97 protein-coding genes and 1 other annotated feature (2 of these 98 cut by a window edge) are annotated in these 115,343 nt (G+C 51.4%); of the genes, 73 read left to right on the top strand and 24 right to left on the bottom strand.

Translation table 11 applies throughout. The annotated features are described in order from the left end of the window. From AC0YOA_RS29365 to AC0YOA_RS29400, 8 genes are all read left to right on the top strand, one after another. Positions 1-1,863 carry the 3' portion of a glucuronyl esterase domain-containing protein gene (locus tag AC0YOA_RS29365; protein WP_475789647.1) on the top strand. 1,515 nt of this gene lie to the left of the window's left edge, so the window shows 1,863 of its 3,378 coding nt (coding positions 1,516-3,378); its start codon lies beyond the left edge, outside the window; it ends in the stop codon at positions 1,861-1,863. Positions 1,864-1,951: 88 nt separating this feature from the next. Then, entirely contained in the window at positions 1,952-3,145 is a 1,194-nt protein-coding gene (locus AC0YOA_RS29370; protein WP_475789648.1) for an S-layer homology domain-containing protein, read from the top strand. A gap of 237 nt (positions 3,146-3,382) precedes the next feature. Continuing rightward, complete coding sequence (locus AC0YOA_RS29375) at positions 3,383-4,336, top strand: ABC transporter permease (protein WP_210044559.1); 954 nt, start codon at positions 3,383-3,385, stop codon at positions 4,334-4,336. Positions 4,337-4,351: 15 nt separating this feature from the next. Continuing rightward, positions 4,352-5,224: a carbohydrate ABC transporter permease gene (locus AC0YOA_RS29380; RefSeq protein WP_210044568.1), complete on the top strand. Its 873-nt coding sequence runs from the start codon at positions 4,352-4,354 to the stop codon at positions 5,222-5,224. 96 nt (positions 5,225-5,320) lie between these two features. Beyond that, positions 5,321-6,967, top strand: coding sequence for an extracellular solute-binding protein (locus AC0YOA_RS29385; RefSeq protein ID WP_475789649.1), 1,647 nt, complete (start codon positions 5,321-5,323; stop codon positions 6,965-6,967). Between the two features lie 506 nt (positions 6,968-7,473). Beyond that, the gene (locus AC0YOA_RS29390; protein WP_475789650.1) at positions 7,474-10,938 is read left to right on the top strand and encodes a glucuronyl esterase domain-containing protein; all 3,465 of its coding nucleotides are present in this window, start codon (positions 7,474-7,476) and stop codon (positions 10,936-10,938) included. Positions 10,939-11,404: 466 nt separating this feature from the next. Then, positions 11,405-12,163 carry a 4'-phosphopantetheinyl transferase family protein gene (locus tag AC0YOA_RS29395; RefSeq protein WP_475789651.1) on the top strand — a complete coding sequence of 253 codons (759 nt, stop codon included), beginning with the start codon at positions 11,405-11,407 and terminating at the stop codon, positions 12,161-12,163. Beyond that, entirely contained in the window at positions 12,160-12,372 is a 213-nt protein-coding gene (locus tag AC0YOA_RS29400; RefSeq protein ID WP_475789652.1) for an MbtH family protein, read from the top strand. The genes AC0YOA_RS29395 and AC0YOA_RS29400 overlap by 4 nt, the downstream gene beginning before the upstream one ends. 227 nt (positions 12,373-12,599) lie before the next feature. On the opposite strand, the gene AC0YOA_RS29405 is transcribed toward AC0YOA_RS29400, so the two are convergent. From AC0YOA_RS29405 to AC0YOA_RS29415, 3 genes are read right to left on the bottom strand one after another with little or no spacing between them, the layout of a single operon-like run. Further along, positions 12,600-12,731, bottom strand: coding sequence for a hypothetical protein (locus tag AC0YOA_RS29405; RefSeq protein ID WP_475789653.1), 132 nt, complete (start codon positions 12,729-12,731; stop codon positions 12,600-12,602). A 25-nt stretch (positions 12,732-12,756) separates the two neighbouring features. Continuing rightward, complete coding sequence (locus AC0YOA_RS29410) at positions 12,757-13,038, bottom strand: DUF6171 family protein (protein WP_475789654.1); 282 nt, start codon at positions 13,036-13,038, stop codon at positions 12,757-12,759. A gap of 12 nt (positions 13,039-13,050) precedes the next feature. Next, positions 13,051-14,553: an alpha-N-arabinofuranosidase gene (locus tag AC0YOA_RS29415; protein WP_475789725.1), complete on the bottom strand. Its 1,503-nt coding sequence runs from the start codon at positions 14,551-14,553 to the stop codon at positions 13,051-13,053. Between the two features lie 295 nt (positions 14,554-14,848). Here AC0YOA_RS29415 and AC0YOA_RS29420 point away from each other — a divergent pair, with 295 nt between their 5' ends. From AC0YOA_RS29420 to AC0YOA_RS29435, 4 genes are all read left to right on the top strand, one after another. Further along, positions 14,849-15,382, top strand: a complete 534-nt coding sequence (locus AC0YOA_RS29420; protein WP_475789655.1) for an RNA polymerase sigma factor — start codon at positions 14,849-14,851, stop codon at positions 15,380-15,382. Positions 15,383-15,493: 111 nt separating this feature from the next. Then, positions 15,494-15,619: a hypothetical protein gene (locus tag AC0YOA_RS29425; protein ID WP_475789656.1), complete on the top strand. Its 126-nt coding sequence runs from the start codon at positions 15,494-15,496 to the stop codon at positions 15,617-15,619. Between the two features lie 405 nt (positions 15,620-16,024). Continuing rightward, entirely contained in the window at positions 16,025-16,876 is an 852-nt protein-coding gene (locus AC0YOA_RS29430; protein WP_475789657.1) for an NAD-dependent epimerase/dehydratase family protein, read from the top strand. A gap of 517 nt (positions 16,877-17,393) precedes the next feature. Further along, on the top strand, positions 17,394-18,212 hold the full coding sequence (locus tag AC0YOA_RS29435) for a transglutaminase domain-containing protein (RefSeq protein ID WP_475789658.1): 819 nt from the start codon (positions 17,394-17,396) through the stop codon (positions 18,210-18,212). Between the two features lie 71 nt (positions 18,213-18,283). On the opposite strand, the gene AC0YOA_RS29440 is transcribed toward AC0YOA_RS29435, so the two are convergent. The 3 genes from AC0YOA_RS29440 to AC0YOA_RS29450 all read right to left on the bottom strand — a co-directional run bounded on the left by AC0YOA_RS29440 (position 18,284) and on the right by AC0YOA_RS29450 (position 22,168). Then, positions 18,284-19,435, bottom strand: coding sequence for a metallophosphoesterase (locus tag AC0YOA_RS29440; RefSeq protein ID WP_475789659.1), 1,152 nt, complete (start codon positions 19,433-19,435; stop codon positions 18,284-18,286). Between the two features lie 263 nt (positions 19,436-19,698). Beyond that, on the bottom strand, positions 19,699-20,679 hold the full coding sequence (locus AC0YOA_RS29445) for an SPL family radical SAM protein (RefSeq protein WP_475789660.1): 981 nt from the start codon (positions 20,677-20,679) through the stop codon (positions 19,699-19,701). Between the two features lie 343 nt (positions 20,680-21,022). Continuing rightward, positions 21,023-22,168, bottom strand: a complete 1,146-nt coding sequence (locus tag AC0YOA_RS29450; RefSeq protein ID WP_475789661.1) for a conserved virulence factor C family protein — start codon at positions 22,166-22,168, stop codon at positions 21,023-21,025. 223 nt (positions 22,169-22,391) lie between these two features. Between AC0YOA_RS29450 and AC0YOA_RS29455 the strand changes: the two genes are divergently transcribed. From AC0YOA_RS29455 to AC0YOA_RS29480, 6 genes are all read left to right on the top strand, one after another. Next, positions 22,392-25,109: a CHASE3 domain-containing protein gene (locus tag AC0YOA_RS29455; protein ID WP_475789662.1), complete on the top strand. Its 2,718-nt coding sequence runs from the start codon at positions 22,392-22,394 to the stop codon at positions 25,107-25,109. Between the two features lie 154 nt (positions 25,110-25,263). Beyond that, entirely contained in the window at positions 25,264-26,886 is a 1,623-nt protein-coding gene (locus AC0YOA_RS29460) for an ABC-F family ATP-binding cassette domain-containing protein (protein WP_475769028.1), read from the top strand. A 320-nt stretch (positions 26,887-27,206) separates the two neighbouring features. Beyond that, a complete protein-coding gene (locus AC0YOA_RS29465) occupies positions 27,207-27,713 on the top strand; it encodes a zinc ribbon domain-containing protein (RefSeq protein ID WP_210045475.1) in 507 nt (168 codons plus the stop codon). Between the two features lie 419 nt (positions 27,714-28,132). Continuing rightward, a complete protein-coding gene (locus tag AC0YOA_RS29470) occupies positions 28,133-29,041 on the top strand; it encodes a cation diffusion facilitator family transporter (protein ID WP_475789663.1) in 909 nt (302 codons plus the stop codon). Between the two features lie 278 nt (positions 29,042-29,319). Next, positions 29,320-29,568 (top strand): hypothetical protein, encoded by a 249-nt coding sequence (locus tag AC0YOA_RS29475; RefSeq protein WP_475789664.1) that lies wholly within the window; start codon positions 29,320-29,322, stop codon positions 29,566-29,568. Between the two features lie 482 nt (positions 29,569-30,050). After that, the gene (locus AC0YOA_RS29480; protein ID WP_475789665.1) at positions 30,051-31,040 is read left to right on the top strand and encodes a C40 family peptidase; all 990 of its coding nucleotides are present in this window, start codon (positions 30,051-30,053) and stop codon (positions 31,038-31,040) included. Between the two features lie 190 nt (positions 31,041-31,230). Here the strand turns inward: AC0YOA_RS29480 and AC0YOA_RS29485 are convergent, their stop codons facing one another. From AC0YOA_RS29485 to mnmL, 4 genes are read right to left on the bottom strand one after another with little or no spacing between them, the layout of a single operon-like run. After that, the gene (locus AC0YOA_RS29485; RefSeq protein ID WP_475789666.1) at positions 31,231-32,199 is read right to left on the bottom strand and encodes a type I phosphomannose isomerase catalytic subunit; all 969 of its coding nucleotides are present in this window, start codon (positions 32,197-32,199) and stop codon (positions 31,231-31,233) included. A gap of 40 nt (positions 32,200-32,239) precedes the next feature. Next, the gene (locus AC0YOA_RS29490; RefSeq protein ID WP_475789667.1) at positions 32,240-32,635 is read right to left on the bottom strand and encodes a VOC family protein; all 396 of its coding nucleotides are present in this window, start codon (positions 32,633-32,635) and stop codon (positions 32,240-32,242) included. A gap of 21 nt (positions 32,636-32,656) precedes the next feature. Beyond that, the gene (gene mnmM / locus AC0YOA_RS29495) at positions 32,657-33,277 is read right to left on the bottom strand and encodes a tRNA 5-(aminomethyl)-2-thiouridylate-methyltransferase MnmM (RefSeq protein ID WP_475789668.1); all 621 of its coding nucleotides are present in this window, start codon (positions 33,275-33,277) and stop codon (positions 32,657-32,659) included. A gap of 7 nt (positions 33,278-33,284) precedes the next feature. Further along, positions 33,285-34,250, bottom strand: coding sequence for a tRNA modification radical SAM protein MnmL/YtqA (gene mnmL, locus AC0YOA_RS29500; RefSeq protein WP_475789669.1), 966 nt, complete (start codon positions 34,248-34,250; stop codon positions 33,285-33,287). 311 nt (positions 34,251-34,561) lie between these two features. Here mnmL and AC0YOA_RS29505 point away from each other — a divergent pair, with 311 nt between their 5' ends. Together AC0YOA_RS29505 and trmB are read left to right on the top strand one after the other, a co-directional pair. Continuing rightward, on the top strand, positions 34,562-34,765 hold the full coding sequence (locus AC0YOA_RS29505) for a hypothetical protein (RefSeq protein WP_210045483.1): 204 nt from the start codon (positions 34,562-34,564) through the stop codon (positions 34,763-34,765). Between the two features lie 161 nt (positions 34,766-34,926). Further along, on the top strand, positions 34,927-35,709 hold the full coding sequence (gene trmB, locus AC0YOA_RS29510) for a tRNA (guanosine(46)-N7)-methyltransferase TrmB (RefSeq protein WP_475789670.1): 783 nt from the start codon (positions 34,927-34,929) through the stop codon (positions 35,707-35,709). Here the strand turns inward: trmB and AC0YOA_RS29515 are convergent. Beyond that, positions 35,628-36,185 carry a phosphatase PAP2 family protein gene (locus AC0YOA_RS29515; RefSeq protein ID WP_475789671.1) on the bottom strand — a complete coding sequence of 186 codons (558 nt, stop codon included), beginning with the start codon at positions 36,183-36,185 and terminating at the stop codon, positions 35,628-35,630. The two genes, trmB and AC0YOA_RS29515, sit on opposite strands and share 82 nt — an antisense overlap. Before the next feature lie 706 nt (positions 36,186-36,891). Between AC0YOA_RS29515 and AC0YOA_RS29520 the strand changes: the two genes are divergently transcribed. The 5 genes from AC0YOA_RS29520 (at position 36,892) to AC0YOA_RS29540 (ending at position 40,233) form a co-directional block, all read left to right on the top strand. Next, the gene (locus AC0YOA_RS29520; protein ID WP_475789672.1) at positions 36,892-38,130 is read left to right on the top strand and encodes a glycosyltransferase family 2 protein; all 1,239 of its coding nucleotides are present in this window, start codon (positions 36,892-36,894) and stop codon (positions 38,128-38,130) included. Positions 38,131-38,214: 84 nt separating this feature from the next. Further along, positions 38,215-38,379 (top strand) — a sequence feature (ribosomal protein L20 leader region). A gap of 5 nt (positions 38,380-38,384) precedes the next feature. Further along, on the top strand, positions 38,385-38,927 hold the full coding sequence (infC, locus tag AC0YOA_RS29525) for a translation initiation factor IF-3 (protein WP_379219634.1): 543 nt from the start codon (positions 38,385-38,387) through the stop codon (positions 38,925-38,927). A 27-nt stretch (positions 38,928-38,954) separates the two neighbouring features. Next, a complete protein-coding gene (gene rpmI / locus AC0YOA_RS29530; protein ID WP_475789673.1) occupies positions 38,955-39,155 on the top strand; it encodes a 50S ribosomal protein L35 in 201 nt (66 codons plus the stop codon). Between the two features lie 52 nt (positions 39,156-39,207). After that, positions 39,208-39,567, top strand: a complete 360-nt coding sequence (rplT, locus tag AC0YOA_RS29535; protein ID WP_210045488.1) for a 50S ribosomal protein L20 — start codon at positions 39,208-39,210, stop codon at positions 39,565-39,567. Positions 39,568-39,876: 309 nt separating this feature from the next. Further along, positions 39,877-40,233: an eL33 family ribosomal protein gene (locus AC0YOA_RS29540; protein WP_475789674.1), complete on the top strand. Its 357-nt coding sequence runs from the start codon at positions 39,877-39,879 to the stop codon at positions 40,231-40,233. Between the two features lie 27 nt (positions 40,234-40,260). Here AC0YOA_RS29540 and AC0YOA_RS29545 read toward each other — a convergent pair whose 3' ends face one another. Next, positions 40,261-40,716 (bottom strand): GNAT family N-acetyltransferase, encoded by a 456-nt coding sequence (locus AC0YOA_RS29545; protein WP_475789675.1) that lies wholly within the window; start codon positions 40,714-40,716, stop codon positions 40,261-40,263. A 711-nt stretch (positions 40,717-41,427) separates the two neighbouring features. Between AC0YOA_RS29545 and ilvB the strand changes: the two genes are divergently transcribed. From ilvB to AC0YOA_RS29660, 23 genes are all read left to right on the top strand, one after another. Continuing rightward, positions 41,428-43,173: a biosynthetic-type acetolactate synthase large subunit gene (ilvB, locus tag AC0YOA_RS29550; protein ID WP_475769039.1), complete on the top strand. Its 1,746-nt coding sequence runs from the start codon at positions 41,428-41,430 to the stop codon at positions 43,171-43,173. Further along, positions 43,170-43,655, top strand: coding sequence for an acetolactate synthase small subunit (gene ilvN / locus AC0YOA_RS29555; RefSeq protein WP_210045492.1), 486 nt, complete (start codon positions 43,170-43,172; stop codon positions 43,653-43,655). Before ilvB ends, ilvN begins: the two co-directional genes overlap by 4 nt. A gap of 134 nt (positions 43,656-43,789) precedes the next feature. Next, positions 43,790-44,782 carry a ketol-acid reductoisomerase gene (gene ilvC / locus AC0YOA_RS29560; RefSeq protein ID WP_210045493.1) on the top strand — a complete coding sequence of 331 codons (993 nt, stop codon included), beginning with the start codon at positions 43,790-43,792 and terminating at the stop codon, positions 44,780-44,782. A gap of 191 nt (positions 44,783-44,973) precedes the next feature. Beyond that, positions 44,974-46,518, top strand: a complete 1,545-nt coding sequence (locus AC0YOA_RS29565) for a 2-isopropylmalate synthase (RefSeq protein ID WP_475769040.1) — start codon at positions 44,974-44,976, stop codon at positions 46,516-46,518. 204 nt (positions 46,519-46,722) lie between these two features. Beyond that, a complete protein-coding gene (locus AC0YOA_RS29570; protein WP_475789676.1) occupies positions 46,723-48,084 on the top strand; it encodes a sensor histidine kinase in 1,362 nt (453 codons plus the stop codon). Then, entirely contained in the window at positions 48,081-48,743 is a 663-nt protein-coding gene (locus AC0YOA_RS29575) for a response regulator (RefSeq protein ID WP_475789677.1), read from the top strand. The genes AC0YOA_RS29570 and AC0YOA_RS29575 overlap by 4 nt, the downstream gene beginning before the upstream one ends. Before the next feature lie 261 nt (positions 48,744-49,004). Next, positions 49,005-50,084: a 3-isopropylmalate dehydrogenase gene (gene leuB, locus AC0YOA_RS29580; RefSeq protein WP_475769043.1), complete on the top strand. Its 1,080-nt coding sequence runs from the start codon at positions 49,005-49,007 to the stop codon at positions 50,082-50,084. Positions 50,085-50,330: 246 nt separating this feature from the next. Continuing rightward, positions 50,331-50,879, top strand: a complete 549-nt coding sequence (locus AC0YOA_RS29585) for a peroxiredoxin (protein ID WP_210045498.1) — start codon at positions 50,331-50,333, stop codon at positions 50,877-50,879. Between the two features lie 216 nt (positions 50,880-51,095). Next, the gene (locus AC0YOA_RS29590; protein ID WP_210045499.1) at positions 51,096-51,521 is read left to right on the top strand and encodes an FH2 domain-containing protein; all 426 of its coding nucleotides are present in this window, start codon (positions 51,096-51,098) and stop codon (positions 51,519-51,521) included. Between the two features lie 100 nt (positions 51,522-51,621). Beyond that, positions 51,622-52,452 carry an RNA polymerase sigma factor SigI gene (gene sigI, locus AC0YOA_RS29595; RefSeq protein ID WP_475789678.1) on the top strand — a complete coding sequence of 277 codons (831 nt, stop codon included), beginning with the start codon at positions 51,622-51,624 and terminating at the stop codon, positions 52,450-52,452. Then, positions 52,449-53,876 carry an anti-sigma factor domain-containing protein gene (locus AC0YOA_RS29600; protein ID WP_475789679.1) on the top strand — a complete coding sequence of 476 codons (1,428 nt, stop codon included), beginning with the start codon at positions 52,449-52,451 and terminating at the stop codon, positions 53,874-53,876. Before sigI ends, AC0YOA_RS29600 begins: the two co-directional genes overlap by 4 nt. 236 nt (positions 53,877-54,112) lie before the next feature. Then, on the top strand, positions 54,113-54,484 hold the full coding sequence (locus AC0YOA_RS29605; protein ID WP_210045501.1) for an ATP-binding protein: 372 nt from the start codon (positions 54,113-54,115) through the stop codon (positions 54,482-54,484). Positions 54,485-54,514: 30 nt separating this feature from the next. Then, positions 54,515-55,888 carry an ATP-binding protein gene (locus AC0YOA_RS29610; RefSeq protein ID WP_475789680.1) on the top strand — a complete coding sequence of 458 codons (1,374 nt, stop codon included), beginning with the start codon at positions 54,515-54,517 and terminating at the stop codon, positions 55,886-55,888. Positions 55,889-55,980: 92 nt separating this feature from the next. Further along, entirely contained in the window at positions 55,981-57,504 is a 1,524-nt protein-coding gene (locus tag AC0YOA_RS29615) for a leucyl aminopeptidase (RefSeq protein ID WP_475789681.1), read from the top strand. Positions 57,505-57,569: 65 nt separating this feature from the next. Then, a complete protein-coding gene (locus AC0YOA_RS29620; RefSeq protein WP_475789682.1) occupies positions 57,570-58,844 on the top strand; it encodes an MFS transporter in 1,275 nt (424 codons plus the stop codon). Between the two features lie 24 nt (positions 58,845-58,868). Further along, entirely contained in the window at positions 58,869-59,477 is a 609-nt protein-coding gene (locus AC0YOA_RS29625; protein ID WP_475789683.1) for a sulfite oxidase-like oxidoreductase, read from the top strand. A gap of 351 nt (positions 59,478-59,828) precedes the next feature. Continuing rightward, the gene (locus tag AC0YOA_RS29630; protein WP_475789684.1) at positions 59,829-60,203 is read left to right on the top strand and encodes an IDEAL domain-containing protein; all 375 of its coding nucleotides are present in this window, start codon (positions 59,829-59,831) and stop codon (positions 60,201-60,203) included. Positions 60,204-60,407: 204 nt separating this feature from the next. After that, entirely contained in the window at positions 60,408-62,189 is a 1,782-nt protein-coding gene (locus AC0YOA_RS29635) for a sensor histidine kinase (RefSeq protein WP_475789685.1), read from the top strand. Then, on the top strand, positions 62,190-63,251 hold the full coding sequence (locus AC0YOA_RS29640) for a response regulator transcription factor (RefSeq protein WP_475789686.1): 1,062 nt from the start codon (positions 62,190-62,192) through the stop codon (positions 63,249-63,251). Positions 63,252-63,352: 101 nt separating this feature from the next. Then, the gene (locus tag AC0YOA_RS29645) at positions 63,353-64,657 is read left to right on the top strand and encodes an ABC transporter substrate-binding protein (RefSeq protein WP_475789687.1); all 1,305 of its coding nucleotides are present in this window, start codon (positions 63,353-63,355) and stop codon (positions 64,655-64,657) included. Positions 64,658-64,754: 97 nt separating this feature from the next. Beyond that, the gene (locus AC0YOA_RS29650; protein WP_210045508.1) at positions 64,755-65,639 is read left to right on the top strand and encodes a carbohydrate ABC transporter permease; all 885 of its coding nucleotides are present in this window, start codon (positions 64,755-64,757) and stop codon (positions 65,637-65,639) included. Further along, positions 65,636-66,463, top strand: coding sequence for a carbohydrate ABC transporter permease (locus AC0YOA_RS29655; protein WP_475789688.1), 828 nt, complete (start codon positions 65,636-65,638; stop codon positions 66,461-66,463). The genes AC0YOA_RS29650 and AC0YOA_RS29655 overlap by 4 nt, the downstream gene beginning before the upstream one ends. Before the next feature lie 28 nt (positions 66,464-66,491). Beyond that, positions 66,492-68,495: a beta-galactosidase gene (locus tag AC0YOA_RS29660; protein WP_475789689.1), complete on the top strand. Its 2,004-nt coding sequence runs from the start codon at positions 66,492-66,494 to the stop codon at positions 68,493-68,495. An 80-nt stretch (positions 68,496-68,575) separates the two neighbouring features. On the opposite strand, the gene AC0YOA_RS29665 is transcribed toward AC0YOA_RS29660, so the two are convergent. Then, positions 68,576-69,562, bottom strand: a complete 987-nt coding sequence (locus AC0YOA_RS29665; protein ID WP_475789690.1) for a LacI family DNA-binding transcriptional regulator — start codon at positions 69,560-69,562, stop codon at positions 68,576-68,578. A 355-nt stretch (positions 69,563-69,917) separates the two neighbouring features. Here AC0YOA_RS29665 and AC0YOA_RS29670 point away from each other — a divergent pair, with 355 nt between their 5' ends. The 4 genes from AC0YOA_RS29670 to AC0YOA_RS29685 are packed head-to-tail and all read left to right on the top strand — an operon-like array spanning position 69,918 to position 75,760. Continuing rightward, on the top strand, positions 69,918-71,249 hold the full coding sequence (locus AC0YOA_RS29670) for an ABC transporter substrate-binding protein (protein ID WP_475789691.1): 1,332 nt from the start codon (positions 69,918-69,920) through the stop codon (positions 71,247-71,249). Between the two features lie 59 nt (positions 71,250-71,308). Beyond that, entirely contained in the window at positions 71,309-72,202 is an 894-nt protein-coding gene (locus AC0YOA_RS29675) for a carbohydrate ABC transporter permease (protein ID WP_475789692.1), read from the top strand. 18 nt (positions 72,203-72,220) lie between these two features. Next, complete coding sequence (locus AC0YOA_RS29680; RefSeq protein ID WP_475789693.1) at positions 72,221-73,099, top strand: carbohydrate ABC transporter permease; 879 nt, start codon at positions 72,221-72,223, stop codon at positions 73,097-73,099. An 18-nt stretch (positions 73,100-73,117) separates the two neighbouring features. Then, entirely contained in the window at positions 73,118-75,760 is a 2,643-nt protein-coding gene (locus AC0YOA_RS29685) for a GH116 family glycosyl-hydrolase (protein ID WP_475789694.1), read from the top strand. A 130-nt stretch (positions 75,761-75,890) separates the two neighbouring features. Here the strand turns inward: AC0YOA_RS29685 and AC0YOA_RS29690 are convergent, their stop codons facing one another. After that, a complete protein-coding gene (locus AC0YOA_RS29690; RefSeq protein ID WP_475789695.1) occupies positions 75,891-76,760 on the bottom strand; it encodes an AraC family transcriptional regulator in 870 nt (289 codons plus the stop codon). A gap of 320 nt (positions 76,761-77,080) precedes the next feature. Between AC0YOA_RS29690 and AC0YOA_RS29695 the strand changes: the two genes are divergently transcribed. The 16 genes from AC0YOA_RS29695 (at position 77,081) to AC0YOA_RS29770 (ending at position 99,559) form a co-directional block, all read left to right on the top strand. Beyond that, positions 77,081-78,763, top strand: coding sequence for a DUF4091 domain-containing protein (locus tag AC0YOA_RS29695; RefSeq protein WP_475789696.1), 1,683 nt, complete (start codon positions 77,081-77,083; stop codon positions 78,761-78,763). A gap of 460 nt (positions 78,764-79,223) precedes the next feature. After that, positions 79,224-81,431 carry a helix-turn-helix domain-containing protein gene (locus AC0YOA_RS29700; protein WP_475789697.1) on the top strand — a complete coding sequence of 736 codons (2,208 nt, stop codon included), beginning with the start codon at positions 79,224-79,226 and terminating at the stop codon, positions 81,429-81,431. A 447-nt stretch (positions 81,432-81,878) separates the two neighbouring features. Beyond that, the gene (locus tag AC0YOA_RS29705) at positions 81,879-82,847 is read left to right on the top strand and encodes an ABC transporter permease (RefSeq protein WP_475789698.1); all 969 of its coding nucleotides are present in this window, start codon (positions 81,879-81,881) and stop codon (positions 82,845-82,847) included. 12 nt (positions 82,848-82,859) lie between these two features. Further along, entirely contained in the window at positions 82,860-83,747 is an 888-nt protein-coding gene (locus tag AC0YOA_RS29710) for a carbohydrate ABC transporter permease (protein ID WP_210045520.1), read from the top strand. A 53-nt stretch (positions 83,748-83,800) separates the two neighbouring features. Continuing rightward, complete coding sequence (locus AC0YOA_RS29715) at positions 83,801-85,594, top strand: extracellular solute-binding protein (RefSeq protein ID WP_475789699.1); 1,794 nt, start codon at positions 83,801-83,803, stop codon at positions 85,592-85,594. A gap of 90 nt (positions 85,595-85,684) precedes the next feature. Further along, on the top strand, positions 85,685-86,758 hold the full coding sequence (locus AC0YOA_RS29720) for an amidohydrolase family protein (RefSeq protein WP_475789700.1): 1,074 nt from the start codon (positions 85,685-85,687) through the stop codon (positions 86,756-86,758). 24 nt (positions 86,759-86,782) lie between these two features. Then, entirely contained in the window at positions 86,783-87,184 is a 402-nt protein-coding gene (locus AC0YOA_RS29725; protein WP_475769062.1) for a Rieske (2Fe-2S) protein, read from the top strand. A 53-nt stretch (positions 87,185-87,237) separates the two neighbouring features. Beyond that, positions 87,238-88,335, top strand: coding sequence for a mandelate racemase/muconate lactonizing enzyme family protein (locus tag AC0YOA_RS29730; RefSeq protein WP_210045524.1), 1,098 nt, complete (start codon positions 87,238-87,240; stop codon positions 88,333-88,335). A 103-nt stretch (positions 88,336-88,438) separates the two neighbouring features. Beyond that, positions 88,439-89,869 carry an aldehyde dehydrogenase family protein gene (locus AC0YOA_RS29735; protein ID WP_475789701.1) on the top strand — a complete coding sequence of 477 codons (1,431 nt, stop codon included), beginning with the start codon at positions 88,439-88,441 and terminating at the stop codon, positions 89,867-89,869. A 17-nt stretch (positions 89,870-89,886) separates the two neighbouring features. Continuing rightward, positions 89,887-91,089 (top strand): hydroxyacid-oxoacid transhydrogenase, encoded by a 1,203-nt coding sequence (locus AC0YOA_RS29740; RefSeq protein WP_475789702.1) that lies wholly within the window; start codon positions 89,887-89,889, stop codon positions 91,087-91,089. Continuing rightward, complete coding sequence (locus tag AC0YOA_RS29745) at positions 91,090-92,067, top strand: 2-hydroxyacid dehydrogenase (protein ID WP_475789703.1); 978 nt, start codon at positions 91,090-91,092, stop codon at positions 92,065-92,067. A 358-nt stretch (positions 92,068-92,425) separates the two neighbouring features. Next, positions 92,426-94,189 (top strand): sensor histidine kinase, encoded by a 1,764-nt coding sequence (locus AC0YOA_RS29750; RefSeq protein WP_475789704.1) that lies wholly within the window; start codon positions 92,426-92,428, stop codon positions 94,187-94,189. After that, positions 94,186-95,811: a response regulator transcription factor gene (locus AC0YOA_RS29755; RefSeq protein WP_475789705.1), complete on the top strand. Its 1,626-nt coding sequence runs from the start codon at positions 94,186-94,188 to the stop codon at positions 95,809-95,811. The genes AC0YOA_RS29750 and AC0YOA_RS29755 overlap by 4 nt, the downstream gene beginning before the upstream one ends. Positions 95,812-95,916: 105 nt before the next feature. Then, positions 95,917-97,653 (top strand): extracellular solute-binding protein, encoded by a 1,737-nt coding sequence (locus tag AC0YOA_RS29760; protein WP_475789706.1) that lies wholly within the window; start codon positions 95,917-95,919, stop codon positions 97,651-97,653. 100 nt (positions 97,654-97,753) lie between these two features. Further along, complete coding sequence (locus tag AC0YOA_RS29765) at positions 97,754-98,653, top strand: ABC transporter permease (RefSeq protein WP_210045531.1); 900 nt, start codon at positions 97,754-97,756, stop codon at positions 98,651-98,653. A 21-nt stretch (positions 98,654-98,674) separates the two neighbouring features. Then, complete coding sequence (locus tag AC0YOA_RS29770) at positions 98,675-99,559, top strand: carbohydrate ABC transporter permease (protein WP_475789707.1); 885 nt, start codon at positions 98,675-98,677, stop codon at positions 99,557-99,559. Positions 99,560-99,722: 163 nt separating this feature from the next. Here the strand turns inward: AC0YOA_RS29770 and AC0YOA_RS29775 are convergent, their stop codons facing one another. From AC0YOA_RS29775 to hxlA, 8 genes are all read right to left on the bottom strand, one after another. Next, positions 99,723-99,983: an HPr family phosphocarrier protein gene (locus AC0YOA_RS29775; protein ID WP_475789708.1), complete on the bottom strand. Its 261-nt coding sequence runs from the start codon at positions 99,981-99,983 to the stop codon at positions 99,723-99,725. Between the two features lies 1 nt (position 99,984). Continuing rightward, positions 99,985-101,715, bottom strand: coding sequence for a phosphoenolpyruvate--protein phosphotransferase (gene ptsP, locus AC0YOA_RS29780; RefSeq protein WP_475789709.1), 1,731 nt, complete (start codon positions 101,713-101,715; stop codon positions 99,985-99,987). A gap of 211 nt (positions 101,716-101,926) precedes the next feature. Further along, positions 101,927-103,072, bottom strand: coding sequence for a mannitol-1-phosphate 5-dehydrogenase (locus AC0YOA_RS29785; RefSeq protein ID WP_475789710.1), 1,146 nt, complete (start codon positions 103,070-103,072; stop codon positions 101,927-101,929). After that, the gene (locus tag AC0YOA_RS29790) at positions 103,069-103,506 is read right to left on the bottom strand and encodes a PTS mannitol transporter subunit IIA (RefSeq protein ID WP_475769073.1); all 438 of its coding nucleotides are present in this window, start codon (positions 103,504-103,506) and stop codon (positions 103,069-103,071) included. The genes AC0YOA_RS29785 and AC0YOA_RS29790 overlap by 4 nt, the downstream gene beginning before the upstream one ends. A 3-nt stretch (positions 103,507-103,509) precedes the next feature. Further along, positions 103,510-105,573, bottom strand: a complete 2,064-nt coding sequence (locus AC0YOA_RS29795) for a BglG family transcription antiterminator (protein ID WP_475789711.1) — start codon at positions 105,571-105,573, stop codon at positions 103,510-103,512. 20 nt (positions 105,574-105,593) lie between these two features. After that, positions 105,594-107,051, bottom strand: a complete 1,458-nt coding sequence (locus AC0YOA_RS29800) for a PTS mannitol transporter subunit IIBC (RefSeq protein ID WP_210045538.1) — start codon at positions 107,049-107,051, stop codon at positions 105,594-105,596. Positions 107,052-107,272: 221 nt separating this feature from the next. Beyond that, entirely contained in the window at positions 107,273-107,830 is a 558-nt protein-coding gene (gene hxlB, locus AC0YOA_RS29805) for a 6-phospho-3-hexuloisomerase (RefSeq protein WP_475789712.1), read from the bottom strand. Between the two features lie 4 nt (positions 107,831-107,834). After that, positions 107,835-108,467, bottom strand: coding sequence for a 3-hexulose-6-phosphate synthase (hxlA, locus tag AC0YOA_RS29810; protein ID WP_475789713.1), 633 nt, complete (start codon positions 108,465-108,467; stop codon positions 107,835-107,837). 186 nt (positions 108,468-108,653) lie between these two features. Between hxlA and AC0YOA_RS29815 the strand changes: the two genes are divergently transcribed. Beyond that, complete coding sequence (locus tag AC0YOA_RS29815; RefSeq protein ID WP_475789714.1) at positions 108,654-109,007, top strand: winged helix-turn-helix transcriptional regulator; 354 nt, start codon at positions 108,654-108,656, stop codon at positions 109,005-109,007. Between the two features lie 225 nt (positions 109,008-109,232). Continuing rightward, complete coding sequence (locus AC0YOA_RS29820) at positions 109,233-110,717, top strand: PAS domain S-box protein (protein ID WP_210045542.1); 1,485 nt, start codon at positions 109,233-109,235, stop codon at positions 110,715-110,717. A gap of 136 nt (positions 110,718-110,853) precedes the next feature. Here AC0YOA_RS29820 and AC0YOA_RS29825 read toward each other — a convergent pair whose 3' ends face one another. Then, on the bottom strand, positions 110,854-111,576 hold the full coding sequence (locus tag AC0YOA_RS29825) for a peptidylprolyl isomerase (RefSeq protein WP_475789726.1): 723 nt from the start codon (positions 111,574-111,576) through the stop codon (positions 110,854-110,856). A gap of 330 nt (positions 111,577-111,906) precedes the next feature. Further along, on the bottom strand, positions 111,907-112,902 hold the full coding sequence (locus AC0YOA_RS29830; RefSeq protein WP_475789715.1) for a YihY/virulence factor BrkB family protein: 996 nt from the start codon (positions 112,900-112,902) through the stop codon (positions 111,907-111,909). Positions 112,903-113,281: 379 nt separating this feature from the next. On the opposite strand from AC0YOA_RS29830, the gene AC0YOA_RS29835 reads away from it, so the two are divergent. The 3 genes from AC0YOA_RS29835 to AC0YOA_RS29845 all read left to right on the top strand — a co-directional run. Further along, positions 113,282-114,223 carry a hypothetical protein gene (locus tag AC0YOA_RS29835; RefSeq protein ID WP_475789716.1) on the top strand — a complete coding sequence of 314 codons (942 nt, stop codon included), beginning with the start codon at positions 113,282-113,284 and terminating at the stop codon, positions 114,221-114,223. A gap of 95 nt (positions 114,224-114,318) precedes the next feature. Next, entirely contained in the window at positions 114,319-115,071 is a 753-nt protein-coding gene (locus tag AC0YOA_RS29840; RefSeq protein ID WP_475789717.1) for an ABC transporter ATP-binding protein, read from the top strand. Beyond that, positions 115,064-115,343, top strand: the beginning of a protein-coding gene (locus AC0YOA_RS29845) for an ABC transporter permease (protein WP_475789718.1). 470 nt of this gene lie beyond the right edge of the window; only the first 280 of its 750 coding nucleotides appear in the window; it begins with the start codon at positions 115,064-115,066; its stop codon lies off the right edge, out of view. The genes AC0YOA_RS29840 and AC0YOA_RS29845 overlap by 8 nt, the downstream gene beginning before the upstream one ends.

Here is a 115,343-nt window from a genome sequence, read left to right on the forward strand (position 1 = left end):
AACGAGATGGTAACAGCGGGTTATCCGGCAACAATCAAGGCGTATTCCGACGCTTCGCAGGTGATGTTGAACACGGGTGCTGGCGTCTATACCGCTGATGTTGTTGGCGGAGTCGCCACCTTCACACTCAGCGCCGACAAGGTTGCGGCGGGCCGCTACACGCTCTCCACCATCGGCAAGGCCAAGGACAGCCAGACGGTCTATCTCCAGAGCTATGACCTGACGGGTATCCTCCGCACCAGCCTCACGGCTGACGACACCGGCGACAATCAACGCTGGATCTTCGGCTTCACGAGCAAGGTCGACAAGAATGCCATCAAGATCTTCGCCAACGATGTGCCGGTTCCGGCCAGCGTGAACGAAGCACAGGAGCCCGGCTGGATTCTTCCTTACGGCGCTTCTATCCTGACAGGCTATTCCAGCGCCGATGCGGACAACACCAACAAGCACTCCTTCTTCCAGGAAGATGTTCCCGGCTTCCCGGCCGTTTATACAGCAGGAGTGAACAGGGTTGTCCGTCTTGAGGATGTCAAACTTGAATCATTGCCCGATTATAATTTCCAGTTCTCTTATGATTTGAACATGGCCAAGGCTGTCCTGCCGCCGTCCTGGCCGTCCACCAATATCAAGATCGGGCCAAGTCCCAACTGGCCGCAGTTCCCGAACAAGAACACCGATACGGGCGAAAGGCCGGAATCGCTTCCGTGGCCGACCACCAAGCTGGGAGACGTTATCTTCAATCCCAAGAATACGATGATCACGGAGGCCGACACCAGCGTATCCATTGGCTTTGCGAATCCGATGGACCCGCAGAACTTCGGCTTCGGCACAAACTTCGCCGAGGATTACACCCTCCAGTGGAGTGAGAACAACACCATCGTCACCATCGGCTTTGACAAGCCTCTCTCTGCAGGCAGCGAACTCACGCTTGTCCGGCTGAAGGATGCGGCGGGCAACGTCAATGTCAAGCCTTACGTCTTTGATCTCGCGCCGAAGGCCGTTACCGGCATCACCGTCACGCCGCCGAACAAGGTGGAGTACAAGGTTGGCGAGCGCATCGATCTGACGGGGCTTGTTGTTACCGCAGCCTTTGAGGACGGCACATCCAAGGCAGTCAGCAGCTATGAAACCGACGTGAAGGACGGCACGCTGGTGCAAAAAGCCGGCACCACAGAGGCGACAGTCAGCTTCTCCGGCTTCACCGCCAAGTTCAATATTACGGCCACATTGCCCGAGAGCATCATCTACACGGTCAATGTGCCGGAAAGCGTAATCGTCAACAGCAAAGATAAGGAGACACCTGTCAAATTCACGCTAGACGCAGGAAATTACACCGGCCTGCAGGGCTTCAACGCCAGGGTGAAATACGACGCGGATCTCACATACGTAAGCGCAGTCGGCAAATCCGGCGTTTCGGTTGTAGACGCCAAGAACGACGCAGGCAAGAAGGAGCTTCAGCTTGCCGTTGCCAAGCTGGGCGCTCCTATCTCCTCCGGAGAGAATCTTTTGAACCTGCTTGATCTGAACTTTACCGTTCCCGCGGGTTATGTCGGCGACGTGAGCGTGGAGATCATCATTGAGTTTGCAAGCAATGGCAAAAACGAATTAGCTGTCACTCCGCTGAATAATACAGCGACGGTGACGGTGGGCTCCTATATGGTGCTTACCTACGATATTAACAACGACAAAGTCGTTGACTGGAACGACTTCTATGCCGTTGCCGGCTACTATGGGGCCTCCAGCCTCGACAGCAACTGGCGGGAGAACGCCTATCGCGCCGATTATACGGGCGATGGCAAGGTGGGCATAGACGACCTGCTGGTCTTCATCCAGGTTCTTAATGACAACAGCATAGGATTTTAACAGCAGCCAAATCGTTCATTCAGGAAAGATAGTGACCGGCGCCGGGAGTACGTTATCCCGGTGCCGACACGCTTAGGAGGAAAATATTATGAGAGTTTTGAGAAAATCGCGTCACGCCGTATGTATTGCGCTCTCATTTGTTCTATTGGTTTGTATGGCCGGCCTGCCGGTGAATGCCGCTCCATCGAATGCCGAAGCCGCACCAATCAATGTGGAAACTGCACTGACCGAATTCACGGTGACGATTTCCCTCACGGAAAAAGAAAAATATGCCGGCGTGGAGATGTCGGTAGAACTGTCGGATGGCATAAAGTATGTAAGCCATGAGATGGAGCCGAGTTTTACAAGCCTTTATCAGTATAACGGCACCCGGCACCTCATCGGCGGGATGACGACAGAAGGAAAGAATGTTTTCTCTGGCAAGCTTGAGGTAGGTGTGCTGAAATTAAATTATCAGGGTAACGCAATCGAAACCATCTCTATTTCTCCCGCGGTAAGCCGGTATGACGGCGGCGGCAAACCGGTCTCCACGCCAAAGAAAGAGCAGACCATTCAGATTTCCCGTCCTGGCAGCGAGGCCAATTCCGGCGGAGACAATTCCGGTACAGGCGGCAGCAGTGGCGGCGGCAAAACCATTATCCTTAATGAGCAAAACGCAAATATTGAGATCGTGCTTGACGATGCTGTCCCTCTCGCCGGTTTGCCCAGCTTCACCGATATAAGCGGACACTGGGCGGAAAGCTATATTCTTTCTCTCGCCGCACAGCAGTATGTGTCCGGCGTTGGAAACGGAAAGTTCAGTCCGAACGGCAAGCTCACCCGCGCCGAATTTGTGCAGATGTTCTACAACGCGTTTGGCAGCGGAGCGCAGCCCGGAGTCCCGCTGACCTTCGGGGACACTGTACCCGGCGGATGGTATACGAACGCCATAGCCTGGGCCACGGACAACGGGATTGTGACCGGCTACACCGAAAAAGCGTTTGGCCCGAACGATCCGATCAGGCGTCAGGACATCACAGTCATTATGTCTCGCCTTGCTTCCACGTTCGACATGGATCTGAAGGCAGAACTGAAGCAAGCTGCGTTTGCGGATGATCAATCGATAGGCGGCTACGCAAAGGCTGCCGTGTATCAAATGCAGTCGGCCTCCATCATCGCAGGCAAGGGGAACAACATTTTTGATCCTCTTGGCAACACAACACGCGCCGAAGCCGCCAAAATTCTCTACATTATTCTTGAAAAAGCCGGCAGGATCGATCCGGCTTACGCGATTCCCTCCTGATGGAGCGCTAACGCCGCTGAGAATATCTTCATACTAAGCGGCGTTTTGCCTGTGGATCCAGGGAAATTCTCCGTTTTCAAGAAAGGTTAAGTTCATTAAAAAGTGTTAACTGCCCCGGTACCTAGCAGATTTTGGTCAGGTTAACCTCCCGATTATTGTTAATTTCCAAGCGTGGCTGACGGGTGTTAGACTGGTGCTCAAGAACGGTTTGTCACATTTAGGAAGAGGAGGCTTACCATGGCTACTGCAACGACCAGCCGGCAAGAAAAGACGGCAGTCCGCGTACGGCGTATCCGTTTCAAGACGCTGAAGCGGGATTGGCAATTATATGCGCTGTTGATATTGCCCTTGGTTTATTTTGTCTTGTTCAAGTATGTTCCCATGTTTGGCATCATTATTGCGTTCAAGGACTACAACATGTTTAAAGGAGTTCTGGCAAGCCCCTGGATCGGTTTTGAGACATTCCGGGAAGTGTTCGCCATGGATGCTTTCTACAATGCGTTGCGCAACACCTTTGTACTGAATTTTCTGGATTTGGTGATCAGCTTCCCCATCCCGATTATTCTGGCGATTCTGCTTAACGAGCTGCGTGTGAAGTGGTTCAAGAAGGGAGCCCAGACGATCCTGTATTTGCCCCATTTCATTTCCTGGGTCATTATTGGCGGGATGGCCCTCCAATTGCTCGCAACGAACACCGGTATCGTGAACATTATTTTAAAATCATTCGGATTGGAAGCGATTCCATTCCTGACCGAGCCGCTGTATTGGGTTCTCTCTTACCTGGGCATCGGCATATGGCAAAGCGCAGGGTGGGGAACCATCATCTATCTGGCCGCTCTGACCGGCATCAACAGAGACCTGTATGAAGCAGCAGATGTGGACGGAGCGAACCGGATGCGGAAAATCTGGCATATTACCATGCCTGGCATCAAGCCGACGATTATCATTCTATTAATCATTAATATCGGACATATGGCCAGCATTGGCTTTGACCGTCCTTTCGTCCTGAGCAATCCCCTTGTAACGGATGTATCTGAAGTGATCAGCACCTATGTGTACAAGATCGGGATCCAGTCGGCGCGTTATACGATCGCTACCGCTATCGGCCTGTTCCAGGCTGTTGTCGGGCTCATCTTTCTGCTGTCTGCCGATTTTATTTCCCGCAAAGTCAACGATCAAGGCATTTGGTAAGGGGGGAGGAGAATTATGACCAGAAAAGGAAACGAAAGAGTCGTCGATGCGATCATTATATGCTTTATCACCGTAGCGGGAGTATTATGCCTCGTGCCTATGCTCCATATCTTCGCCCTGTCGCTCAGCTCCAACAGCCCGATCATGGCCGGCAAGGTCACCATTATTCCCATGGACATCGATTTGACGGCTTACAAGACCGTATTCGGCAATCCGGAAATGATTCGCTCCCTGGTGTTTACCATCGGGCTTGTCACGCTGTTTACCGTTTTCTCAATGATTATGACGGTTATGGCTGCTTACCCGCTAACCAAAGAGAGGCTGAAGGGGAGAACCCTGTTCCTGCTCATCATCGTGCTGACCATGTTCTTCAGCGGCGGCATCATTCCGGAATATTTGCTGATCAAAAACCTGCATCTGCTCGATACGGTCTGGGCGCTCATTCTGCCGGGAGCGATTAATGCCTTCTATCTGCTCATTATCAAGACGTTCTTCTCTTCTATTCCGCTGGAGCTGGAAGAATCCGCGCGTATGGACGGAGCAGGCCATTTCAAGATTCTGATCCGACTGGTGCTGCCCTTGTCTCTCCCGGTGCTGGCTACGCTCAGCCTGTTCTATGCCGTAGGACGCTGGAACGGGTTTATGGACGCGCTTCTGTATATCACCAAATCGGAGCTGTACCCGCTTCAATTGAGGCTGTACGAGATGGTTATCAACAGTCAGGTCATTGATATGGCTACCGCAGAGGGGATGAATGCCGCTGCTCCGGTGCCGGAGAGCCTCAAGGCAGCGTCCATTATGTTCGCAACCCTGCCCATTCTTCTTATCTATCCATGGCTGCAGCGGTATTTTATCTCAGGCATGATGATCGGGGCAGTCAAAGGCTGATAGTCGCTCTTCGTCAGATCATACGGCCCTTAAGCCGTCCTCGCGAAGGTTGCTATAGATAGAAAAAAACCAAAATATGAAGGGAGCCAAAGTCTGATGAAAATCGCAATCCGAAAAACAGGCATGATTATGTTCACCTTGCTGTTGTTTGCATCCGTATTGGCAGGCTGCAGCAGCGGCAACAATTCGGACAACGGCGCAGCGCCAGCAAACACGCCGGCGAACACGCCGACTGAAGCGCCAGCGGACAATCAGGGGGATGAGAACAAGCCGGCAGCAGAAGAGCCTAAAGGAGATCCAATCACACTGCGGGTAGAGCTGTTTGACCGCAACAACACCCCGGCCGGAGCGCCGCCTATCACGGACAACTTTATGACCCAGTTTATTCAAAAGAATTTCGGCGATCCGAACAACATCAAGGTGGAGTTCGTCACCGTCCCGCGCTCGCAGGAGGTGGATAAGCTGAACGTGCTGATGGCTGCCAATCAGGCACCGGATATCGCCTACACGTATGACCAGCCAACCGTTCAGAAATATGTCAAAGACGGCGGGTTGACCGATCTTGGCCCCTTGATCGAGCAGTTCGGCCCGAACCTGAAGAAGACGATGGGCGATGAGCTCCTCAGTTACGGGATATTTGACGGCAAGCAGTACACAGTTCCGGCAAAACGCGTGCTGACCGCGCAAATGACGACGTTTATCCGCGAGGATTGGCTGAAGGAGCTCAATTTGCCGCTGCCAGAAACGACAGAACAATTTTACGAAACATTGAAAGCGTTCAAAGAGAAAAAACCGGGAAAATCCGGCGACAACGTCATTCCATACGGCTATATCGACTATTTCCATATGCACGCCCTGCAGTATTCGTTCTGGGAGTGGGATAAAATCTCGCAGGAAGACCTGTATGCGAGTGCGGAATGGCTGATGCCGGGAAATAAGGAAGCCTACCGTTTCCTGAACAAGCTGTATAATGAAGGGCTGATCGATCCCGACTTCCCGCTGCAAATGAACAAGGATACGCAGCAGTTCCAGAAGGACCTGATCAATGGCCGGGTCGGCGCCGCTACGCCGAATACCAACGAGCCCGTATACATGGGGTATTACACGGAATTGAAGAAGGCGGATCCGAACGCAAGCTTGGCGTTGATTGACCCGTTCACGGACGCAAGCGGCAAGCATCCCAAGCCGGTGTATTCCCCGAACGGAATGTATATTTTGGTTCCGAAGGCCAGCAAAAACGCCGAGGCCGCAGTCAAATACCTGGACTGGATGTCCCAGCCGGAAAATATTATTACGCTGCAGAACGGTACGGAAGGCGAAACGTACAAGATGGAGAACGGTCTTCCCTATACACTTGACAATGATTTGGTCAATCAGACACTGTATAACTATTTCGATTACTGCATTATTCTAAACGGCAAATATGTAAGCAACACGGACGAAAAGCTGAATATCGAAGCGAACGCATCCGATCCGGCATTTAAGGATTTTACGGTAGAGAGTATCGAGAAAGGCATGTCCGACGGGATCGTCAAGCCTCGTGTCTTAACGCCAATTGAGTCGGAGATCAAATATGCGACCACCCTGGATGCCAAAAACGACGAGATTATGGTCAAAGTCGTAACGGCGAAAACAGCAGACTTTGACAAGGTCTACGACAAGGAAGTTCAGGATTATATGAAAATCGGCGGACAGGAAGTCATGGACGAGAAACGCAAAGCGTTCAAGTCGGAAAATCCTTAAGTTCACGTATTGGAAGCTGGGGACCGTCCGGCAGACTGCCAAGCAGGTATTGAGTGCGGGATTCAATAAAGCTGCAGGGAAGCAGCTGCTGTGCGAAGAACAGAGTAGTGGATTCTGAAGGATAAGGGAAACTGCTGTTTATGGCGGTTTCTCTTTTTTTTTGAAATATCGGAAAGTATAACTTCTGCTGCTCCGGCAGCAATAGTTTTTGGAATTTTGATATGAATAGGAAAAAGGTTATTAGACAGGAATATCGCTGGTTTCATTACAGGCTAGCCGTAGGATAATGGATAATATTCAAATAGATAAGAAGATGATAAGTTGTTTGAAAGCGCTTGTATGACTTGTATACATGGTTCAAGCAGCTAATTGAATACAGGACAGGGGGTTACATTCTCGCAGCCTATATCAAGCACAAAGCGGACTTGAGTACCGCAGCGTCCCGCATTTTCACAGGCCAACTAACATGCAAAGTGCTATTAATTCTAACAAAGGAGATGTTTGTAATGAAAAAGCCAAAACGCATCATCGGCCTTATCCTGGCCGCTCTGATGCTCATGCCCGTTCCCCTGAACAAGGCGCAGGCAGGTTCGGCTGACAGCAATCTGGAGAAAGCCGCGTTTTCCGTCAGAGGTTATGCCTCGGCTCAGTTGGCTGCCGCTGACTTTACCGTTTCATTCCACACAAACGGTGGCAATGCCGTACCGGAGCAAAGTGTTGCAGCCGGAGAACCGGCAAAAAAACCTGCTGGCCCTGTAAGAGAGGGGAAAGAATTTGCAGGCTGGTTCTCTAATGAAGATTTAACATCCGCCTATTATTTCAATGCACCTGTAATTGGAAGCCGGACCCTGTATGCAAAGTGGATATCTGCAACAGAATTCAAAAGCGCAGCGGAATTGGACAAGGTCTATGAGCTTCCGAACCCCTTCCGGTTTTATGACGGGACGATGGTGACCGATCCTTCACAGTGGCCGGAAAGACGGGCTGAGCTCGATGAGATGTATCAGACCTACTTTATGGGCAATATTCCTGATGCGCCGGAGGAATTAAGCGCCACGAGAAGCGGAAACAAGCTTAGCATTACAATGAAGGCTGGAGAAGTTACGCAGACAGTGGATGTTACCATTACGCTGCCTACGGCTGAACAAGCCGCTGCGGCAGGCGTTACCGCTCCTTATCCGCTCGTCATTGGCGATAGCGGCACTGCTTATACCAATGCAGGTTACGCTACAGCCTCCATACCGGCGTTTGCCAGCCAAAATGCGGCAAGAACAGGCATTTTGAATAATCTGTTCCCGTACGATGCCAAAACCAATGACTTTACCTACATTTCCGCTCAAAGCTGGGGTGTACGCCGCTTCATGGACGCACTTGAATATGTGGCGGACGGCAAAGTGCTTTTTCCGGAAATCAATTCCAAGCAGGTTATGACGATGGGACTTTCAATAGGCGGCAAGCTTTCGCTGGCTATGGCGGCTTTCGAGCCCCGTATCGCAATTGGCGGCTCCGATCAATCCGGTCAATTCGGCGCAGCAAGCATACGTCTCGGATATGACGGCAGAGTCTATCCATGGAGAATGGGCCAGTCCAATGAATCCATGCCGGCCGCAAGCCAGAGCAGCGGCTCATGGACTTCGCTGAATCTCCAAAAGATGGCCATTGTCGGTTCGACGAACGGCTATACGGATGGCAAAGGATTCGGAGGGGCCGGCACAGCCAAACAGTATCCTTGGGGACTGTCCGTTCCAAAGGACGGGATTACTTTCGAAGGAACAACCACTCCCGGTTATGATGACCTGTTCAAAGTGCCTGTAGACGCAAACTCGCTGGTTGCTCTGATGGCGCCGCGTCCGGTCATCGTAATGGGCGGTACGGAACACGGCTGGACGATTGCCGAAAGCCAGGCACAATCTGTCTTCGCCGCCAGAAAGGTATATGAATTTCTTGGCGCTGACCCGCGCCGCGCTCAGGTTACCCTTACCGTCCAGGGCCATACCATTACTTCGTATAACCGCAACGCCTTGCTGATGATGGGTCAGAAATATTTCCGCGGTATCGATAATCCGATCCTTGACCAGGACATCCGCTGGACTGAAGCGTCGTCCCTGGGGATTACATCTGCGACAAACACCGCATATGCGGATGCAAACGCATACACCACTCCGTATACGCCTTCTTATGATGCCATTCCCTGGGGGATTCCAGGCCACTATAATATCGATCTTGATGCCAGCAGATTCCTGCAGGGCTACGGCGCTTCGTTTACGGCGAGCACAACGGCGGATACCATTTCCATTTATGAACCGTTCGGAGCTTTAATCCGTACCGTTGCGGTTGCAGACGGAAAAGCGAAAATTACGCTTTCGCCCGGGGAAACGAAGGAATACGGTTCATACAAGCTCGTAGCCAAAGGCGCAGGCTTGAAGGACGGTGTTCAATACATCGAAGTGGCTACGAACAAAATAACATTCTTTGGCAGCAACAACATGTTCAAATATGCCAAGGTTATTTTCGATCCTTTGATCACCACGGTCAAAAACAACAATGATGTTGCCGCTGACAACGGCAGCAGCGTCAGATTCATTTTCGGCGCGAGAATAGACCCGACGAATGTCAAAGTGAAGGTAAACGGAAATGAGAAATTCAACGGCGAAGTGATCGACCGTTCGGGTTATACACAGGAAGGCCAGGAGCCGTATTGGTATTTCCCTGCACCAGGCTATTATTCGAACAATGCTGTCGCCGTTAACGATGTTTCATTGGCCAATTATCAAACGGCAGAATTCACCGGTGTGAGATTCCTTGATTTCTTCCCTGATCTCACGTTCAGCTTTAATTTCTTCAAAAAAGTAGGAGAACCGACAAGCAGCTATGATCAGCTTCCATCCTGGACAGTCGATAATTATCAAGCGATCGGCGTTTCCGGTGACAGAATCCTGCTTTCATGGCCTAAAGCCAATAATGCACAAAGCTATTCCGTTTTTGTTGACGGCAAGCACGTTGGAAGCACTGAGGATAATGTATTTCAGCTTAACGAATTGGCTTCCGGCACAAGCTATAATGTCAAAGTAGCTGCCGTTAATCAAACAGGCACCGCTGCAGAGAACCTTGCTGCTGACATTCGTACACTGGAAGGCTCCGCACCTGAGGGAGTTGTTCTGAACGGGACCGATGCCGTCAAAGCAGGCCAATCCTTCGACCTGACTTATGGCTTGAATGGGGTCGAAGCCGAGATTTTGGCTCAGGATATCACCATAGAATACGATGCGGACTTAATCGGGCTTGTATCTCCTCCGGTCTCGACGGACGATAAGAAATTCGTCGTCGTCGATTACGAGGATGAACCAGGAAAGCTTCGTATCCTTGGCATTCATCTTGGCGAGCTTCAGGCTGACCCGAACGGCGGACTGATTACATTATCCTTCAAAGCGAAATCGGATGCCACGGCCGGTATCGCCAATATCAAGGTTGCGAATGTGATCGCGGCCAACAAAGAAGGCGTTGAATCGACACTTGAGGGAACCACTCATAATGTACAAATCGACGTCATCAATAAAACGGCTCTGAACGAGCTTATTGACGAGGCGCAAGGCGCCCACGATCAAGCGGTAGAGGGCAAGCTTCCAGGACAATATCCTGCAGGCTCGAAAGCGGTTCTGCAAGCGGCAATTGATCTGGCCCAGGGCGTGGCAGCCAATGAGGATGCTTCACAAACCGAGGTGGAGCAGGCTGCGTCCGCATTGAACGAGGCTCTGCAGACATTCAAAGCATCGGTTATTGAGAAAATTCCAGGCGACAACAACAACGATAACAAAATAAGTATTGGCGACCTGGCGATCATGGCGGCTGCTTACGGCAAAACGTCGGCGGATGCAGACTGGGATTCGGTGAAGAACTATGATAGGAATGCGGATGGAGCGATCGATATTCTGGATTTGGTTACATTGGCAAGAGAAATTCTTAACTGGTGATGATAGAGCAGATTTTAACTCATCAGGGGATAACAGCTTTTATGAATGCGAAGGATTTAAGGAGCAGATGAAATGGCCGGGATGACTACAGTTTAAGCAATAAGGACCTCGGAAATGTTATTGGAGTGATCAGGGCTTGCTGCCCGTCGGCTCCACCAAGAAAACCCAGACTATATGCGTCTGGGTTTTCTTGCATTTTGTAGACGACAGGTTAAATCAAATTGAGCGGACTCAAATATGATGAGCAGCAGTCGGCAGGAATTAGGCCATATCCACGCTAAAATCCAAGACTTTTGGTTGACAAATGATTGATTTTACTGGAAGGTCAGATTAATGATATCCTATTTTCCAAAACAACGCGGAGGTATTTTATGAATAGCTTCAACCATATCAATTACCCCGTGCAGGCGGCAGGCGGCCATCGACTTCATTCAGGGGGAATTATTGCGAGCAGGAGGGGACCGGGATGAGAGTGACGGCAGTGCGCGTCCATACGGAAGGAAGCCGCGGGCGATATGCTGAAGTGCTGGGGCATATATCGTCCGGAAAGCTGGACAGGCTGCAGCGTTTCCGTCATAACAAAGATTTTAATTTAGGACTGATGGCGGAGCTGCTCATACGCACCATGATTGGCGAGGAGCTCGGGCTAGCCAATTCGGCATTGCGGATCGAGCCTGACAACAACGGGAAACCGCAGCTCGAAGGGATTGCAGACTTTCATTTCAACGTTGCGCATTCAGGCGAGTGGGTGGCCTGCATCACGGACCGGCAGCCAGTCGGCATTGATGTAGAACAGATCAAAGAGGTTGAGGCCGGCATTGCAAGGCGATTTTTCACGGAGCAGGAAGCGGCGGATCTCGATAGATTGACAGGCGTCGAGCGCATGAGGGCTTTCTATCGGCTGTGGACGCTGAAGGAAAGTTATATGAAGGCCGATGGGCGGGGGATGCGGCTTGGACTTGATACGTTCAGCTTCTCTATTGACGATAGCGTCGGGAGCCCCGGAATTAAGCTGAACACAGAGCTTTTGCTGCAGCATTGCAGTTTTCGGCTGTACGATTGCTGCCCAGGATATGAGCTTGCGGTATGCGCCATGCATGATTCGTTCCCTGATGAAGCGTCGGTGTGGGACGAGGAAGAGCTTCTCCGGCGATTCGAATCCATCCGTTCACCTTATAATTTCCTGCAGGCAGGGAAAAGGCGATGGGAGGGAGAGCATCTATGAGCAATCCGTTTGAAAACATGGATGGGGCTTACCTCGTTTTGATCAATGGGGAAGGGCAGTATTCGTTATGGCCGGCTTTCGTGGAGACGCCGAAGGGCTGGTCCGCCGTTTACGGACAAGAAAGCCGCCAGTCCTGCGTGGACTATATCAATTCGAAGTGGACGGATATGCGGCCGGCAAGCCTGCACGCTTTGCCGACTCTGGGCTGAAGAGCGCGGCGGTCCGGATCCGGCATACTGTATTTAGGAAGAGTATCCGAAGCATCCGCTGGAATCTTATGACTTTAATGAGAACATTCATGCTCCATGTACCGCTGTCCTGTTAAATAAAATCAAATTTGTTAGCCTCCACCTAGCGGGAGGTTTTTTGTTGGCGTTTAATGAAGCCGCCAATCAGATTCATCCAAGGATTCGTGCATGCAGTATCCGTTTGTCGCTTAGTCCAGCACCGGCTTTGCAATGGCGCCTTTCAGCGCTGCTTCTTGACAAACAGGATGGGATTTCATGTATCGGCGTTGAACACATCCATTAGAAACGGATAAACAGGGGGACTGCAGCATGATAATCATGATGCAGTCCCCTTGCTGGCTTTATTTATGGTTCTGCCATCCACCGGTCTCCGCCCGGATGGGGACAGCGCTTTTCCGCAAACTTGGCGGAGACGCGGACAATACAGCCGCACAGCATGCAGGTTGTGCCATCCAGCAGCTTGGCGCATTCGTGGCAGGCGCCGAGTCTCCGCTCGTACAGCTCATCGGGCACACAGCTGCCGTGCTTGACCAGATTGGACGACAAGATCCGGTTGATTTGCTCTTCCGTCACCTTGTAATGATCGGAGCAGCCTTTGCAGGAAGAGGTATGATTCATAGCACTCATGGAGATGGCTTCCTATTCCGCAGCAATTTCAAGCAAGACAACTGACATCGGCGCAAGCTTCGCCTTGATTGTGGAGCCTTCTCTGGTGAAGGACTCGAATGGAGCTGGCTTCACATTGTCGGGCTGATCAAACGTATTATGGGCATCGATGACATCGGCAGACAGCCCTGTGCCTGTGATGGAGAGCGTTTTGTTTTCCAATCCCCGAAGCTCAATCTCAACTTCTGCTCCGTCCTGATGGCTTATATTGCATAAGCTGACATGAATGCGGCCTTGCCCATCTTCAGTGGCGGAAGCGGAGATCTGCGGTATGCTGCCGCTTTCTCCTTCATAGTCCTGCGATATGCTGTGTGTATGCAGACGGGCCGCATCCTGATGAACCTTGAACAGGTCGAACAAATGATAGGTCGGCGTCAGAAGCATTTTCTCCCCCTCCGTCAAGATCACGGACTGCAGCACATTCACAATTTGGGCAAGGTTCGCCATCTGCACTCTGTCGCAGTGCTGCTGGAAGATATGAAGGGTGATCCCGGCTACGAGCGCATCGCGAATCGTATTCTGCTGGTACAGGAAGCCCGGATTGGTGCCAGGCTCTACGTCGAACCAGGTCCCCCACTCGTCCACAATCAATCCGACCCGCTTGCCGGGGTCATACTGGTCCATAATGGCGGAGTGCTTCGTGATCAACTCCTCCATATAAAGCGCTTTCTTCATGGTTAGATGCCACTCGTTTTCCGGGAAGCCGGTCGCTGCTCCTTTTCCATCCCAGAAGCTGCCGGGAACCGTATAATAATGAAGACTGATCGCATCCATCTTCGTATGGGCTTCCTTCATCAGCGTTTCCATCCAGCGGTAATCTGCACCGTTAGGGCCGCAGGCGATTTTGTATATCCGGTTGTCTTCGTAATTGCGGACATACGTCTGGTATTGCCGATAGAGATCGGCGTAATATTCAGGACGCATATTGCCGCCGCAGCCCCAGTTTTCGTTGCCCACGCCAAAATATTTGATGTGCCACGGCTTCTCCCGGCCGTTCTGCTTGCGCAGGTCCGCCATTGGGGACACGCCGCCCGAGGTCATATATTCCACCCACTCCGACATTTCCTGGACCGTCCCGCTGCCGACGTTGCCGGATATGTAGGGCTCGCATTCCAGCATTTCACACAGCATCAGAAATTCATGGGTACCGAAGTGGTTATTCTCAATGACGCCGCCCCAATGCGTATTGATCATCCGCTTGCGGGATTCTCTTGGACCGATGCCGTCCTTCCAGTGATACTCGTCGGCGAAGCAGCCTCCCGGCCAGCGCAGTACAGGAATGTTAAGCTTCTTGAGCGAAGCAACAACATCATTACGGATACCATTCGTATTCGGAATGGGAGAATCCTCGCCAACCCAGATTCCTTCATAAATACATCTACCCAAATGCTCGGAGAAATGACCGTATAGATTGCGGTTGACTGTGCCCTCTTTTAAATCCGTATTCACAATGACTTTGTTGGTTACTGTTTTCAGATCTGCCACTGCCAGCTTCATCTCCTTGAATTAATATTATTATTAATTAATATAATGATTATATTAATTAATATCATAATAGGAGTTTTTGGAGTTATTTGCAACTTTTTCTGCTTGGTGAAGAGGCGGATTAAAAGACGGGTAACTTTGTTACATGCTTTTTACAAGTTGGAGAAGCTTTATTCATATCGAACTTATAGGATAAGAGAGGGATAGACCCGGTTAAGGAGAGAAAGATCGTCAGGACAGCGTGAACGATGATGGGGGAGATCATCTTTCGAGAGGATGGGCTTCTATGCTAAAGGATGAACAGACAGCGAAGGATGGAACAATGGACGATGCTTTCAGCGCTTTATATCAAAAGCACTACAAGCAAGTTTATTATTCTGCCTATTCGATTATAAGAGACCACTTTCTGGCTCAGGATGTGGCACAGGAAACCTTCATGAAGATTTTCCGCCGTTTCCATACGTTGAAGGATAAAGAAAAGAAGGAAGCCTGGCTAAACGCCATTTCCAGAAATACAGCTATCGACTTTTACCGGAAAAGACTTAGAAGACAGGAAATATGGAACGATAACATCGAATTCATCACTGGAGCTGCCGAAGAAGGAATGGAACATCAACTAGAAATGAAGACTGTCCACGAGCTGCTCTTGTCATTGGAACCGGAGCATCGGCAGTCTCTTTTGCTTATATATGAGTATGGAATGTCCTATGAACAGCTTGCCCGTTTTCAGAATACCTCTGTTAGTGCAGTGAAGTCACAGCTACACCGCTCAAAAAAGAAACTGCAGTCCATGGCACGGGAAATGGAACAGTCATGCTGACGCTATTTTGGAGAGATGGTTAAAAGAGATGTTAGCCAATCTGCAAGCAGACAATGATAGGATCGAATCCACTTCAGTCTCATCCCCGGAACTTGGAGCGGGAGAGGTTTTTTGAGCCAATATGAGACCGGGCTAGGCGGGGATGTTTCAGCCGTTTGGCCGGATGGAGGCAGCCGGGCCGCCTGGATCAATAATTATCAGATTGCTTACATTGGGGCGGATGGCGCTCTGGAATAGACCGCGTACTGGATGGGCAAGGATCTTCGATTTAAGCGGGCAAGCTGCAGGGAAATAATATTTTGAACGAAACGTCGGGTTATCTGGGTGTTGTTCCCTCCTGGACGGCATGGAATCCAGAAAACAGCAGGCTTGTGATTGATGGACAGAAGCCGTATGTACGAGAGATAGGGAGCCTTTTATTATATAATTTCAATGAAATGCGTTGAGCAGGCGATCAAGGTGCAGATGATAATAATCAGAAGGTCAACGATTATATGGAGGTATTAAAAAGTATAGTAGATATATCATCTATAATTAAATGTAAATGAATTCACTACTTTTAATTGTATAGGGCGGAACGTATACTATAAGAGGTTTATTGAAAAGTTCTGGTGAAAGACCAAATAGGAGGAGGCCAGTAGAATGGCGAAAGTAGTGGTTACCGGCGGAAGCGGGATGCTGGGCAAATGGGTGGTCAGGCATTTTGTCGAACAGGGCTATGACGTAATAAACGCGGATGTAAAGCATCCTGAGGAACCGCTTTGTCCGACGCTTCTCATAGATCTGAACAACCTTGGCGAAACATACGGCGTACTGGCGGGAGCGGATGCCGTTGTGCATCTTGCGGCTATTCCGGCTGCGCATATCAAGCCAAGCGAAGTGACCTTCAACAACAATGTCATGTCTACGTATAATATTTTGGAAGCGGCTGCAGGACTCGGTATCAAGAAGGCGGTTATCGCTTCCAGCGAGTCTTCCTACGGCATCGTGTTTGCGGTTAACCGCTTTGGTCCTCAGTATGTGCCGGTCGATGAAGAGCATCCGCAGCTGCCTCAGGACAGCTACGGCCTGTCCAAGGTAGTGAATGAGCAGACAGCGGACATGTTCCACCGCCGCACCGGCATGCAGGTCGTATCGATGCGGATCGGCAACGTTATTGCGCCGGATGCATACAAGGGGTTCCCGCGTTTCATTCATAATCCGGAGATGCGTGACCGGATTCTGTGGAGCTATGTGGATACCCGCGATGTTGCCGAAGCATGCCGTCTGGCGATAGAAACGGACGGGCTCGGATCGGTCGCCCTCAATCTGGCCGCCGACGATACGAGCATGGCGGTGACGAGCCGCGACCTGATGGCTGCGCGTTTTCCCGAGGTGAACGATTTCCGCCAGCCGCTTGCCGGCTACGAATCGCTGCTGAGCAACGAGAAAGCGAAGCGGCTGCTCGGCTGGCAGCCCAAGCATGTCTGGCGCGATTATGTAAAAGAAGAGTAGGAAATTTACAGGGAAGATTGCGTAAAAAACGCAGTGTAAGCGGTAAATATGAACGCCTCTTGATTCGGCTATGCCGGGTTGAGAGGCGTTTTTGCGCTGAACATGATATGAAGGGCAGCAACGGCAAAGTGTATCAGATTGCCGCCAAGCTCTTGATATCAGGATGTGAAATATTTTAACCGCGTCTTCAAGAAAGGGTTCTCTCTTACGCCCGAGGAATCTGCGAACTGTGCAGGCAGACTGATCGTCTGGGCCGTGAATAACGTCTTTGTTTCGTTTCTCCTATAATCATAAACCTTATACGTGTTCCGCTTATTTAGACTGTTTTTTTCCTGCAAACGGTATGAGAAGAGCTCGTCCCAATACTTGGGCCGAATTCTTGATAGCACCTGGAGAAGGACAAACAGCAGGATTTGCGCTATAAAGATAACGGATCGTGATTAATTGCCGCCAAAGCTTTATTCCCCCTTCTGCGTTAGGGTATAATGGAACAAAATGGAGAAAAGGGAGGCGGACTATGAACAGGCTTTCTTCTATCATGGGGGTTATCATCATCCTGCTAACCTTTGTGCTCGGCTCGGATTTCAGCTTCACCAAGGTTAAAGCCGCTTCGGACCTGTCCACGCTTGGGGAGCTTAAAGACCATGTGAAGCAGCAGCTGCTGCTGCAGAAAACCGAGATGAATATTGATTATTCAGGGAATAAAGATGAGCTCTCGGCTCATATTGCGAGCCTGCTCAAGGAAGCCTTCGAAGCGGATGATTATACGGCGTATATCGTGGATTCTTATCTGTATGCGGTTCATACATGGGCTGGAAACGCCAATATCAAGCTGACGGTCAAGTACCGGGAGACCCCGGAGCAGAAGCTTATCGTGCAGGAGAAGGTCCGTGATCTGCTGCCTGACATTATACAACCATCAATGTCCCAGAGGGAAAAGGTAAAGGCGATCCACGACTGGATCGTGCTGCATCTGGCGTATGACGAATCCCTGCAGCGTTATACGGCCTATGAAGCGCTTGAATACGGGCAGGCGGTATGTCAGGGCTATGCGCTGCTTCTATATCGAATGCTGTCCTCAGCAGGTATCGAATCCCGTATGATTGAGGGCAAAGTCGGGGAAATCAGCCATGTCTGGAACTTGGTCAATATCGATTCCGACTGGTATCATCTGGATGCAACATGGGATGATCCCACACCGGACCAGGCAGGGGTAGTCAGCTACAATTATTTTCTGAAAACCGACACCCAGATGAGGATCGACCACCAATGGGTCAAACGTTATCCTGCTGCTGTCACCAATGATTCAGCCGCTGCTGCTTCCAACATCTCTTAGCCTGCCGCCTTCTGGGCAAGGATACTCCCTAAACCAAAAGCAAATACTATTCCGATCAAATAATCTTCAGCTTAATAATCGAAAATGATATCTCTCATCGTTACGGATGACCCCGATTCGGGTGAATCGCTGGTTAAGACGGCACCGCGGGTTAACCCGGAGGCTGTGGCATCCAACTGATCCGGGCTCAGATCATCCATGAATGGATGATCGCTCAGGCCTGCTGACAAAGGATCCTGAGGAGGAGCATGGTCGAAAACCTCTCCTATGGGCCGATCCAGCCACAGCTGTGTCTGCTGCTCATGCCGCTCGGTTAATTTCATGATCTGGATGTCGGGCTGAACGGTTTCATTCGTAAGGATAAGCGAGGCCGTTTTCTGGGCAATCATCCACGCCTCCTTTCGTTTGACCAGCTGAATGCTGACTTTACCAAGTGCCAGCCCATTACAGCCAGGCTGCAAAATCGTTACCCCGTTTACCTCATCGGTCAGCAGCTGGTGCTGATGGCCGGTGAGCAGCACATCCACTCCCTCCAGCTCGGTGCACATCGCATACGCCTGATTCTCGCCGCTTAAAGCTTCGACGGCTTCTCCAGTATCCGGATCCCGCTCAAGACCGCCATGATAGGAAATGATCATGACGTCCGGCTTCTCCACATTCCGTATCAGCTCCACCCATTTCTTCGCTGCGCTCAGCGCATCGATGAAGGTTAACCCGCGAATAAATTCGGGAATTTCCCATTGAGGAATGAAATGTGTCGTAAGACCAAGAATCGCTACTTTGGCTTCATGACGGATTTGTCTGATGAGATAAGGCTGGCCGAATGCGGGCTGCCTGGTTCGGGAATCGATGATATTGGCAGACAGCCACGGGAAAGCCGAGTCATGGACAGCCTGCCGGAGGATTTCCAGGCCATAGTTGAAATCGTGATTCCCGAGCACCGCAGCATTGTAGCCCAGATGATTAAGGGTCATAATGGCAGGATGAATGCCCGACCGGTTATATTTGACAAAGTGGTGCATCAACGGCGTTCCCTGCAGCAGATCGCCATTATCGACCAGAAGCAGCTGCGGATCCCGCTCACGCTCCTGCCGGATCATAGCAGCCAGCTTCGCCAGTCCCAGATGCTTGATTTGCCGGCTTTGGTAGTCCGTGGGGTAGATATGGCCATGAATGTCGCTTGTGCAAAGTAAAGTGAACGACTGAGTATCCGTATGCGCCATTTTTTGTAGGGGCTCCTTTTTCAATTTTGCTTTTCAAAAAGCGCAGCAGTATGAGTACGGGTCTGTACTAGGTTTGCATAATACGAAGAAATTATGAGCCGCTTTACGAAAAAAAATGTGACGTAATTTGGCCAAATAAAAACAAGGCGGGCACAATCCGGTTAATTCGGATAATCCCGCCTTGTTTTCATGTTTATAGAGCATAAAAGAAGAAACTTGCCGTGTCACCAAAGGGAGGGAAGTTTCTTCTTGAAGTCACAGAATCAAAATAGAAATTCAAGCTGCTCCACGGCTCCGCCGGCAGCAGAGCGAGTCTGGCGCAATTTCTGCTCGGGAGGCATGGAATCCGCTTGTAAATCCCTGCGGTGCTGCGGTCGACCGGATAAGCCGTATTGCTCGAGCAGCTTATGCACCATCTCCATCAGTTGATCCGCATAAGCGCGGTTGGCGTATGCGCCCGGAAACAGATTGCGGTAAGCGGGCAGAAGCTGGGGGAAATGGAGCTCCAGCATATGCAGATACCATGCTTTCACGTCAGGGGACAGACGCAGCAGGGAGGCGTGCGCGAATGCGGTGCCGCGGTCCCGGGCAGCAGCAATCAGCTGCTCAAGATCCCTGCCGGAGTCGGTCAGACATGGGAGAATCGGAGCTATGAAAATTCCGGCCCGAATGTCCCGCTTCATAAGAGCTTCGACGGTTTCCAGCCGTTTGGCCGGAAAAGGGGTTGCGGGCTCCATCTTGCGTGTAACATCGGCGCTCAGCGTGTTGATGCTGATGTTAATGGACGAGATGCGCATCTCTGACAGTAGGTCGAGGTCGCGCAAAATGAGCGGCGAGCGCGTAGTAATCGAGGTGAGAATCCGGTACTTGGCCAGCACCTTAAGGATTTCCCTTGTTATCATCGCCTTGCCTTCAATAGGCTGATAAGGGTCGGTTGCCGTACCAATTGCAATCAGACCGATCTGATCTGCAACTGCATCGAGATCTCCGCCGAATTTTTTTGCTTTTTTGGCCAACTGGGCTTCAAGCGCTTCTGCCGCGTTTTGCTTGATCGTGATCCGGTTTTGAAATTCATCGTCGGCTTCCCGGCCGATAAAGCTCTGAAACGCACGCGCATAGCAGAAGCTGCAGCCATGGGTGCAGCCGCGGTACGGATTAATGGACCACTCGAACGGCATTGATTTGGCAGTGACTTTATTCAGCGTTTGCTTCGCCACCGCGTATTCATATATTTTTTTTGCCAATTTTCATGTACCTCTTTCTTGGATTGGGAACGGATTCCTCCATGCTGCATAATTAGCTGGTGCCAGAACATTAACCGGAACATATGTTTGATAGGACAACTATACCAAACGTACGTTCTCATGTAAACAGGAAGATAAATCCGGCATTATTCATGGAGCGGCTTGGATTCATGCATGCAAAAAAGGACAGCCCCTACGAAGCAGCAGCTCGCTTGGGGTCTGTCCTTTTTTTTTCGGCTATTGGTGTAGAACCTGACTGGATGCCCAGTAATCAAGGAATGAAGAGATTGCCGAGCGATTAAATGAAGCAGCAGAGGCTGCATCCTGCATATCCGGTATAAACTTAATCGCGGTTTCGTGAGGTCATTTGCTGCCAGACGGAGCCGGCGGCTTCTTCACCGCGCTCGATCCGCTCAAGCGCAATCCGCGCCTGCAGGCTGACTTCAAACTCGGAATCCGCAGCAGCCTCACGCAGCGCCTCGACGGCTGTCTCGTCTCCGGCCTCGTAGAGAAACCGGGCCGCGCGCCAGCGGACCAGCTTGTTGCGGTCCAGCAAGGCCTCGATCATCGGACCGGTGGCCGAAGGATCGCCCAGATCCGAGAGCGTATCGCCGGCGGTGCGCCGTACGGAAGCGGAGGAGTCGCGCAGCGCCTGAAACAACAGCGGCAGCGCCTCCGGCACGCGCAGATCGCCCAGATAAACGACGGCCAATCTGCGGATGGAGACGTTGTCGTCGGCAATTGCCTTGGCGAGCAGCGGCAGCATCGCCGGCTCCGGCGAAGTGCGCGCGAGCGCCTCGTAGCGTACGCTCCAGTCCGGCGAAGCGAGCCGCTCGGCAAGCTCGGCCGCCGACAGCGGGGCGGGCCGCATCGGAGCCGCCGCCGCTTGGGCATCGCCGCCGCTTTGAGCGGCAGCGGCAGCGGCGGCCACAAGCTCGTCAAGCCGCTCCTGCGGGTAGGCGGCTTCGAGCTCCTTCACGAGCTCCGCGGCAATCTCCTCGGGCTCACCGTAGCGGATCCCGAGCTCCTCCAGTTTGCGCTCGCGAATGAGGGAAGCGGCAGCCGCAGCGGTTACCGCTTCTGTAAATGCCGCAGGCAGGGCGGCCTTGATCTCGCGGTCCCCCATACGGACGCGCACCTGCATCGGGATGCCGCGGTACATTTGCACTGATGCGTGAGCTTCGCCATAATGCTCCTGCGATATCCCGCCGCCGGCTTCCTGCACGTCTTCGCCGCTTTGCAGCAGAGCCCGCGCCTCTGCCAGAATTCGCTCCCAGTCGGCACCCGGCTTGCGGTCCAGGGCAATGAAATCCGCGGTGCGGAACAATCCGCGCACTCCGTCTATGTCCAGCAGCCCGCGCAGCTGCTCCGGCGCGCCGCCTGCATTTTCTTTCTTATAGCTGAGCCGTTGTCCCTGCGGAAGCTTCTCGTCAACGTTGAGCTTCATGGAATTGGGGCTTGGCGTCGGTTCAATGGATAATAGCTTCATGACAATGCCTCCATTTCGGATTGATTCATTCCCTTACAAGTTTAAACCATTACCGATTCCATCACAAACGTCTCCAGGCGGTACGATGCCAATGGCATATCATTTATCGTCTGAAAATTGCCATTAAGTTTTATGCAAAACTATCAGGATATAGTATATTATTTAGTAGGAATGACACTGGGCAGAAGCAAAATCTGTTACGAAACAAGGGCAGGAGCAGATAATGATGTCGATTTATTCAGGGCGGAGCATACGCTTTAAAATATTCATCGGTTACCTTGTAGTAGTCTTATGTTTGGCATTATCCGTTTTCCTCGTCTCGACCCGTATCTCATCGCTGCAGAACGAAATTGATTTTATTTCTGATCACGATATCGAAGTTCACAATCTGACCAATGAAATCGAGAAGAAATTTCTTAATATGGAAACCGCGCAGCGCGGCTATATCATTACAGGCGATACCAATTATCTTGCCCCTTATAATGAAGCGATAGACAGCTGGAAAGATGATTATACCCGGCTTTATGCTCTTCTGACCGATAATGCCAGCCAGCAGGAAAGACTAGTGAAGCTGAAAGTGACGCTTCAGCATTGGATCGATATTGCCGGAGCTCCGACGATCGACATGAAGAGAGAGAATAAAACAGCTGAAATTTTTGAATTTTTCAAGACGGATCCGGGCAAGGCGGATATGGATTCGATCCGTTCCCAGTTTGAGGATTTCCGCGCAACGGAGAAAGTGCTGACAAGCGACCGCGCGGAGCGGCTGAAAGAGCAGAATAATATTTTGAAAATCGGGATGTACAGCCTGTTGATCATCGTCGCCTTGATCTCGGTCGCGGCAGCCATGATTATTTCGCGTGCGATCGTGAACACGATCAAGGAAGTGACCCGGTCAATCGGCGAAATCGCCTCTTCCGGCGGCGACCTGACCCGGAGAATTGAAATCAAGACCAGGGATGAAATCCGCGATCTTGCCATTGCTACCAATAACCTGCTGGAGTCGCAGGAGCAGCAGAACTGGAAGCAGATGAAGCTGACCGAGGTGGTCAGCATGTATCAGGGGGTAGGAGATCTCGATTTGCTGGCCCGGCTTTTTATTGCCAAAATAACGCCTCTCCTGGATGCCTCTTACGGTGTGTTTTATATCCATAGCGGTCAGGGCGAGCATTTCAGGCTTGTCAACAAAGCCTCTTATGCCGCGTCAGGCGCCGAGGTTGGAGCAAGGAGCTTTCGGCTTGGTGAAGGCCTTGTGGGACAAGCCGCAAGAGATAAAAGAATTATTCAACTGGACCGGGTACCCGGCGATTATATCCAGATCAGCTCGGGGCTGGGACAAACCGCTGCAAGCCAGATTCTGATCGCTCCTGTGGAGTTCGAGGGAGAAGTCGTGGCCGTTGTTGAATTGGCGACGCTCGGGGCCTTCAATGACCTGCAGCTAAAGCTCCTCAGTACAGTTCTGGAGACCTTCGGGACGACGATTAACAGCGTTGAAAGCCGGATGGAGGTTGAGCGGCTTCTGAAGGATTCCCAAACGATGACCGAGGAGCTGCAGGTGCAATCGGAAGAAATGCAGACGCAGCAGGAAGAACTGCGCGTTGCCAACGAGCATCTGGAGGAACAGAACCGTTTTGCCGAGGAGAAATCCAACGAGCTTGAGAAAACGCGCATTGTGCTTGAGGAGCATGCGGGCAAGCTTGAGCAAAGCTCCATCTATAAATCGCAGTTTCTGGCCAATATGTCGCATGAGCTGCGCACCCCGCTTAACAGCATGCTGATCCTGTCGCAGATGCTGGGTGAGAACCGCAATGGCACGCATACCCCTGAGGAGCAGGAATATGCCCGCATTATACATTCGGCAGGCCAGGATCTCCTGACGCTGATTAACGATATACTGGATTTGTCCAAGGTCGAGTCAGGCAAAATGGACATTGTCATAGAGCCCATGAATATGACGGAGCTTCCCTCCATGCTGGAGCAGCAATTCTCCAAAGTGGCGGAGCAGAAAGGGCTTGATTTTGTTATCGAATGGGGGCCAGATGTTCCCGAGCTGTTCTATACCGATACACAGCGGCTGCTGCAAATTATCAAGAACCTGCTGTCCAACGGCTTCAAATTTACGGAGAAGGGCTCGGTTATGTTCAAAGTCAGCAGGCTTGACGCCGAGGAAATGGGCAGATTGCTTGGGGTGGACAAGAGCAGGGCGGAATATGGGCTGTCAATTTCCGTTACGGATACGGGAATCGGAATCGCCCCGGACAAGCTTACTCTCATCTTCGATGCTTTCCAGCAGGCGGACGGCACCACGAGCAGGCATTACGGCGGAACGGGTCTGGGCTTGTCCATCAGCCGCGAATTTGCCAAATTGATCGGCGGGGAAATAAGGGTCGAAAGCGAAGAAGGCGCAGGAAGCACCTTCACTTTGATTGTGCCTTCCAAGGAACAGGAGATTGTGGAGCTGCTTGCCGCTCAGGCGGAATTTATGGCTGCGGAAGAGAAGCAGGCTTCTGGCGGTGGCTCTGTGGAACAAGCGGCTGCCGTTCATATGGAAACTTCCGGTTTCAAGAAGAAGAAGATCCTTGTGGTCGACGATGATATCCGGAACGTATTCGCGCTGACGACTGCTTTGGAGAATGAAGGAATGAACGTGCTGTCGGCTCAGGATGGGCAGGAATGCCTGAGTATTTTGCAGACGGAGACGGATATTGATATGGTGCTGATGGATATCATGATGCCGGTAATGGACGGATACGATACGATGAGGGCAATTCGGAGAATTCCGCGCCTGGAGCAGCTGCCGATTATAGCGGTTACGGCCAAAGCAATGAAGCAGGACCGCGAGAAGTGCCTGGAGGCGGGAGCGTCGGACTATATCAGCAAGCCGCTTGACATGAATCAGCTGTTCTCCTTGATGCAGGTATGGCTGAGAAAAAGATCGTAGTTAAAGCTTGAAAATAGATATGGCGGAGACTGGCGCGGTTTATGAATCTTCAAAAACGGGCGCAGAAGTGAAGCTCACATGGGAATAATACGTCTTCATGTGTTATAATGGCGTGATGAACTAGATTTTGGAGTGAAGGACGGGATCACACACAATGATTAGTACAAGCGGCATTACGCTTCGCTACGGCAAGCGGGCGCTATTCGAAGATGTGAATATTAAATTCACGCCGGGCAACTGTTATGGATTGATCGGCGCCAACGGAGCGGGCAAATCGACGTTTCTGAAGATATTGTCCGGCGAGGTTGAGCAATCGAGCGGCGAAGTTCATATTACTCCGGGAGAGCGCCTGGCGGTCCTGAAGCAAAACCATTACGAGTACGATGAGTTTCGTGTACTTGAGACGGTCATCATGGGCTACAAGAAGCTGTTCGAGGTAATGAAAGAGAAAGACGCCATCTACTCCAAAACGGAATTTACCGATGAAGACGGGATGCGCGCCGGCGAGCTGGAAGCGGAATTCGCCGATATGAACGGCTGGGAAGCGGAGTCCGAAGCGGCCAGCATGCTGAACGGTCTGGGCATTCCGCCGGAGCTGCATGACAAGACGATGGCAGAAATCTCCGGCAACGAGAAGGTACGGGTCCTGCTCGCGCAAGCTTTGTTCGGAACGCCGAACATTCTGCTGCTCGATGAGCCTACCAACTACCTCGATATGGAATCGATCCACTGGCTTGAAGATTTCCTGGGCAATTATGAGGGCACCGTCATTGTCGTTTCTCATGACCGGCATTTCCTTAATCAGGTATGTACGCATATTGCGGACATTGATTTCGGCAAAATCCAGCTGTACGTGGGCAACTACGATTTCTGGTACGAGTCCAGCCAGCTTGCTCTCTCCCTGATGAGGGATTCGAACAAGAAGAAGGAAGACAAGATCAAGGAGCTGCAGGCGTTCATTCAACGCTTCAGCGCCAACAAATCCAAGTCGAAGCAGGCAACTTCACGTAAGAAGCTGCTCGACAAAATTTCACTTGACGACATTCGTCCGTCGAACCGCAAATATCCGTTTATCAACTTCAAGCCGGAGCGCGAAGCGGGCAAACAGCTTCTGCTGACCGAAGGGCTGACGAAGGCAGTAGACGGAGTTACGCTGATCGACAACTGGACGCTGGCCGTCAACAAAGGCGATAAGATCGCTCTAGTTGGTCCGAATACGCTGCCTAAGACGGTGCTGTTCCAGGTGCTGACCGGCGAGCTCGAGCCGGACTCCGGAAATTATCAATGGGGCGTCACCACGACACAGGCTTATTTTCCGAAGGACAATGCGGCCTATTTTGATGGCGTGGAGATGAACCTTGTCGACTGGCTCCGCCAATATTCCAAGGATCAGGATGAGAGCTTTATCCGCGGCTTCCTGGGCCGGATGCTGTTCTCGGGGGACGAAGCGCTTAAGAAGGCAAGCGTATTGTCCGGGGGTGAGAAAGTCCGCTGCATGCTCTCCAAGATGATGCTTTCGGGCTCGAACGTACTGCTGATGGACGAACCGACCAACCATTTGGATCTCGAATCCATTACCGCGCTGAATAATGGTCTCATTGATTTTGACGGTACATTGATCTTCACCTCGCATGACCATCAGTTCGTCCAAACGATCGCGAACCGGATTATCGAAATTACGCCAAACGGCGTAATTGACAGGATTATGTCCTATGATGAATACCTGGAAAACGATGAAGTCAAGGCGCTTCGCGAGCGGATGTATCCGCCCGAGTAAGATCTATCCTTGAGCAGCATAATGGTCTGGCCTTGAATGATCAGGCCGGCAGCAGAGTGGTTGAGTTTCCTCTTATGAGGAGGCTCAGCCGCTTTTCTTGTTGATCCGGTAATAAGTAAGTGCTCTCAACCTCCCTTGGCAATCGATTGGATCGGTTGCTGAAGCAAGCGAAGGAAGGGGATGGCGAATAGAACAGGTGGATAAGAACCGTTCGCTCATCGTGCTGCTTATCATCCGCACAGACATAGCTTGAAGGATACTCATGTGTTAATATAAAAGAATTATAGGAGAATTTTGACGAAACGAGGGAGAAGATAGCTATGTCTTTTTTCGATAAAATGAAGCAGGGCGCAAGCGACGCGGCCAGGAAGGCGCAGCAGACCGTAGAAATCACAAAGCTCAAATCGCAAATATCCGGCAAAGAGAAAGAAAAGGATAAATTATTTTATCTCATTGGAACAGCTATACATGCCTCTCACCAGGAGGGGAATATTGCGCAATCCGAAGAGGAGGTTGTAAGCCACTGTCTGAAAGTGGATGGCCTGAATCAGGAGATTCAGTTTCTGGAAGAGCGCATCAAGAATATCCGGTTTGAGAAAACCTGCCCGACCTGCAGCATTGTTGTTCCATTGGATACGAGATTTTGCCCCGGATGCGGGACGCCTTTTCCTGAGGAGCCAAGACCTGAGAACACGATTGGCGAGATCCGTGTCATCTGCAATCATTGTCTGACGGAGAATGATCTTAGCAGCAAGCACTGCCTGTCTTGCGGAAATAAGCTCTCGGGCGGTGAACCGGAGCGGCTCGAGGAAGAACCGGGATATTAAACACAGCGCACTGTTCTAATTTCATGCGATGGCAGCCTTCGAGGAAGGCTGTTTTTATTTTGTCCTCTATAAGTATGATTTGAAGAATTAACGTTACTGGGAAGCTGTGGCGGAATGGCATAAACGATATTATTGTTTTGTGAATACCCTAGGAGTTGATGCTCTCCCCGACATCCAGAGGCGGGGTTCTTTTGTCGTTGTGCAGCATAAGTTTCATTTTCTTCCGGAACGGATATGCTAGAATGCAGCAGGCGGAAACGCCAATTTGAGCCGGCGCAAACAAGTTGTGCCGCGGCATAAATGTAAGGTCTTTGCCAACACTGTTTCTCTAGACCCACACGATATTGGTTTAGTATGATAACGACATCAGAAAAAATGGCACGAGCGTAAGTTACATAAACAGAAAGAGGTGCCTGGCATTGAATCAGTATCAGGAGATAAGACAGGGCGAGAAGGGAGCCTTGGTGAGTATCGGGGCGTATATCGTGCTGTCGGGCTGCAAGCTCGTGGCCGGGTACGGGTTTGACTCCTCGGCGCTTGTTGCCGACGGTTTCAATAACCTGACGGATATTGTCGCCTCGACCGCGGTCCTGGTTGGATTGCGGATCTCACAAAAACCGCCGGATAAGGACCATCCTTATGGACATTTCCGTGCGGAAACGATCGCTGCTCTGATCGCTTCTTTCATTATGGCAACGGTAGGGATTCAAGTGCTGATTGATGCCTTCAAGTCTTTGTTCGCCGATCATAAGGCTGTTCCGGGTCTAGTCTCCGCATGGATAGCGCTGGCGGCCGGAGCGGTAATGGCGGGTGTCTACATATATAATAAAAGATTGGCCAAACGGATTAATAACCAGGCTTTGCTCGCAGCGGCCAAAGATAATTTGTCGGACGCGCTTGTCAGCGTTGGAGCGGCTGTGGGGATAATCGGCGCACAATTCGGTTTGCCGTGGCTGGATCCGGTGGCTGCACTGGCAGTAGGCGCTATTATTTGCAAAACGGCCTGGGAAATCTTCTACAGCTCGACTCATGCGCTCACGGATGGTTTCAATGAGAACGAGCTTCACTCCTTGCGGGGGACGATTGAGAGCACACATGGTGTCCGTTCCATCAAAGACATTAAAGCCCGTGTTCATGGCAGCAATGTCTTGATCGATGTCGTAGTGCAGGTCGATCCGGAGCTGACGCTTGTCGAGAGCCACCGGATAAGCGATGAGATTGAGCGGCGCATGGAGCGCAAGCATAATATAATGAGTGTTCATGTTCATGTGGAGCCTCTGGGAATGGAAGATGGGGCGCAGCCTGGCTCAGAGCCGGCTCAGACCTGATAGCATTAACCGGCGCGTATAGCGCTGGTTTTTTTTTGCACCATTCTAATGAGGGAGAGCCAAACATATAATAGCCATCTAACGGATATTTTTTCTCCATGATTCCAAAAAAATGGGTTTCTGTCCAGAGAATATGGGTAAGGATACAGTAGAGCCTTTAGTTGGCTTATGTTGCTGTTCATTGAGGCAGCGGATTTCTCTAACATAAAAGCAGCAGCATTGGGGAAAAAGATACAAGCAAGGCTGTGTGCATACTCAGATACAAAGGAGGCGTTTTTATGCTTTTGCCAGTGGAATCCAAACAAATTGCTTTCTGCTCTTATAACGAAAATGAGTCCTTGCTGCATGTCTATTTTCATACCGGTGAAATTATTGCGTTTCCTTCTATAAAAAAAGGGGAATATCAATCCATCATCGACGCGACAAACCGCTATGACGTATTAATGGATATCACGCAGAAGGGACATGAGGTGCCGGGCTATCGTGTGGATTGGCAATCAAGTGCCGAGGCTTGGCAGAACATGTAAGTGAAAGGATTTCCAATGGATGAATTATGAGACAAATTTAATGCAAAAGAACCATAAATGTAAAATATGAAAGACCGGATCGATAATGGAAACAATTACCTCGGAACTAAAACTACTGGGATAAAATAGTTCCAAAGTACTTATATAGGACCGATTGTAAAAGGTATATTAATGTCATGAAAGTAAGATTTGGCAATGGTTTTATTCCAAAAGCATCCCCTCGGGGGTGCTTTTTTTTATTATTCCTGTAATCGCTTTCATAATCCCAATATCCTATACCTGCCATGGTAAATTAAGCCGAAGGTATGATTTATCCTTGAAACAGGTGGAAAGTACAATGGGAAAGGGCGAGCAGGATTGACCTAAATTGGCAGATCAAGGAGGGATATGCTAAAGGAACTAAATTGTTATCCATCGGAACATGAGAATTGAAACCACCGCGAATATATCAAAGCAAGCCAAAAATGGAGGTCATCACTGGAATGAAAAAGCGTACAACTATGATTTTGGCCCTTATTCTGATTGCTTTATTGAATGTCCCCTTGACGGCTATGGCAGCATCGGCAGAAATCGTAGCCTCGGTCAGCTTTCGGAGCGGCCCATCGACATCCAGCAGTGTGATGAAGTATCTGCATGCCGGTGACAAGGTTGAAATATTGTCTGAAGTCAACGACTATTGGTACCAGGTGAAAGATGCCGGGGGCAGCACCGGCTATGTGTCCACCTCCAGCCGTTATATCAAGCCGTCGGCAGCTTCGGGAGGCAGCGCGCCGGCAGGTACGGGAACAGGAACAATCATATCCTCCGTTTCCTTTCGTGAAGGACCTTCCACCAGCGCTGCGCGCATGCGTTATCTGGCCAGAGGTGAAACAGTAACCATTCTGAGCCAGCCGAACTCCTACTGGTACAACGTAAGGGATTCGCACGGAGTGACGGGATATATCAGCACGGACAAGCAGTACATACAAGTAAGCGGACAGCCGACGGCTCCTGTTAATCCGGGCAATGGAAACAGCGGAAGCGGCGATCAGAACGCACTGGTCGAAAAAGTGATTGCTGCCGGTATGAAATATTTGGGCACGCCTTATGAGTTCGGCTCCGACCGCAATACGACGACAACCTTTGACTGCTCCGATTTTGTCCGGACGGCATTCAAAGACGGCATCAACCTTACTTTGCCGGCAGATTCCCGTCAGCAGGGAACTTATGTCAAGCAAAAGGGCCATACCACAACAAACTGGCAGCAGCTGAAGCGCGGAGATCTCATGTTCTTCATGTCCTATAAAGGAACCTCCAAATCGGCCTATTCCGGCATTGATAAATCAAAACAGACAATTACCCATGTTGGAATCTATCTGGGCAATGGCCAAATCCTGCAGACGTACTCCAAAGAATCAGGCGGCGTCCGCACGGACACGATTGCCGGCAAGCATTGGGAATACCGCTTCATGTTCGGCGGAAGCGCGATTTGATGATAGAACCGGGCATCATCCTCATAAGGATAAATTGAAGCCCGATAGCTAATTAAAAATAAATCCCCGTCAGGAAGCGTGACCGAAACGGTCTCGTTCTGGCGGGGATTTTTTATTGGACTGCGGATAGCTTCTTGGATACCCTCGCCCTCGCAAAACATGGGGAGTCAATGCTGATTATGCGCGAAGGCTAAGGAGTGGTGCTGCGCAGGACGGTCATTTCGCCGTCAAGCTCATAGGCGCCGAGACTGGCGGGAAGCAGAAAGCATTCTCCTGCCTTGATCTCCTGCTTGCCTCCGCTCCAGCCAATGGCTCCCGTGCCTTCAGCCACCACGAGGATTACGAAGCTCTCTGCAGTCGTGGAGAGCTTCCACGGTGCCCGCACCAACCCTTTTTCAACGATAAAATAGGGTGATTTGGCAATTTGCAGCCATTCATTGGCCTTGGCCGCATCCGTCTTCATCCTGGTTGCGCCTGCGCCCCCATAAGCAATGACATTCAGTGAATCTTCAACATGCAGCTCGCGGAGCTTGCCGTCCAGACCTGGGCGGTTGTAGTCGTACACCCGATAGGTCGTATCGGAATTTTGCTGAATTTCGGCTACGACGACACCGGCGCACAAAGCGTGAACGGTCCCTGCCGGAATATAGAAGGCATCTCCTGCTTCCACGGGGACCTCCTGCAGACAGTCCATAACCTTGCCTTCCTCAATGGCTTTGGCGAGAATGCCGCGGTCAACGCCGTCTTTGAGGCCATAGATGATTTTCGCACCAGGTTTGGCTTCAAGAATATACCACATTTCCGTCTTTCCGAGCTCGCCAGCGGGCAGCCCTTCGTAAGAATCAGTCGGATGAACCTGAATGGAAAGGTCATCATTGCAATCCAGCAGCTTGATCAGCAGCGGGAAGCGGCCGTTGCGCTCGGAAAATCCTTTTGTTCCGAAGAATTCCCGTCCGTATTTTTCTCTGATGTCGTCAAGTCCAAGTCCGGCCAGCTCGCCATTCATAACTTTGGTTATACCGTTAGGATGATCGCCGATCATCCATCCTTCGCCAATAGCGCCATCCGGAAGCTCGAGTCCAAACTGTTCAAGGGCGCGGCCGCCCCAAATGCGTTCTTTCATTTCGGCTTTGAATTGCAGGGGATAAGCTTGTGTCAAGTGGATCTCTCCTTTATTTATGTATAGTGGTGTGCCGGTTCTATCGGCCAGGGGCAGGCTGGAACATCTCGAGAAACTCGCCATCGGGGCCATAAAAGAAAAAATAACGCGCTCCATTGGGCAATGTCGTGATTTCGGTGTCTTTTAATGGAACGCCAAGCTGCTTGATACGGGCAAATTCTGCCTCAACATCATCCACGGTGAAGGCGGTATGATGAGTTCTGCCTTCAACAGCCAGCTCTCCTTCGTAGCCTTCCACCAACTCAAGCTGGGATTCCTGGGCGTCAGCCCCCGCGAGAAAAGCAAGACGAATGATGCCGTTGGTGTGCGTCATGGTATACAGATGCTTCAAACCGACTACTTCCGTATAAAAGGGAATCGATTGATCCAAATCCTTAACCATGATGCCTACATGCTCCAGTTTACGTACAGCCATTATAAATTCCTCCTTATAATTTCAAGCGATTGCCCCGGGATTAGTCTTTGGTCTGGTTGATTTCTTCTCTACCGCCAGCAGGAAAGGCGAGGAAGGCTTCTGCGGCATGCGGTACAGCACGGCTTGTCCCGCACCCTGGGGCAGCGAGGACGCCCATTGCTCCACAGCAGCAGCTTCCTGATCGCCTCCTGGGTGGCCGGGATACAGCACGATTGTCAAAATGCCGCCCGGACGAAGCAGCACAAGGGACGCATCCAGGGCGGCGAGCGTAGATGAGGTCTCTGTGATAATGGAAGTATCGGCCTCAGGTCCCGGGAGGAAGCCAAGATTGAACATGACAGCGCCCAGGCGCTTCCTGGAATCCTCCTCGATATGCATGGCCATGCCGGCATGGCTGCCATGAATCAGACACAGCTCGGGAAGCCGCTCCCGGGGGAGGGCCGAAGCAAGCCGCTCCTTCGTGCGCCGGAGAGCCTGCTCCTGAATATCGAAGGCATATACACGTCCGCGGGGGCCGATCTGCTCGGCCAGGAACAGAGTGTCATTGCCATTGCCGCATGTCGCATCAACAGCTGTATCTCCGGGCGACAGGCGGTCGGCAGCCAGCTTGTGCGCCATGCCCAGAACGGATAGGAACCCCATTCTCAGCCTATGCCTCCCATAACCGGCCCTGCCAGGTATTGCGGCGGCTGAGCTCATCATCAATGGCATTGAGCACTTCCCACTTCTTCAGGCTCCACATGGGTCCGATAAGCAGGTCGCGGGGAGCGTCGCCGGTCAGCCGGTGGACAATCATCTCCGGAGGGAGCAGTTCCAGCGTATCGGCGATCAGACCAATATATTCATCCTGGTCAAGAAAACGCAGCAGACCGGCTTCATATTGCTTGACCATGGGTGTCTTGCGCATCAGATGCAGCAGGTGGATTTTGATTCCCTGTATATCCATGGCTGCCACCGCGCGCCCTGTATCCAGCATCATCTCATGTGTTTCCTGGGGCAGCCCGTAGATAATATGCGCGCATACGCGTATTCCTCGCGCCCGCAGACGTGCGACGGCATCCTTATAGCATTCGGTATCATGCGCCCGGTTGATCAATTGCGACGTGGATTCGTGAACCGTCTGCAGTCCCATCTCTACCCATACATAGGTGCGTTCGTTCAGCTCCGCCAAATAGTCCACTACATCATCCGGCAGACAATCCGGTCTTGTCGCGATCGACAATCCAACGACACCAGGCTGGCTCAGAATCGCTTCATAATATTCACGGAGCTCTTCGACAGGAGCATAGGTGTTGGTATAAGCCTGAAAATATCCAATATAACGCGCCTCGGGCCATTTTAGATGCTGCAGATCCCTGATCGTATTAAACTGCGTGACCAGATCGTCCCGGCGGCTGCCGGCAAAATCTCCCGATCCCCGCGCGCTGCAGAATGTGCAGCCGCCGGCAGCGATGGAGCCATCGCGGTTGGGGCAGGTGAAGCCTGCATCCAGCATGACCTTGAATACTTTCCCGCCGAACTGCTCGCGCATTTCATAGTTCCAGGTATGGAACCGTTTATCCGACCACTGCCTGGGCGCAGCGCCCGGATGGTCAATCTGCGTAATCGCCTGCATAGCATGTTCTCCTCTTGCATAAGTCATCTTGCAATCATTAATCACAATTGTATCGAAAATTTGCACGGAGCGCTACGCCGCCGCCCCATCTCAATAATAACCCAGTTTTAAACGACTGGAGAACCCTATTATTTACTGGAAAAAAAACCGCTCAAATTAACGAAAAAGGCTTGCAATACCTTACATAAAGTGTTATATTAAAAGTGCGACAAATCAACATTTTCGGTTATTTCACCCTTATTCCAATCACTTGTCATAGCTTGTCGGTTTTCTGGAAATTCTATTAACTAAAAACCGTGAGGTGATTCAGGATGAACACGCAAGTGAAAATTCCCCAAGGGGACGAGAAGGTTACGATTCAGTTGACGCGCAAGGAAATGATGGCACTGGCCGGTATACGCTTTCATGGCAACCATAATATTGAAGTTTCAGCTCGCAAGAAGCTGAATGAAGCTTTGGTGGAAACCTATGAATCGGATAGCGCGCAGGGCAATTCCCGTCAGATACTTAATTAAAAGAAGGTTTTTTGAATATACACCCTAAGCCGAGCGGCGAGACTTCTGACGCCATCGGCTTTTTGTTTTTTTATATTTGAGGCTGGTCTTTACAAGCGGGCTGTTGTTCGGCACAATAAGGACGAATAAGGGTAAAGCGATATTGGAGGAATCAAGCGACTATGCGTCTTAGAGGAAGAAAAGGAATTCGGGAAAGCTTGGAAGCGCAGCCGGAGCTCGTCGTTTTGGAGGCGGCGCCGCTCAAGGGGCACTGGAGCGAATTATTTGACAATGACCATCCTATTTATGTGGAGCTTGGAATGGGCAAAGGACGTTTTATCACGGATATGAGCGTTCGCAATCCTCAGATTAACTACATCGGCATTGATATGTACGACGAGCTGATTCGCCGGGCAAGCGACAAGGCGCGCATCGCCTGGGCGGAAAAAGGGGAAGAGAATCCGCGGAATCTGGCGCTCGTCCGTGCTAATATCGAGACGATCGAAGACATTTTTGCTCCCGGGGAGATCCAGCGCATACATTTGAATTTCAGCGATCCCTGGCCAAAAGGCAAACATGCGCGAAGAAGGCTGACCCACTCGCGGTTTGTGTCGAAATACATCGAGATTCTGAATTCACTCGGTGAAATTCATTTCAAGACGGACTCCCAGTCCCTGTTTGAGTTTTCGCTGAACAGCTTCGCGGACATGGAGCTTCATATGCGGAGCATTTCACTCGATTTGCATAAGGAAGGATTGCGCGACGATCTCGTGCTGACTGAATATGAAGCCAAATTCGTCGATCGCGGCAATCCGATCTACCGGGTGGAGGTTGTCATCGGCCAAGAGGCTTTGTCTGCGCATAGGGAAAGCAAGCGGCAGACTCAGTTGAAGGACCATGCGGCGCACACCAGCATCGAGGTCAGCGATCCCAGTACGGCCCCTGCTGCAACGTCAGAGGGATAATGCAGTCCCAGATACATCCTCGACCATCCGACGGAGACGCCAAGAATAAGACCGACCGGCAGCAGCAGAGGCATCAGAGCGGATTCTGCGGCCAGCCAGGGCATCAGCCAGGCAAAAATAGCTGTGGTATGTCCGGATGGGAATGAGGAATCACATAATGGCTTGAGCACTGTGTTTACCTTGGGCAGAGCTTGATGCGGTCTCAAACGCCGGAATTTGCGCTTCACAAGCGCGACCGGTAAATGGCTGATGGCGACTGCAATCGCCGCCTGCCACCCAGCGGTGTGCCAGGGCTCGGCGGCCAGCAGCGCGCATAATAGGGCGGTGACTAGTGTGAACGTCGCGCCGCCCGTATGCGTGATCATATTCAACCATCTTCCCAGCCATTTATTCAAACCCCGATGGGAAGGTCCGCGGTTCACCCACAGAAATATCCGCTGCTCATTGGATTGCAGCCAGTACACGACTCGACTCACAGAGCAAACCTCCTTCCTTAAGGCGAAGCTGGATTTTCCGAATTTATTTTCAGTTTACAGCCGATTTGTTCACGCTGTGTCAATCCGCATCATTTGCTTATCACTATTTAACCACATATAGGCTTATACGAACTAGGGTGCAAATTAGAGTTCCGGTTCGTTTCTTGTATCTTGCGAGCTATTTGGGGGCGTTTATTCAAAGAAAAACGCCTATTTTGCATGGACAGGAGAATTTAATCGTATTTTGACCGAAATTTTCCGTTTTACAATCGGCATAGGATGGTTAAGATGTTATGGAGATACATGAGAAGCTTAAGTTAGGATACTGTCCAAAACGCCCTATCCAATGGTGAATGATGGAAATATGCCTTTGCGTTCATCATTTCGTCACATTGGAAACAGGCTTGGATGAAACTTTTCCCATTGTATTTTCGTTAAGTAAATGGGCAGCATTTTTCGTAAATGAGTCAAAATAAGGGAGTAACGACAGAAAAACATGGTTTGAGCTCATTGAATGGTTATGGAAGCCCTTTTCCAAGCTTACATGACCGAAAAAAGGCGATTTGCGCTTTTGACAAAAAGAATAATTGTGTGGAAAATCATTATGGCTGCGGAAAACAAACATAAAACCGCATCAATGAACAACGCACGCAACAAAAAACAGAGAGAATATGAAAAATGGGGTCTCAAGGGGGCAGTAAAAGTTATGGTCAATTCTCTTTTAATTTTTTTCCAGATCTTCTTGGCTTTCGTCGGTGTTTACCAGTTTACAATTTCGTTATTCGGTATCGTCAGAAAAAAGAGACATCTCAACCACAAACCGCAAAAGTCATTCGCAGTGCTTGTCGCCGCTCACAATGAGGCGCAGGTGGTCGGGGCATTAATCGAAAACCTGAAAAAGCTTGATTATCCAAAAGAACTTTACGATATTTTTGTCATTTGCGACAACTGCACAGATACCACCGCCGACATTGCACGGAGCCATGGCGTTCATGCCTGCGAGAGGAAAAATCCGCATTTGCGCGGCAAAGGACATGCGATTGAATGGATGCTCAAGGAGCTGTGGGGCATGCCCCGCCAGTATGATGCGATCGTCATGTTTGATGCCGACAACCTGGTCGGTAACGATTTCCTCGTCCACATGAATAATGACCTTTGTGAAGGCAAGAAAGTCATTCAGGGTTATCTGGATACGAAGAATCCTGCCGATTCATGGGTTACAGCATCGTATGCTATCACGTACTGGTATTGCAACCGGCTGTGGCAGCTGTCCCGCAGAAACCTGAACATGGCCAACTACCTCGGAGGAACAGGCATGTGCTTTGACTCCGAGCTGTTGAAGGAAATGGGTTGGGGAGCAACCAGCCTGGTAGAGGATTTGGAGTTCTCGATGCGGTGTGTAAAACGCGGCATTCACCCGGTACTTAATTACGACGCCAAGGTATACGACGAGAAGCCGCTGACCTTCAAGGCTTCATCACGCCAGCGTCTGCGCTGGATGCAGGGGCACTTTACAGTAGCGCGGCATTACTTCTTCCCGCTGCTGTGGGCGAGCATCAAGGAGCGCAATTTTGTGAAATTCGATGCCGCACTGTATTCCATCTCGGTGTACAATACCTTTATCGGCTTTGTAGCGACAGCGATGCTCTGGATGGATAATATAATTCCTGCCCATAATGCATTTACGTCGATTTATTATTACCTGCCGTATTGGGTGCCGATTGTTGCGATCTCAGCAACAGCGGTCATGTTCCCGCTCGTGATGATTCTGGAAGGCATCAAATCCGGCAAGATGTATGCGCATCTGCTGTCCATGATCGTATTCCAGCTCTCATGGCTGCCTATTACGTTCTATGCTTTCTTTACACAAAACAACAAGCAATGGAGCCATACCCAGCATACGCGTGTGCTTCGTCTGGAAGAAGTGCAAAGCAAACAGATCTGATCTGACTTCGCTTGTCATTTGACGATTGACATCAATTGGATTGTTATGCTATATTAACTCGGTAGCGCCAGCATGTCTGGTGTTAAGCAAAAGCAGAAGCACCCGCTTCTCACCTGTCCGGCAGTCGGCTGGCTGGTTCGCGATCGATGATTGATTTAGGCTCGCCGCTAGAAAGTGGCGATGATTGAAATGCCTACAATCTTGGTTAATGGAATGCGGGTCCGTGCGGATCCGCATTTTTTATTTTGTTTGTGATTCGCAAAATTTGGAGGTGGCAGGTTATTAGCAGGGAACATCAAATCAACGATGAAATTCGGGCCCGCGAGGTACGTGTAGTAGGTGCCGAGGGAGAACAAATCGGAATCAAATTATTTCGTGAAGCGCTGCAAATGGCAATCGATTTAAACATGGATCTTGTTAACATTGCGCCCACTGCGAAACCGCCGGTTTGCCGCATCATGGATTATGGCAAATTCCGCTATGAAACGCAGAAGAAAGAGAAGGAAGCCCGCAAGAATCAGAAGATTGTGGACACCAAGGAAGTGTGGTTCCGTGCCAATATCGACGAGAACGACTACCAGACAAAGTTCCGCAATGTTGTGAAGTTTCTGGGTGAAGGCGACAAAGTGAAATGCTCCGTCCGTTTCCGCGGCCGCGAAATTACGCATGCTTCCGTCGGTCAGAAAATTCTTGACCGGCTGGCGAAGGAAGTTGCCGATCTGTGCGTGATGGAACGTATGCCGAAGCTTGAAGGCCGCAGCATGATCATGATATTGGCGCCTAAAACAACCAACTAACGTTTAATCTATGAGGAGGATCATCAAATGCCTAAAATGAAAACACACAGCAGTTTGAAAGACCGCTTCAAAATCACCGGAACCGGCAAAGTGAAACGCTTCAAGGCGTTCCGCAATCATTTGCTCTCCGGCAAGTCGCCCCGTCAAAAGCGCGTACTGGCAACGCAGCCGCTTATGGCAGCAGGCGATGTACGCCGCTTGAAGCAAGGTCTTTCAAACTTGAAATAGTACATTACGAGAGTAAACATAAGCATAACCAACATTCGGGAGGTTTCTATTCATGGCAAGAGTTAAAGGCGGATTTGTCCGCGCACGTCGTCGTAAAAGAGTTTTGAAGCTGGCTAAAGGCTACTTCGGCTCCAAGCATCGCCTGTTTAAAACAGCAAAAGAGCAAGTGATGAAATCGCTGCTCTACGCATACCGCGACCGTCGTCGCAACAAACGCGATTTCCGCAGACTGTGGATCGTTCGTATCAATGCTGCAGCACGTTTGAACGGGCTGTCATACAGCAAGTTCATGTTCGGCTTGAAACAAGCTGGAGTTGAAGTGAACCGCAAAATGCTCGCTGACCTTGCCGTCAATGACATTAATGCATTCAACTCGCTTGCAGGCATTGCAAAAGAGAAAGTAAACGCGTAGCGTTTACACATAGCATGAAACAAAAAGAGCCTTCCATCAATGGAACAGGCTCTTTTTTGTTGTGTCCATTGAAATTCCGGAATTCAAGGCATATGACCCTATCCCGCTGCCTATGCTCAAAGAAGTAACTAAAAACAGGACAACCGGACGGCCTATCTTTGTCCCTTATGGACAACGGTACAGTCCCTAATAGCCGGTTCCGAATACGCTATATAGGACAACTAAGCTTTCGGCGCCTCATGCGAAAGGCCCTATGCAGCGGGATGCCGGAAGTAAAGGTTCGCAAGAAAATTAGAGGAGGGATTGCATATGCAACGCGTCTCCAATGAGCAAGCTCGTAAACTTGTTGGCAAAACCGTTTATGCGGTTCGCAAAGACGGCTCGGTACGGACGGGCAAGCTCGTCCGCGTCCATCAGAATAAGCTCTATTTGCGTCCGGCCGGCAAAGATAAAGCAAAATCAGTCAAGACCAAAGCGATTCTGCCGCTCGTACTGTTTGATTTACTGGCAATCGGCACACTTCCGTTTGCCGGCGGCTTCGGCGGTGGCTTTGGTGGCTTCGGCGGTGGCTTCGGTGGCGGCGGCTTTGGAGGCCCTTATGGCGGCGGCTTCGGCGGCGGCTTTGGAGGCCCATGCTGCCAGCCGGGATTTAAAAACTTTTATTAATAACTGCCGTTTTGCAGCTCGGGGGAGTTAAAAAGAAGTTGTCAATGATTTGTTCATTTCATAGCATTGATAATCTGGCAGTTCACGGACGGTTTTATAGCCGAGCTGGGTATAAAGCCGCATTGCGCGGGGATTGCTGTAATCCACGAATAACCGGGCTGTTTTACATTTGTGAATCCGTCCGTATGCTTCCCCTTGTGCCATCAATTGGGTTCCCAGCTGTTTTCCCCGATGCTGGGGATGAACGGCGAGCATGTCGTAAAGCAGCGTCTCACCTCGTACATAGAGATGGACGAAGCCCATCGGCGTGCTCGTTTTTGTTCGTGCAGCGACGAAGGTGACGCCGTCACGAAGCCGCTTGGGCAGATCGCGGATTGCTTGCGCATCCCTGGGGGATGTCGTATAGGAAAGTGGGATCAGTTCCCTGATTATCAGGCGGATAATCTCGGGATCATCGGTCCGCGCCCGTCTACGTCTAATCAATGAGATCAACCCGCTTTCGGCCAGGCTTGAATTTGCAGCTGCTGATACCGGCTTTTATAATGCTTTACCATCTTATGTACGGACGCCGGGAATTGCTCCGCAGTGCAAGGATGGATTTCTTAAGTTTTTGCTTCGGCAGAAGCTTATAATGGTTCTTGACTAACCCGGTGCCGAAGCATATAATAAGCTGTAAGCAAGACGAAGCTCATCATATGACGCAAGTAATCGCTGGCACGAAGTATCGGGCTGGGCTATGTGTCGTCATGGATGATAAGCGTTATATTCCGGAAATATCGGAACGGCCAAGCAGGTTTTGTTCTGATATTCTCAAAATAATGTATCTGCTATGAAGAGGACGAAGTGTTAAGGGCTCTTTTGCTCAGAGAGCGGACGGATTTGCTGCAACCGTCGCCAAAAACCCTTTCCAACGAGCTCACCTCGGAGCTGTTTCCCTGAAAAGCTTTCCCGATTGGATGATGATTGAAGCATCTTATAGTGGAGACCGTATTAGGGGAAATCGTAGGGCACACGTTAATGTGCCAGGGTATGAACGATGGCGTGCACGCCGTTCTTACCTGTTGAGGTTATTTACTGCGAAGTGAATAACAAACCTGGGTGGTACCACGGAAGATATACCTTTCGTCCCTAGACGCTGAACAAGCGTCAGGGCGCGGAAGGTTTTTTTGTTTTTCTAGAGAGGAGGACGACTTAATGGTCGCTCAAAGTGCAACGCTAAGGTCAAAAGAAGAATTGATGGAAAGAATGAGTAAACCAGATGTCATTACCGGTTCGGAAATGCTGCTTCGCAGCTTGGTGCTTGAGGGTGTCGATTGCGTCTTCGGTTATCCCGGAGGAGCTGTATTGTTCATTTATGATGCGATGCATGGATTCTCGGATTTCCATCATCTGCTGACCCGTCACGAGCAAGGCGCCATTCATGCGGCAGACGGCTATGCGCGTGCAAGCGGTAAAGTCGGCGTATGTATAGCGACGTCGGGACCGGGAGCTACGAATTTAGTGACAGGTATCGCAACCGCGTATATGGATTCGGTGCCGCTTGTCGTCATCACCGGCAATGTAGCGACGAATTTTATCGGGACGGATGCTTTTCAGGAAGCGGATATTACCGGCATTACGATGCCGATTACCAAACATAGCTATCTGGTGCGCGACGTTAAGGATCTGCCCCGCATTATCCATGAGGCTTTCCATATTGCCAACACTGGCCGCAAAGGCCCGGTATTGATCGATATTCCCAAGGATGTATCCTCGCACAAGGCGATGTTCAAGCCTGTGAACGAAGTCAGCATCCGCGGCTACAATCCGACGGTTTCGGCGAAGAAGCCGCAAATTGACAAAATGATCAAAGCCATTGAGGAAGCGGAACGTCCGGTCATTCTTGCGGGTGGTGGGGTTGTATATTCCGGCGGGCATGAGGAATTGTATGAATTCGCCACCAAAGCGGGCGTGCCGATTACAACGACGCTGCTTGGTCTTGGCGCATTCCCGAGCGGCCACGAGCTGTGGATGGGAATGCCGGGTATGCACGGCACCTTTACAGCCAATAAAGCTATCCAAGGGGCCGACCTGCTGGTTAATATCGGAGCGCGCTTCGACGACCGGGTAACGATGAAGCTCGACGGCTTTGCTCCGAATGCAAAAATTGTACACATTGACATCGATCCGGCGGAAATCGGCAAGAACGTTCCTACCGATATTCCGATCGTTGGCGATATCAAAACCGTGTTGCAGCAGGCCAACAAGGAAGTGAAGTATGCAGCCAAAGCCGATGCCTGGCGTGCGCATATTCAGCAGTCCAAGCTGGATCATCCGCTGGGTTACGTCGATTCCGAAGTGGTGCTGAAGCCGCAGTGGGTTATCGAGATGATCCATGAGACGACCAAGGGCGAAGCGATCGTAACGACAGACGTCGGTCAGCATCAGATGTGGGCGGCGCAGTATTACCGTTTTAATCAGCCCCGTTCCTGGATCACATCCGGGGGCCTCGGCACGATGGGATTTGGATTCCCGTCCTCCATCGGCGCCCAGATGGCGCATCCTGACCGGCTGGTTGTCTCCATCAATGGAGACGGCGGCATGCAGATGTGCGCACAGGAGCTGGCGGTTTGCGCGATTAACAACATACCGGTCAAAGTGGCCATTATCAACAACCAGGTGCTTGGAATGGTTCGTCAGTGGCAGGAGCTGATTTATGAGAACCGGACCAGCCACATTGATTTGGCGGGCAGCCCGGACTTCGTAAAGCTGTCTGAAGCTTATGGAGTAAAGGCTTTCCGTGCGACGAACAAGGAAGAAGCGCGTGATGCCTGGATTGCGGCCTTGGATCATCCGGGACCGGCTGTTGTCGAATTTGTCGTCCGCAAAGACGAGAATGTCTATCCGATGGTTACGCAAGGATCGACGATCGATGATATGCTATTGGGGGATTCAGAATGAAGAAACATACAATCGCCGTACTCGTAAACGATCAACCCGGCGTTCTGCAGCGCGTTTCCGGCTTGTTCGGACGCCGGGGGTTCAATATTGAAAGCATCACCGTGGGGACAAGCGAAGAACCGGGCTTGTCCCGGATGGTCATCGTCACGTCTGGCGATGATCACACGCTTGAGCAAGTAACAAAGCAATTGTACAAGCTTATTGACGTTATCAAGGTTATCGATCTGAGCGCCAACCCTATGGTCGGCCGCGAATTGGCACTGATCAAGGTCAATGCCGAACCCTCATCCCGTCCGGAGATTCTCGGAGTAGTGGATACGTTCCGGGCAGCTGTGGTAGATATTGGCACAAGCACGCTGATGGTTCAGGTTGTCGGCGATACCGACAAGATTGACGCCATGGTAGAGCTCCTGAAGCCTTACGGTATCCGCGAGCTGTCACGCACGGGCGTAACCGCTATGATCCGCGGCAGCGCCAAGTAGTAGAAGAAGCTAAACATGAACCGCCATTTTGGGCGGGAGTTAAAGCGGGGGAGCTCGGGATAGCAGCTTTATTCCGACCATCCCTCCTTTAACACCCGCTCAAAAGGGTCAAATTAAAGGAGGCTTTATTATCAATGGCAGTTACATTGTATTATGAAAAAGATGCAGACCAAAGCGTTCTGCAAGGTAAAACGATCGCCGTTATCGGTTACGGCAGCCAAGGACATGCACAAGCACAAAACCTGCGCGACAGCGGTTTGAAAGTGGTTATCGGTCTTCGTTCCGGTAAATCGGCTGACAAAGCTAAAAACGACGGTTTTGAAGTGTTATCCGTAGCGGAAGCGACGAAAATCGCTGATGTCGTACAAATCCTGATGCCTGATGAAACGCAAGCCAAAGTGTACAAGGAAGAAATTGAACCAAACCTGAAAAAAGGCGCGGCTCTCTTGTTCTCCCATGGCTTTAACGTTCATTTTGGACAAATTATCCCTAATAAAGATACCGATGTACTGCTCGTCGCTCCTAAATCGCCGGGCCACATGGTTCGCCGCACCTATGTAGAAGGCTTTGGAGTTCCAGGGCTTATCGCAATCGAGCAGGATGCTACAGGCAATGCCAAAGCAATCGGCCTTGCATATGCAAAAGGTATCGGCTGTACTCGTGCAGGCGTTATCGAAACATCTTTCCGTGAAGAGACCGAAACCGACTTGTTCGGTGAGCAAGCGGTACTTTGCGGAGGAGCAAGCGCACTGGTTAAAGCAGGCTTCGAAACGCTGGTTGAAGCCGGCTACGCGCCAGAGATGGCTTACTTCGAGTGCTTGCATGAGCTGAAGCTGATCGTCGATCTGATGTATGAAGGCGGACTTGCTTCCATGCGCGATTCGATCTCCAACACTGCTGAGTACGGCGACTACGTTTCCGGACCTCGCATTGTAACAGACGAAACGAAAAAAGCGATGAAAGCCGTTCTGGAAGACATCCAAACAGGACGTTTCGCCCGTGACTTCATCCTTGAGAACCAATCCAACCGCGCTATGCTGACGGCTACACGCCGCAACGAAGCCGAGCATCCAATCGAGGTTGTCGGCGGACAGCTTCGTGAATTGATGCACTGGATCAAGAAGTAATCGACTGTTGAATGAGCTGACGGGGAAAGAAGGCTGCGTCGTTCACGCTATGTGAACGGCTGGCTTGTTTTTCTTCTTAAATACGGTTGCATCTTATCCCGGATTATCGGGACGCTCCCCGCACTGCCTGCCTGGCAAATGAGGGGGGCGTCTCGCCATCCGGGATCATTCCGTTCATGGAGGTGTACGACTTGCGTAAAATTTATGTATTTGATACGACGCTTCGCGATGGCGAGCAATCACCCGGTGTGAACCTGAACACGAAAGAAAAGGTCGAAATCGGCCTGCAGCTGGAGAAGCTGGGCGTCGACCGGATTGAAGCCGGTTTTCCTGCCGCCTCGCCAGGCGACCTGGAGGCTGTTAATGCGGTTGCGCGCGCCGTCAAGAACGCGACAATCATCGGCCTGGCCCGTTCGCGGGAGCAGGATATTGACGCGGTCAAGGAAGCGCTGAAAGGAGCGCAGGATCCCTGCATCCACTTGTTTCTGGCTACGTCGCCGATTCACCGCAAGCACAAGCTGCGGATGGAGAAGGAGCAGGTGCTGGAAACAGCCGAGAGAGCGATCCGTTATGCGAAACAGTATTTCGATAAGGTGGAATTCTCCCCGGAGGATGCCGGCCGCACGGAGCTTGATTTTCTCTGTGAAGTAACGGCGATGGCCATTCGCGCCGGTGCGACGGTCGTTAATATTCCGGACACGGTGGGCTATATGAATCCGTCCGAATTCGGCCATATATTCAAAACGCTGAAATCGGAGGTTCCGGGCATCGAGAAGATTCAGCTGAGCGCGCATTGTCATGATGATTTGGGAATGGCAACAGCCAATGCGCTGGCGGCGATTCTGAACGGCGCCGATCAGATTGAAGGCACCATTAACGGAATTGGCGAGCGTGCGGGCAATACCGCAATCGAGGAAGTCGCGATGGCGCTTGCGACGCGCGCTGATTTCTTCCAGGCGAAGACGTCGCTCACGCTGAGCGAAATTGCCAAGACGAGCCGTCTGGTCAGCAAGCTGACCGGCATGGTCGTACCTGGCAACAAAGCGATCGTGGGAGCAAATGCGTTCGCGCATGAATCCGGAATCCATCAGGACGGCATGCTGAAGGAGAAAACGACCTACGAGATTATTTCCCCTGATATTATCGGCTTGAAGGAATCCAAGCTTGTTCTTGGCAAGCACTCCGGACGGCACGCCTTCCGCGAGAAGCTTATCGATTTGGGATATGAACTGGACGAGGAGTCCGTGAACAAGGCGTTCGCGAAATTCAAGGATCTGGCCGATAAGAAGAAGGATGTCAGCGATGAGGATATTCGTGCGCTTCTTGAGGAGAAGCTGGTGGATACGCCCGAAGTCTTTACGCTGGAGACGATCCAGGTCAGCTACGGCAACCAGTCGGTGCCAAGCGCCACTGTCCGTATCAGCATTGAGGAGCGCGGTGTAAGGGAGCAAAAAGCGGAGGGCAACGGCTCCGTCGATGCGATCTACAATGCGATTGACGCGGTGACCGGAGAAGTGGTCGAGCTGGAAGACTACTCGATCAAGTCTGTTACACAGGGCAAGGACGCGCTTGGCGAGGTCCATGTCGTGCTTGGTCAGGAAGGCGTATCGGCGCAGGGCCGCGGCCTGAGCACCGACATTCTGGAAGCCAGCGCACGCGCCTATATCGATGCGCTTAATCGTTTGATCGATAAACGCAAGTCGCCGGGCCGGCGCGATAAGATGAGCCTGATTTAAAGCCGGAGTCCGTAATTATAGCATGACCGCAAACAGAGAACGCCTCAGCCTCCCCTTTGATTGGTGGAGCTGAAGCGTTTTTTTTTGGTTCTTTCAGAATATATAGCACTTCATGTCTCCACCCTGTCTTCGTTTTTTCCCCGCTTAGGTCTATGAACCCATGCTATAATGGGGTATATATGTTTTGGGAGGATCATAAAGCGGATGTTATTTGTTTGGATCGCGCTGTGGACCACATCTGCCTTGCTGATGGCAACCAACCGGAAGAGCGTCGCCGTTCGCTGGCTCAGTCTGGTCGCGTTCTGTGGCGGGACTGGCGCACTGGCCTCCAATCTTGATGGCTGGATTTTGGCCTGGCTTGAATCCGGGCTGATCAATGACGATCGTGAGAAGCTGCTGCGCATTCTTCAGCGGGGCTGCTCCTGGATAAGCTATTATGTTCTGCCATACGCATTTCTTTGCTTTGCTTCCGCCTATCATATAGGGGCGATTCCATTCTCCTACGCCAGGAAGCTTCCAATCGCAGCGCTGCTGTTCCCCGTGGGGATGCTCGCGGTTCCGGTCACCTCGAATACACCTGTCCATTTTGGACTTTTGGCGATATGGGCAATTCCCTATTTGATTCTGGGAGCCGTACTGCTCCTTATGAAGCGTGACCGCCATCCGGCTGACCGGCGGGCGCATGCGGTGATGATGGCCGCGGTCCTTCCAGCGGTCCTGATTGCGCTGTTTATGAATTATCTGATGCCTTTATTCGGCGTTTATGGCATGTGGCGTTATAATGTGTGGCCAATCGCCTTTGCATTTGTTGTTTTTATAATAGCGTTGTTTAATTTTGGTTTTCTTGGGGTGCAGCTTCTTATTGAGCGCAAAAGACTGGATTTCTCGCTGCGGGCGATTACAAGCGGCACAGCCATGCTCAATCACGCCATCAAGAATGACATTGGCAAAATCAAGCTGTTCAGCGACAAAATCGAGCGGGCGGCTGAACCGGATCAGGAGCTGCGGGATGATATCCGCGTCATCGGATCTGCTGCCGTGCACATCGAGGAAATGATCCGCAGCGTGCACGAGCGCACCCAGGAGCTCCGGCTGCAGCCGGAGCAGATCAGTCTCGCTCCCCTGGTTCGCGAGCAGTTGAAGGCGCTTAAGCCCCGGCTCCAGGGCAGGATCGTTCTTCATGCCGACTATGATGAGGGAGCTGCTGTTCTGGCTGATCCCGCACAAACGGCTGAGGCGATCAACAATGTGCTATCCAACGCGGTTGAAGCGATGCCGGAAGGCGGAGAGCTCAGAGTGAGAGTGATTGGCGGAAAGCGCGGCAGCACCATTGAGGTACGCGACAGCGGCGTGGGGATCGAAAAGCGGCATCTGCGCAAAGTCACAGATCCCTTCTTTACGACGAAAAGCGGCAAAGCCATGAATTTCGGGCTTGGTCTGGCATACTGCAGCCAGCTGATGCATCGGCAGGGCGGCGAACTGAAATTGCAAAGCGAGTCCGGCAGGGGAACTGTAGTGTCTTTCCATTTTCCAGCGATTAAACAGGCAAAAGGAGCATGGCGATGACAGATGTTAACCGCATACGAGTGATGATTGTGGAAGATGATCCCGATTGGCGCAGAGGGTTGGCCGCCTACATTAACAGTCAGCCTGACATGAGTACGGCCGCGGAGGCGGATACGGCGGAAAATGCACTGCAGCGTGCGGGTGAGGTGAAACCGGATGTCATCCTGCTTGATATTATGCTTGCCGACAGCCCTGATGGGCTGAGACTTGCAGGAGAGCTCCCTTTGTCGTCGGATGCGCGGATTATTATGCTGACCTCTATGGACGATAAAGCATTCGTTGTGGAAGCGTTCCGTGCCGGGGCGGTTAATTACCTGGTCAAATCGGATTTCTCGACAATCCCCGAAGCCGTCCGCAAGGCGGCAGCCGATCACTCGTCTATTGATGCCTCCGCAGCCCGCCAGATGCTGGAAGAGTTCCGGCGCCTGAAGCATCTGGAGCGGGAATACGAGGTGGATAAGTTCAAGCGGCAGGTTACTCCTTCAGAGCTGCAGCTGCTGTCCATGATTCACGAAGGATACAGTCAATCCGAGATTGCGGAGAAGGAATTTTTGTCGCTGCGTACAGTCAAAAATCATGTAACCAATATTTTGCGCAAGCTGGGCGGCAAAAGCAGCAAGGATGCTGCCCAAAAAGCCAAGGACATGGGGTTGTTCTAGAGACTGCGTAGAACTGCCCAAAGATGATTCCACGAAAGCAGAAGCAAAATAAGCCCGTTTACTCTTAACTGCAGGTTATAAGCTTATGCGTAACGCCTATAAAAGTCATAGCTTTAATATCTTTGTCTTATGCGCGGAAATATGGTACAACTGAACATAGACTGAGAATCATAATCAAAAGGGCTGTCAGCTTCGGAAGCGAAACGCATCGCGTCCTTAAGAGCGGCAGCAGCCCCATTCAAAGGAGAGTTCATTACCATTATGGCAGACGTGAAAAAAATAGCGGTCATCGCGGGCGACGGAATCGGACCGGAAGTTGTAGCCGAGGCGCTTAAAGTATTGAAGAGAACCGAGGAGCTGTTCGGTTACCGGTTCGAAACCGAGCATGGCTTGTTCGGCGGTATCGCCATCGACGAGAAGGGCACTCCGCTGCCTCAGGAAACGCTCGACATTTGCAAGGGGGCCGACGCAGTGCTGCTTGGAGCGGTTGGCGGACCCAAATGGGATAACAATCCGAAGGAGCTTCGTCCCGAAACCGGACTGCTCGGCATCCGCAAGGCGCTCGGCCTGTTCTCCAATATTCGTCCGGCAACTGTATTTGACTGCCTCAAAGAAGCTTCTACATTGAAGCCTGAAGTACTTGAAGGCACAGATCTGATTGTTGTGCGCGAGCTTACCGGGGGAATCTATTTTGGCGAGAAATTCCGCCGCGAGGGTGCAGGCGGCGAAGAAGCCGTGGATACTTGCGTTTACAATGTAACGGAGATTGAGCGCATTGTCCGCCAGGCGTTCGAGATTGCCCGGACACGCCGCAAGAAGCTGGCATCGGTCGACAAGGCGAACGTACTGGAAACCTCCCGCCTGTGGCGCGAGGTTGTGAACCGGATCGCCCCTGACTATCCCGATGTGGAGCTGGAGCATGTTCTGGTCGATAACTGCGCAATGCAGCTGCTCCGCCGTCCGTCAAGCTTCGATGTTATTGTAACGGAAAACATGTTCGGCGATATTCTGAGCGATGAAGCGGCGATGCTGACCGGTTCAATCGGTATGCTGCAATCCGCATCCCTGGGCGAAGGAAGCTTCGGCCTCTACGAGCCGGTACATGGTTCTGCGCCTGATATTGCGGGACAAGGCATTTCCAATCCGATCGCGACTATTCTTTCCGTTGCGCTGATGTTCAGACTGACCTTTGACTATAAGGATGCTGCGCAATCGATCGAGGATGCCGTTGAATCCGTGCTTAACGCCGGCCACCGTACGGGAGATATCGCGGTTGATAAAAGCAAGGCGATCGGCACCGTTGCCATGGGCGATTTGATTATTGCCGCTATGAAGAAATAATTTATAATAATTATTAAAAAGTAATTATTTCATTCTTGACTTTGTTACAAAGTGATGTTAGGATTTTAAACAGGGCAAGAATTCTTCAGGCGCATGCAATTCCCAAATCCGGTCATCCGTACCAATCGGGACTGGGTGAAGGGAGGCGCCGAATAATCAAGCGCAAGCTTTTCGGGGCTGACTGCCGCACAAGCGGAAGTGGTCACAGAAGCAAAAGCGCGAAAAAAACTTAGGAGGTATTCACAAATGGCAGAACGTTTGGTAGGTCGTCCGGCTCCTGATTTCTCTTTGGAAACCGTGACTGGAAATGGACAAGATTTCGGCAATGCATCCCTTGCAGACTACAAAGGCAAATGGTTAGTGCTCTTCTTCTATCCATTGGATTTCACTTTCGTGTGTCCGACAGAAATCACTGCTCTTAGTGAAGCAGCAAGCCAATTCAGCGAGCTGAAAACCGAAATTCTGGGTGTCAGCGTAGACAGCAAACACAGCCACCGCGCTTGGATCAATACACCTGTTAACGATAACGGTCTTGGCAAATTGAACTTCCCTCTTGCCGCAGACATCACGAAAAGTGTTGCCCGCGACTACGGCGTCCTGATCGAAGAAGAAGGCATCGCGCTTCGCGGCCTGTTCATCATCGATCCGGAAGGCGAAATCAAATATCAAGTCGTTAACCATAACGATGTAGGCCGCAGCGTTGAAGAAACGCTTCGTGTTCTGCAGGCGCTGCAATCCGGCGGCTTGTGCCCGATCAACTGGAAACCAGGCGACAAACATCTGGTTGCGAAATAAATTTTTCCTTTATTAATCAATAAAACCCGGCAGTCTCAGTGAGACTGCCGGGTTTTCGCCGTATTCCCCGCCTGTGGCAAACGAAGACCGGTCAAGTAGGGCGGGTATTAATCCGCAGTCAAGCAGGAATTATAAACATAGGTGACGAATACCTTTATAAAAGTTTAAAACCTGATTCTTACAGATGTTCAATGTGGAGTAAGGAGGGAGACTGTCATGAGTTTCTGTTGCGGTGCAAGCATGATTGGCACAAACGGTACGTTAAAACATTTTCGTACACATATTCATAATGTTCCTATTTTATTCTGTCCGGTATGTCATCGAGTGGAAATTCATCATATGGTTGAGAACGAATATGAAATCTTGGCTGAATATGCCCACGGCGACGGTGCTTCCGAAGTCGATTTTCTTGAATATGTGGAGCAGGACAATGTCACCCTGTTCGAGAACTGCGTAAACAACGAGGACGAGGATCCCATGGACGTCGTACAAAATCAGATCGATATGGCACTTGATCTGCTCTGCTTTGCTAAACAAATTTCTGATGAAGCTTGGCAAACGGAATTGAAACGAAGGCTGGGAACGCTAAGCCAGCGGCGTAACAAACTTCGTAAGCGGCGGACATCTGAAGGATATTGTTAACGGTTTACGCCTCCTTGTCAAGGGGGCTTTTTTCTTTGATAAGGACAGGGTGTTAACACCCCCTCAAGACAGAGGATCAGCACGAAGCATGTAAGGTGAGGTGGAATGGTTGCTACTCGTCGTATTTAAACGATTATTCGGCAAACACGGGGCCGGCTTGCCGCCGCAGAAGCACGACAGGGCCAGTCCCGAGACGATGGTGGAGCTTATCCGTTCCGGTGAAGCTTCGCGCGATGAATTCATCGCTGCCTATAAGCCGTATATCGCTAAAGTTACGAGCCGTTTTTGCAAAAGATACATAGATCCCTTACGGGATGATGAGTTCAGTATTGCGCTCAGCGCCTTCAACGAGGCGATTGAGCAATTTTCAAGCCAGGCAGGAAAATCGTTTCTCGGCTTTGTCGAAACGGTGATCCGGCGCAGGCTTATTGACTATGTGCGAAAAGAACAGCGCCATCACTTATGTGTACCCTACAGCGCTTTTGATAGTTTGGATGAAGAGGGACAAAATGTAAATCCCATTGAACTGCGGGAATCGGTTCACCGCTATCAGCTTTCTCAAGAGGCGGACTCCAGGAAAATGGAAATTGCTGAATATAACCGCAATTTGCAAATGTATGGCATTTCCTTTATGGATTTGCCGGATTTATCGCCTAAGCATACGGATTCCCGGCAGATGCTGATTGCGATTAGCTGCAGTCTGGCTTCGGATCCAGGGATGTACATGACATTGAAAACGACCCGCAAGCTACCGGTCAAAGAGCTTTGTCAGGTTTCCGGAGTTTCGAGAAAAACCATTGAGCGGAATCGCAAATATCTGATTGCACTAGCTGTGCTGCAGCATGGGGATTACCCTTATCTCCAGCATTATTTGGAACCCGTTCTATCATCTTACAGGGAAGCAGCGCCGTCGAAGGGAGAGAGAGTATGAATCGCGGAATCATAATGGAGGTAGGCAAACGTCATTTGATCGTGCTGACGCCTGATGGCTCATTCTATCGGGTGCCTTTCAAACCGGATGCATCCATCGGCGAAGAGATAACTTTTCCGGCGAATGCCAGACGGAATCGTCCGCGCAGCATATACCGCTTAAGCGCGCTGGCCGTCGCGCTCACGCTTCTTCTTCTCATACCTTTGCTGCTGATACCCTTCAAGGAACATTCGGCTGTGGCCGCATATTTGACAATGGATATCAATCCTAGTCTGGAGCTGGGAATTGACGAGAGCGAGCGCGTGATTGAGCTTCGCGCCCTGAATCAGGCGGGAGCTGCTGTCATTACAGATCTTCCCTTCCGTGATTTGCCTCTGGAGCAGGTGACGGAGTCGATCATGGAGCGTATTCAAGCCAGGCCTTATTTTGCAAATCATGAAGGCAATATTGTCATTACAAGCATTATGATGAGGCAGGATGACGACGTATTCTACGAATCGCTGCTGACGCAGCATATGGATGAAGCAGTTCAAAAGGCGTTGGCCGAATCCTCTCTGCCAAGCGAAGCCCATGTTGAAGTGACGACGTTGTCTGCGCCGAAGGAAGTGCGAGATGAAGCCAATGAACAGGGGATATCTACCGGAAAAATGGCTGTTTATTTGCTGGCCAAAAGCCAGGGGCATGAGGTTACCGTAGAAGAATTGAAGAAACATTCAATTTCCCACACCACAGAGGACTGGGGAGGAGTCAAAGCGGTTGTCGGTGATACGGAGAAGGTTCAGCCTGATCAGAACAAGAAGCAGCTCCAGGAGCTGCTGAAGCAGGAGAAGGATTTGCAAAGCCAGGTGAAAGATACTGCGTCTGATCAGTCGCAAACGGCGGATAAGGAGAAGCAGCCCGGGACAAGTGAGAAGGATGCTGCACCCTCGGGAAATAACAAGGATAAGAAAGAAGCGGCTGCCAGCAAGGATTCCGGGGATAAAGAAGGCTCCGCCAGCAAAGCGAATACCAGCAAAACTTTGCCAAGGAAGGGGAGCGAGGTAAATACGGCGCTGCATCCAAATGAGGCAAACGGGGCACTTGCAGATAAGAAGCATCCCATCCCGAAAAGGCATGATAAGGATAACTCCAATCAGAAACAGGATAAGGTTAATAACCAGCGCGGCAGCAGTAAGAACCTGGACAGCAGCCGGCATCGCAGCAGCGATAACCGGGACGGGCTGAATAATAGAAGCTATGGGACCACAAGGGGCGGGAATCTGCAGCATCAGCAGGAGCGCTCCCGGGACGGCCAATCGGATTCCAAACAAGGACGCGGGCGGGAAGAGGCAAAAGACACTTCCAAAGGCCGCGATTTTGACGCAAAAGGGAGAGGAATCCAAGGAGGCTCCGATGATCGGCGATCGGGTGGGAATAAGCAGTAATAACCAGAATATTACAGAAACGTCCCGATATAAGTGGTATTTTCCACAATATTACAGATTCATCCCGAAACAGGGACGAAAGTTTGGGTATATTGTTCCTTTTTGGAACAGCGTATTTCGACAGTATCTCCTGTTGACACAAAATAGATGATATCTCTATGATTAGTATAGGCATATCCCTACTTGGAAGCAGACCAGAAATAATTGGTTTAACGAAGTGGAGGCGATATCGTATAGTGGAAATGTTCCATTTTCGCGGGACGGCCGATGTCATCATCGCACGTCAGAGAGGAAGGGGCATTGCAAAAGCGATCGGTTTTGGTCTCGTTGATCAGACGATTATTGCGTATATCATTTCAGAATTGGCAATAAAGCTGAATGCATTCAGTGAGAAAGGATATATGGGAATACGAACCATCGCCGGATGCAGAGAAGAATCGGAGCTCGGCATCGAAGTGCGGCTGTTTGACCAATTTCATGGACTGAGCCGGGGCCAAATAACCAATGTGGAGAAGCTCGTCGATGATATGGATATGATACGTGATCGTGCACACGGGACTGTGATGACGTTTCGTAAATGGCTGGTCTCTCCGCTTCATATCGATTAACCGATTTGTGCTGCAGGAGAGGGGTAGAACATGCAAGCAATTCGAAAACGCTACTTTCCGGCTCTTGCCGAGTATATTCGCAGCGGCAGCGAGGCATCACTCTTTCAAGCGACCGAAATAGGAAAATTGCTGCATGGCATTCATCCGGAGGACATCATCGCGATACATGAGGAATCCATGCAAACGCTGGTGGCGAATGTGGAATCTGAAGAAGCGCTTCAACTATACAGCCGGTCCTTTATTTTCCTGATTGAGCTGATGGTCGCCTTCAGATTCCGGCTGCAGCCGGATGAGACTCCGGAGCAGCGCTTTAATGAAATGCGCGATATGCTGCTGAGTTCCCATCGTTCATTTCGGATGGTCAAAAATAAATACGAGAATGTGCTGCAGCACATGGACAGCGGCATTGCGATATTTGACAGCGATGGCATCCTGTCCTTTATTAATTTGCAGATGGCCAAGATGCTCGATATTCCCCGCAAAACACTCATCGGTTGCAATCTTCGGGAAATTCTGGCCAACTCGCAGCTGCGGCGGGGCACCAAGCGTATTTTGATAAAGCTGTACAAGGAAATGTTCCTGAGAAGAAGCCGTTATATGGAGTTTCAGGATGCCAGCGGCCGCCATATGCTGGTGACGGTTACATACGGGGATCAGCTGGATGGCGATTATTTGTTCAGCGTGAAGGACGTAACGGAGTATAAGCAGATCGAGCAGAGCGCTTACCAGAACGATAAATTGGCGATGCTGGGCAAGATTGCGGCGGCGATCGCCCACGAGATCCGCAATCCGCTGACATCGATCCGGGGCTTCATTCAGCTTCTGCGCCCACATTTGCTGCAGCTTGGAAAAGAAGAATATGCCCGGATTATATTGGCTGAGATCGACCGGGCTAACGATATCATTTATGAGTTTCTTAACTCCTCCAAGCCGTCTGCTCCCATGAAACAGAATATTCCCATCAACTCGCTGCTTCGGGAAGTGATTTTGCTGTGCGAAAGTGAAGCGCATATGAAGGGCTGCCAAATCCAGTTTGAATCCTATGATGAAGAGCTCACGGTATCGATTGATGTGAAGCAGATCAAGCAGGTTATTCTGAACATCGTGCGCAACGCCATGGATGCCATCGAGGAGATGAAAGACGAACGTTCGGGGTTGATCGATATTGTGACTATGAGGGATGGCACCTATGCGGAAATTACGATACGCGACAATGGACAAGGCATGGATCATACGACGAAAGCAAAGCTGTTTGAGCCCTTTTTCACGACAAAGGCAGCCGGTACCGGTCTGGGTCTTTCGGTGAGCTACCGCATCATCCGCAACCATGGCGGGACCATACGGCTATCCAGCAACAGCGGCGTGGGAACGGAGTTCAATATCTATTTGCCATTGGTGGAATAAACGATTAGAATCGGGTTATAACTTGGTTCTGGGTATGTACTCAGTAATCGGTTCAACCCGATTTTTTGCATACAAAAAAAGGAATATGAATAATGAAAGCGGTGATTCGGATGAGTATAAGGTTTACATATGCGGCACAGGAAGCAGAATTCGATACGATTGTCTGTTTCGTGAGCCGGGAAGAGTTGCGTGCGGAGGAGGCAGCGGATGCCCAGTGGGTTCATCCCCAGCTTGATGAATCTCTCAGAACGCATTTTCATAGCAAACTATTCAACGCGGAGCCCAGGGAGACGCTTTGTCTGGCTACGCTGGGACTTCTTCCGCAAGCCTATGTTATTTACGTCGGCGTGCCGAATACGGATCTGAACGCTGATAGTCTTCGTGATGCTGCAGCGGCAGCCGCGAAGTCGGCTAAACGGGTGAAGGCTGTTTCTGTCCGCCAGATTCTGCCCGGAGGGATCTCTATCATTACACAGGAATCTATGGTTATAGAGTTTGCGCAGGCCTTGACGGAAGGCTACCTGCTCGGCAGCTTCAGCCGCAAGTCGGAGAAGAAGGACGAGGAGAAGCGGCAGTCGACGCTTCAGACCGTCAATTATACGGTCGCAGGCTCGCAGGCGCATGCAGCCGCTTCCTGGGATGCAGGGATACGGCGCGGCACGGTATTCGCGGAATCGGTTGGCTATGCGCGCGACCTGGTCAATCTGCCGGGCAATAAGCTTACCCCCGAGATGCTGGCGGAAGAGGCGGAAGCCCTGGCTTTGACGCATGGTCTGGATTGTGAGGTTCTCGATGAATGGTCCGCAGCGGAGCAGGGGATGGGGGGACTCTTGGGCGTCGGACAAGGAAGCGCGAATCCGCCAAGAATGATCGTACTTCACTATACCGGTGCTCCACAGGACAAGGATGTCTGGGGTCTTGTCGGCAAAGGCATTACCTTCGATACCGGCGGGATTTCGCTCAAGAAGCCGCAGGGAATGGAGGCTATGATCTCCGATATGGGAGGCGCCGCGGCTGTGCTCGGCGCTATGCGAATAATCGGCGAGCTTCAGCCTGCGGTTAACGTGGTGGCTGTAATCCCTACTGCTGAGAATATGCCGTCGGACCGCGCGTTCAAGCCAGGCGATGTGATCAAGACGATGAGCGGTCTCACCATTGAGGTTGTCAATACCGATGCCGAGGGCCGTCTTGTACTGGCAGACGGATTGACCATGGCTATCCGCCGAGGAGCAACGAGACTCGTCGATGTGGCTACATTGACAGGCGCTGTACTGGTCACGCTGGGCAATGTGGCTACGGGTGCCGTGACCAATGATGAGACCCTGCTGCAGGAAGTGATGCATGCGTCCAAGAAAGCAGGCGAGCGGATCTGGCAGCTGCCAGCATATCCGGAATTCCGCAAGCAGCTGGAGAGCGATGCAGCGGACATGAAGAATAGCGGCGGCCGGTTCGGCGGCGCCAGCAGCGGTGGATTGTTTATCGGGGCTTTTGCCGAGGAGAGGCCTTGGGTGCATCTGGATATTGCCGGAACGGCGTATCTGGATCGTGAGCGCTCCTGGGAGTCCAAGGGTGGAACAGGCGTGATGGTGCGGACGCTCGGTGAGCTGTTGGTGTAAAAATTTTGACAGTGGTGTTAGCAGAAATACAGTCGGGCCAGTCATCCAGAAGGGGATAAAACACCATGTCATTTTGGCTTCATCTCATTTCGGTTTTTCGCCGAAAGAAGCTATCCGACCAGCGTAGAGGTCTGCTAACCTCGATTATGGAAGGAATTCCGGCCACCATTATCGGCAATTTGCTGGGCGGCCCTATGTTAACGATTTATATTGTATTCCTGGGAGGCAACTCGGAGGATGTCGGTCTGGCCGTTGCGATCCCGCAGCTGGCCAATCTGGTGCAATTGGTGGCCGCTTTCTCGATGCAGCGCTTTAACAACCGCCGGCTGCTGCTCACCGTCTTTGGCATAACCCACCGGATTATTTGGGTAGCCACCGGATTCATTCCTTTCTTCGTGACTGAGGAGTTGCGCGTTCCTGTATTTATCGGGATGTTCCTTGTGTCCTTCGTAAGTGCGTCCACAAGCGGTATGTTTTTTACCTCGATGATCGCCGATATGGTACCGATGAAGGTGCGCGGGCGTTATTTTGGCATCCGCAATACGATCCACTGGGCATTTGCCAGTATTTCGCTGCTGGTTGGCGGTCAGATTCTTGATCATTTCAACGAGCAGACCGGCTTTGTCATCTTGTATGCTGTCAGTGCGGTTTGTACGGTGTGGAATGGAATTGAGCTGCGGCGCTATCCGAACCTGCCCTTCGAGCGGTCGATGGCGACAAGCTCCGCAGCGCTGTTTCTCAAGCCGCTGAAGGATTCGGCTTATATGCGGGCAGTAGTGTTTATCGCATTGTTTATTTTGCTGCAAAATGTGGCCATTCCGTTGTTTTCCTTCGTGATGCTGGAAATTCTGGATATCAGCAAATGGAGAATTACGGTGATCACGACGGTTCAAATGATTGCAATGATGTTTAGCTATTATTATTGGGGCACACTAAATACAAGATTCGCCACGCGCACATTGCTGCTCTGGACGCTGCCGATTATTTCGGCTTCCTGCATGCTGTGGGCGGGCATCGAGATTTTGCCTGCGCTGCTGGTGCTGGTTATTGTTCATTGCGCGCTTGGATTTGGCCTCGGCGGATACAACCTGCTGGTATTCAATCTGATCATTGGCGACACGCCCAAATCGGATCGTCCGATGTATGTGGCGGTTTATTCCGCGCTTACCGGCCTTACCGGCTTCATCGGGCCGCTGGTTGGCGGCTATGTCTACAACTGGATTGATGAAAGCCCGTTTTGGCTGCAAAGCTATGGCATCTCCTTCCTGTTTGGAGCGGCCATGCTCGCGCTGTCGTTAACGGTGGGACCATTGGTATTTCGTGCGCGGCGAGGCCTATAACCCCTTGTTTGGAGGCGATAAGTGATGGGAATGGAATTGGATCTTGCTCAAGGCAGAAGGGATGACGAGGCATTACGGGTCCCGCCCGGACAGCGGCTGACGGCGGGATTCCCGGTATTGCATTACGGCGAGGTGCCTTATTACCGGGATATGAGCAAATGGGATTTGCGGATATTCGGCTTGGTGGATGAAGCTGCGGTTATTCCCTACAGCGACTTTATGAAGCTGCCGAAGAAGGAATTCGGCAACGATATCCATTGCGTCACCACATGGTCCAAGCTGGACAATGTGTGGGAAGGCGTACCGGTGGCAGCGGTTATGGAGAAGGTAAAGCTGAGGCCTGAGGCGAAATTTGTCATGCTGCATGCGGAGCATGGCTGGTCGACGAATTTGCCATTGGAGGATTTTATGCGGGATACCTCTTTCCTGGCCATCCGTCATAACGGGGAGCTGCTGACGCCGGATCACGGTTACCCGGTGCGGATGGTCGTACCGCATCTCTACTTCTGGAAAAGCGCAAAATGGCTGCGCGGCATCGAGTTTATGGCCGAAGACAAGCCGGGCTTCTGGGAGCGCAACGGGTATCACATGTACGGAGATCCCTGGAAGGAACAACGTTACGATTTTGAGTGAAAATAACTCTTCAGCCTTAAAAAGCGTCAGCACGCGACCTCTCCTGGAGGGGCTGCACTGATGCTTTTTTGAACGTTGGAAGGAAGCATTTATCCACAAAAAAACTTCATAAATTCCCATGGGAGAAAGACTTGGCTTCTAGCAGTCCCAAGGATGATTCAGCTTTTACATGCTCTCAATATTTCTCAGCGGAAGGATTGACAATAGTAACTGTAACAGTTATAATTACAGTATGCCAGACAATACCAGACGGGAATTCAGCATCATGCTGTGAGTCGTCAAATTGTCTAGACAGGTGTAACTTAGTTTGTTACAGATTGTTAGTAAATTTCACGATGGGTGGTGTTGTAGATGACATTTGAAATAAGCGATTGGGTACAGGCGAATACGAGCAACGGAGAATTGATTCATGGTTATATTGAATCCATGGACGGACAGCAGGGAATAGTGAAGCTGATGGTTGTAAAATCCGATAATGAAGAAGCAGTTGGGAAATCGATCACGGTTCGTGAGCATGGCCTGAAGCGTTTACCGGTAGCCTCGTTTGACGATGTCGGGCAAATACTGAACCTCATCGACTTGGCTCTTTCAACGCATGACGAAGCCTGGTTCACGGAGCTGACCGCGAAGCTGAAACCAGCCGAACAGAACGCTCAGAAAAGCCGTAATTTTCCCAGAATCCATACATCCTTTACCAACCGTCTCGGGCTTTATGACATCAAATAAGGACCAACGATATGGTAATAAAATAACCTCAAACTAGTCAATCGTCAAGTATTATACTTGGCGATTTTTTTTGTGTCTTCATTTGGGGATACTTTACAGACGACTCCCGGCTTTTTCAATTTTGTGCTATGTTAGGAAGGCCCGAAAAAAAGCGGCATACGAACCAGGCTATTTTCGGTGCATATTTTTACGAGGAGGTCCAATATGGCTTTTTTGAAATCCGTTTATAGCGCAATAACGGGGCCCTTCCGCAAAAGCATCCGCAATAAGCTGATCCTGATCATGGTGGTGCTCACGGTGCTGCCGGTTATCATTGTGACGCTGCTCGCAACGGACAATACGAGGGCGTCTATGGAGGACGAGGTGCTGGCATCGAATCTGTCACGAATCGGATGGACCGGGGATTATCTGGAACAGGAGCTGTCCGGGCTCAACACCATTGTTTATACGATCTTCATCAGCCCTGCCCTTAATGAATATCTGCGTGTACTGGATGAAACCAGCAATGCGAGCTTGTACGATGTGCAAAAGGAAGTCATTGACACGATTACCTCCGTTTCTTATTCGGCGAATGAGAATTTGTTCGATATCCAGCTGTATATGCTGAAGAATCATAAGCAGTTCAAGATCAGCATGATGCAGACGGCGATCAAGACGCCACCTCATATACCGGACATGTATTTGCAGATGATTGCCGGCAAGGAGGATTATCTGATTCAGAACAGCACGGAAACCCCGGGCTATTTTGAGCTGACCCGGAGCTTGAACCGTTTTGAGACGAAAGAGCAGCTGGGTTTTGTCACGCTCAAGGTGAACTGGAAAATAACCGCTGATGCCATGGACCTGATTAATCCGGGTCTGGAAAGCACGGTGTTCATAGCCGATCAGGCCGGCAAAATCATGTTTCAGCCCAGCGGCACACAGAAGCAGGAAGACGTGGAAGGATTGCTGCAGCAGATGGGCAGCGGTCCGGGCTACCTCAAAACCAAGGATAATTATGTCTTCTACGATACGCTCGATCCCTGGGGCCTGAAGCTGGTCAAAATGATTCCGATGTCCCAAATCAATCAAAGCGCCCGAACGACGCTGCAATACGGGTTGATTGTCGGCGCCGTGTCCATTGTCGTGTCCCTGGCGATTGCCATTATTATGGCCTGGACCTCGTCTAAACCGATTGTGAAGCTGGCCCGGTCCATGCAGAATCTGAGCTTCATGAAGGACGAGAACATATCGCCTACCAAACGGGTCGATGAAATCGGGCTGTTGGAGCTCAAAATGTACAATATGTCACAGCGGATACGGGATCATATCAAGACGGAGTACAGCATCAATCTGGAGAAGCAAACAGCGCAGCTGAAAGCGCTGCAGGCCCAAATCAACCCGCATTTTCTGCAAAACACGCTGCAGCTTATCGGCGGAATGGCTTTCTCGCAGACGCCGGACCGCCTGTATGCGGTGATCAAGGCACTGAGCGATATGTTCAGATACGTCATCCGCGAGCCGAATGAATGGGTGGAGCTGGAGAAGGAGTTTAATCATCTGCGCAATTATCTGTTTATTCAAGGCCAGCGGTATCCCAACCGGATTGTGACGCAGATCGTGGTGGAGCCGGGCCTTGAGATCTGTCAGATACCGAAGCTGATTTTGCAGCCGATTGCCGAGAATGCCTTTATGCACGGTTTTGATCTGAAGTCGTCAAGCTGGACTTTGACGGTGAAGGCCGCCAGGTACGGACAGGGGATGCTTATTACCGTTCAGGATAACGGGAAGGGCATGAGCGTAGAGAGGCTGGACAAGGTGAACCGCAAGCTGCAGATTGATGCGGATTCAATCGGGACAAGCGGGGATCATATCGGGCTTAGCAATGTGGCGGCGCGAATCAGACTGCATGATGGCCCTGACTATGGCGTCACAATGGAGAGCGTTCTGGGCTTGGGAACAACGGTAAGAATTTATTTGCCAATGACGGAAATGGGGGAGAACTAAATGATCAGGGCGATTATCGTGGATGACGAGCAGTGGACAAGAGATATTATCAAACGGTTCGGCTCCTGGCAGGAGCTTGATATGGAAATAGTAGGCGAGGCCGAGGATGGGCTGGAGGCTGAAAGGCTGATTCAGACGTTTGCTCCGCAGCTTGTCATTACCGATATGCATATGCCGGGCGCAGGCGGTGTGGAGCTGCTGAAATATTTGAACGAGAACCATCCGGAAATCAAAATTATTGTGGTCAGCGGCTACGATGATTTCGAGTTTACCAGACATGCCATAAGGTATAAGGTCAACGAGTATCTGTTAAAGCCGATCGATGCGGCGGAGCTCAACCATGCCCTGGGCAAATGCAAGGCGGAGCTGGAAGCCGAGCCGGCAGGATCAGGCGGATATGTTCCTTTCGACGCCGATATTCTTCAATTGATCAAACGGTACAAGCTGCTCTTGTCCGTTCAATTCCATGAGTTGAATGAAGAGGGAATCAGACATGTGCTGGATGCCTTTTTGCAGGAGGTTCAGTCGGGGGGATATAGCGATAAAATCTGGATGAGACAGCTGTACCAGGAATTCCTGTCCCATCTCAAGGAGCTGACGGTGAGCAATTCCGTTGAGCTTGGCCAGGCGGAGTTTGATTCAGAGCTCATGCTGCCCGGTCTTGAAGGGATGGTCCAGCAGCTGGGCGAGTGTTACTTGACCTCTCTGAATTTGCTGATCCAGCAGCGGAAATTCCGCAATAAGCTGAATCTGGATGAAATCAAAACCTTTATCGATTACAATTTTGCCGAGTCGATCTCTCTGGAGAAGGTAGCCCGCTCATTTTTTGTATCGAAAGAGTATTTAAGCAAAATATTTAAGCAGGAATTTGGACAAAATATGACGGATTACGTGCAGCAGGTGCGGATGATTAAGGCAAAGGAATGGATTCTCCAGGGGATTCCGATCAAGACGGTGGCCGAGATGTGCGGCTATGAGGAGCTGGGATATTTTTACAGAGTATTCAAGAAACAGCATGGGATTGCCCCGGGAGAATTGCGCAAAGGAACGCATGAGGTTTAATAAAGTGCAAAGAGAGAGGATAATTCCGTCCAATTAAACGCTTTCATTTAAGTATTACAATGAAACCGTATTCAAATCAGGTGTCAGGGAGGTCTTCACAGATGAAAAAAGCATGGAGTATTGTACTTAGCACGGCTCTGTCTGTCGGTCTGTTGGCAGGATGCGGCAGCGGCGGCGGCACAAATAACAATACGAATGGTGCAGCAGATGGAGGCAATGCGAACGCAGGCAAGCCAAAGTCGGTCACACTTAAATTTTTTATTGGCCAGCCCCGCTTCAAGCAGCAGTACGAGGGTTACATCAATGATTTTGTAGCCAAAGAGAAAGCGGAAAAAAATGTGGATATCAAAGTTCAGCTGGAAATGCCAAACTCGGATAACGCTCCGCAAATTTTGAAAACGCGTATGGCATCCAATGATGCCCCGGATATTTTCAGCCTTCACGCGGTCAATGAGGCACCTTCTTTCTACAAGGCCGGATATCTGGAAGATCTGACGAATCAGCCGCTTGCCAACAAACTGCTGGACAGCGTCAAGCCTTCCGTAACGATTGATAATAAAATTGTAGCTGTTCCGATGGAATCTCTGGCATGGGGCTTCCTCTACAACAAGAAAATCTTCGCAGACAACGGCATCACGCCTCCGACAACCTTGACGGAAATGAAGGCGATCGTCGAAAAACTCAAAGCGAAGAAAATCACGCCGTTCCTCCTCTCCTATCAGGAGGCCTGGATTCCGCAGTTGTTCCTGCCGCTTTCGGTAGGCGCGCTTGTCAGTACGGATCACAAGGATTTCATCGACAAGATGAACAAGGACGAAGGTTCTTTTGCGGAAATGAAGGATATGTTCAACATTATCGATCTGGTTAATGCGAACGGAACGGACAAAGCGATGGAAGTTAACGGAGACGACGGCGCAGCAGCGTTTGCAGCCGGCAAAGCGGCCATGTGGATCCAAGGCCCATGGTTTGCCGATACGATTCTCAAATCCAAAGCTGATTTTGATTTCGGCGTTGCGCCCCTGCCGGTTAACGATAATCCGGATGCAACGAGAATTGATTTGAGTACGTCAACGGCACTGGCTGTATCGCCTTCGAGTAAAAATAAAGAGTACGCGCTTGATTTCCTGAACTATGTACTGGATGACAAGACTTCCAGCGCATTTTATGAAAGCTTGAAATTCAATCCGGTTGCCAAGTCCCATACGTTTGAAACGTATCCTTGGGTAAATGACGCCATGGTCTATGTGAAAGATGGCAAATCCTATCAGGATCCGGTTATGCCGCAAGCCGTTAAGGATGAAGTCGGCAAAGCGCTGCAAAGCTACTTTGTGAAACAAATGTCGCAGGATGACGTGATTAAAGCGTTGGATAAAGCCTGGAAGGACTTCAACAAAGTAAACAAATAAGCCAATCCGCTGCGGAAGAGAGCAAAGTCCCCCGGGCCTTAAGCTTCTCTTCCGCCTTTTTCCAAAGTGTGCGACTCCAATCATGAGGTGATGGAACATGTTAGCAAAGCAAGTTAAAAGGTATGCCTCTTTGTTTGGTTTCTTGGCGCCTTCTCTGATCCTTTATACCGCTTTTCTGCTGATTCCGATGCTGGGTGCCATGTATTACAGCATTACGGACTGGAATGGCCTGAATCCGACCTATGATTTTGTCGGGCTTACCAATTTTGTTGAAGCGCTCAAGGATGACCCGGATTTTCTGACTTCTTTGTGGTTTACATTGAAGTATGTTGTGTTTATGGTTGTACTGCAAAATGTTTTTGCACTGTTTCTGGCTGTACTTATCGAATCGCGGACCAGGTCCAAAGGGTTCTTCCGGACGTTATTCTTTATGCCTAATATGATCAGTATGATTATCGGCGCCTTTATGTGGACCTTTATCTTCACGCAGGTCACAACACAGCTTGCCGAGAAAACATTCCTGACCTTCATGGATCAATCCTGGATCGGCGATCCCAAGTTTTCCTTCTTCTCGATTATTATCGTTTCCCTATGGAACGGTGTCGGTTATATGATGATTATCTATTTGGCAGGCCTGCAGGGCGTTCCGCAATCGCTGAAGGAAGCGGCGGTCATCGACGGGGCCAATGCCTGGCAGCGGTTCAGAAGCGTGACGCTCCCCATGATTACGCATGCGGTCACCATCTGTTTCTTCCTGACGCTTAACGGAGCCTTCAAAGTGTTTGAGGTCGTATACGGGCTGACAGGCGGCGGACCTGGCAGGAGCACACAGGTCATTACGATGAATATCTACGAGGAAGCCTTCTCCAACAACTTCCGTTATGGCTATGCCAGCGCCAAATCGATCATTTTGTTTATTATCGTATTGATCGTTACGATCATTCAAATCAGCGTTACGAAGCGAAGAGAGGTGGAGTCATGAGTAAGAACCGGTCTGCTTCCATTCTGATCAATGCCGTCCTCGCGGTGCTTGGAGCCATATCTTTCTTCCCCATCTATATGGCGTTTATCAATTCGTTCAAAACGCAGGGGGAAATGTTCAGCTCGGTTATGTCTCTTCCGACCAAGCTGCATTTTGAGAACTACAGTCAGGCCTTCACGCAGATTCATCTGCTGAACAGCACCCTCAACTCGGTCATTGTATCTGTTATCGGCATCGCCGGGATTGTTTTCTCGGCTGGTCTTGCAGGATACAAGCTGTCCAGAACGCCTGGCAAGCTGAGCGCTTTTATTTTCTTCCTGTTCGTTTCTTCCATGCTGGTGCCGTTCCACTCGATCATGATATCACTGACGCGGGTGGCCAAAAGCCTGCATCTGCAGGGCAGCGCCGCAGGGCTTGGCCTGATCTATATCGGGCTGGGCGTCAATATGGCCATCTTTCTCTATCATGGCTTCGTCAAATCGATTCCGCGGGAGCTGGAGGAATCGGCGCATATAGACGGCTGCGGCGAGTTTCAGACGTATTTCCGCATTATTTTCCCGCTGCTGCTGCCGATTACGGTGACGATCGCTATTCTCGATTTTCTGTGGATCTGGAATGACTTCCTGCTTCCGCTGTTGATGCTGACGGATGTCACGCGCTATACGCTCATTCTTTCGACCAATATGCTGTTTGGCGAATACAACAAGGAATGGTCGCTTATTCTCGCGGCGCTGGTGCTTACGGCGATTCCGGTCATTATCATCTATGCCTTCTTCCAGCGCTTCATCATGGAGGGAATTACGGAAGGCGCCATTAAGGGCTAAGCGGTGCAAGTTGGAAGGGGGCGGCAGTGTGAAGCAGCTGTTGTACGGCGTGGCCTATTATGATGAATATATGCCTTATGAAAGGCTCGACCGGGATATTGAAATGATGAAAGCGGCGGGTATCAATGTGGTGCGGATTGCGGAGTCGACATGGAGCACGCATGAGCCGCAAAATGGCATATTTGATTTCTCCTCCGTCGACCGGGTACTGGACGCGATGCATCAGGCGGGAATCGCCGTTATTGTGGGAACGCCGACTTATGCGGTTCCGACATGGATGGTCCGCGAGCACCCGGACGTGCTGGCGGAAACGGAGAAGGGGCCGGGGCGTTATGGCGCAAGACAGATCATGGATATCACCCATCCTGTCTATCTCTTCTACGCGGAGCGGATCATCCGCAAGCTGATCTCCCGCGTCAGCGCCCATCCCGCTGTGATCGGCTATCAGACGGACAACGAAACGAAGCATTATCACACTTCGGGACCGAATGTACAGCTTCGTTTTGTCAAATACATGCGGGATAAATTCAAGTCTCTGGATGAGATCAACCGCCGCTTCGGGCTGGATTATTGGAGCAACCGGATCAACAGCTGGGAAGACTTCCCGTCCGTAATCGGTACGATCAACGGCAGTCTGGGGGCGGAATTTGCCAGATTCCAGCGCAAGCTGGTAACGGATTTTCTCGCCTGGCAGGCGGCGATTGTAGGCGAATACAAGCAGGCGGGTCAATTTGTTACGCAAAATTTCGATTTTGAATGGCGGGGCTATTCCTACGGTGTTCAGCCGGATGTGGATCATTTTGCCGCTGCGGAGGCCTTTGATATTGCCGGTGTGGACATCTATCATCCCTCGCAGGATGAGCTGACCGGTACGGAAATTTCGTTCGGCGGCGATATGGCGCGATCTCTGAAAGGGAGCAATTATCTGGTGATGGAGACGCAGGCCCAGGCATTCGCCCATTGGGTTCCCTATCCGGGTCAGCTCCGGCTGCAGGCGTTCAGCCATCTGGCGTCGGGAGCCAATATGGTGGCCTACTGGCATTGGCATTCCATCCATAATTCCTTCGAGACTTACTGGAAGGGGCTGCTCAGCCACGATTTTCAGCCTAATCCGGTGTATAATGAAGCCGGAACGATCGGTCGGGATTTCGGTCGACTTAGCACTCATTTGATCAACCTGAAGAAACGTAACAGGGCTGCAATATTGGTCAGCAACGAGTCCTTGACCGCTCTGGAATGGTTCAAGCTGCCAGGCGGCTTCAAATACAACGATATTGTCCGACGTCTCTACGATGGACTGTACCGGATGAATATCGAAAGCGATTTTGTGCATCCGGGAACTAGCAATTTGGCGGAATATTCCCTGCTGATCGTACCGGCGCTTTATACAGCTCCAAGCGAGCTGCTGGAGAAGCTTAATGCTTTCGTCCGGGAAGGCGGCCATATCGTCTACACATTCAAAAGCGGTTTTACCGACGAGGATGTGAAGGTTCGCACAACCGCTCAGCCGGGGATGATCGGGGAAGCCTGCGGAATCTCCTACAGCATGTTTGCCGAGCCCCGCAAGGTCGGTTTGAGGAACGATCCCTATCAGGTTGGGGAAGAGCACAATGTGATTGAAGCCTGGATGGAATTGATCACCCCGCATTCGGCGGAGGTGCTCGCATATTACGATCATCCGCATTGGAGCGAATATGCCGCCATTACCCGCAATCATTACGGGAAAGGCAGCGCCACCTACATAGGCTGTCTGCCGAGTCCTGCCTTAACAGCCAAGCTGCTTGAGCAGGCTGTCCGGGAAGCGGGGTTATGGAGCGTGGAGCAGCAGCTGGCATTCCCGCTTATTATCAAGTCGGGAATGAATGAGCTTGGCCGCCGCATCCGCTATATTTTTAACTATTCGGATCAGCCGGCAAGCTTTAACAGCCCGTTTGCCGATGCACAGGAGCTGCTTTCGGGCAAGCCGATTGAGAACGGACAGGAGCTGACGCTTGACCGCTGGGAATTTGTTATTCTGGAGGAGCAGGGCTAGTGCGGCCTGGCTGCCAACTTGCAGCACCTGCGAATATCGGAAGATGTTTCCGCATGCGGAGCTGTTTTTTCAACCGGGCTTCAAAGAGATTCGCCGGGGACGATGGCATGCCGGATAAACGACTCGTCCGGGACGTCGCGGCCCTGAATCCGTGCAATTAATATATCAGCCAGACGGGCGCCGATTTCATTCACATTGTAATCCACGGTCGCAAGCGCCGGATTGACGTAATTCAGAATATCGATATTGTCAAAACCCATCAGCCCAACCTGATCCGGCACACGGATCTTTTGGGCTTTTAGCCATTTCAGGATCTCCAGCGCATAGATATCGCTTGAACAGAGGATCGCGATTTTCCCGCGGGACTGCTCGTACAGAGCTGATATTTCCGCTATATATTCCCTTGACATGACGACCTTGAAGCCGAGGTCCGGGTTTCTTCCGCAAGCCTCCAGCAGTCCGGCGTATCTCTGCTCGGGAACATAGATATTCTCCTCCCCCCGGCGGCGGAGCGGGAGACTGACATAGATCAGCTGCCGGTATCCAAGGCCTGCCAGATGATCGACGGCATCGCTGATGGCCTGCTTGTCATTCAGCCAGACGTAGGGGAATGGCCCGGATATGCGGTTGCCGAAGGTGACAATGGGCGTACGGGATTTAAGCAGCGCGGACTCGAATTTCTTGCCCTCATTGATGGACAGCAGCGCGATCCCGTCCACCTTGCGGTCGAGCAGACTGTTGATATATTCGAGCTCGAGCTCCTTGCTGCGGTTGGACAGGACAAGATAGACAAAATAACCCTGCTTTCGAGCCTCGGCTTCGAAGGCGTGGAATAACTGGGAGAAAATCTGGTTCTGAATATCGAACAGCACGATCCCAAGCGTTTTTGTATGTCCTTTTACAAGACTTTGAGCCAGGAAATGGGGGCGGTAACCGAGCTCCTCGGCCACCTTCAATATTTTTGCCCGTGTAGCCGGACGGATGCCGGGACGATTGTTCAGCGCCCTGTCCACCGTTCCTCTGGTAACTCCGCATAGCTCGGCAATTTGCTTACTGGTAACATTCATGACGGGCTTTGCCTCCGCTGTAGTATCAATTTGACTTATCGTAACGCAGATCAATATCGGGGTCAAGACAGCCGGGAAAACCGACAAATTTCGCGTTCAGCAGGTCCTTAGGTGATAAAAATAAAACGTTTACATGAAAAAAAGCCTGTGCTATGATCAAAATGTTCACGTGAACGTAATATGAAAATTGGTGTTTGTGGAATGTCTGGAAATTGGGAGGACGCTCCCTCAAGCAGGTTATAATATTTTTTTGTTTAATTTCGTGCACGTGAACGAAAATGGCTGGTCTCCGCAGCTTCAATGACGTCTACCTATACGGGGGTCAGACTAAATTCAAGCAGGGATGGTGTTCATCTTGAAGAAATTATTGCTGTTTCCTCTTCTGATTATGATGATAATCGCAATGCTTGCCGCTTGCAGCTCGTCCGGTACGACAACCAATCAAACGAACGACGGCACTGGCGGGGACAATACCGCAGATGGTGAGGCTGCAGGGAATTCAACGACCGGCGAGAAAGCTGAACTGACGCTGGTGTGGGGCAAGGGCGACGCGTCCGACGCCCAGCTTAAAGTCATCCTGGCGGAATTCAACAAGCTGTATCCCGACATTAAGGTCAAGCGGATTGAAGTGGTGAACAAGGGCTGGGCTGATTATTTCAACAAAATTCAAACGATGATTGCCGGAGGAAACCCGCCGGATGTCATCCGGGTAGCCATTGAAGGAATCCAGATGTTCGCCAGGCAGGATCTTCTGCTTCCGCTCGATCCTTACATGGAAGTAGATCCGGAAGCGCTGGACGATTATGACGATCTTCATCCCAAGCTGCAGGCTCCATTTGTCGTGGACGGCAAGACTTACGGTTTTGTGTGGGACTGGAACAATATCGTCATGCATTTCAACACGGATCTGCTGAAGGAGGCGGGCCTGCCGCTGCCAGGCAAGGACTGGACCCGAGATGATTTTCTGGAATATGCCCAGAAGCTGACAACGGATAAGAACGGCAGGAAGGTATACGGGTTTGCCATTCCGAATTTTTACTTCGGCGCATCGGCCTGGTTGTACAACAATGATGCCAGCATCCTGAATGAAGACATGACGGCCAGCAGGCTGGACGATCCCAATGCGATCGAGATCATGCAGTTTTTTCAGGATTTGATCTATAAATATAAAGTCGCGCCGGTTCCGGGTCCCAAGACGGATGCCACGCAAATGCTGATGAGCGGTCAGGTCGCCATGTATGCGGCAGGCAAATGGCCGTTCGCCTCCTATGACAAGAACAAGTTCACCAGCATCGGCCTGCAGCTGCTGCCGACCTTCAAGACGAACAAAGTAATCTTCGGCTCCGGCGCGTTTCCGGTGCTGAAATCGTCCAAATATCCGGAGGCCGCGTATAAGCTGTCCGCTTTCCTGAGCGGGAAGTTCTCCCAAAAAACAACACTCGCCAATACGTCGATTCCGACCCGGATCTCGGTCATGAAGGAAGTGCTCCCGACTACGCAGGCCGAGAACTGGCAGGTGTTTGAGGAAAGCGCCGATATTGCCCAAGCGGTTGAGGCGCCGATGCAGTATGCCGAAATCGAAGGGGTATTCAACCGGTATATGTCGGAGATTCTCGCAAACCAATCCGATGCCGCAACCGCAATGAAGAAGGCCAAGGCGGAGATTGACGTCATTCTGAAAAAATAAACAGGGCGGGCCGGCACGCCCGTACCGGCCCGCGGCTTACCAAGAAAGGATTGTGTAACATGACACGAAACCGGACGCTCTGGGATGCTATCGCGGGCTATACCTTCCTTGCTCCTGCGCTGCTGCTCTTCGCTGTATTTATCGGGGAGCCGGTTGTAGTATCCATCTACCTCTGCTTTACCAAATACAATGTGATCACTCCGGCATCCTGGATCGGATGGGATAACTTCAGGCAGTTCTTTCAGGACGGCAGACTGCTGGAGATGTACGGCAATACGCTAAAGTATGTGCTTATTCTGACGCCGCTCCATGCTGTACTGGGCCTGCTGCTGGCACTGGCCGTGAACCGGAAGATCGCCAATGGCTGGAAATACCTGTACCGGACTGTGTTTTATTTTCCGGTGCTGACTACCTCGGCGGCGGTTGCTGTTGCCTGGCAGTTTATCTTTGACACCGATTTTGGCATACTGAACTACTTCCTGGGGCTGCTCGGGATTGATCCGATCCCATGGATGCAATCGCCGCATTGGGTGTATCTGGCCGTTGCGGTGTACAGCTTTTGGAAAGGGATCGGCAGCGCGTTCCTGTTCTACTTTATCGGTCTGCAAAATATCCCGGCAAATCTGTACGAGGCTGCCGAGATTGACGGGGCAAGGCCCTTGCAGCGCTTCTTCTCCATTACGCTGCCGATGCTGTCGCCTACGATTTTCTTCGTGCTGGTGACAACGCTGATTGGCGCGACGCAAATTTTCGATGAGCCTTATCTGATTACGGGCGGCGGACCTGGCGACGCCTCGCGTTCAGTCAATATGTATATTTATGAGGTGGCTTTTCAAAATCAGGATATGGGGTATGCCTCCACCTTGTCGCTCAGCCTGTTCCTGATCATTCTGCTGATCACGGTATTTCAGTTCTCGCTCAGTAAAAGATGGGTCTACTATGATCAGGAATAAGAGGGAGAGGATATGCTTATGGAACCGAATGTTCAAACAGGAGCGGGGCTTGCGCCCAAGCGGGAACGCGTAAGCCGCACCGGATGGGAGAGAGTGCTGCTGGACGGAGGACTGCTGCTGCTCTGTTTCCTGATGCTGGCTCCCTTCCTGTGGATCATTTCGACTTCTTTCCGGCTGCCCAAGGACTCGTTTTCGCTGCCGCCCGCTATTTTCCCGACCAGCTTTCATCTGGGAAGCTATGCGGAAGTATTCATCCGCGTGCCTTTTCTGAATTTCATTCTGAATAGTATGAAAATAAGCCTGATTATCGTAGCCGGGCATATTCTCATTTCGAGCATGGCGGCTTTTGCCTTCTCACGAATCCGGTTCCCGGGACGGAATCTGCTGTTTCTCGTCTTTCTGTCGGGGCTGATGATTCCGGCCCAGGTGACCGTCATACCGCGTTTTATTCTGATGTCAAAGCTGGAGATGGTCGATACGCATTGGGCGTTGATTTTGCCGGGGCTGATTAATCCGCTGGGGATTTTCCTGATCCGGCAGCTGATGATGACCGTCTCCACTACCTATGATGAGGCTGCTTATATGGATGGGGCAAGCCGGATGTATGTCTTTCTGAAGATCATTATGCCGATGGCTTTTCCCGCTGTCGCAGTTACCTCCGTTATGACCTTCATCGGAACCTGGAATGATTTTTTCGGTCCGCTCATCTTTCTCAATACGTTCGAGAAGATGACGCTGCCGATCGGAATGGCTGTTCTGAGCGGAGCTTTTGGCCAGGGGAATTTGTCCGCGATTCTTGCGGGAGTCGCAATGTCCCTCAGCATTCCGCTTCTGTTTTATATAGCGGGCCAGAAATATCTGGTTGAAGGAATCAGTACCGGCGGATTAAAGTTGTAATCAGATGAGGAGGCTATTATGATGCAGAAAACATTTGAACAAAGCTTATACCCGGCAGACAAGAAATTCACCTTCACCGGCGCCAGAACGGGACAGATTTCGTTTCCGCTTGGCGGGATCGGAGCAGGCAGCATCGGACTTGCCGGCAATGGGCGGCTGATCGATTGGGAAATTTACAACCGCCCCAATAAGCTGAGCTATAACGGTTTCTCCTTCTTCACGGTCAAGGCTGAGCATAACGGAGAGGTGAAGCTTGCGAAAGTGCTGCATGGCGATTTGAAAGCGCCTTATATGGGAGAGGGCAGGGGGAAATATGAGGGTTACGGCTATGGGCCAAGACGCGAGAATCTGACAGGCTTCCCCCATTTCTCGGAAACGGCGTTCAAGGGAGAGTATCCCTTCGCGGAAATCTCCTTTGCAGATGCCGGCGATCCTATCGAGGTTGTGCTGACGGCGTTCAATCCGTTTATTCCGCTGAATGACCACGACTCCTCGCTCCCCTGCGCCATTTTTGAATACGAAGTGATGAACAAGACGGCGGATACGCTGGATATCAGCCTGGCGGGCGTGCTGACGAATCCGTTCTTCAAGGGAGCGGTCAATAAGAAAATTAAGCTTGGCAGCAATCCGGCGATGACGTTCTCTTCCACTCATTACGAGGCCGATTCTCCGGAATTCGGCGACCTGACGCTGGCAACCGACCAATCGGATACCAGCTATCAATCGTATTGGTACCGCGGCAGCTGGTTTGATAATTTGACCGTGTTCTGGAAGGATTTTGTTGCGCCGGGACGGCTGCAGGAGCGTCATTACGACAATCCCCGGGAACTGGATGCTGGCAGCTCGCATAACAAGCATCAGGATGTCGGGCTGCTGTGCGGGCATCAGAGCATCGCGCCAGGTGAGAAAGCGGTATTCCGCTTCGTCATCAGCTGGAGCTTCCCGAACTGTGTGAATTTCTGGAATCCCGGAAACGGAGGAGATGCGGATGCGGGCAGGAATCCTTCCTGGACCAATTATTACGCGACCCGGTTTGCGGACTCGACCGAGACTGCGCAGTATGTATTGACCGAATATGACCGGCTGCGCGAGGAATCCGGCTTGTTCCGCGACACGCTGTTCCGCTCGACGCTGCCGGATTATGTGCTGGATGCCGTTGCCGGCAACATCTCCATTCTGAAATCGCCGACCGTTCTGCGTCTGACCGACGGAACGCTGTATGGTTTCGAAGGCGTTCATACGAATGAAGGCTCCTGTGAGGGCTCCTGCACCCATGTGTGGAATTATGAGCAGGCGACGGCTTTTCTGTTCCCGTCGTTGGCCCGGTCGATGCGCAATATTGACTATAGCTATGCTCAATTCGACAATGGCAAAATGGCCTTCCGGCTGTTCCTTCCAGCCGAGCGGACAACAAGGGAGAATTTCTTCTTCGCTGCGGCAGACGGTCAGATGGGAGGCATCATCAAGACCTATCGGGAGTGGAAGATCTCCGGCGATCATCAGTGGCTCCGCTCGGTATGGCCGAAGGTGCAGCGGGCACTTGAATATGCCTGGGAGCCGACCAATGAGAACCGTTGGGATTATGACAAGGACGGCGTGATGGAGGGACGGCAGCATCATACTCTTGACATGGAGCTGTTCGGTCCGAATTCATGGCTGACCAGTATGTATCTGACGGCGCTCAAGGCTGCGGCCGAGATGGCGGAAGCGATGGGAGAGCCGGAGAAAACAGCCGAATATAACGGGATTTTCGCCAGCGGCTCGGAGTGGGCGAATGAGCATCTATATAATGGAAGATATTTTCACCAGCTGGTCGATCTGAAGGACAAAACGGTTCTGGAGCCGTTCGGAGCCGCTGCGGCTTACTGGAATGAAGAAGCGGGTGAAATCAAATATCAGATTGCCGAAGGCTGCGGCATTGACCAGGTGCTGGGCCAATGGTTCGCCCATATCGTCGGTCTTGGTTATGTGCTGGATGAGAGCAAGGTGAAGCAGGCGGTCAAATCGATTTATGACAACAACTTTATCGAGTGTATGCGCGATTATCCCAATGCCTGCCGGATCTACGCGCTCAACGAGGAGGATGGTCTCTTAATCTGCACCTGGCCTGATAATAACAGTCCTGTCGTTCCGGTTCCTTACGCCGACGAGTGCATGAACGGCTTCGAGTATCAGGCTGCCTGCCATATGATTTACGAGGGGTTTGTGGAGGAAGGCTTAACCGCCGTCAGGGCCATCAGAGACCGCTATGACGGAGAGAAGCGCAATCCGTGGAATGAATTCGAATGCGGCAGCAATTATGTGCGTTCCATGGCTTCGTATGGTCTGCTGCTCGCGCTCAGCGGATTCGAATACGATATGACCAAGGGACATATCGGGTTTAATCCGAAGCTGAATGAGGACGAATTCAGCTGCTTCTGGAGCTTGAGCGAAGGCTGGGGAGAGTTCCGTCACCTGGGAGGCGTTCTCGAATTGGAGGTCAAGCGCGGGAATTTGGCGCTGCAGTCTTTTGCGAGCGCTCTATTGGAGGGCAGGGAGATTGCGGAGATCCGGTGCGGCGGAGCGGCTGTTCCTTTCAATAGAACAGACCGGCTGATTACATTCCAGGACCGTATAGAAATTGACCGCCATTCAACTCTACAAGTGTTATTAGAATCGTAGAAGGTTCATGAACTGGTCCTGCATCCTGCAGGGCCAGTATTCGTGATGAACCGGCTGAGTCTGCGAATTCTGTCTGCCGCAGCACGCCAATCCATGCAGGAGGGTTGGGGAAATACGGCCAATTGCAGATCTATTCCAGAAATATCGTGTCATATGGATGATCCAGCTTCCCGGTCCGATAGTCGCGGGGGGACAGCCCGAGGTATTCCCGGAATACTTTGCCAAAATAGCTGGGGCTGTCGAAGCCGCACATTCTGCCGATATCCTGCACGCTGACAGCGGTTCGGCGAAGCATGGTAACGGCAGCCTCCACCCTCCGGCGGCGCAGGAATTCCAATGGAGAGATGCCTTCTTTATGCTGAAACAGCCGGCACAAGTATGATCGGGAAATGCCGCATTGCGACGCGATGTCCTCCAGCGACAGATTGCGGGCATAGTGATTCTTCATGTAATTCTTTGCTTTCTTAATAATCGGATGAGACTCCGGACCAGGAGCAATGAATGTATCCGGCGCGAGCAGGGACAGCATGAATCCATACAGCAGCTGCGAGAGCGGAGCGGATTCGTATATCCGTTCAACGGCTACGGCCCGGTACAGCTCCCAAAACCGCGCCACCGGCTGCGATTCGTTCTGCAGCGATACAATCGGCCCTCTTCTGGCGAGGATACGGTCCCACATGCGGACGGCATCCTCGCCTTTGGCGTTCAGCCAGACAAACTCCCATGGCTTTCCCTGCCCGCCTGCATAATAGTAGTGGTGGGAGCTTGGAATCTTCACCATAAAAGCCTTGCCTTCCTGGAGGGTATGGGTCTGTCCTTCCATTTCGATTATCCCTTCGCCGCTTAAAGTATATTGAAAAATAACATGGCCATGGTCTGTCCGCTTAAGCCCCTTGTTCCCATAGCTCCCGGAGCTTGCGCTCTGCCAGCCCATGGAATCCAGCAGCATATAGGGAAGCGGCTCGGCATAACGGAACGCGAATGAATCGGGCTTCAGCATGATTGTCCTCCCTGCGAATACGTTCATCAGGCGTAGCGCAGCTTCCTTGTTCCATAATAATATTGTTCTATATTTTGAATGGCAGCGATATGATTCTATCACAATAATTCTAACATACGCGGGAAAAGAATACATGGGATGCTGATGGACATTCGTTTCCGCAAGGTCAATTCTGTTATAGAATGGTTTAATATTTTGAGATTGCCGACAGGCTCCCCCATTGTTAAGATGAAGCCATAATAACTGACCGGAGCTTCCCTGATTGATCCAGGGTTCGGGGGCGGCATACGGATTCTAACTGGATAAAGGGGATTATGCTCATGAAGGAAACGACGACAGCTTTTGAAACACGCTCCTTAAGCTCGCTGGCAAAGGTGTTTGCCGATTCGGAGCTTCAGGATGAACGTTCAGCAGCCGGAACCGCTCTATGGAAAGAGGTATTTTCCTTCCAGATCGCTTACCGCTCCAGCACAACGATTGCCGACCTCCGTGTAGAGGCGGATTCGCCGCTCTTACCCTATATGACCATTCGCTCCGTGGGACTTGCTCCTTCGGAGATGCCTGTATACGCCAATCCCGATGACCGTTACCTGCGTACGACGCCGGGCTTGTTTCCCGATCCGCTGTACCCGTTACGCGACGGGCTGAGGGCGGTTGCCGGCCAGTGGCGTGCGGTATGGATCACCGTAAGTCTGCCCTCAAGGCCGGAGAGCGCTGCGCCTCTATATGCGGAAGAAACAACCTCGCATCCGATCGATATCAGGTTCAAGAATGCTGCCGGAGAACTGCTGGGAGAGGAGCAGTTCAAGCTGGAGATCGTGCAGGCCGAGCTGCCTGAGCAGGAGCTGCTGCACACGGAATGGTTTCACTGCGATTGTCTGGCAACCCAATACGGGGTTGAGGTATTCAGCGAGGAGCATTGGCGGCTGATTGAGCGTTATGTGCATAATGCCGCCGCTCATGGCGTAAATATGCTGCTTACTCCGTTGTTTACCCCGCCGCTGGATACAGCCATCGGGGGCGAACGCCCGACCGTGCAGCTGATCGGCGTGGAGCAGACAGCCGGGCATGAATATGTATTTGACTTCACGCTGCTGAAGCGCTGGATCGATATGTGCCATAAACAGGGGATTCAGCATTTCGAATTTTCCCATCTGTTCACACAGTGGGGCGCGAAGCATGCGCCGAAGATTGTCGCCTCCGTGCAGGGAGAGGAGAAACGGATCTTCGGCTGGGAAACAGAAGCGGGAGGCGAAGCCTATACGCGGTTCCTGGATCAGTTTCTGCCCCGGCTTGTACAGTTTATCCGCGGGCAAGGTCTTGAGAAGAACAGCTATTTTCATGTGTCGGATGAGCCGAATGGCGATCATCTGGAGGCTTACCGGCTGGCCAGCGGCATTCTGAAGAAGCATCTGGCTGAATTTGCATTTATTGAGGCGCTATCGGATTATGCCTTCTACGATCATGGACTTGTTCCCGTACCGATTCCATCCAATGATCATATCGCTCCTTTTCTGGAGAACAATGTAAAGCCATTGTGGACCTATTACTGCTGCGGCCAGCATCAAGAGGTTTCGAACCGTTTCTTCAGCATGCCTTCGGCCCGCAACCGCGTGCTGGGGCTGCAGCTCTATAAATTCGGCATCCAGGGATTCCTGCATTGGGGGTATAACTTCTGGTATTCGCGGCATTCGGTCCGCGCTATCGATCCGTTCCGGGTTACCGATGCGGAATATGCTTTTCCATCCGGTGACGCTTTCGCCGTGTATCCGGGAGCGGAGGGACCCATCGACTCTATCCGCTGGGAGGTGTTCTATGAAGCGCTGCAGGATCAGCGGGCGCTCGAGCTGCTAGGGCGGCTTGGCGGCAGAGACGCTGCGCTGGAAGTCATGGAGCAGGAGCTGGAGGAAGCGATAACCTTCAAGACTTACCCCGTAGAGGCTGCCTGGCTGCTGGGAACGAGGGAACGAATCAACCGCCGGATAGCAGCGCTGCTCCGGTGAAGGGAATGAATAGACCCTTTTACCAAGGGGATAGCTTACAGGAATGACGCGACTGCCGGTGCCAAGCATCGGCAGTTTTTTACTGACGGCGTTTCCAGATAATGGATAATAATTGACGGATCCTACCCAGAAGAACAACAATGCTCATGTTGTCTATCCTTTGACGAGATGATATAATATTATTAATTGTCTTGCTTACGGGAGTCTGCCTTCGCGCAGACTCTTTTCTTGAATACAAGGAAGTATACGTTTTCATTTTAGACTTGGCTTCTAGTTCACGGAATGAATTTTGCTTCGATTTTACGGGTTATTGGGGGAATCTGATCAATCTGCTCCTGGCAGCCTATTTCTTGCCGTCTCCTAGTACAAGCCGCTCGCGTATTAAGCTAAAGGGGTCATTAACTCATGAGAGAAAGGGACTATTCATGGAATTTACAGCCTATCAGCCGGAGAATGTACGATGAGGATGAAGAAACATTGGTTTTATAAGACCTTACTATCTTACCTGCCAATCTTTTTTATGCTGTCATCCGTTCTATTCCTCGTATTTTTCTTCGCATTAAGTGAATATATCAAAACCTCCACTATCAAATCGATCGAAATTATCGGTGAGCAGCTCGATCAATCCGTTGAGAACATCCTTCAACCGATCGACAAGGTCATCATCCGGGATATTTTGGTGGATGAGACCATTCGGCAATTTTTCGATGAGCAGGGAAAGGCGCCCTACACGATTTACCGGATGAACCAAAAGCTGAACAATCTGCTTCTCAATTTCTCAATTATTGATTCCTTGTACATTTACCGTTATTCGGATGGACAAGTTGTAACTGAAAGCGCTTTCTCTAATATTGACGATTTTGAAGACCGGGATTTCCTGCTTCAGCATATGGCAGGAAATTCATTAACCTCCTGGAGCGGTAAACGCGTCTATAAGGACAGAAAGCGTCCGGCATCGACGGAGGTAGTTACGCTGATAAGGAAAGCACCGTTCCAGACAGGCAGAGACGGTGTGATTGTCGTGAATATACGGGTGGATGTCCTTCGGGAGATGGTAGCGGATATGTCCAAGCTGGACATCAGTTTTGTACGTATGCTGGATGCGGATGGGGGATTGATCTTTACGACTTTGGAAGAAGGTGCGGATTCCGGTGAAGTCATCTCCCGCGTCCAATCCGACTATACGAATTGGGAAATTTCAACCGGCGTCCAGTCGAAATACCGGTTTGGCTTGCTTTCGTCGTTTCCGTACGTCTGGATTGGGATCGGATTTGTGTCGATCCTGCTGGGACTGGCCTCGATTGTTTACGTCACACGCCGAAATTATAAACCGATCGAGTCGATCTTCAATCGAATCAGCAGCATGGTGGGAGAGCGCGGCGGCGGTCAGGACGAAATTCGCATGATCGACATGGCTGTTGACAAGCTATTGGAGCAGTCGCGAATTTTTCAATCGCAATTTGAATATGATGCTCACCGTCTGCGCCACCATTTATTCATGGAGCTTCTGGAAGAGGGATTTTCGAAGCCCGTCGGCGAGTGGAAGAAGGAAATGCAGCGGCTGAGCCTTCCCAGCCAATTTGATCATTTCGTATTTGCCGTTATGGAAATTGACCGCTTTGCAGATTTTATGCGCGAGTATACAGACCGGGAGCAGGATCTTCTGAAGTATGTCATTTACAGTGCCGTTCAGGAGATGGCAGCTGAAAGCGGAGGATCGCTTTGGGCTGAATGGATCCATGCATCCCAGCTTGGAATTTTATACTTCGCAAAAGAAGCGGAGGTCGGGACAGAAAGCGGCGATGGACCGATGATCGATTTAGGGGAGAGGGCAGCCCGCTGGTCCGAGCAAAATCTGAAGTTTACCGTTACGTTTGGTATAGGGGGGGACGCTGACAAAGCAAGCGAGCTCCCGCAATTGTATGGGCATGCGCTGGATGCTTTGAATCACAAACCTTTCTTCGGGAACGGGGCAGTGATTCAATACCGGAACTTGCCGGATAGACCCGCAGGGGATCTGTACCGCTATATGGAATTGATCCGGGCGTTTGTTCACCATTACCGAATGGGCGGCGAGAACTGGCAGCAGCTGTTTTCCTCGTTCATGGATGAGCTTCAAAGCGGTCTCTCTACCCGTGAAGATATTTTGAGGGTGCTTAACTATCTGCTGTATCACCTCAATCAAAAGATGTCGGAGCATGGCGGACGAACCGGCATTTGGGAGGAGAAATGGATGCCGGAGCTGGCTGACAAACTAAGCCGCTTCGACACTCTGGAGGATTTTAGGATGGTGTCTACATCTATTCTGACCGGCATGCAATCCTATCTGCAGCAAATACGCGAGAAAAAAAGCTATAGTCAGTCGATTCGCCAGGTAAGAAAATGGATTGACGTTAATTACGCTAATCCGGAGCTGTCGCTTCTTCAGCTCAGTGAAGAGTTCAATCTGAGCACGCGTATTCTCAGCAAGCTGTTTAAAGAAGAATTCGGGGAAAAATTCATCGATTATTTGGTCCATGTCCGGATGGAAGCGGCCAAGCGCCTGCTGATGGAAACAACGGACTCCGTGCAGGTTATCGCGCTGAAGGTTGGTTATGTGCACTCTTTTTCATTTATCAGGGTTTTTAAGAAAGTGGTTGGAGTGACGCCGGGAGATTTCAGAAAGTGAGATAAACCCGTCATTGATTTATGTATTCTTGGCAGGAGCCTTCATCAAATGATTTTCACCAAGCATTTGAAGGAGGTTTTTTGCGCTGCAAACCGTGAATGTCCGCAACCTAATGCCTCTATTCGCTCCCAGGGCCATGCACATATTTCGCAGCATGCACATAAAAGTCCGCTTACAGGAAGAAGCAGCAGCTGAAATACCTGATAATGGCTGGATTTTTCGGGTTTTATGATTAGGGACGAAGAACAATGTGCATACCGAGGAATCATGTTTATTGTCGAAACGGATGAATCCTGATTGAATAGGAGACAGCGGAAGACATCCGCATCCGGCCTGTTCGATCCACAGCGCTTGGATCATCAACATCCATGAATGCGGTTGCATTGGGGCTGATAGACCAGGTGGTGGAGCGTTCATAACAGATTCTAAGGGAAAGGAGGGACATCCATGGTTGAGTTGGAGAAGAGAATCGAAGCAATAGCCTCTCCCGCAGCAATTAGAGGGGAGAACAAGATCAGAGCAGTAATCAGGGACATCAAACGAACCAAGGTCCTGCTGTTGTTTTTATTGCCGGCGGTTGTCTGGTATGTAATCTTTTATTATATTCCGATGTACGGCGTGACGATTGCTTTTAAGGACTTCTCCGTCATGAAGGGCATTATCGGCAGTCCATGGATTGGATTTACTCATTTCGAGAGGATGTTCGATTCACCGGATTTCAGCCGGGTGCTGCGCAATACGTTGATCATCAGTTTTCTTAAGTTAATCTTCGTATACACATCCGGACTTGTGCTTGCTTTGCTGCTTAACGAGGTTTTCCATGGAAGGTTCAAAAAAATTATCCAGAGCATCACCTATTTGCCCCACTTTCTGTCGTGGGTCATCATCGGCAGCATCATGGTGGAGCTGCTCTCCCCTTCCGGGCTTGTCAATGAAATTATTGTCCTGCTGGGAGGGAAGCCTATTTTCTTCCTGGCAAGCGGAAAATGGTTCGTGCCGACCCTCATTGCTTCCGATGTCTGGCAAAGTGTGGGCTGGGGATCCATTATCTATCTGGCCGCGATTGCCGGCGTCGATCAGCAGATCTATGAAGCCGCTACCATCGACGGAGCCGGCCGGTTCAAGCGTATGTGGCATGTGACGCTGCCGTCGATCGCGAATGTGATTGTCATCATGATGATTTTTAATGTAGGAAATATCATGAATGCCGGCTTTGACCAAATCTTCAATTTGTATAACCCTGCTGTGTATGCAGTGGGAGATATTCTGGATACCTATGTATACCGGGTGGGGCTTGTGCAAATGAATTACAGCTTCTCGGCAGCGGTGGGCTTATTTAAAAATGTGATTGCATTGGGGCTTGTCCTGCTTGTCAATCGCTTGGCCCGAAAATATGGCGAAGCTGGACTATGGTAGGGGGTGTCAGCCATGTCAGGCAGGATTAAATTCACCTGGTTTGATGCTCTGAATTATACGGGCATGGTGCTGCTCTCGTTGTCGGTCCTGTATCCTATCTGGTACCTGTTTGTTCTCTCGGTCAGCACCAGAGAAGGGATGGCGGCGCTGGACAGCTCGATTGTTCTTTGGCCGCAGGGCTTTACTTGGGCAGCTTATGAAGGGTTTATCAACCAATCCTATATTTACACGGGCTATGCCTATACAATCGGCCGCACGGTGGTAGGGACGGCTGCAGCGGTTATATTGATGTGTCTGGCCGCTTATGCGCTCTCCAAAAAAATTCCATTCAAAAAGTCGTTCACCTTTCTCTTTATTTTCACGATGTTTTTTAGCGGCGGTCTCATCCCGACCTACATTCTGATTAAAAATTTGGGGCTGCTCAATAATCCGCTGGTTTATATTCTGGCGCCGCCGTTTCTATTCAACACCTTCTACATGCTGATCCTGCGGAACTTCTTTATGACAATCCCGGAGAGCCTGGAGGAATCGGCGAAGATAGACGGGGCCGGCGATGTGCGTATTTTCTTTCAGATTATGGCTCCGCTGGCGGCTCCCGCGATTGCGACCATCAGCCTGTGGGTGTCGGTGAATCATTGGAACTCCTGGTTTGATTCGTTGATTTACGTTCAGTCATCCGAGATGCAGGTCATACAGGTGCATATCCGAAAGCTGGTCATTGAGCAGAGCGCGAGTATGATGAGCAGCACGATGGATTATTTCGACAAATCTTTAATGCCGACACCGGAAAGCATGAAAGCGGCCGGCATTCTGATCACCATGCTTCCCATATTATGCATCTATCCGTTTATTCAAAAGTATTTTGTGAAAGGTGTCGTAATGGGCGCAGTGAAAGGCTGATTGCTTGCAGCATGATGGACCAGATAAAAATATATCCATGGAGGGATCACCAAATGGGCAGGACAATGAAGCGTGCGTGGGCGTTAGCTCTGATTCTGTGCATGACAACCGCTTTGTTAGCGGGCTGCACCGGCAGCAGCGCGAAGAAAACAGAACCGTCGACGGTTGCCGGAGAAGCAGGAGGCGAGACGGCCGGATTGGACCCCTTGTCTGCGGAAGCGGCAGAGGTCATCTTCGAGAAAGTATTGGCAGAGACCGAAACGCCGGCCCAATTTGCCGAAACGCCAACTTATGAGTATACGTTCCAATTAGGGGACAGTCCGGAGGATAATGCGTTCGGCAAGCGGTACTTTGAGAAGAAATTCAACGTCAAGCTGAATTTCCTGAAGCTGGATGGCGGAAATCGCAAGGAGCAGTTGAACCTGGCGCTCGCAACGGGTTCCATTCCGGATTTGACGGTAGTGTCGCTGGGAGATGTTCCGGAGTACACGAAGCAGGGGATTCTGGCGAAGCTTCCCGCAGATATGATTAAAACCAATATGCCGCATTATTACGGTCTTCTTGAGAAGAATGACCCTACGCTGTTGACCATTGCCCATGTGGATGGTCAGAACATGGGGCTTCCGCGCCTTTATCCGAACGGCGGCGTTCCGCGTCCGGGCGCCATCCGCGCGGACTGGCTGCAGAAGGTGGGCGTCAATAAGCTTCCCGAAACGCTTGATGAGCTGGAGCAGATCTTCATTAAATTCCGCAATGAAGACCCGGACGGCAACGGTAAGAAGGACACCTACGCGCTATCGAATGGCAGCGATTATCCAGGTGAGGTCTGGTTTCAGACCATCTTTGGCGCCTATGGCGGAAGTCCTTTTCAATGGCGTGATGTAGACGGTAAGCTGCAGTTTGGCCTCACCACCAAGGAAACCAAAGAAGCCTTGATTCGACTGAACAAGTGGTATGAAATGGAGCTCATTGACCCTGAGTTTATTACGGAGAAGGGGAAAAACACAGAGGTAGAGGATGTAGCCGGAAAGTTTGCGTCAGGCAAAATCGGTTATATGGACAACTTGAGCTTCGATGATTATCAGTATGACAATGACGGTCATGTCAATTTCAAATGGGTCGTCGCTAATCCGGAGTGGCAGGCCTGGTTCGAAGAGCGCAAGGACAATCCGGAAGAGTTTTACTCTCTGGCCGCACAAAAGGATTTTAATGCTGAAATGCCGCAGCCGTATTACATTAATCTTCCTCCGGTGACCGGACCGGACGGACATAAAGGCTATTATCGGGTCGGCCTGCAGGAGTCGGTTCTTGTATTCAGCCAGAAATTGGAGGAAGAGCAGGAGAAATATGACAAGCTGCTGCAGATTCTGGATTACATTAATACAGACAAACCGACGAATGACATGCTGGAGTGGGGTCCGGATGGCGTTATGATGATCATGAACGACGCCGGCGAACGGATCTTTAATCCGCAGTGGGGAGAGCATGAATTGTTCGATCCCCAGATCACCAAGCTCGGAGCCGTATGGACAACCAACCCGATGAGATGGACAAATCCGGAATGGCTTGGCACCGTCGGGGGCCCACGTGAAACGCAACGATTCAAGCTGGGCGGCGATGTCTTGCGCGACTATCCATACTTCGAGAACGCGTTGAAGGTGACGCTCCCTTCCCAGGCGCAGAATATGGAAATTCTCGATACGCGCGTCAAAGAATACGTGATCAAGGCCGTCACGGGAGAGATAGACGTTGAAGCCACCTTCGACCAGATGGTGAAGGATTGGTATAAAACGGGCGGCGAGCAGCTAACCAAAGAAGCGAATGATTGGTACTCAACCCAGTCATAAATAAAGGAGCAAAGCCTGTTTGCAAGCGCTGACCGGTCAAGCTTTGGCCGGTTGGCCTACTCATAAAATTGAATTGGATGGAGGCTCACTATGGAAGCAGCTGCAGAGACGATCCGCAAATCAACCAAAGCCATCATAGATTGCGATGTTCATCCGTATCCCAGGAGCATGGATGAGATCCGCTCTTATATGCCGGAGCCATGGAGAAGCCGGTACAAAGGAAGCGGCCGCGGCTTTTTCGACAATCCCGTGCATGGCATGCGCTTGGACGCTGTGCCGCCGGGCGGGGGAGGCATAGGAACCGACCCGGATTTTGTAAGGCAGCAGCTCTTCGAGCCGTTCGGCCATGAGCATGCCATTCTTATGCCGCGGGCGTTCTGCAATATGATCCCTGATCCGGATTTCGCTACGGCTATCGCGTCCGCTTATAACGAATGGTTGGCGGATACCTGGCTGGGGAAGCACAACGCAGACGGCATCTTCAAGGGCTCGATAACGATTGCCCACCAGGATCCGCAAGCTGCGGCGCGAGAGATCGAACGCTGGGCCGGCCACCCGCATTTTGTGCAGGTGATGACGGACTCCGGAGCGCGCGCTCCCTTCGGACAGCGCCAGTATTACCCGATCTATGAGGCTTGCGACAAGCACGGACTGCCTTTCGCGATTCATCCGGGCACGGACGGGATGGGCATTAATGTCCAGCCGTCGCCGGGATATCCGACCCATTATATTGAATGGCATACCTGCCTCTCGCTTGCCTTCCAGGCGCATCTTGTAAGCTATCTGACAGAAGGTGTATTCGAGCGGTTCCCGGGATTCCGGGTTGTGCTGGTCGAAGGCGGGGTTTCATGGCTGCCGGCCTTGATGTGGCGTCTGGATCAGGAGTATAAAGCGCTGCGGTATGAGGTGCCCTGGCTGACAAAGAAGCCAAGTGAATATTTGCGCGATCATGTGCGCATTGCTTCGCAGCCGCTCGAGCGGCCGGATAACGACCAGCATCTGCTGCAAATGCTGGAGATGCTGGATGCGGAACACATCCTCATGTTTTCAAGCGACTATCCGCATTGGGACTTCGATTCGCCGAAGCAGGCATTCCCGAAGCTGCCGGATGCCTTGCGGAGCCGAATCTTCTACGAGAATGCGAAAGAGTTTTATAAACTGTAAACGGGCAAGGAGGCAGGATGCACTGTGGGAAGACATGTCATTGGGAATGTAGGCGATTTGCCGCAGGGCGCCAGAGTGGTCATGACCCTGGAAAATCGCAGTATCGGCATCTTTAATGTCGGCGGCAACTACTACGCGCTGAAGAACACCTGTCCGCATCAGGCAGCGCCGTTATGCGCGGGCCCGATTAAAGGAACAACTCTGCCGTCGGCCCCCGGCGAATACAAGTATGCCCGGGAAGGGGAAATTATCCGTTGTCCCTGGCATGGCTGGGAATTTGACCTGACGACCGGCAAATCGCTGTTCGATCCGCACAAATGCCTGGTGAAAACATACGAAGTCGCGGTGGAAGAGGAGCAGGAGCTGCCTTCGGTAGAAACTTACCAGGTGCAGGTCGAAGCCAATAAGGTTGTTGTATATATTTGAGTCAACGGACATGGATAGTACGGGAATAATAATTTCTTAGCGGGGTGCTGAACTTGAAAATTACGGGTCTGGAAGCAATCATACTGCAGACGGAAGTCAAGAAGCCTGTTTTCGATGCGATGAATACGTTTGACGCTGGCGGATATGTGGTGACGAAGCTATTTACAGACGAAGGAATTACCGGCTATGCGACGACGCATGTCGGAAGGGTCAGGTCCATTTGCGATATCGTCAAGGTCATCCTGGAGAAGGAGATGCTGCCGCTCATGGTCGGCGAGGACCCTTTCTTCGCCCGGAAAATCCGGCAAAAGCTGTGGGCCTCTGCGGATTATCACGGTGTAGAAGGAATCGCGCAATTTGCGATCGCGGCCTTGGACACTTGCGTGTGGGATATTGTCGGAAAAGCGCTTGGCAAACCCTCCTGTCATGTTGTAGGAGCCAGCCGGGATCGGATTCCTGCCTACGCGATGGCCGGATGGTACTACGATACGGAGAAAGAGTATGTTCAAAAATGCGTGGATGCTGCGGAAGAGGGATTTCGCGCGGTCAAGCTGAAGGTCGGCAAGACCTCTCTGGAGGATGATCTTCACCGGATCCGCATTGTGCAGAAGGAATTGGGTTCTGATATCCGGATCATGATCGATGCCAATCAGGCGTTCGATGAAATGGAAGCTCTGCGCCGCGGGAAGGCTTACGAGGAATTGGGGGTTTATTGGTACGAAGAGCCGATGATTCCGCAGTATAAGGAAAGTCAGGCCCGTCTGGCGGCCAAGCTTACGATTCCGCTTGCCATCGGAGAAAACTATTACACGCGCTACCAGTTTTACGACGCGGTCAGAACGGGCGCAGGTAGCATCTATCAGCCCGACAACCGGAGAGCGGGCGGGCTCACGGAATGGCTGGAAATCGGAGCGATTACCGAGGCGGCTGGCTTGAAAATTGCCAGTCACGGAGGAGGACCCGCGAATGTCAATGCCCTCTGCGCCATTCCGAATGCGATTTATCTCGAAAGCGGAAGCTTGAAGCAGCAGGATCATGGGATGCTGGTAACCAAGATGAAGATGGTGAACGGCGAAATCCTGCTGCCCGAAGTGCCTGGAATGGGGACGGAGGTATCGGAAGACTTCATTAAGAAGCATAGAGTATCGTAATCGTAATCGTAATCTAAGCATGCATGCAGGATGCCATTTGACCGCTTCCCCAGAGTCAGTGGCGTCTTGTGTTTTGTTAACGATCATACCCAGGGAGGCTGCAATGAGCATATTGGTCTATGGAAATTTAATTGGAAGGCAGTGGCGGGAGTCGAGTGATACATTCCCTGTCGTTCATAAGTATTCTAACGAGATTCTGGCGGCTGTGTCCAAATCGTCCAGGGAGGATGTATCGGAGGCCGTAAGCTGCGCCGCCGCCGCGTTTCGCGGGCATAAGCTGCCGGTCATGAAGCGTTACGGGATTCTAAGGAAAGCGGCGGAGTTGTTTGAAGCGCGGAAAGAAGAATTGGCGTTCACGATCGTGCAGGAATGCGGCAAAGCATTGCGGGACGCCCGCGCGGAAGTGGAAAGGGGCATTCAGACGTTTATCGCTTCGGCGGAAGAGGCGAAGCGCATTGCAGGCAAGGAAGTCCCAATCCAGGGGCAGCCGGGACAAGAAGGGAAGATAGCGTTCACGATTCGGGTTCCGGTAGGCGTTATTTGTGCCATTACGCCCTTCAATTTTCCGTTTAACCTGGTCGCGCATAAAGTAGCTCCGGCGCTGGCTGCCGGCAACGCCATCGTATTGAAGCCGTCCGAGCTCGCCCCCATCAGTGCAGTCAAAATGGCGGAAATCCTGCTGGAGGCCGGTCTGCCTCCGGGGTTTTTGAATATCGTTAACGGTTCGGGCGAAGAGACAGGCCAGTATTTGCTTGAAGACGAGCGGATTGCCATGTATACCTTTACCGGCAGCGCCGGGGTAGGCAAGCATATCAAAAGCTCAACGGGAATCCGAAAGGTTTCCCTGGAGCTGGGCAACAACTCGCCCAATATCGTTCACAAAGACGCGCCTGATATCGAGAAAGCGATCCGCCTCTGTGTCACGCGCGGATTTGCGAACAATGGTCAGGCTTGCATATCTGTACAGAGAATTTATGTTCACCGCGACATCTATCATGATTTTATTGAGGGGGCTGTGAGCATTGTGCGCCAGTTGAAAGTGGGCAACCCGGAGCTGGAGGATACGCTTGTAGGGCCGATGATTTCGGAGAAGGCCGCGATGCGTACGGAGGAATGGATTCAAGAGGCGGTGCAGCAGGGAGCCCGTGTGGCCTTTGGCGGAGTCCGTGAGGGAGCGCTATTGCATCCGACGATTCTTACGGAGGTTACCCCCGATATGAAAGTGGTATGTCAGGAAGTGTTTGCTCCAGTCATATGCATCGTTCCTTATGATGAGGTGGAGGAGGCCATGGAAGCTGCAAATCATTCCAACTATGGCCTTCAAGCGGGTTTCTTCACATCCAGCCTGCAATTGGCCTTGAAAGCGGCTCAAGGACTGGAGTTTGGCGGTGTCATTATCAACGACGCTTCCTCCTACCGGGCGGATATTATGCCTTATGGCGGGGTCAAGGACAGCGGGATCGGCAAAGAAGGCCCCTATTATGCGGTTCAGGAAATGACGGAAGAGAGAATCGTCGTTATCGATATGGGTTAGGTACCAAGGAGGCGGACATGAAGAACTATTGGGATTTTTATTTGACGGAAAGAATCGTATTCGGAAACGGTTCGATTATGAGGCTGGATGCGGTTTTGAAAAGGCTGAAGGCCCAAAATCTTTTGCTTATAACAGACCAGGGGATTACAAAGAGCGGCCTGACAACGAAGGTCACCGGCCTCCTGCAGGATTGGGGATATCAACTGATCGTTTATGATCAGGCCGTACCCGAGCCTCCGGTCGAGAAGGCGGTCGAATGCTACGAGTTTGCCAAAGCTCAGATGAAGATCGACGCGATTATCGGATTGGGCGGAGGGAGCAGTATTGATCTTGCCAAAATCGTTGCCTTGCTGCTGGCGCAAGGGGGGCATCCGAAGGATTATTTTGGGGAAAATGCAATCGATCATCCCATTGCTCCCCTTATCGCAATTCCCACGACCGCGGGGACCGGCTCGGAGGTAACCTCCGTTGCCGTTGTAACCGATACGGAGAATAACATCAAGGTGGGGATTTCGAACAATTATTTACGTCCATCCGTTGCTTTGCTGGACCCTGAATTGACGCTTGAGCTGCCTCCATACGTGAGCGCATGCTCAGGAATCGACGCTTTGTCGCATGCGATAGAAGCCTATATGGCAAAGGACTTCAAGTATATTCAAGCAGAGGGTGAAATTTTATTTCAGGGCTCCAATCCCATCAGCGACACATTCGCTTTACAGGCGATCGAGCTGCTGTATCACAATCTGGTAAAGGCTGTGCAGCAAGGAACAAATTTGGAAGCCAGATCAAACATGCTGTTAGGCAGTCTGTTTGCCGGGATCGCGTTCTCGAATGCGGGAACCGCTCTTGCTCATGCGCTGGCTTATCCAATAGGCGGAGCTGCCAAGTCGCCGCACGGGGAGATAACGGGATTGCTTCTTCCCTATGTGATGATGTTCAACGCCGAGGTGCAGGGCAAGAAAATGTCGCTTATAGCTGAAGCCTTTCATTTGAACTGCAGCCAGCTAGAGTCCAGGCAGCAATCCTTGCTGGTTGCTGACAAGGTGCTCGAGCTGTTGAAATCGATTGGTCTTCCCACGAAGCTTTCGTCTATCGGGGTGAAGAATGAGAGCCTGCCCGGCATTGCGGAGAAAGCGCTGCAGATCGACAGGTTGATTCGGAATAATCCGCGTGTGCCAACGAAAGAAGGATTGATTGCGCTGCTGGAGGATGCTTATTAAATGGAAATCCGAAAGAAGATTGTGATTACGAGGAAACTGCCGGACCCAATCATTCAGGAACTCGACGAGAGAAATTACCGCATTCATATGTGGCCGTCCGAAGACGACCCGATGCCCTACGACAAGATTGTGAAAGAAGCCGCTGAAGCGGATGCGCTCCTTACTAACGTTTCCGATCAAATTGACAAGCAGGTCCTGAGTGCTGGCGCAAAGCTTAAAATTGTCAGTACGATGGCGGTTGGATACAACAATATCGATATTCAGGAAGCTTCAAAACGGGGGATTTATGTGGGACATACACCGGATGTATTGACAGAAGCCGTTGCAGATCTGACATTTGCCCTTCTCCTGGCAGTCTCCAGAAGAATCGTGGAAGGAATGGCGTTTATTAAGGCGGATCGTTGGAATAGCTGGGGGCCGATGCTGCTGACAGGACAGGATGTCTGGGGCTCTACTTTGGGGATTATCGGTATGGGGCGTATCGGTGAGGCCGTTTCCCGAAGGGCGGCCGGTTTCGGCATGAATATCCTGTACTGCAATCGAAACCGGAAGCCTCAAGCGGAGCAGCAGCTTGGCGTCGCTTATGCCGGGTTGGACGACCTGCTCACCAAATCGGATTTTGTTGTCATGCTGGCGCCCTCTACTCCGGCGACCCGCAGAATGTTGGGCGAAAGGGAATTCCATCTGATGAAGCCCAATGCTGTCTTGATCAATACGAGCAGGGGGGAGAACGTTGACGAAGCGGCATTGTTTCATGCTTTGAAAAATAAACGGATATGGGGAGCGGGGCTGGATGTATTTGAACAGGAGCCCATCACATCCCGGCATTGTTTATTTGGCTTGGAGAACGTAACGCTGCTGCCTCATATCGGAAGCGCCACCATCGCAACCCGATTGAAAATGGCCGGCATTGCGATAGATAACATTAAGGCAGTTCTGTCTGGCGGCAAGCCTGCCCACTGCGTAAATGAATTTTAACGTGTCAGTCTTGCAGCAGGCACCATGATAGGATGGCGGGGATTTTGGGTAAAGCTTCAAGAACGCTGAAAGATCATAACGGCAAGTCGTAAAGCCGGTCATTCTTTCTCCGCGAATATTGCCTGTAAAATATAGGTTATTGCTTAAATCTCCCATAGATTTTGGGAGATTTTTTTTTGACCTTATAGCGAGAGAAAGGTACGGTCTATACAATTGATTGGCGGTGCGATATGGTTTGTATAGAGGTGGTTGGTTTGAATATGTAATCGAATTGATTTCATGTTCAGCATCCGCCGTATGAGGATCCAGGTCAACAAGCAGAAGCAGTCACACAACGATCCAGGATTGGAGTGGGAGCATGAACATATGGAACAGGATGACTTCATTGTCGATATACCCCAAGCTGGTGCTAACCTTTCTGGTCATACTCAGCCCGATGTATCTGATCAGCTGGCGGATGAATGACGCCGGTTCTGGCACAGTGGAGAAGGAAATTACCCAGTCGCTGCTGTCGCGGACTTCCTTGTACGTGAACATGCTGGAATTCGACCTGAGCCGGGTGATCTCGCTGCTGCAGGAGTATGTCAATGACGAGGATCTGCTCAAGCTATCCTCCTCCGCGGAGGTTATGTCCGAGATCGAGAAGATGCAGGCGCAGCTGGGCCTGAAGAAACGACTGGATATCCTCAAGCGCTCCAGCAAGTTTGTTGAAAATGCAAGCGCTTTTATTCCGTCGATGAACCGGACGGTATCGGCTAACGATAATATTTTCACCTCGTTTAATGAGGATCAATTTCAATCACTCGCGAAGTCGACCAATCGTTTTGAGTCTCCATTCCTCGTGTGGCAGGACCGGATATTCATCAGCTTGCCTTATCCGGACCCGGCTGTCTCCAGCGATCAGAAGCCGGTGTTCCTGCTGACAGTGGAGATTTCCCGGAAGGAGCTGGCCGATGTCCTCAAGGAGTTCACCAATGAAGGGGGCGGCGCTATTCTGGCCGGGGAGGGGATGTCCTGGACGGTCAGCGGAACACGCAATGAAGCCGATGCCGGCATGCTGGAGGAGGCGGGGATGAGTCATGCGGCAAGCGCCGCCCATGAAGCGGAGATCCGCGAGGTCACGCTGAAGGATGACCCGTATATGGTGGTTTCGAAGTCCTCCACAAGACTTGGCATGACGCTGTTCATGTATATTCCAAGCAAAAGCGTGACCGCATCGCTTGATTCCTACCGGTCCTGGTTCTCTGCCCTGTCCATTGCCTCGATATTTATTGTGCTGCTGTTCTCCTACAGCATCTATCTGATTATCCACCAGCCGCTCAAGAAACTGGTGAGGTCCTTCAGGCGGATTGAGCAGGGTCATTTCAATCTGGAAATGAATTATCCGCTCAAGGATGAATTCGGTTATTTATACGGGCAATTCAACGGGATGGTCAAGCGTCTGGATGTGCTGGTGCATGAGGTGTACGAGCAGCAGTACCGGGCGCGTACAGCCGAGCTGCGCCATCTGCAATCGCAGATCAATCCGCATTTTCTATATAACAGCTATTTCATTCTGTACCGGATGGCCATGCTCAAGGACCATGACAACGTCATTTATTTTACCAAGCATCTCGGGGAGTATTTTGAATTCATTACACGCGACGGGGCGGACGAGGTTCCACTGGAGAACGAAATCAAGCATGCGCGCACCTATGCCGAAATTCAGTCGGTCCGCTTCGGGAGCCGGATTCAAGTGGAATTCGATGAACTGCCGGAAGAAGCGGGAGCCGCTGCGGTCCCCCGTCTTATCCTGCAGCCTCTGATTGAGAACTGCTACAATCACGGGCTGGAGCATAAGCGCAAAGGCGGATGGATTCGTGTCCGCATCATGTGCTTGCCGGATAAGATCGTCATCATCGTCGAGGATAACGGGGGGACAATCGACGAGGAGAAGCTGCGCGAGCTTCAGAGCAAGCTTCATCAGGACGATCAGGCGCATGAGCATACGGGACTTCTGAACGTGCATCGCCGCATCCAGATCAGATACGGCGGCCTCGGAGGATTGACCCTCGAGACAGGTGAAGAGAAAGGCCTGAAAGTAACCATGACTCTGCCGAGGGAAGGGGAAATGCCGGGATGATCAGACTGTTGATCGTGGACGATGAGCCATACACTGTTGACGGCTTATATGAAATGCTGGAAAATACCGCAGATCTGGAGCTTGAGCTTTATCGCGCCTATGCGCCGGAAGAAGCGGTAGAGTGGCTGACACGGACGAAGATGGATATTGTTTTGAGCGATATCCGCATGCCGGGTATGACAGGTCTGGAGCTGCAGAAGTGGGTGGTCAGCCAGTGGCCCCGCTGCAAAATTATTTTCCTTACCGGTATCCGCGAGCTGCAAACTGCCCAGGAGGCGATTCGGACAGGATCGGTCGATTATATTTTGAAAACCGAAGGCGACGAGGCGATTCTCCGCAGCATCCGCAAGGCGATGGAGGATTTGAGGGAAGAGACGCGGAGCGACCAGTTCATGCTGCAGGCCAAGGAACAGATGAACAAAGCGCTCCCCCTGCTGCACAGGGAATGGTTCACCTCCCTGCTGGATCCTCATTTTAGCGGGAGCATGGTTCAGGCGAGAATGCAGGAGCTGGATATCCCGCTGTCCCTTGACCTCGAACTGATCCCTGTAATCGGGCGCATTGACCGCTCAGAGGAGAACGCCAATTCTCCGGATCAAATGCTGATTTTGTACGCTATTCAAAATATTGCGGCGGAGTTTTTTGAAACAGCCGTTTTTTTCTCCGTAAATCTGGATGCCAATCATCTCGTGCTGCTGATTCAGCCCTCCGGCCATGAAACGGATGAGGTCAAGGCATGCCATTCGGCGGCTCTCTGGAGGAAAACAGGCTCCTTCGTTCAGGGAACGCTGGAATCGGTCCAAGAGACCTGTCTTCGCCTGCTGGAACAGCCGGTTTCCTTCATCAGCCCTGCGTACCCTGTAACATGGACGGGACTGTCCCGGGCGTACGCCAATATGAGGCATAAGCTGGTTCTTGGAATTGGAACGGGAGTTGGCATGCTCATGAGCGTAGATCCGCTGGATGAGGGCGGCGGCAGCGATCCGCTTCCTCCGGTCAGAATGATGATGGATAAGCTGGAGCGGCTGATGAACGAGGGGCTGGAAGAACCGTTTATCGAATACCTGAAGGAGGTGCTGGGCCGGCCAACCAAATTCGCTGATTATGTGCAGGTCTATTATTCGGTAGCGGCCCTGCTGCTGGCCCAGCTGGAATGGTTGAATCCCGGAACCGACGGAAGCGATATCGACCTTGAAGGCTTATTCAATCTATCGACACACTCTACCAGCGAGCAGACCGCCCAAACCTTCCTGACGCTGTCCTCGTTGATTCTTGCCCGGCGCAGGGAGCTCCAGGATGAACGGACTTCACAGGTGATCAATAAGCTGCATCAGCATATCTGCCATCATCTGGATGGCGATCTGTCGCTGACGAAGCTTGCGGAGATCGTGTATTTGAATCCGACCTATCTGTCTGTTTTGTACAAACAATCGACAGGAAATAATCTCTCGGAGTATATTGCCCGGATCCGTCTGGAGAAAGCCAAGGAGCTCCTGGAGACGACGCCGCTGAAGATTCATGAAATTGCGGAGAAGGTCGGTTTCGAAACCGCAGGTTATTTTACGCGTTTTTTCAAGAAGCGGCTGAATCTGACACCTCAGGAGTTCCGCGCCAAGACATGAACCAAACAGAAGATAACAAATCAGAACAGAGTGACATTTACGCATGTATGGCCTGCCCTTAAACTGGAAATATATCAACCACACTAAATAGGGAGGTTCGAAAAAATGAGCAAGCCCACAAGATGGATGGCAATTCTGACGCTCGTATGTATTATGCTTTTTGTAACCGCTTGCAGCTCCGGCAACAATAAGGAAAGCTCCAATACAGCAGATGGAGGCAACCAGGCGACCGCAGCGGATACTGAAACGAATAATACGGATGGAACCGGCAATGCAAGCGCCAGCGAGCCGGAACCATACCTTGGGAAGTTTGATCCCCCTATCGAGATTTCTACAGTTCGGATCGTCAACGACACCTATAAATATCCCGCAGGCGATTCCATAGAGAGCAATGTATGGACGAAAACGATCGAAGATAAGCTTGGCATCAAGGTTAAAAATCAATGGGTAGTCAGCGGTGATCAGGCGGGAGGACAGGGCGAGCAGAAAATGAATGTGTCCATCGCCTCGGGAGATCTTCCAGATTTTATCCCGGTAAGCTCCAAGCAGCTGCAGCAGCTGCAGGATGCGGGCGAATTGATGGATTTGACTGAAATCTATGAAAAATATGGTTCCCCTTTTCTCAAAGAAGTACTGAACCAGGACGGACCTAACGCCCTGGCATCCGCTACATTTGACGGTAAACTGATGGCGATTCCAAGTACAGGCTCCTCGATGGACGGGGCGGCTATGGTATGGATCCGCAGCGATTGGCTGAAGGAGCTTAATCTGCCCGAGCCCAAAACGATGCAGGATATTCTGACCATCTCGGAAGCGTTCACCACGCAGGATCCGGATAAGAATGGGAAGGACGACACTTTCGGCATTGCTCTAAACAAAGATCTGTACGGAGGCTTTGCCGATATCACCGGTTTTATGAACGCCTATCATGCTTACCCAAAAAGCTGGATTAAGGATGCGGAAGGCAGCATCGTATACGGCAGCATTCAGCCGGAGATGAAGACGGCGCTCGCCGCTTTGCAGGATCTTTACAAAAAAGGCCAGATCGACAAGGAATTCGGGGTCAAAGACGGCGGGAAAGAAGCGGAGCTGACGGCATCCGGCAAGCTGGGAATCGAGTTCGGAGGCATGTCGAATCCGCTGTGGCCGCTCGTTGACACCAAGAAGAATGACCCCACTGCAGAGTGGCAATCATACGCTGTTCCGTCCGCCGACGACAAGCCTGTGACCCCTCAGGTCGGCTTCGCAGTTGGCAAATATTATGCAGTTAAAAAAGACGCGAAAAATCCTGAAGCGCTGTTGAAAATGATGAACCTGTTTGTGGAAACCGGATGGGGAGAAACAACGACACCGGAGAATTATGCCGCACATTTCACAAGCGATGGCTTCGAATATCATAAATTCCCGCCATTCGTTGCCTGGCCTGCACGTAAAAACCTGGATATTCATCTTCATGTATCGGCAGCGCTTGACAGCAAAGACACATCTGCTCTTAATCCGGAGGAAACGGACAATTACGGTAAAATCGTTGCTTTCCTGAATGGCTCCAACGAGGATCCGCTTGGTTGGGCATACGACAAGGTTTTCGGCAAAACAGGCTCTTTCGTCATCATTAATGACTATGTCAATTCCGACAGATTGAAAATGACTGAATTCTACGGGGCGCCGACACCGGCAATGGTACAGAAGGAATCCAACCTGCAAAAACGCGAGCTGGAGGTGTTTACCAAGATTATAATGGGAGACCCCATCGATAGTTTTGATAAATTTGTTGAAGATTGGAAGAAGCTTGGCGGTGACGAGATTACAGCCGAGGTGAATGAGTGGGCTAAAAACAAGTAATTGTCAGCCGGAATGAGGGGGAGAATACCGTCTTCCCCTCGTTCACGGCTTCCGCCGAATCACTTTTGGTTTCTATTAAATAACGTTGAGGAGGTGCCGTATGTCGCTGAAAAAATGGAGCGGACAGCTCCCGCTGCATCTCATGATCCTGCCGGGACTTATCCTCATTCTCATTTATCATTATGGTCCCATGTTCGGATTCATTATTGCCTTCGAGAATTTCGTGCCGGCCAAGGGGATTTTTGGCTCCAAATGGTCTGGACTCGATAATTTCCGTTATGTCCTGGAAATGCCGGAGACGAAGCTGATCCTTCTGAACACCGTCTACATTGCCCTAATGAAGATCGTGGCAGGCCTTGTCGTACCGATTATTACTGCGCTTCTGCTCAATGAGGTCAAGAAGGAGTTTGTCAAACGCGGTGTACAGACGCTGATCTATTTGCCTCATTTCCTTTCCTGGATTATTCTTGGCGGGATTCTGATTGATATCCTGTCCCCGTCCAATGGGATCGTCAATCAATTTCTTGGCTTGTTCGGCATCGAGCCAATCTATTTTCTGGGCGATAATTCATGGTTCCGTTATGTGCTGGTGGCATCCGATGCCTGGAAGGAATTCGGGTTTAACACGATCGTGTATTTGGCAGCCTTGACGAGTATTAATCCGGCTCTCTATGAGGCGGCGATTGTCGATGGAGCCAACCGCTGGAAGCAAACGCTCAATGTCACGCTTCCGGGCATGGCGCCGATCATTATCCTTCTGCTTACGCTAAGTTTGGGAAATGTGCTGAATGCCGGATTCGATCAGGTGTTCAATTTATATAGTCCTCAGGTATACGAGACAGGGGACATTATCGATACCTTTGTTTACCGGATTGGCTTGATTGACGCCCAATATGGTGTGGCAACGGCGGTCGGCCTGTTCAAATCCATTGTGTCCATGGTCTTTATCTCACTCTCTTATTATATTGCGTACCGCTTTGCCAACTATCGCATCTTCTAGTTAAGGAAAGGAGCAGAAGCCATGGTAGAACATTATTCATTCAGCCGACGGATCTTTATCGGCTTCAACTATCTGTTTCTCTGCCTGCTTTCTGTCATATGCCTGTTGCCGCTCATTCATGTGCTGGCTGTATCCTTCAGCTCCAGCGGTGCGGCACAGGCGGGGTTCGTCAAGTTCTGGCCGGTGGAGTTCACACTCAGTTCTTACGAGTTCGTCTTGAAGAAACCTGCTTTTTTCAATTCTATCCTAGTAACCCTTCAGCGGGTCGGTATCGGTGTCGTCGTCAATATGCTGCTTACCATCATGGTTGCCTATCCGCTTGCCAAGGATAACAGGAAATTTCCGCTGCGCACGTTCTATGCCTGGTTGTTTGTAGTGACCATCCTGTTCAGCGGGGGCCTGATTCCGCTGTATATGACGATCAAGTACACCGGCATCATGGATACGATCTGGGCGCTGGTGCTGCCCTCGGCGGTTCCTGTCTTTAACGTCATCCTGCTGCTCAATTTCTTCCGCGGACTGCCGAAGGAGCTGGAGGAGGCGGCGTTTATTGACGGGGCGGGACACTGGACGACGTTATGGCGGATATTCGTGCCCTTATCCCTGCCGGCTCTGGCTACCATTACGCTGTTTGCCACGGTCAATCATTGGAATTCCTGGTTTGACGGACTGATCTTCATGAATTCACCCGATCATTATCCGCTCCAAAGCTATCTGCAGACCGTTGTAATCAATCGCGACCTGTCCTTGGTATCATCCGCCGACATGGCTTCACTGGCTGAAGTGAACGACCGGACAGCCAAGGCCGCCCAGATTTTCCTGGGTGCGCTGCCGATTCTCATTGTCTATCCGTTCCTGCAGCGTTTCTTTATGAAAGGCATTGTATTGGGAAGCGTAAAGGAATAAGGACAATAATTCGAGTTCGCAGAGAAATTCCTCTGCGCAACCCAACGATCACAACTGAGCGTTGGTCTGCCGCAAATCGATCTTGCAACAAGCAATAAAGCCAAAGAGGCAGGCTCCTTAACTGGAGCCCGCCTCTTTGACTGCTAATCTCTGACATTTGAAGCTATTCGTGAATTTGAACAAGCAGCTGGCCGAGTATCTGCATGGCTTCCGCTTCCTGCTCGCCGTCAATCTCCAGGGTGACATCCTCCCCTGCGGCAATGCCCAGTGTCAGCATGCTGAGCGAGCTTTTGCCATTCACCTTCTTGCCTTTGTTGATGACCGTGATTTTGCAGGGAAAACCGCTTGCGGTCTGCACGAATGTCTTGGCCGGTCTTACATGGAAGCCGGTCGGATTCACGATGGTAAAGGTTTGAGTTTGCATCCTATTGTTTTCCTCCTTGCATATTCGCCTGAACGAAATCCTTCACTTCCTGCTGGCTGCCCATGGAGAGCGCCTGCTCGGCCAGCTGGCTCCAGGTGCCGAACGGGAGTCCGGCAACAAGTTCCCTTGTCGCAAGTATCGAGCCGGCGCTCATGCTGAATTCATGCAGCCCGAGTCCGAGCAGCAGCGGGACGGCCGCCGCGTCGCCGGCCATTTCTCCGCACATCCCGACCCATTTTCCTTCGCGCTTCGCGGCGCGGATAATCATCGCCACCAGCCGGAGAATGGAAGGGTGATGGGGCTGGTACAGATAGGAGACCGTCTCGTTCATCCGGTCGGCCGCCATCGTATATTGAATCAGATCATTGGTGCCGATGCTGAAGAAATCAACCTCCTTGGCGAACAGATCTGCCGCAATCGCCGCAGCCGGCACCTCGATCATCATACCCACTTCCAATTGCAAGTTTACCGGAATGCCTTCCGCAAGCAGTTTTTCCCGTTCCTCGCGAAGCAGGCGTTTCGCTTCCCGCAGCTCCTCCGTCACGGCTATCATCGGGAACATAATCTTGAGATTTCCGTATGAGCTTGCGCGCAGCAGGGCGCGAAGCTGTGTTCGGAACAGGCTTTCATTCGCCAGACATAAGCGCAGCGCCCGAAGGCCAAGAAATGGGTTGCTCTCCTTGGGCAGATTCAGGTAAGGGAGCTCCTTGTCCCCGCCGATGTCCAGCGTACGGATAACAACAGGCTTGCCCTGCATTTTTTCAAGCACATATTTATAGCTGTTGAACTGTTCTTCTTCCGTAGGCAGAGAGCTGCGCCCCATATAAAGAAACTCTGTGCGAAACAATCCGATGGCCTCCGCTCCGTTGTCAATGGCTTTCTGCACATCCTGTATACTGCCGATATTGGCGGCAAGCTCGATATGATGCCCATCGGAGGACACAGTCGGCTGATTCTTCAGTTTGCTTAGCTCAGCCGCTCGGGACTCGTACTCCGAACGTTTATCCTGATACCGCGTGAGCTCTTCCTCGCTTGGACCGATAATGGCTTCGCCCGCAATGGCATCGATAATCATCTGCGTTCCGGTGGAGACCGCCATGATCTGCGCTCCCGCTCCGACAATAGCCGGAATATCGAGCGAGCGTGCCATGATGGCGGAGTGGGAAGTGCGGCTGCCGGCCTCCGTAATAAATCCTCTCACCATATCCGGATTAAGCTGGGCCGTATCCGAAGGGGTCAAGTCCCGGGCGATGAGGATGCAAGGCTCAGTAATGTCGGAGAGAGTCCGGGTGGAGCTGCCCCGCAGGATGTTGATGACCCGTCCGGTTACATCTTCAATATCGACTGCACGGGCCTGCAGGAGCTCATCCTCCATCGCTTTGAGCGCCTGAATGAATGTCTGGGCGGTTTCATAAAGCGCATAAGGGGCGCTTGCGAGATCCGTCCGGATCTTGTCGATGGCGACATCGATCAAATCAGGATCCTCCAGCAGGAGCAGATGGCCCTCGAATATTTCGGCTTTCCCGCCTCCAAGCCGCTGCTCCGTCGATTCGCGAATTGCTTCAAGCTCTGTGCGCGCCTGCTGCAGGGCATGTTGGAAACGCTCTGTTTCCAGCTCTGCATCGGCAACTGTTTCCGGCTGCGGGATATACGCATCCGATTGAAGCCTGAACGCAGGAGCGATGGCATAGCCGGGTGAAGCCGGGATGCCTGTTATTAATAAGCTCGGCATGTTGGCATACCCTCCTTTTTAAGCTGAATCCTCTTGAAATATAAGAAAGATAAAATATCTCCATACTTGCTCATTGAGGAAGAAACTAACTTTACCGCTAAAAGACGGATTCAGCCGTTTCTTCTTATCCTTATCGAATGTATAAGTTTCACTATTATCCATTAGGGAAGAAACTTACCTGCCCGTCAAAAGACGGCGGAGCCGCTTCTTCTTAATTCAACGCCTCATAGTGTCGCGCGATTTCCTGATGAATCGAATGGGTCTCAGGAATTCCGGTATAAATGGTGATTGTCTGATGCAGGCCATACCGGGCAAGGGACTCCTGAAGCTGTACAGCCTCAGGATCATCCTGATAATTGAACCTTAGGGCGGCAGCCGCAGCCCGCGCCAGATGGGCAACCTCCAGACCGAGCGCGTGGGCGGCCAGTGCCGGACGTATAAGCCTGTCATCCGGCGACAGCTTGCGGACCGGGGAACGTCCCACACGTACAACCTCATCCATCAGATATGGATTGATGAACCGCTCCATTATGCTGCTGATATAATCCATATGCTCCTGCTCGTCGAAGCCATATTTTCGGATCAGCATGGCGCCAGTCTCCTGCAATGTATTCCGGACTTCGGACTGAACGGCCTCATCCTTCATCGCTTGCTGAATTGTGGCGTAACCACGCAGGTAACCGTGATAAGCGGCGCAGCAGTGGCCCGTGTTGACAGTAAACAGCTTGCGTTCGATATACGGCTCCAAATGCGAAACAAGATGCATGCCTTCGATAACACGGAAGCCTTCTAGGAGGGAAGAGCCGTCAACGACCCATTCATGAAAAGGCTCAACCGTAACCATCAGCGGATCGTCATGATGCTGAAGCGGGACGATCCGGTCGACAGCCGCATCGGGAAACCGGATAAAGCGGTCCGCAAGCTGCTGATATTCGGCTGACAGATGGCTGTACACATGGGCTTTGAGCTGCGTGCTCCCGCCTATGGCATTCTCGCAGGCAATGATATGCAGCGGGGCAGGAATGCTGCTCTGCAGGCGGAGCTCGATGCCTGAGGCTATCCCCGCGGCAATAGCTTTCAGAACCGGCAGCCCTACCGCCGTCGTCACCAAATCCGCCTCGGCTACGGCCCGCGTCACCTGATCGATGTCGTTTCCGTTAATGGCGGCAGCCTGCCGTACGATTGCAGCGTCCGAAGCGGCATTGGCAAGGATGACCTCATACTGCTTCCGCGCATTAAGCAGATTGACAAGGTCTTCGTTGACGTCGACGAAGCTTACGGCGAAGCCGGAACGGGACAGCAGCAGCCCGATAAAGCCTCTGCCGATATTGCCCGCGCCGAACTGGACCGCCTTCATGCTTCCATACCCTGCTCGAAGATGCGGAGCAGCTCATCCTTGTCAGCGGTATGGAGAATGGTCTCAAGCGTGTCGTCATCAGATACAAGCTCGGCCACATGAGTCAGAATCTCGAGATGATCGTCGCCGGCGGCGGCAATTCCGATAATCAGGTAAGCGGGTTCCCCTTCACCGAAATCAATGCCGTCCGGAACAATGGCAATGGACATGCCGGTGGAGCGGATCAGACTTCTGGCATCATTGGTGCCATGGGGGATAGCAAGTCCCCCTCCAAGATAGGTGGACAGACTGTCCTCCCGTTCAATCATTTTGCCGATATATTCGGATGGTACGTGGCCTGCATCAACCAGCATCTGGCCCACAACACGGATCGCCTCATATTTGTCCTTCACCTGAACATTTAATTTTACTTTGTCTCTCGATAAAATGCTCACAGGTCAATCACTCCATTCCATTTTGTTTTGCAGAAAAGCCTCGAGCTCATGGGAGAAAAATTGCTGTATGGACGCCTTGTCTCCCTGCTCCAGCAGATGAATCAGCTCGCTGGACAGGAGCATGCTGCTGATTTCACTCAGCACCTCCAGGCTTTCGGAGGACAGCTTCAAGGGCGCAAGCATGAGCAGAATCTGATGGACAGACTTCTGATCATCAAGCAGCAGCGGCTGATCCAGCGTGAACAGGCAGAGCACAGGACGCGGAACAAATTCGCTTCTTGTATGGAATAAGGCCAGCTTCGTGTCGGGAATGATCTGGCTGCCATACGATTCCCTCTCCAGCAGCTGGTTTACAATCGGTTCAATACGGTCGATGGCATTTCTGCGCCGCAACCTGGCGCACAGACGGGATAAAATGCCCTTCAGATGAAATTCATCCGGAGGAATATCCTCGCGATAGCACTCGAATTGATCCAGAATGTACAGGATGATCGCCGAATACCGGCTCATCCGCCGCAGCCTCTCCAGTGCATCGCTGCTAAGAGAGCTCTCCTGTCTGACGGAGGGAAGACGGTTTAAGGTAATGGTCTGAATGTAGGTTCGCAGCTTAACCGCTTCTTCAGCCGTCAGCAGAGGGCTGATCTTGATATAACGGTCCGGTTCAACCGGCAGATCGACGGTTGAAATAATCAGATCATACTGATCCTCCGGATATCGCGAAGCCTCGAACCAGGAAGCGCGTCCGATCAGATCAATCTGGGGAAGCTCTTTATTGATTCTCACTTCCAGCAGCTTGGATGAACCGATTCCGCTGGTGCATACGAGAAGGGCGCGGACATGCCGCGGAAACTGCTTCAATCTCTCCAGAGAAGCGCCGAAATGCATGACCAGAAAGCCGATTTCCTCATCGGGAACGGACGGTTCGGCAACGGTGTCTTTGACTGCCTGCCTGACAATGAGGAATAGCTTCTCGTAATCCTTCTTGATCTGGGCTACCAGCGGATTCCGGATTGCGATCCCTTCACGCAGACGCTGTAGGGCCGGTCCGGCATGACGGATCAGCCCGTCAAGCAGCGTGCGGTCCTGCATTAACTCTACTCCGAGCCTGTCTTCGACAATCCGGATCATCCGGACAATGGTGTCAGCCAGCTGCAAATTATCGGCTAGCAAAGGATTAATCACCTGCTGCTTATTCCAGTCAGCGAGCTGCTGCCCGATATAGGAGGCTTCTTCCGGGAGTGTGATGCCCATCATATCCAAGAACATGCGAAGCCTGGCCTGCTCTCCGCTGTCCGCGCCTTCCATGGCCTGAGCTCCCGAAGCCTCAGCGGGGGAAATCGTTCTCCCCTTGCGGATCCGGGTCAAGCTGACCGACAAGGAGATAAGAAGCATCGTATAATCGGCTTCGGACAAGGTTGTCGGCCATTGATCCTCCAGCTGCCACAGGGCCTTCTCGACTTTGAAGAAACTATCCTCTCTTCCGATCATATTCAGCAGCTCGCCAGACAGCGGATCGGCAGGCTGCTCGTCGAACCGGCCGAATAATTCAGAATCGTCCAGCTGCTCCCTGGCGAGCCTTGCGATCGTTCCCCGGAGCGCAGCCTCCGGCCCGATAATTTGCACCCCGTATCCGCGCCGTCTGACCAGAGCGAGTCCCTGCTTGACGACCCAATCCTCGATTTCATCCAGATCGGCGGTGACGGTCGGAACGGCTACATGCAGATCATGGGCAAGCAGGAACAGCTTGACGGGTTCCGGGCTTTCCAGCAGCCAGCAAAGAATGAGCACCTTTCTTTCTCTTGCGGTGAAATGATCGGGATTCATCCTGGTGAGCTGCTGCTTGAAGGCTTCAAGTTTGTCTTGCTCCGCTTCAAGCTGGATGCCTGATCCGGATTTCTTAAGAAGAGAGATGCCGGCGTCCCTCAGGGCCTCCTCCACCTGAGCCAGCTCTCTGTGAATCGTCCGCGAGCTGACCTTGATGGCTTCGGCAATTTCGCCCGACGTCAGCTCGCCCTGCTTGTTAAGCAGCAATTCAATAATTTGTCGCTGTCTCTTGGATAGGTTCATCGGCATCAATCCTCGATCTATTAGGATACGCTCAGCCTGTTTACAAGCTCGTCATATTCAGGACTTTTCAAGAAATTGTCGATGGAAATATGCTCTGCTTCGGGAGCCTTCTGTCTGGCGCGGTCCGTCAGCGACCTGTGGGTGATGACGATGTCCGCATCGGCCGGGATTTCACTGATGGCGGTATTGGTCACCGTTACCGGAATCTCTGCGGCCTTGATTTTCTTGCGCAGTATAGAGGCCCCCATCGCGCTTGAGCCCATGCCGGCATCGCAGGCGAACACGATTTTGGAAACATCCGCTTTTGCTTTGACAGCAGCCCCTGGAACCGAAGCGGCATTTGCGACTGCGGCTGCAGCGGTCCCTTTGGCTTCACTTTTCATTTGCTGCATTTTCTGCTGCGCAAGCTCCAGATCGCCTTCTTCTTCCGCTTTGCGGCTTGTTTTGAGCAGCAGCGAGGCAACCAGAAAAGAGACAACCGCAGCGGTCAGTATACCGCTGAGTGCGGCAAGCAATCCACCCTTGGGCGCCATCGCAATGTAGGCGAATATACTGCCCGGGGATGGAGTGGCGACAAGCCCGGCATTGAAGATCGTGAAGGTGAAGCTGCCTGTAACCCCGCCTGCGATTACTGCAAGGATAAGCCGCGGGTTCATCAGAATATAAGGAAAATAAATTTCATGAATGCCGCCGAAGAAATGAATGATGGCCGCTCCCGGCGCAGACTGCTTCGTAAGGCCTTTTCCCACGAACCAATAAGCAAGCAGAATGCCAAGACCGGGTCCCGGATTTGACTCCAGCATGAAAATGATCGATTTGCCCGTATTGGAAGCCTGCTCGAGCCCGATCGGCCCCAGCACGCCATGATTGATGGCATTGTTCAGAAACAGGATTTTGCCCGGCTCAATGAGAATATTGGCCAAGGGCAGCAGGCCTGCATTGATCAGGGCCTCCACGCCGGAAGCCAGCAATTGGCTCGCTTTCTCTACGACCGGACCAATGCCGGTGTAAGCTCCAAGAGCAAGCGCGCCTCCGATAATACCGGCGGAGAAGTTGTTGACCAGCATTTCGAAGCCCGAGCGGATTTTGCCCTCCACGGATCTGTCGAAGGCCCTGAGGATCCATGCGGACAAGGGACCGACAATCATCGCTCCGATGAACATCGGAATATCCGAGCCAATGATAACCCCCATCGTGGCGATGGCTCCAATAACGCCTCCGCGCGTGCCGTGGAGCATTTGACCGCCAGTATAACCGATAAGCAGGGGCAGCAGGTAGGTGATCATAGGATCAACAAGCTTGCCGAGATATTCGTTGGGTATCCAGCCCGTCGGGATAAATAAAGCCGTAATCAAGCCCCAGGCGATAAAAGCGCCGATATTCGGCATAACCATCCCGCTGAGAAAACGCCCGAAACGCTGCACGGAAACTTTGACCCCGCCTGTGGATGCTTGCCGGCCAGTAAGTTGTTCAGACATCCTGTTAACCTCCCATAAAAAATTCCCCTCTTGTATAGTCTTTGATTAAAGGGGTTGAAATAATCGTAGAATAGAACGCTTCCAAGATCAATCAAAGGAAAAGGAGGTTTCGTCATGAATGCTGTTGACATCATTTGAACTTTGCGTCGATAGAAATTGGGGACCCGATCAACGCGCAAAAAAAACCGCCCCCGCTGCAAAGGGGCGGGGGCGGCGTATAATTATTCCAGATTGGCATGATTGCCAAACATTGAGGATGAGTCGAGCTTCCGATGATCCATCAAACGCAAGATCAGAGCGTCGAACAGCAGCAGAATGCTCTGCTCAAACAACGAGCCCATGGGCTGCACGGTAACTTTGCCCTCACCCGTCCGTTCCTTCGGGGAAGCGGGGATCGGAATCACGATATCCGCCAGCTTCCCGATGGAGGAAGCGGGGGAGATGGTCGCGAGGGCGACCGTCGCCCCGATGCCTCCCGCCTTGCCGGCCATGGAGAGAAGGCTGCTCGTTTCGCCCGAGCCCGAGCCGATAATCAGCATGTCTTCTTTGGCGATGCCCGGCGTTATGGTTTCGCCAACTACATAAGCGTCAAGCCCGGATTGCATCAGGCGCATGGCCAGCGCTTTCATCATCAGTCCGGACCGGCCGGCGCCGGCGACGAATATTTTCCTCGACGCGAGGATGCGTTCGGCCAGCTGTTCCACCGCATCCTCGGGAACGGCCCGGAGGCTGCGGTAGAGCTCTCCGATTATTTTGTCCGTGTACGAATTAATCCCCATTGGACTAACCTTGCTTGATTAATTGCCGCATTTGGGAAGCAGCCGTCTGGATATTGTCATGACCTGTAATACCGCCGCCTACTATGATCAGATCAGGCTTGGCCGCAATAACTTCCGGAAGCGTGGATAGTTTGATTCCTCCGGCTATGGCTGTTTTTGCTTTTTTGACGACGCGTTTGATCGCGGTCAGTTCCTCGAAGGAGTTTTTGCCCTCCGCCTGGGTATCGTAGCCGGAGTGGACACAGATATAATCCACGCCGAGCGCGTCAAGCTCCTTTGCCCGCTCTTCGATATTTTTGACACTGATCATGTCCACCAGTATCTTCCTGTTTGTTTTGGCCGCTTCCTCTACGGCGCCCCGGATCGTGGAATCCTCAGCTACGCCAAGCACGGTCACGATGTCCGCTCCCGCTTCGACGGCTTTCATGACCTCGTAACCGCCGGCATCCATAATTTTGAGATCCGCCAATACTTTCAGGTTGGGAAAAGCCTCCTTGATCGCTTTGACTGCATGCAAACCTTCATTAATAACGACAGGGGTTCCGATTTCTACAATGTCTATATAAGCTTCGACTTCTTTCACCAATGCTTTGGCTTCCGGGATATTAACCAGATCAAGCGCTAATTGCAATTCCAATTTGATCACTCCTATTCGATTTGTGTTGATATGTTCAGATCCAAGGCTTATTCTATAGCTATCGTTTCTATTTAAGAAGTACGCACTTGCAAGTGGTGTAGTCACCACCAGTATACTATTGGCGTTCCTGCAGGGTTTGAGAGGGTAAGAAGAAATGGGAAATGCAGACAGAAAGGGGCAGCCGGTGTGGCAAACGAGCTGAAGGAACGGATTAATCTCACTGAAATCAATTGCGAGAAGGAGCTGACGCTTGCAGTTATCGGCGGCAAATGGAAGCTGATTATTTTGTGGCATCTGGGTCTGGAAGGCACCAAACGCTTCAGTGAGCTGAAACGGCTTATTCCCTCCATCACCCAGAAGATGCTGACCAACCAGCTGCGCGAGCTGGAGGACGATCAATTGGTGCAACGCAAGGTGTATGCCGAAGTTCCGCCGCGGGTCGAATATACGTTGACCGATTATGGCGAGAGCCTGATGCCGATCCTGCGCATGATGTACAATTGGGGAAAAGATTACGGTGAAAAAGTAGTGTGGAAATAATCGGTACGACCAAGTTTGAGGTTCTTCGACATATCCGGACGTAAAGCGCTCTGTACAAAGCAGGGCGCTTTTTTTTCATAATCCTGTTTAAAGCATGAACGCATATGATTAAGTTGAAAATGGTACGGTTAACAATTATGATGAATAGTGATGACATCAAGATGACGATTTCACATAGCTTTGTAATGTGTGGAGCTGTACTCTGCCTTCAAAGGGGAATATGATGTGGGAATACTTCTTATGTTTGAAAACGCAGATGGGGAAAACGTGCTCGAAACCTTTTTGGAAGAAATACTTCCCTATATGATTGTGGTAAAAAACGGGAAGATTATCACAATAAATTCCGATGCTTCACGTTTATTTGGCTATGACAGGAACAAGCTTATTGGCATGGAGCTCCTTGAACTGATTCATCCCCGCGACAGACGGACCTATCTGATCGAAGAGGAAGAGGTCAAGGGTAATAAGAATAAGAATATTGTATGGCAGGCAAGGGGAATCAGACAGGACCATTCGATTTTTCCTCTGGAAATTCATGGGATGATGAAGCTGTTCCACGGGATTCATTTGTTTCTGATAACCGAAGTGGCGGATTTGACAGAGCGCCAGCAGATCGAGAAGGCCGACAAGCAGATTGAAGAACGCTTTCGGACTGTGTTCAATTATGCGGCCGCAGGCATCGCTCTGATTGATATTAATGGGCGCTTTCTGGAAGCGAATTATTCATTCTGCGATATATTGGGATATACGGAGTCCGAGCTTGCCGAGCTGCGATTCCATGGCATCCTGCATCCGGATCATCTGGATGATCATCTTGACAACACGACACGGCTGCTGATTGCCGAAATCCCATGGTATGAAATGGAGAGCCGGTTTATTCATAAATCGGGGCATGTGGTATGGGGCCTGTTGAATACGACAGTTGTCAGAGACGACCACAACAAGCCGCTTTATTATATTGTGCAATTTCAGGACATTACGACCAAGAAGGAAGCGGAGGAGCTCATACGCAAATCCGATAAGCTCATGGCTGTGGGGCAGCTGGCTGCGGGAGTCGCGCATGAGGTGCGCAATCCGCTTACCGTGCTGAAGGGCTTTACGCAGATGCTGCGGACTACGGATAAAAAAAACGAAAGCTACTATCAGCTGATGCTCTCGGAGGTGGATCGGATCGAATCCATTATCGGGGAGTTCCTGATGCTGGCCAAGCCGCAGGAAGTTGAATTCAAGATGAATGACATTGGCGTGATTTTGTCCAATATTATTATATTGATGGAAACAAACGCGGTTATAAGCAATGTTCAGATTATCTCCAATCTGGGTAATGAGCAAATGTATCTGGAATGCGACGAAAATCAGATCAAGCAGGCGCTTGCGAATATATTGCAAAATGCGATCGAGGCCATGCCCCAGGGCGGCCAGATCATCGTAACGGTCGAGCAGCTCGATGCGGATCATCTGATCATCGGCATCAGCGATCAGGGCTGCGGCATTTCCGAGGATCGGATTGCCCGGCTGGGAGAGCCTTTCTACTCCAGCAAAGAGAAGGGTACAGGTCTTGGCCTTATGATCAGCTATCAGATCATCGAGAAGCATAACGGGCGCGTACGGGTGAACAGCAAGCTGAACGAAGGGACAACCTTCGAAATTATACTGCCGCTGCATCAGGATGCGGAGCCTCCGGCGCTTCCCGATCAGACTGGCCTGTGAAGCTCATGCCTTGGTATGACTGGCCTATATGCAGCATGGCACAAACAAAGCAAAACCCTGACCGTCTTGGTCAGGGTTTTGTTTGTTTGCTGTGGGTTTGCTATTAGTAGTAATCCTGCGTAAGCCCTCATTCCCTCTACGGGGTGATTTTCTCAGGCTCCGGATAATCCACGCCTTTGGTATCGACGGTTACCTTTTTCATTTTAGGAGGAGTGACCGCCAGCTCGCTTCCATCGGTTGGGACGCTTACGATGGCGTCAACGGTCTCCAGACCTTTGGTCACTTTGCCGAAAGCGGCATAGGCGCCGTCCAGACCGGTGTTGGCATCCACCATAATGAAAAATTGCGAGCCTGCGGAATCCATATCCTGAGCCCGCGCCATGGAGATGACGCCGCGCTCATGAAGCAAACCGTTTTGTACGCCGTTCTGGCTGAATTCGCCCTTGATGCCGTAACCCGGTCCGCCCGAGCCTCTTCCGTCCGGATCGCCGCCCTGGATCATGAACCCGGGAACGACGCGGTGGAAGGTCAGGCCGTCATAGAAGCCCTTTTTGACGAGAGAGACAAAGTTGTTGACCGTATTCGGCGCAGCCTTGGGATAAAGCTCGATCTCAATCGTTTTGCCGTCTTCCATTTCAATCGTGACTATGGGATCATCCTCAGAAGCAAATGAGTCAGCTGCGCCTCCGCTGTTCGTATTGCCCGCAGCGTCACCCGTCTCCGCAGGAGGCGTATTGGTGTTTCCTGACGTGTTTCCTGTCGTGTTTCCTGATGTGTTCCCCGAGGTATTGCCCGCCGCGTTTCCGCCGGTGTTGTCAGGCTTGGTTCCGCAGGCGGCTAGCAACAGCGCCAGCGACATCAGCGAAATCACCAGAAGAGCTCTCAAAGATTGTTTCTTCCAGTGTGCCTGGGGGCCGGATTGATCATGGTGAAGCTCCGGCGTGAAGCCTGTCCGATTCATTGCATGTTCCCTCTTTTCACTTATTTTCTGTTTTTATTCCTTTCAAGCATCTGTGCTTTATTCGACAGGCGTATGTTGGAATCCTTTCCATTCCGGGCTCAAAATATGTGCATTTTATGGATTTTCCGCATGGCTGGTTTGTACACGGCTTTACATAGGCAGGACATAGCGGCAGCCCCTGAAGCATTGGCCTCAGGGGCTGCTATTCTAACGCATATGGCCTGATGCTCAGGCGCCCTTCGTTTTTCCTCGTTTGAAGAACGGCAGCGAGATGGAGAAGCGCTTGCAGTTTGCTTTCATTTTGCCGTGCTTATCGAAATGCAGCGAAGCGTTAATTTCACCTCCCAGCACGATGATGATGCTCGACAGATACAGCCAGGTAAGCAAGACTATAATTCCGCCGATGCTTCCGTAGGTCTTCGTATAATTGCCGAAATTATTGACATAAAAGGAGAAGCATAAGGAGGTTATGATCCAGCCGAAGGTGGCAAACAGCGCGCCCGGCACCACTTCGCGAAAATGCAGCCGCAGGTTGGGAGCAAACAGGTACAGGGAGGCGAAGACGACAGACATCACCACGATGGGGATGACGTATTGGGCGAATCCCCATACGGTATCGATGCTGCCTGGAAGCTGCGTCCATTTGTACAGCATATCTCCGATCACTCTGCCGAAGATGAGCATGACCATGCTGAACAGGATGACAAGCGCCAAGACAATCGTAAAAACGAGCGAGTACGCTTTAACCTTCCAGAACGGACGCGTTTCCTCCACATCGTAAGCTTTATTCAAGGCTTTCATGACGGCGCTTATGCCGTTGGATGCCGACCATAACGTAATAATCAGCCCCATCGAAAGCAGAGAGCCGTTGCTGGAAGCCTGAATCTCGATGAAGGCGTCGCTGATGGTGTTCGTCGAGAGCTCGGGCATGATCAGCTGGATTTGCTCGATTACATCCTGCAGTGTCAGATTGGCGAAGCTGAGAACGGCAATGATGAAGATCAGAAAAGGGAAGAACGAGAGAATCAGGTAGTATGTCAGCTGAGCTCCCAGCGCGGGAACCTCGTCATCCTGAAAGCGGCAGTACAGGTTCTGGGCAAAATCGATAAAGGATCTGCGTTTATACACGGTGCCGTCTGTACGGGAATTGATCGTATTGTCGGGGTATTGGAGAACAACATTTGACTTGGTCTTGGTTGTATCCGGCCCCACAAGTTTAGCCATTCCACTCGCCTCCTTCTGTTGTTACATCTGTATTTACCCGTGGCTTTCCCCTGTTAACCCGTCCTACTTCTTATATTTATTCATGCACAAGGCCCGTCATCACGCATCGGTCAATCTTTTTTGACCTTATCGAATGGATAAGTTCTGCGTCTGTACATTTCTGTAAAGTTTGAGGGAACAAACTAACGCTATCGCCAAAGGACGGCGCCGCCGTTTCCTTTTGACGAATTTATACTTTCTTTAGACCTGGTTTACGAGCGGTTTAGGGTTGAGCGGTATTCTGTTTACAGGGAGCTTCGCTAGGAAGCACCAGGGAGCTTCGCTAAGAAGCACCAGGGAGCTTCACCGAAGAGGCTTTCAAGAACAGGAGGAAATAAAGATGAATAAGAAAAAGAAATGGTTGTCCTTTGGAATTCCGTTAACGGCCGGTGCGGTTCTGCTGGTCGCCAGCGGCTTCACTGCAAGCGCAGGCTCGGCAGGCTATGATGCTTACAAGGAAGCGCTGAAGACCAATACCAATGTGAAGAGCGTTACAGCCGATGTGTCGGTTACGGTCAGCGACAATGGCGCCGAGAAGCTGAATGCCAAGGCGAATCTCAAGCTGGATAAAGACCAGGGCGGAGCCAGCGGCTCGCTCACATTGGGCGGAGCGGGCACGGAGCCGATTGCGGTGAATATGTATCATCAGAATGACCAGATGATCGTCAAGAACGGCAAGGATGACATGTATTACGTCATCGATCCGCAGGAAGCGCCGGAACATGCGCAGCGCAAATTTGGAAACCATGAAGCGGGCTGGGACGGTTTTCCCAAGGAACTGGAAAATGTCATTGATGCGCTGGCCGGCAATGTGAAGCAGCAGGTGGAGCTGGATGAGCAGGCGGATGGCGTCAAACACATCTCCCTGGATTTAACGGGAAGCCAAATTCCTGCGGCCGTCAATGCCATCGGGTCCTTGTTGATCAAACATGCGGGCAGCGGCGCCCAAGGCGAACATAATAATGCGGCGGGACCTGCGGATTCCATTCACCAGCAGCTGCTTGGCGGAGAATGGCAGCCGCAGCTTCCGGAACTGGCACAGGATGTCCGGATTGAAGCGGTCAGCCTGGATGCGTTTATCGGCAAGGATGACCGCATCCAGCATCAAACTGTACAAATCAAGGCAGCAGGCAAAGATGAAGCAGGTGCCGATCACACCGTAACGGTAACGCTGGATGCCGGACTCTCGGCTTATAACAGCACGTCGCCCGAAGTAATCGATCTGGATAATAAGCAAGTGGTAACGGTTGATCCGGCTGAAGAATGGGGCGGACAGCAATAATCATCAGGAAACAGCATCGGGCCGGACGCAGCAATACCAGATGAACGTTGTCCGGCCGATTTTTCGCCAATTTTTCATAAAGGAGTGTGAATAATATGCGAACAGGCGCTTCTCCGGCTATTCTGGAGATCGATGGAGTAACGAAAATATATAAAAACGGCCGCGGCATACGCGATATCAGCTTCAAGCTGAATAAAGGCGACATTTTCGGCTTGTTCGGCCCCAATGGGGCGGGTAAGACGACTCTGCTGAAGATTTTGACAGGTCTTTGCGCTGCGGATTCGGGAAGCGTGACGCTGTTTGGCAGCAGAATTACAGACCGGTTCGAGCTGGCGATGACGGGCACGGGCTGCGTGATCGAGACGGCGGACGCTTACGAATATATGAGCGGTCACGCCAATCTGAAGCAGGCGGCAAGGTTCTATAAAGATCTGCCGGCAAAGCGGATTGATGAGGTGCTGGAAATTGTCGGTCTTACTCTCTACAAAGGAGAGATGGTCAGCGGCTACTCGCTTGGCATGAAGCAGCGGCTGTCGCTTGCGGGAGCGCTGCTGTCCTCGCCGGGACTGGTCATTCTGGATGAACCGACGAATGGACTTGACGTAGAGGGCATTATAGACGTTCGCCGCATTATCAGACATCTGTCGGAAACGGAAGGGACCGCTTTTCTGATCTCCAGCCATATGATGAACGAGATGGAGATGACCGTAAACCGTATCGGCATTATGAATGGCGGCAGACTTATTCACGAGGGCGAGGCGGATGAGCTGCAGGAGCAGGGCGTCAACATGGAAGAATACTATCTGGCTGCGGTCGCAAAGAGCAGGGAAGGGGTATCTCATGCATAGTCTGGCTGCAGGTGTAATCAATGAGCTGGAAAAATGGTGGCTGCAGCGCAAAACGAAGTGGTTTCTGCTGTTTCTCGTCCTGATCCCGGTCCTGGCCGCATGGCTGGTCGCCCGTGTTCAAGGGAATGCAGGCATTTCCGCCATTGTGGGCAATGATTTTCCGCTGATCATGCTGGGGATATTGACCACTGTACTGCTGCCTCTCTATTTGTTCATGTGCGCTGCCGATTCCTTCACCGCCGAGACCGCCATGCGGACGCTGAAAATCACAC

It is taken from the genome of Paenibacillus sp. JT22N12, assembly GCF_056269365.1.

Coding starts and splice junctions, on each gene's coding strand:
- AC0YOA_RS29370 (WP_475789648.1), top strand. CDS start 1,952: ATGAGAGTTTTGAGAAAATCGCGTCACGCCGTATGTATTGCGCTCTCA.
- AC0YOA_RS29375 (WP_210044559.1), top strand. CDS start 3,383: ATGGCTACTGCAACGACCAGCCGGCAAGAAAAGACGGCAGTCCGCGTA.
- AC0YOA_RS29380 (WP_210044568.1), top strand. CDS start 4,352: ATGACCAGAAAAGGAAACGAAAGAGTCGTCGATGCGATCATTATATGC.
- AC0YOA_RS29385 (WP_475789649.1), top strand. CDS start 5,321: ATGAAAATCGCAATCCGAAAAACAGGCATGATTATGTTCACCTTGCTG.
- AC0YOA_RS29390 (WP_475789650.1), top strand. CDS start 7,474: ATGAAAAAGCCAAAACGCATCATCGGCCTTATCCTGGCCGCTCTGATG.
- AC0YOA_RS29395 (WP_475789651.1), top strand. CDS start 11,405: ATGAGAGTGACGGCAGTGCGCGTCCATACGGAAGGAAGCCGCGGGCGA.
- AC0YOA_RS29400 (WP_475789652.1), top strand. CDS start 12,160: ATGAGCAATCCGTTTGAAAACATGGATGGGGCTTACCTCGTTTTGATC.
- AC0YOA_RS29405 (WP_475789653.1), bottom strand. CDS start 12,731: ATGATTATCATGCTGCAGTCCCCCTGTTTATCCGTTTCTAATGGATGT.
- AC0YOA_RS29410 (WP_475789654.1), bottom strand. CDS start 13,038: ATGAGTGCTATGAATCATACCTCTTCCTGCAAAGGCTGCTCCGATCAT.
- AC0YOA_RS29420 (WP_475789655.1), top strand. CDS start 14,849: ATGCTAAAGGATGAACAGACAGCGAAGGATGGAACAATGGACGATGCT.
- AC0YOA_RS29430 (WP_475789657.1), top strand. CDS start 16,025: ATGGCGAAAGTAGTGGTTACCGGCGGAAGCGGGATGCTGGGCAAATGG.
- AC0YOA_RS29435 (WP_475789658.1), top strand. CDS start 17,394: ATGAACAGGCTTTCTTCTATCATGGGGGTTATCATCATCCTGCTAACC.
- AC0YOA_RS29440 (WP_475789659.1), bottom strand. CDS start 19,435: ATGGCGCATACGGATACTCAGTCGTTCACTTTACTTTGCACAAGCGAC.
- AC0YOA_RS29450 (WP_475789661.1), bottom strand. CDS start 22,168: ATGAAGCTATTATCCATTGAACCGACGCCAAGCCCCAATTCCATGAAG.
- AC0YOA_RS29455 (WP_475789662.1), top strand. CDS start 22,392: ATGATGTCGATTTATTCAGGGCGGAGCATACGCTTTAAAATATTCATC.
- AC0YOA_RS29460 (WP_475769028.1), top strand. CDS start 25,264: ATGATTAGTACAAGCGGCATTACGCTTCGCTACGGCAAGCGGGCGCTA.
- AC0YOA_RS29465 (WP_210045475.1), top strand. CDS start 27,207: ATGTCTTTTTTCGATAAAATGAAGCAGGGCGCAAGCGACGCGGCCAGG.
- AC0YOA_RS29475 (WP_475789664.1), top strand. CDS start 29,320: ATGCTTTTGCCAGTGGAATCCAAACAAATTGCTTTCTGCTCTTATAAC.
- AC0YOA_RS29480 (WP_475789665.1), top strand. CDS start 30,051: ATGAAAAAGCGTACAACTATGATTTTGGCCCTTATTCTGATTGCTTTA.
- AC0YOA_RS29490 (WP_475789667.1), bottom strand. CDS start 32,635: ATGGCTGTACGTAAACTGGAGCATGTAGGCATCATGGTTAAGGATTTG.
- mnmM (WP_475789668.1), bottom strand. CDS start 33,277: ATGGGGTTCCTATCCGTTCTGGGCATGGCGCACAAGCTGGCTGCCGAC.
- mnmL (WP_475789669.1), bottom strand. CDS start 34,250: ATGCAGGCGATTACGCAGATTGACCATCCGGGCGCTGCGCCCAGGCAG.
- AC0YOA_RS29505 (WP_210045483.1), top strand. CDS start 34,562: ATGAACACGCAAGTGAAAATTCCCCAAGGGGACGAGAAGGTTACGATT.
- trmB (WP_475789670.1), top strand. CDS start 34,927: ATGCGTCTTAGAGGAAGAAAAGGAATTCGGGAAAGCTTGGAAGCGCAG.
- AC0YOA_RS29520 (WP_475789672.1), top strand. CDS start 36,892: ATGGTCAATTCTCTTTTAATTTTTTTCCAGATCTTCTTGGCTTTCGTC.
- rpmI (WP_475789673.1), top strand. CDS start 38,955: ATGCCTAAAATGAAAACACACAGCAGTTTGAAAGACCGCTTCAAAATC.
- rplT (WP_210045488.1), top strand. CDS start 39,208: ATGGCAAGAGTTAAAGGCGGATTTGTCCGCGCACGTCGTCGTAAAAGA.
- AC0YOA_RS29540 (WP_475789674.1), top strand. CDS start 39,877: ATGCAACGCGTCTCCAATGAGCAAGCTCGTAAACTTGTTGGCAAAACC.
- ilvB (WP_475769039.1), top strand. CDS start 41,428: ATGGTCGCTCAAAGTGCAACGCTAAGGTCAAAAGAAGAATTGATGGAA.
- ilvN (WP_210045492.1), top strand. CDS start 43,170: ATGAAGAAACATACAATCGCCGTACTCGTAAACGATCAACCCGGCGTT.
- ilvC (WP_210045493.1), top strand. CDS start 43,790: ATGGCAGTTACATTGTATTATGAAAAAGATGCAGACCAAAGCGTTCTG.
- AC0YOA_RS29570 (WP_475789676.1), top strand. CDS start 46,723: ATGTTATTTGTTTGGATCGCGCTGTGGACCACATCTGCCTTGCTGATG.
- AC0YOA_RS29575 (WP_475789677.1), top strand. CDS start 48,081: ATGACAGATGTTAACCGCATACGAGTGATGATTGTGGAAGATGATCCC.
- leuB (WP_475769043.1), top strand. CDS start 49,005: ATGGCAGACGTGAAAAAAATAGCGGTCATCGCGGGCGACGGAATCGGA.
- AC0YOA_RS29585 (WP_210045498.1), top strand. CDS start 50,331: ATGGCAGAACGTTTGGTAGGTCGTCCGGCTCCTGATTTCTCTTTGGAA.
- AC0YOA_RS29590 (WP_210045499.1), top strand. CDS start 51,096: ATGAGTTTCTGTTGCGGTGCAAGCATGATTGGCACAAACGGTACGTTA.
- AC0YOA_RS29600 (WP_475789679.1), top strand. CDS start 52,449: ATGAATCGCGGAATCATAATGGAGGTAGGCAAACGTCATTTGATCGTG.
- AC0YOA_RS29610 (WP_475789680.1), top strand. CDS start 54,515: ATGCAAGCAATTCGAAAACGCTACTTTCCGGCTCTTGCCGAGTATATT.
- AC0YOA_RS29615 (WP_475789681.1), top strand. CDS start 55,981: ATGAAAGCGGTGATTCGGATGAGTATAAGGTTTACATATGCGGCACAG.
- AC0YOA_RS29620 (WP_475789682.1), top strand. CDS start 57,570: ATGTCATTTTGGCTTCATCTCATTTCGGTTTTTCGCCGAAAGAAGCTA.
- AC0YOA_RS29625 (WP_475789683.1), top strand. CDS start 58,869: ATGGGAATGGAATTGGATCTTGCTCAAGGCAGAAGGGATGACGAGGCA.
- AC0YOA_RS29630 (WP_475789684.1), top strand. CDS start 59,829: ATGACATTTGAAATAAGCGATTGGGTACAGGCGAATACGAGCAACGGA.
- AC0YOA_RS29635 (WP_475789685.1), top strand. CDS start 60,408: ATGGCTTTTTTGAAATCCGTTTATAGCGCAATAACGGGGCCCTTCCGC.
- AC0YOA_RS29640 (WP_475789686.1), top strand. CDS start 62,190: ATGATCAGGGCGATTATCGTGGATGACGAGCAGTGGACAAGAGATATT.
- AC0YOA_RS29645 (WP_475789687.1), top strand. CDS start 63,353: ATGAAAAAAGCATGGAGTATTGTACTTAGCACGGCTCTGTCTGTCGGT.
- AC0YOA_RS29650 (WP_210045508.1), top strand. CDS start 64,755: ATGTTAGCAAAGCAAGTTAAAAGGTATGCCTCTTTGTTTGGTTTCTTG.
- AC0YOA_RS29655 (WP_475789688.1), top strand. CDS start 65,636: ATGAGTAAGAACCGGTCTGCTTCCATTCTGATCAATGCCGTCCTCGCG.
- AC0YOA_RS29665 (WP_475789690.1), bottom strand. CDS start 69,562: ATGAATGTTACCAGTAAGCAAATTGCCGAGCTATGCGGAGTTACCAGA.
- AC0YOA_RS29675 (WP_475789692.1), top strand. CDS start 71,309: ATGACACGAAACCGGACGCTCTGGGATGCTATCGCGGGCTATACCTTC.
- AC0YOA_RS29680 (WP_475789693.1), top strand. CDS start 72,221: ATGGAACCGAATGTTCAAACAGGAGCGGGGCTTGCGCCCAAGCGGGAA.
- AC0YOA_RS29685 (WP_475789694.1), top strand. CDS start 73,118: ATGATGCAGAAAACATTTGAACAAAGCTTATACCCGGCAGACAAGAAA.
- AC0YOA_RS29690 (WP_475789695.1), bottom strand. CDS start 76,760: ATGCTGAAGCCCGATTCATTCGCGTTCCGTTATGCCGAGCCGCTTCCC.
- AC0YOA_RS29695 (WP_475789696.1), top strand. CDS start 77,081: ATGAAGGAAACGACGACAGCTTTTGAAACACGCTCCTTAAGCTCGCTG.
- AC0YOA_RS29700 (WP_475789697.1), top strand. CDS start 79,224: ATGAGGATGAAGAAACATTGGTTTTATAAGACCTTACTATCTTACCTG.
- AC0YOA_RS29705 (WP_475789698.1), top strand. CDS start 81,879: ATGGTTGAGTTGGAGAAGAGAATCGAAGCAATAGCCTCTCCCGCAGCA.
- AC0YOA_RS29710 (WP_210045520.1), top strand. CDS start 82,860: ATGTCAGGCAGGATTAAATTCACCTGGTTTGATGCTCTGAATTATACG.
- AC0YOA_RS29715 (WP_475789699.1), top strand. CDS start 83,801: ATGGGCAGGACAATGAAGCGTGCGTGGGCGTTAGCTCTGATTCTGTGC.
- AC0YOA_RS29720 (WP_475789700.1), top strand. CDS start 85,685: ATGGAAGCAGCTGCAGAGACGATCCGCAAATCAACCAAAGCCATCATA.
- AC0YOA_RS29735 (WP_475789701.1), top strand. CDS start 88,439: ATGAGCATATTGGTCTATGGAAATTTAATTGGAAGGCAGTGGCGGGAG.
- AC0YOA_RS29740 (WP_475789702.1), top strand. CDS start 89,887: ATGAAGAACTATTGGGATTTTTATTTGACGGAAAGAATCGTATTCGGA.
- AC0YOA_RS29745 (WP_475789703.1), top strand. CDS start 91,090: ATGGAAATCCGAAAGAAGATTGTGATTACGAGGAAACTGCCGGACCCA.
- AC0YOA_RS29750 (WP_475789704.1), top strand. CDS start 92,426: ATGAACATATGGAACAGGATGACTTCATTGTCGATATACCCCAAGCTG.
- AC0YOA_RS29755 (WP_475789705.1), top strand. CDS start 94,186: ATGATCAGACTGTTGATCGTGGACGATGAGCCATACACTGTTGACGGC.
- AC0YOA_RS29760 (WP_475789706.1), top strand. CDS start 95,917: ATGAGCAAGCCCACAAGATGGATGGCAATTCTGACGCTCGTATGTATT.
- AC0YOA_RS29765 (WP_210045531.1), top strand. CDS start 97,754: ATGTCGCTGAAAAAATGGAGCGGACAGCTCCCGCTGCATCTCATGATC.
- AC0YOA_RS29770 (WP_475789707.1), top strand. CDS start 98,675: ATGGTAGAACATTATTCATTCAGCCGACGGATCTTTATCGGCTTCAAC.
- AC0YOA_RS29775 (WP_475789708.1), bottom strand. CDS start 99,983: ATGCAAACTCAAACCTTTACCATCGTGAATCCGACCGGCTTCCATGTA.
- ptsP (WP_475789709.1), bottom strand. CDS start 101,715: ATGCCGAGCTTATTAATAACAGGCATCCCGGCTTCACCCGGCTATGCC.
- AC0YOA_RS29785 (WP_475789710.1), bottom strand. CDS start 103,072: ATGAAGGCGGTCCAGTTCGGCGCGGGCAATATCGGCAGAGGCTTTATC.
- AC0YOA_RS29795 (WP_475789711.1), bottom strand. CDS start 105,573: ATGAACCTATCCAAGAGACAGCGACAAATTATTGAATTGCTGCTTAAC.
- AC0YOA_RS29800 (WP_210045538.1), bottom strand. CDS start 107,051: ATGTCTGAACAACTTACTGGCCGGCAAGCATCCACAGGCGGGGTCAAA.
- hxlB (WP_475789712.1), bottom strand. CDS start 107,830: ATGGGGATTAATTCGTACACGGACAAAATAATCGGAGAGCTCTACCGC.
- AC0YOA_RS29825 (WP_475789726.1), bottom strand. CDS start 111,576: ATGTCGCTGGCGCTGTTGCTAGCCGCCTGCGGAACCAAGCCTGACAAC.
- AC0YOA_RS29830 (WP_475789715.1), bottom strand. CDS start 112,902: ATGGCTAAACTTGTGGGGCCGGATACAACCAAGACCAAGTCAAATGTT.
- AC0YOA_RS29835 (WP_475789716.1), top strand. CDS start 113,282: ATGAATAAGAAAAAGAAATGGTTGTCCTTTGGAATTCCGTTAACGGCC.
- AC0YOA_RS29840 (WP_475789717.1), top strand. CDS start 114,319: ATGCGAACAGGCGCTTCTCCGGCTATTCTGGAGATCGATGGAGTAACG.